Genomic DNA, 114,909 nt, shown 5'->3' with positions numbered 1-114,909 from the left:
GGAGCTGTTCGCCTCGTCCATCAGTGCGCGGAGCCACGCGGGGTTGGGCGCCACCTCCACGGCGCCGCGGAGGGCGAAGGCCAGGGCGGTGGACGGGTGCATCCAGAGCGTGCGGCGGCCGTGGCCGAGCGCCGCGCCGACGGGCAGGTGGAAGCCGAAGCCCTCGCCTCGCCGCAGCTTGGCGAGGATCACCGTCTGCAGGCGCACGAGGGCGCGGTCGTCGAAGAGGAAGGGGACGGGCAGGGATCCGTAGAGCAGCGTGCCCACGAGCAGGAAGAGTCCTCACGGTCGGGAACGGCCGCGATCGGGCGATCGAGCCTGTCTGCAGGCTACGGACGACCACCGACATCGGAGTCCGGACCGCGCACGACGACGGCGGCGCCCCCGGGGTGGGGACGCCGCCGTCGATTACTGGCACGAGGTCGGTCAGGGAGTGGGGGTCTCCCCCGGCTCCTCCGCCGCCGCCGCGGACTCGTCCTGGCGGGTCACGGTCAGCTCCGAGATCCGGCGGCGGTCGAGGGCGGCGACCTGGAGGGTCACGCCGTCGATCTCGATCGAGTCGCCCAGCTGGGCGAGCCGGCCGAGCCGCTCGATCACGAAGCCGGCGACCGTGTCGGACGCGCTCGGCGGCAGGCGCACGCCGGTCGCCTCCTCGAAGTCCTGGAAGTTCAGGCGGCCGTCGATCGTGCCGCCGGCCTCGAGCAGCTCCTGGGAGTCGCTGTCGGTGTCGTACTCGTCGAAGATCTCGCCGACGACCTCCTCCACGAGGTCCTCCAGGGTGACGATGCCGTCGGTTCCGCCGTACTCGTCGACGACGACCGCGATGTGCTGGCCCTGCGCCCGCATCATCGACAGCGTCGGCAGCACCCGAGCGGTGGAGGGCAGGTAGGCGATCGAGCGCACCAGCTCGCGCAGCGGCCGCTGGGCGTCCGACCGCGCCGACTCGAAGAGGTCGCGCACGTGCACGAAGCCGACGATGTCGTCGATCGAGCGGTCGAGGACCGGGTATCGGGAGTACGGGAGGTCGCGGATCTCGGCGATCGCGTCGATCAGGGTGTGCGAGCCGTCGAGCGGGACGACCTCGGGGCGGGGCCGCATGACCTCGCTGAGCTGGCGGTGGCGGAGCGAGAGGACGTCGTCGAGGATCTGCCGCTCGTCCTCGGGCAGCCCCTCGTGGCTGGAGACGATGTCGCGCAGCTCCTCCTCGGAGAGCTCCTCCCCCGCCTTGTTCGGGTCGCCGCCGAGCAGGCGCACGACGAGGTTCGTCGAGAGGGACAGCAGCCAGATCACCGGGCGCATCAGCACGGCGAAGCCGTTGAGGATCGGCGCGATCGCGTAGGCGAAGGCCGCGTTGCGCTGGATGGCGAGGCGCTTGGGCGCGAGCTCGCCGAGCACGAGCGAGAGGTAGGCGATCACGAGGGTCAGGACGACCGTCGCGGTGGTGACCGCTGCCGTCTCCTCGAGCCCCAGCGAGGTGAACAGGGGCGCCACCGCGGGGGCGAGCGACGAGGCGCCGTAGGCCGCGGAGGCGAAGCCGGCGACCGTGACGCCGATCTGCACCGCGGAGAGGAAGGTGTTGGGGTTGCGGGCGAGAGCGGCGACCTTCTCCCCGCGCTTGCCGCGCAGGGCGATCGCGTTGATCTGGCTCTCGCGCAGCGTCACGAGCGCCATCTCCGTCGCCGCGAACACACCGCCGATCAGGACGAACGCGAGGACGAGCCCGATGTTCAGCGCGATGTCGCCGTTCACCTCGGACCACCACCCCGGACTGCGAGAACGCCCGGGGTCACCCGGGCGCTCGGACTATGACCGTCTGATGATGAATCACTGTGGGAAGGCATAGGAAGACGGTAGTGGACCCGGCTGCTAGAACTCCTCGAAGCGGCCCGGAGGGGAGCACCGCGGCCGGGCTCCCCTCCAGGCTCCGCGCGGTGCTCCCCGCAGGGCTCGTCTACTCCTTCCGCCGGTCCTCCGGCCGGGTCGTCCGGATGCCGGTCGTCCCGGTGACGGTGTTGACGCCCTCGGTGTCGATGTCGGTCGGGCGCTCGCCGGGACGGAAGGCCGTGTCGACCGCCGACTGCAGCGACTCGTCCACGACGGTCGCGGCGACGATCGCCCGCTCCATCCGGTTCTGCCGGGAGCGGAGGAACAGCCCCAGCGCGATGATCAGGATGAGCGCGAGGTAGCAGACGGCCGCGAAGGGCCGGGTGACCAGCGCGGTGAGGTCGCCCTGCGAGAGCTGCAGCGCCCGGCGCAGCTGCGCCTCCGCCATCGGGCCGAGGATCAGCCCGATCACCAGCGGCGCGACGGGGTAGCCGAAGCGGCGCAGGAAGTAGCCGACGACGCCGACTACGAGCAGGATCACGACGTCCACCGTGGAGAAGTTCACGGCGTAGGCGCCGAGGACCGCGAAGGTCAGGATCCCCGCGTAGAGGTAGGGCCGCGGGATCTGCAGGAGCTTCACCCACATCCCCACCAGCGGCAGATTCAGCACCAGCAGCATCACGTTGCCGATGTAGAGGCTCGCGATCAGCGCCCAGACGAGGCCGGGCTGGTTCGTGAACAGCTGCGGCCCGGGCTGGATGCCGTAGCTCTGGAAGGCCGAGAGGATGATCGCCGCGGTCGCCGTCGTCGGGAGGCCCAGCGTCAGCAGCGGGACGAGGACGCCGGCCGCCGCCGCGTTGTTCGCGGACTCCGGCCCGGCGACGCCCTCGATGGCGCCGCGGCCGAACTCGTGGCGGTGCTTCGAGAGCTTGCGCTCAGTGGCGTAGGAGAGGAACGTCGCGACGTCCGCTCCGCCGGCCGGGATCGTGCCGATCGGGAAGCCGATCGCGGTCCCGCGCAGCCACGGCTTCCACGAGCGCTTCCAGTCCTCGCGGGTCATCCAGCTGCGCCAGCCCCGGGTCACGGGGATGATCTGGACGTGGCCGTGCCGCATCCGCGACGCGACGTAGAGGGTCTCGCCGACCGCGAAGAGCCCGACCGCGACGAGGACGACGTCGATGCCGTCGGCGAGCGGGAGCAGGCCGAAGGTGTAGCGCTGCTGGCCGGAGAGGATCTCCGTGCCGACGAGCCCGACGAACAGGCCGAGCCCGAGCGAGCTCAGACCCCGCCAGACCGAGGAGCCGAGCAGCGCGCCCACGGTGATGAAGGCGATGACCATCAGGGCGACGTAGTCCGCCGGCGCCAGCGTGACGGCCCAGGCCGCGATGGTCGGCGCGAGCAGGGTGAGCAGCACGGTGGCGACGGAGCCGGCGACGAACGAGCCGATCGCCGCGGTCGCGAGGGCCGCGGCTCCCCGCCCGACCTTGGCCATCTTGTTGCCCTCGAGGGCGGTGACGATGGAGGCGGACTCGCCGGGGGTGTTCAGCAGGATGCTGGTGGTCGATCCGCCGTACATGCCGCCGTAGTAGATGCCCGCGAAGGTGATCAGGGCGGCCGTGGGATCGAGCGTGTAGGTGAGCGGGAGCAGCAGGGCGACGGTCATCGCGGGCCCGATGCCGGGGAGCACGCCGACGGCGGTGCCGACGAGCACCCCGAGGAAGGCGAAGACCAGGTACTGCGGCTGGGCCGCCGTCGCGAAGCCCTCGAGGAGGGCGCCGATGTTGTCCATGTCAGCGTCCGATCAGGTCGAGGAAGGGCTGCAGCCAGCCGAGCAGGGGGCCGAGCGGCAGGGAGAGGCCGAGCAGTCCGCCGAAGAGGATCTGCACGGCGAGCCCGAGCGCGAGGCCGACCAGGAGCGCGACCCACCACTTCTTCGCGCCGAGCGACCAGGCCACCCCACCGAACAGCAGCGCCGCGGCCAGCGCCCAGCCGAGGACGTCGATCAGGGCGATGTGCGCGACGACGAAGGCGACGAGCTTGCCGAGGGTGACCCAGTCGGTGGAGGCGTGGGCGTCGATGTCCTCGCCCTCCTCCTGCGGCCCGAGCCGTCCGCGGAGGACGTCGACGAGGACCATGACCGCGGAGAGCGTCAGGATCGCGCTCACCAGGAACGGGAAGACGCGCGGGCCCACCTGGCTGCCGGAGCCGGGGGTGCGGATGGAGAACGCGCCGACGAACACGAACACGCCGAGGGCGATGGCGAGCACGACGAAGATCAGCTCGCCGATCCGGCGCGAGCGGTCGGCGTCCGCGGGCGAGGCGGTGGTCGCGGTCACCGCCTCGGCCCCCGGCGCGGGAGCTGCGGGCCGGGCCATCAGTCGACCAGGCCGATGTTCTTCAGCGTCGCGCCGACCTCGGTGATGTCGCTCTCGAGGAAGGTGCTGAAGTCGTCGCCGGTGAGGAAGGCGTCGGTCCAGCCGCGGGTGTCCAGCTCGCTGGTCCAGGCCTCGCTGCCGTGCAGCTCGGTGACGAGCTCGGTCAGCGCGGCGGTCTCCTCCTCGGTGATACCCGACGGGGCGAGCACGCCGCGCCAGTTGGTGAGGGTCACGTCGTAGCCCGCGTCGGCCATCGTCTCGACGTCGGGCAGCGACTCGACCGGCTCGGCCGAGGAGACCGCGAGGGCGCGCATGGTGCCCGCGTCGATGTGCTCGAGGAACTCGCCGACGCCGGAGATGCCCGCGCCGACGTTGTTGCCGAGGATCAGCGACACGGCCTCGCCGCCGCCGGAGTTGGGGATGTAGTTGAGCTTCTCCGAGATCTCGCTGCCGGACAGACCGGCCGCCTCGAGCAGGAGGCCGGCGAGGATGTGGTCCGCGCCACCGGCCGAGCCGCCGGTCACGGTGACGTCCTGGCCGTTCTCGACGATCGCCTCCGTGAGGTCCTGGAGCGTCTCGTACTCGGACTCGGCCGGGACGACGACGACGAGCGCCTCCTCGGTCAGGCGGGCGATCGGAGTCGTGTCCTCCATCCGGACGTCGGCGGCGTTGGTCTCCACGGCGCCGACCATGACGAGGCCGGTGACCATCAGCGTGTTCGGGTCCTGCTCGTTGGCGAGGGCGGCGAGGCCGACGGTACCGCCCGCTCCGCCGATGTTGGTGACGGGCGCGGAGCCGACGATCTCCTGATCGGTGAGCAGCTGCGACATCGCCCGGCCGGTCTGGTCCCAGCCTCCGCCGGGGTCGGCGGGGACGATGATCTGCAGCGACTCGACGGCGCCGCCCGAGGCGCCGGCGCCCGTGTCGGTGCCGGAGTCGGTGCCGCCGCCGGAGGAGCAGGCGGTGAGGGCGAGGGTCGACGCCGCGAGGACGACGAGCAGGGGCCTGGTGCGCAGGGACGGGGTTCGCAGGGACTGGGTGCGCAGCGAGTGGGATCGCAGGGTCTGGATTCGCATGATCGTTTCTCTCCTTTGAGAAGGGCCCGGGTGCGGGGGCGGGCCGGTTCGCGGTGACCGCGGGGAGCGCGGTGCGCGGGACAGAACCTACTGAGCGCTCCGTGCCGCACAGGGGTTACGGAACTAAGACGCCGGTTCCGTAACTATTGGTCTGGGCCGGTCGCTCTCGTTTCGATCTCGACACGCACTGCACCGCGCGAGCGGGCGTCATGATGGGCGAGTGGGTCGAGCACCGTCGCTTCGAGTGCAGCTCCTGGTTCTCCAGGCGCTGATCGTCGCTGTCGCCGTCATCGCGACCGGCCTCGTCGCCGGCTCGCTGCAGGAGCGCTCCCTGCGCGACGCCTACCTCGACCGCATCACCGGTGTCGCCCGCTCCGTCGCGAACCTGCCCGCGATCACCGCCGCCTTCGACGACGCGGACCCCTCGGTCGTGATCCAGCCGATCGCCGAGGTGATCCGCGAGGCCTCCGACGTCACCTACGTCGTGGTCACCGACCGCGAGGGCGTGCGCTACTCGCACCCCGACGCGGAGCGGATCGGCGAGCGGGTCTCGACCGATCCGTCGGTGCCGCTGGCGGGCGACACCTTCGTCGGCACGCAGACCGGCACGCTCGGGGAGTCCTGGCGCGTCAAGGTCCCCGTCTTCGATGCGGACGGCGCCGTGATCGGGACCGCATCGGTCGGGATCCTCGAGTCCGCGCTGCGGGAGGACCTGCTGGGGCACCTCGGCTGGCTGCTCTGGGCGATGGCCGGCGCCGCCGTGCTCGGCATCTTCGGCGCTGCGGGGGTGACCGCCATCATCCGGCGCCGCATCTTCCGGCTCGAGCCGAGCGAGATCGCCTCCCTCGTCACCCAGCAGGAGACGATGCTCCACCGGCTCTCCGAGGGCGTCGTCACCGTCGACGACACGGGTCGCATCGTCGTGATCAACGACGCCGCGCGCGCCCTCCTCGACTACTCCCCCGACCCCGCGCAGCCGCCGCCGCGCGCGCAGGACGTGCTCGACGCCCCGCTGCTGGACGTGCTCGAGGCCGGGGAGCGCGAGGGGCGCCTCGTGCTCGCGGGCGAGCGGATCCTGATCGCCCGCGGCACCGGCACCCGTCGCGGCGACCGCACGATCGGCGGGACGCTCCTGCTGCGCGATCACACCGAGCTGCACCAGCTGCTGCAGGACATGGACGGCGCGCAGTCGCTGACGGCCGGCCTGCGCGCCCAGGCCCACGAGTTCGCGAACACCATGCACGTCGTCTCCGGCCTGCTCGAGCTCGACTGCGTCGACGACGCGCGGGCGTTCATCTCCCGGCTCGGCACGAGCGGCCCGCTCGGGATCGGCGGCGCCATCGCTCCGGAGATGGTGATGGAGGATCCGGAGCTCACAGCGCTGCTGATGGTCAAGAGCGCCCTCGCGCGGGAGCTGCGGATCGATCTCGCGGTGTCCTCCACGCCGGAGGCCGAGCTGCTCGCGGGTCGGCTGCCCTCGGTGCTGCGGGACGACGTCGTCACGATCGTCGGCAACCTGGTCGACAACGCGCTGGAGGCCTGCGGACCCGGCCACCGCGCGCAGGTGACGTTCTCCGCCGTCGGCGGGGAGCTGCTGATCGAGGTGGACGACGACGGAGCCGGGATCGCCCCGGAGCGCTGGGAGCAGGTCTTCGAGGAGGGCGTCTCCTCCAAGCGCGGAGCCTCGGGCGCCGAGCCGCGGATCCACGGCCGCGGCATCGGGCTGACGCTCGTGCGCCGCGTCGCCGAGCGCAACCACGGCACGGTCGCCGTCGGCGCCTCGGCGTGGGGAGGGGCGCGCTTCACCGCGCGCCTGCGCCTCCCCTCGGCGGTCCTGGCGGGAGGCGTCTCGTGAGCGCTCCGCTCTCCGTCGTCATCGTGGACGACGACACGTCGATCGCCACGCTGCACGAGCGGTTCGTCGCCGCCCACCCCGGCTTCCGCGTCGAGGAGGTCGCCTTCGACGGGCCCTCCGCCGTCACCGCGATCCTGGCTCGGCGCCCCGACGTGGTGCTCCTCGACTTCCACCTGCCCGGCCACTCCGGGCTCGAGGTGCTGCGGGCGGTCCGCGCCGCCGCCGGTCCGCAGCCGGACTTCATCGCCGTGACCGCGGTCCGCGACGTCGAGAGCGTCCGGGCGGCCCGCGCGGCCGGGGTGCACCACTACCTCGTGAAGCCCTTCACCGCCTCCGCGCTCCGGAACCGGCTCGACGAGGTCGCCCACGACCGCCGGCTGTTCGCGGGCGCCGCCGGGCTCCAGCAGAACGAGATCGACGCCCTCTTCACCCCGGGCCCGCGCGGCTCGAGCACGCCGAAGGGACTCAGCGCCGAGACCCTCGAGTCGATCGTCGGCGCCCTGCGCGTCGACGTGGACGTCTCCGCCACGGAGGTCGGCGCCGCCGTCGGCATCTCGCGGGTGAGCGCACGCCGCTACCTGGAGTACCTCGTCCTCTCCGGCCGCGCGACCCGGACCCTGCGGTACACGACCGGGCGGCCCTCGAGCGTCTACGCGCTCTCCGGCTGATCCGCCCCGGGCACCGCGCTCCGCCGGTGCCGTGCGAGAATCTGCGCATGCATGAAGGTATGCGGGTATCCGACCGATCGTCCCCGAGCACCACGACGGAGCAGGCCCCGCTGCGCGACGGTGGCCGCGTGCTCGCGAAGCCGCCGTCGATCCTCGTCACCGGCGCGCGCCTCCCGGAGGTGCGCTGGGCGGCTCTCGCCCTCGCGCTCTTCCTGATCGCCTGGCCGCTGCAGCTGGCCGGCGCCCCGGCGCCGCTGTGGTGGGCGCTGTACCTCGCCTGCTGCTTCGCGGGCGGGTGGGAGCCCGCAGGGGCCGGTCTCAGCGCCCTGCGGGAGCGGGTGCTCGACGTCGATCTGCTGATGATCGTCGCGGCGATCGCCGCCGTGTCGATCGGCCAGGTCTTCGACGGCGCGCTGCTCGTCGTGATCTTCGCGACCAGCGGGGCCCTCGAGGCGCTCGTGACGCAGCGCACCGCCGACTCTGTGTCGAGCCTGCTGGCGCTCGCGCCGGAGCGGGCGACCCGGCTGATCCCGAGCGACGACGGGGACGACGTCGAGACCGTCCCGACGCGGCAGCTCGTCGTCGGCGACCTGATCCTCGTCCGCCCCGGCGAGCGGATCGGCGGCGACGGCGTCGTGGTCGACGGCGTCAGCGAGGTCGACCAGGCGGCGATGACCGGGGAGTCGGTGCCGGTGCGGCGCGGCCCCGGCGATCGGGTGCTGTCCGGGACGGTGAACGGCACCGGTGCGCTCTCGGTCCGGATCGAGCGCGCCGCGAGCGATTCGGTGATCGCGCGGGTGGTGACCCTGGTCGCGGAGGCGTCCGAGACGAAGTCGACGCGGCAGATGTTCATCGAGAAGGTGGAGCAGCGCTACTCGCTCGGCGTGGTCGTGGCGACCCTGCTCGTCTTCGCGCTGCCCCTGGCGCTCGGCGAGGACTTCCGCGACGCGCTGCTGCGCGCGATCACGTTCATGATCGTCGCCTCCCCGTGCGCGGTGGTGCTGTCGACGATGCCGCCGCTGCTCGCCGCGATCGCGAACGCCGGCCGGCACGGCGTGCTCGTGAAGTCCGCGACCGTGATGGAGCGCCTGGGCCGCACGCGCCTCGTCGCGTTCGACAAGACCGGAACCCTCACCGAGGGCGCGCCGGTCGTCCGCATCGTCTCGGCCGCCGAGGGCGCCTCGGAGGCGCAGGTGCTCCGCTGGGCCTCCGCCGTCGAGCAGCACAGCGAGCACCCCCTCGGGCGCGCGATCGTCCGTGCGGCGGGCGCGGGCGTCCCTCCCGCCGCGGAGGTCCGGGCACTGCCCGGCCGCGGTGTCGAGGGCGTCGTCGACGGCGTCCCCGTGCGGGTCGTGCAGTCGGCCGAGCGCCCGGACACCGTCGGGACCGTCGTCGACGTCCTCGTGGACGGGATGGTGCGGGGGACGATCGTGCTCGAGGACGCCCTGCGCCCCGACGCCGCCGCTGCCGTCGCGCACGCGGCCGCGCTGACGAGCGAGCCGGTCCATCTGCTGACCGGCGACAACGAGCGCACCGCCGCCGACATCGCCGAGCGCACCGGCATCACCGCGGTGCACGCGCGGCTGCTGCCCGCGGACAAGGCGGCGACCGTGCGCGAGCTCGAGGAGCGCGGCGTCCCGGTACTGCTCGTCGGCGACGGCGTCAACGACGCGCCCGCCCTCGCCTCGGCGAGCATCGGCATCGCGATGGGGCGGCACGGCTCCGATCTGGCCCTCGACACGGCCGACGCGGTGATCGTCCGGGACGACCTCACCGTCGTCCCCACGGTCGTCTCGCTCTCGCGCCGCGCGCACCGCTACGTGGTCGCGAACCTGATCATCGCGGGCACCTTCATCGCCGTCCTGGTCACCTGGGACCTGATCGCCACCCTGCCCCTGCCGCTGGCGGTCGCCGGTCACGAGGGATCCACCGTCGTCGTCGCCCTGAACGGCCTGCGCCTGCTCCGCAACTCCGCCTGGCGCTGACCCGCGGCCGCCCTCGTAGGCTCCTCCGCATGGATCCGGATGTGCTGACCTCCTACGCGCGTCGCGCCGCGGAGTACACCGAGCTGCTGGGGTCGATGGCGGCGGTGCACCCCTCCGATGCGCAGCTCGTCACCGCGTGGGCGGAGTCGGTGGACGGTCCGCTGCTCGATGCGGGCTGCGGGCCCGGGCACTGGACCGCCCATCTCGCCGAGGGCGGCCGGGACGTCCGCGGTGTCGATCAGGTCCCCGCCTTCGTCGAGGGCGCGCGCACCGCGCACCCCGGCGTGAGCTTCTCGGTCGCGAGCATCGACGCGCTGCCCGACCCCGACGGGACCTACGGAGGAGTGCTGGCCTGGTACTCGCTCATCCACCACGAGCCGACGGGCGTCCGGTCGGTCCTGGAGGAGTTCCGGCGGGTGCTCCGTGCCGACGGGCGCCTCCTCGTGGGCTTCTTCCTCGGCGACGCCGTCGAGCCGTTCGACCACGCGGTCGTCACGGCCTACCGCTGGCCCGCCGACGCCCTCGCGGACGAGCTGCGGGCCTGCGGATTCGCGGTGATCGAGATCCACACCCGCACCGCGGCGACCGACCGGCCTCGGCCCCACGGAGCGATCCTGGCGAGGGTCGGGACCACCGCGGGCTGAGGCAGCGGCGGGTGGCGGAGTGCGGGTGCGTCCCCTCGCGCACCGGGTCCCAATGCTCCGACACGGCCGGGCCGACCCGCGCGGGCATGACAGGATCGGCGCATGGACGAGGACCGCGCCGTGGACGACCGCGACAGCCTGTACGTCGAGCTCGCCGTCGAGGTCTTCGCGATGCTCGCGGACGCCACCCGGGTGCGCATCGTCCTGGCGCTGCGGGAGGGCGAGCGCTCGGTGACCGAGCTGGCGGCGCTCGTCGACAAGGCGCCCACCGCGGTCTCGCAGCACCTCGCGAAGCTGCGGCTGGCGCGGATGGTCACCACCCGGCAGGACGGCACCCGCGTCTTCTACCGCCTCGTCGACGAGCACGCGCGGCAGCTCGTCACCGACGCGATCCACCAGGCGGAGCACTCCGTCGACTCCTCGCCCCGGCACCACCGCCTCCCGCCGTCCGCCGACGGTGCCGCGCGCGGGCTTCCGCGATGACCGCTGAGCGGTCGTCGACCCCCGGGGCGGCCGTGCCCGTCGTCGTCGCGGTGCTGCTCCTCGTGCTGGCGGGCGCTGTCGGGCTGGCGGCCTCGCTCCTCCTGTGGGATCCGAGTGAGACCTGCCGGACCCGCGGCGGCGCGTACCTCACCTCCGAGACGATCCTCGGCAATCCGCTCTGCTCCGACGGCTCGACGGTCCAGCCGATGTGGATGACGGTGACGACGACCGCCGCGCTGCTCGCGGCCGCGGTCTGCGTCGCGATCGCACTCGTCCGACACGTGCGGCGCGACGATGGGGAGGAAGCGCCGCCCGCGGTCTCGCACTGGTCCTGAGCCGCCCTGATTCAGAGCCGCACCAATCCTGAACCGCACGGCTCCCGAGCCGCACGACCCGTCGTTTCCCGCCACTCCTGAGAAATCTCGAAGTCCGGGTGAACGCTCGCCCTCCTCCGGCAGTACCCCTCTCCGAGTCGCCGATCTGCGGCGGCCGACAGTTTCGAGGAGTACACGATGAGCAGGACCTTCAAGACGGGCATGACCGCGATCGCCGTGGCCGGTGTGATGGCCGTCGCCCCCGCGCTGGCCGGTGCGAGCAGCGCTGCTCCCGCCGCCGCGTCCAGCACGTCCGCCAGCGCGGCCGACAGCACCCTGATCAACGCCGCCCGCGCCGTCGCGGCCAAGCTGCGCGTCGTGGGCCTGGCGGGCGGCGGCACCGAGCTGGTGCAGTTCAACCCGCTGAAGCCCGGCACGGTGAGCAACCGCGTCAAGGTCACCGGCCTGACCGGCGGAGACACCTCGCTGGTCGGCATCGACTACCGCGTGCAGGACGGCAGCCTGTACGGCGTCGGCAACACGGCGGCCAGCGCCGGCGTGTACTCCATCAACACCTCCACGGGCGTGGCCACGCCGGTCACGCGCCTGACCGTCGCGCTGAGCGGCACCAGCTTCGGCGTCGACTTCAACCCGGCCGCCAACGCCCTCCGCGTCGTCAGCGACACCGGCCAGAACCTCCGCCAGCCCTTCGCCACCCCGGGTGCCGCGACGGTCGCCGACGGCGCGCTCAGCTACGCCGCACCGGCCGTGGCCACCGGCGTCAACGGAGCCGCGTACACGAACAACGACCTCGATGCGAACACCGCGACCACGCTCTTCGTCCTGGACACCGCGCTCGACCAGATCGCGATCCAGTCCCCCGCCAACGCCGGCACGCTGGCTCCGACCGGCAAGCTCGGCGTCGACGCCGCCGGTGTCACCGGCTTCGACATCTACTCCGTGCTCCGCAACGGCAGCTCCGTCGGCTCGATCGGCCTCGCGGCCGTGAACGGCTCGCTCTACGAGGTCGGCCTGCTGAACGGCACCGCCACCCGGCTCGGCACCCTCGGCGCCGGCGTCACCGACATCGCGATCCCGCTCGTCCAGCGCTGAGCGGTCCCGCTCCGTCGCTCCCGCCCAGCCGGCCGCCGCTCCCCCGGGAGTGCGGCCGGCTGCGGCGTTCCGGGCCGGGCCCGAGCGCCGTTCCCGACCGATCTCCCTCCGAGCGAGGCCGAGCGAGCCCGAGCGGTACGGTGCAGGAATGCCTCGTCAGAACGCGGGCGGCGAGCCGCTGAGCGGCGGGCTCCCCCGGTGATCCCCTCTCCGACCGTGCGCCTGCGGTTCCGCCCGATGGGGCACGACGACCTCGAGGACATGGCCGCTCTCCTCGGCGATCCGGAGGTGATGGCCTTCTACCCGCGGCCCAAGACGCGGGACGAAGCGCTCCAGTGGATCGAGTGGAACCTCGGCGGCTACCGCGATCACGGCCACGGCCTCTGGATCATCGAGACGCGCGACGGCGAGTTCCTCGGCGACTGCGGCCTGACCCGGCAGCTCGTCGACGGCGTGCAGGAGCTGGAGGTGGGCTACCACGTCCGCACCGCGATGCAGGGCAGGGGGTACGCGACCGAGGCCGCCGCGGCCTGCCGCGACGCCGCCCTCCAGCACGCCCTCGCGGAGGAGCTCGTGGCGATCATCCATCCGGACAACGGCGCGTCCCGGCGGGTGGCGGAGAAGATCGGCATGGACCGGTCCGGCGACGACGGGGAGGGCGACCTCCGGCGCACCGTGATGCGCCTGCGACTCTGACTTTCGAGCTGCGCGGGGCGCAGACTCCGTGCAGGCGGCGACGTCCCGCGGCGTCCTCGCGGCGGGAGCGGCGGCGGCGTGCGGGGTCTGCGTAGCCTGGCGTGATGTGGTTCGACTCCTGGTCCGATGTCCTCCGCACCCTCCTCGTGGGCGCGACCTCCTATCTGACGCTGATCGTCGTGCTGCGCGCGTCCGGCAAGCGCACGCTCAGCCGGCTGAACGCGTTCGACTTCGTCGTGACCGTCGCGCTCGGCTCGATCCTCGCGACGATCCTGCTGAGCAGTGACGTGTCCTGGGCGGAGGGGACCGCGGCGCTGGTGCTGCTCGCCGCGCTGCAGTTCGTGCTCGCCTGGTCGACCTCGCGCTGGCGCTCCCTCCGGTCGGTGGTGACGTCGTCGCCGCGGCTGCTCCTGCGGGAGGGCGTGCTCGACGCCGAGGCGCTGCGGAAGGCGAGGCTGTCCCCGGCCGAGGTGCGCCAGGCGGTGCGCTCGAGCGGCTCCGGCGACGTGGCCGACATCGCCGCCGTCGTCCTCGAGGGCGACGGGTCGCTCAGCGTGATCTCCCGCTCGCAGCTCGGCGACGCCTCCGCTCTCGAGGACGTCCGCCGATGAGCGCGCTGTCGTACTTCGGCGAGGGAGTCAGCGTGGCGGAGTGGCCGACCGGCGAGTGGGTCGTCGACCCGGCGACGCAGGTCGAGTGGCCGGTCCCCGAGGGGGTCGCGCCCGAGAGCGTTCTCGAGCACGCCCGCAAGGCTGACGCGGGCGAGCTGCTCGATCTCCGCTTCTTCGTGTCGTGGGGAACCGACGGGCTGCTCTGGGACATCGAGGGGCCCCGCGAGTCGAACGACCTGGGGCTCTCGCCCGAGCTCGACGCCGCGCTCAGCGCGTGGCGCGACGTGTGCTTCACGCACTGCCCGGTCTTCGAGGGCTGGGACGGCACCGTGGACGTCGACGCGTGGGAGGAGGACGGCGCGCAGCTCGCCCGCCGCGTCCAGCGGGAGCTCTACGGCGTCGCGCGCGTCCTCTCCTCCTACGGGCCCTGACTCCGCCGGAGACTGCGCTCACGCCGCGCCGGACACCGCGCGGCAGACGACAGGGCTCAGTCGGCGAGACCGAGCCGCGCGGCCGCCCGGCTCACGAAAGGCTGGCGCTCCCTCCGGGCCCGGTCCATCGTCCGCTGCACCTGCAGCGGATCGGCCTCCGGGCGGCCGGGCGATCCCGCGTCGAAGGGCGGATGCGGGTCGTACTCCATCGCGAGCTGGACTACTCGCGCGGTCGCCTCGTCGTAGACCTCCGCGGCGACCGTCAGCGCGAAGTCGATGCCGCTGGTGACCCCGCCCCCGGTGATCAGGGTGCCGTCGCGCACGACCCGGGCCTGCTCCGGGATCGCCCCGAGCTGCGCGAGGAGCGGGTGCGAGGCCCAGTGCGTCGTCGCCCGACGCCCGGTGAGCAGGCCTGCCGCGCCGAGGACGAACGCGCCGGTGCAGACGCTCGTGACGTAGCGGGCGCTCGCCGCCTGCCGCCTCACGAAATCGAGCGCCACCGGATCGTCCATCAGCTCGAACGCGCCCTGCCCGCCGGGCACCATCAGGACGTCGGCCGGGGGCGCGTCGTCGAAGGTCGTGGTCGAGAGGATCGAGAAGCCCGAGTCGGTGGGGACGGGCTCGAGACGGTGCCAGGCGAGATGGATGCTCGCGCCCGGCAGGCGGGAGAAGAGCTGCACCGGTCCGGTGAGGTCCAGCTGGGTCACCCCCGGGAACAGCAGCGAGACGAAGGAGATCGAGGAGGTCACCCGGTCATCCTCGCCCGGGAACCCCACCCGACGCGGCAGTGGCGGGCGGACGCCGCGTCACGCGTCACCTCGGAGACGAGCCCGGCTCGGCGGCTACCCTCGACGCCGGTGGAAGGACCGGAAGGGGATTCGGATGCGGAAGCAGATGCGACGGTGGGGCGTTCTCGTCGGCTCGCTGGCGGCGGCGCTGGTCGGGGCGATCCTGGTGAACAACACGGACGCGGGCGACGTCGTCGGGCTGCTGCTGATCGTCGGCGGGGTCGTCACCGCCTTCGTCACGACGCCTGCTGACTCGGAGGCGGGCGGCGGTCGTCGGCGTCCGAGGTAGCGCCGTCGGGCCGGGACGACATCGACGGCCGCCGCCCGCATCTCGCTCGGACGGGCCGGAGAATCCCGCGCGCTCTGATCGCGAGTCCCCCGCAGACGGGGCCCGGCGTCGGAGCGCGGTTCGGTGGTGCGCCGCGATCGCCTGCGTAGAATCGCGGCCGTGCCCTCCCCCGAGCTGACGACCGTCTTCCAGCCGATCGTCGATCTCGCGACACGGACCCCCACGGCCTACGAGGCGCTGACGCGGGTGCGGGGCGATGCCGGCGACGTGTTCCCGCTCGCCCTGCTCGAGGCGGCGCGAGCCGAGGGGGCGATCACCGAGTTCGACGAGGCGTGCTGGCGCAGTGCCGTCCGCGGGGCGAGCGCGGCGGGGCTCGAGGCCCCGCACACGCTGTTCGTGAACGTCGAGGCGGAGTCGCTGCAGGGCGGGCTGCTGGAGAAGGTGTCCTCCGCGCACCCGGTCGTCCTGGAGGTGACCGAGCGCGCCCTGCTCTCCTCGCCGGGTGAGCTGCTCGACGTCATCGAGCGCGCGCGCAAGGCCGGCCACGCCATCGCGATCGACGACCTGGGCGTCGATCCCGCGTCGCTCGCCCTGCTGCCGCTCATCGATCCCGACGTGATCAAGATCGATCTGCGGATCATCCAGGGCCACGTGGACAGCGACGCGGCGCGGATCATGAGCACCCTCAACACCCTCTCGGCGTCGCGGGACATCGTGATCGTCGCCGAGGGCATCGAGACGGAGGAGCACCTGCTCACCGCGCTCGCGATCGGTGCGACGCACGGGCAGGGCTGGCTCTTCGGCCGCCCCTCGCCCGAGATCGAGCTCGCGCCCACGGAGCCGCTGCTCGAGCACGACGTCGAGCGCGGAGCCGTGAGCGCCCGCGCCCGGACGCCCTTCGACGTGGTCGCCGACTCGCTGACCTCGCGCCGCTCCTCCCGCGACCTGCTGCTGCAGGTGAGCCACTTCCTCGAGGCGCGCGCCCGCGCCAGCGGGGACTCGGCGATCCTCCTCGCGACCTTCCAGCAGGGGTCGAACATCACGCCTCGCACGGCCGACCGGTACGAGGTGCTGGCGCGGGAGTGCGCGCTCGTCTTCGCCTTCGCGACCGGGCCGGAGGCGCCCCTGTCGCCCGCGATCCGGGTGCAGCGGATCGACGACGACGAACCGCTCGCGGCGGAGTGGGACGTCGTGGTCCTCACCGCCGACTTCGCGGCGACCCTCGTCGCCCGGGAGGTCGACCCGGCGCACCACGCCATCGGGCTCTACGACTTCGTGCTCACCCACGACCGCGGGCTCGCCGTCGAGGTCGCCCGCCGGCTCCTCCGCCGCACGACGCAGGACGACTGACCCGCCCGATCCCGCGCCGCCCGATCCCGCGCCGCGCTGTCAGCGGTCGTGCGTACGGTGGGCGGACGGATCGCGGCACTCCCGCCCGCGGTTCGCCGATCCTCCAGGAGTCGCGATGCCCACCGGTGCCCGCCTGTCCGTGTTCTTCGACGTCAACGAGACGCTGTCCGATCTGAGCGGGGTCGCCGCGGTCTTCGAGCGGCTCGGCGCGGGCGGGCCGATGATGCGGACCTGGTTCGCGAGCGTCCTCCGCGACGGCTTCGCGCTGACCGCCTCGGGCGGCTCGCCGCGCTTCGCGGAGATCGCGGAGGGCGACGCGCGCGTCCTGCTCGCCGGTCTCGTCGATGCGTCGCAGCTCGACGGCGCGGTGCAGGAGGTGATGACGGCGTTCACCTCGGCGCCGACGCACCCGGACGTGGCGCCGGGGCTGCGGCGCCTGCACGCCGCCGGTCACCGCCTCTTCACGCTCTCGAACGGCGCGGCGAGTTCCGCGGAGCACCTGCTCGAGACCCTGGGCACGGCGGACCTGATCGAGGGGTTCCTCAGCGTCGAGGAGCACTCGCCGTGGAAGCCGGCGCGCGACTCCTACCTCTCGGCGCTCGCCCGGACGGGCACGGAGCCCGCCGACGCGGTGCTCGTCGCCGTCCACCCCTGGGACATCGACGGAGCGGCCCGGGCCGGGCTCTCGACGGTCCTCGTGGACCGCGTCGGGACGCCCTACCCTCAGCACTTCCACCGGGCGAGCCGGACGGTCTCGTCGCTCGCGGACCTCGACCTGGACTGACCTCGGCCGCCCGATGCGGGCGCCGGACAATCGCGATGCCGCGACCCCCGGCCCCCTCGGGGAGACGGGCTCAGAACAGCCGGACCGCGTCCACGGGCTCCGCCAGATCGCGCACCAGCGCCGGGATCCGCTTCTTGAACGCGAAGAAGCCGCGCGAGGCCGAAGGCCAGGCGGTGCCGTCCCAGGCGCGGCGCACGGTGACGAGCGCGATCCCGGCGTCGGCGAGGGCGGGGCGGAGCGCGTCCAGCCGCTCCTGCACGGGGCCGATCGGCGCATACGGGACGACGATCGTGTCCAGGCCCTCGGACTCCGCCCAGGCGACGACGGATTCGGGCCGCGCGTCGGCCAGCACGCGCGCCGGGCGGCCGTCGGCGTCCCGCGTGCGCTCCGCGGCGTCGGCGAGGGCCGCGGCGGTGAACGCGCTCACCGCGTCGGACACGGCGAACGGCGACCGCTCGGACGCGTCGCCGAACACGGCGGCCGCGACGAGCCGGTCCGCGAGGCCGGGCTGCTCCTCGAGGAGGCTCGCCGCGTCGAGGTCCTCCTCGTGCAGCAGCAGGCCGGCGCGGGCGCCGATCGTCCCGGAGACGGCGTCGGGCTCGATCGGCGTGCGCGGCGGGAAGTGCTCCTCCATCAGCGCGGGGGCCGAGGAGGCGAGGTTCTGCGGCGAGAAGCGGCCCTCGGTGTACTTGGCGATGTTGGACGCGGTCGCGAGGTAGGTCTTGCCCGCGGTCTGCAGCCCGGCGACCCAGCGCCAGGACAGGGTGTTCGAGGCGGCGTCGCCGTCGAGCAGGTGCCGGTAGAAGAAGTCGGCGCCGAGCTGCCAGGGCAGGCCGAGCGTGAAGATCCAGATGCTCGCGAACCACATGCGCGTGTGATTGTGCAGGTAGCCGGTCTCGGCGAGCTCCTGCACCCAGGCGTCCATCGCGTCGATGCCGCTCCGCCCGCCGATCGCGTCGCGGTACCCCGACGGCGGATCGCCCGCGGCGAAGTCCCGCACCTCGCGGCGGTAGCGGCGCCACACCTCGGGGTTCTGCTCGAGCCAGCCCTTCCAGTAGGTGCGCCAGAACACCTCCTGGACGAACTTCTCGGCGGCGCTGAGCGTGTGGCGCTCGAGGACGGCGGTGACGACCTCGCGCTCGGTCACGAGCCGGTGGCGGACGTACGGGGAGAGCCCGGAGACGTTGCTCCGGGACGGGCCGAGATCGTGATTGCGGTCGCGGGCGTACGTGCCGCCGGCGCGGGCGACGAAGTCCTCGAGCGCCTCGAGACCGGCGGCTCTGGTCGGGATGAACATCCGCCCATCATCCGGCTCGCCGCGGTGCGAACACTGACAGCCCGCGGTCTCCGGCGGGGCGGCCGGCTCACGCGAGTTCGCGCCTCCCGAGCAGCAGGGTGTTCAGGCCCCAGCCCGCCGCGGTGACGGCGAGCACGGCGCCCGCCATCGCGAGGAGCTGGGCCGGCTGGGTGAGGATCCCGAGGCTGACGATGAGGGTCGTCGCGCCGGCCGGCGGGTGCGGCAGCTTCAGCAGGGTCAGGACGAGCGCGGTCACGGCGACCGAGACCGCGCCTGCGAGCAGGTACTGCGGAGTGATCCCCGCCTCCGGGACCGACGCTCCGCCGCCCGGGCCGAGCAGGTGGAAGCAGGCGAGGCCGGCCAGCAGCCCGACGCCGTGCCCGACCAGCGCGTTCGCGGGGCGCGACGCGGGCTGCTCCGGCGACTCGAAGAAGAGCATCACCGTCGGCCCCAGGCTCGGGAAGAGCCAGGGCTGCCGGAGCGCGAGACCCACCGCGCCGCTGAGGGCGAGGACCACCAGGCAGAGCACCGCCGCGTAGGCCGCGGCACCGGGGCGGGCCCGCCGCAGCCGCACGGCGGGACACGAGACGCTCATGAGGCGACCAGCAGGGCCTGCGGTGCGGCCTGCTTGATCCGGGTCAGCAGCCATGCCTCCTGGTTCGCGGTCTCGGCACGGCAGTCCTCGAGCAGCGCGCGCAGCTCCTCGTCGCGGAGGGCGAGCGCGGCCTGGCGCAGCACCGTCCCGCTGTCGTCCACCAGGCGGGCGAGCACGCGCAGGTCCTGCAGGTCGCGGAGCAGCCCGACCGGCCCGGTCCGCCCCTCGGTGAGCGCAACGGCGTGGAAGCGCGTCGGCTCGTCGTCGGGTCGCTCGCCGTACCGGTCGATCACGGTCCCGAGGCGGCGCGCGTGCTCCTCGCACTGCTCGGCGAGGGTGAGGCAGAGCTCGTGCACGTCGGGCTCATCGCCGTGGGTCGCCGCCACCAGGCGGAACGACTGCCCGAGGACGCGCTCGCCGGAGTGCAGGAGGCCCAGGTAGAGGTCGACGTTCACGGGCGCTCCTCCGCGGTGGCGAGCACGGGCGGGTCGGTCGGGCGGAGCAGCTCCGCCGCCTCGCCGCCGCGGGTGGGCGGGACGCCGGCCGGGTCAGCGGGCCGCGAGGCGGTCGTCGTCGGCGCGGGAGCGGGCCCGCGGGCGTCGGAGACCTTCTCGATCCGCACCGCCGCGACCTTGAAGAGCGGCTGCTTCGAGACCGGATCCCACTCCGTCCGCGTGAGCTCGTTCGCGGCGGTCGGCGCCTCGCCGGGCCCGCTCCTCTCCTCCTGCCAGTAGCCGTAGTGGAAGGGAGCGAACACGCAGCCCTCGCGCACGTCGCCGACCCGCGCCGGCACGACGATCTCGCCGCGGGCGGAGACCACGCGCACCACGTCGCCCTCCGCGATCCCGGCGCGCGCCGCGTCCGCCCGCGACAGCTCGACCCAGGCGGACGGCGCCGCCCGGTTCAGCTGCGGGGCCCGCGCCGTCTTCGTGCGGGTGTGGAACTGGTAGGCCGTCCGCCCGGTGGTGAGGCGCAGCGGGTACTCGTCGCTCGGCAGCTCGTGCGCCGGACGGTAGGGCGCCGCCTTGAGGATCGCCCGCCCGTCCAGCCCTCTCGCGCGGTACGCCTCGGGAGTGATCGACGCGCCCGTCAGCAGGTCGTGGCCGAAGGTCTCGGCCCGGTCGACGGCGGTCGGGAAGACCCCGTCCCCGTAGAGCCGGACGGTGCCGTCCGGGTGCTCGTCGTTGCACGGCCAGGGGATCCCGCTCCCGCCGCGCAGGCGCTCGTAGCTGATGCCGGTGTAGTCGCAGAGCCGCCCGCGCGTGCACTCCTGCCAGGCGCGGAAGCCGTCCTCCGGTCCGCTCCAGCCCAGCAGCGGCGAGCCGTCGTCGCGGCGGAAGTCCATCCGCCGCGAGTAGTCGAGGAGGATGTCGAGATCGCTGCGCGCCTCCCCCGGCGGCTCGACGGCCTTGTCCGAGAGGTGCACGGTGCGGTTGACGTTGGTGAAGCAGCCCTGCTTCTCGCCCCAGCCGGCGGCCGGCAGCACCACGTCGGCCAGCCGGGCGGTCTCGGTGAGGTAGAGGTCCTGGACCACGAGGAAGAGCCCCGGCGTCCGCAGCACCTCGCGGATCCGCCCCGCCTGGGGCATCGACACGACCGGGTTCGTGGCCTGGATCCAGAGGAACGGGATCGAGCCCTGCTCGACGTAGCGGAAGATCTGCATCGCGTGGGTCGGCGGGGACCAGTGCGGGATGCGGTCCGGGTGGACGCCCCAGAGCTCGGCCAGCTCGCGGATGTGCTCCGGGTTCTCCCAGTTGCGGAAGCCGGGCAGATCGCCGTCCGCCCCGGTCTCGCGGGTGTTCTGCGCGGTCGGCTGCCCGTTCATCTGGAGGATCCCGGAGCCCGGTCGGCCGATCCTGCCGGTGAGCAGGTGCAGGTTGTTGACCTGGCAGGCCGCGGCGGTCGCCTGGCTCGACTGGTAGAAGCCCTGCAGCACGGTCGAGAGCACCCGCGGCGAGTCGCGGAAGATCGCCGCGGCCCGGCGCACGTCGTCCGCGTCGACCTCGCAGATGCGGGCGACCTCCTCGGGCGTCCAGGGCTCGACCGCGGCGCGCAGCTCGTCGAAGCCCGCCGTGTGCGCGCCCACGTACTCCTCGTCGACGCCCCCGGTGACGATCAGCTCGCGCACCAGCCCGTTCATCAGCGCCAGATTCGTGCCCGGCTGGACGGCCAGGTGCACCGTCGCGTGCCGGGCGACCTCGGTCTCCCGCGGGTCCACGCAGACCAGGAGCGGCGGGTTCGGGCCGGCGAGCCGGTCGAGCACCCGCATCCAGAGCACGGTCTGCGTCTCCGCCATGTTGTGACCGAAGAGGAGCATCGCGTCGCACTCGTCGATGTCGGCGTAGCTGCCCGGCTGCCCGTCCGAGCCGAAGCTCTCCTTCATCGCCGTCGCCGCCGTCGCCGTGCAGAGGCGGGTGTTGCCGTCCATGTGCGGCGTGCCGATCCCCGCCTTGCCGATGATCCCGAGCGCGTAGTACTCCTCGAGGAAGAGCTGCCCGCTGGTGTAGAAGCCGTGCGAGAGCGGCCCCTTCTCGGCGAGCAGCGCCCGGCTGCGCTCGACGATCCGCCCCATCGCGGTGTCCCAGTCCGTCTCGACCAGGCGGTCCCCCTCCCGGATCAGCGGGCGGGTGAGCCGGTCGCCGCTCGCGACGCCCTGCCAGCTGCCGAAGAGTCCCTTCGGACCGAGCCGCCCGTGGTTGACGATGTCGACGGAGCGGCCGCGCACGCCGACCATGCGCCCGTCCTTGACCGCGATGTCGGTGCCGCAGCCGTTGCTGCAGAGCACACAGGCCGACTGCACCCAGCGGTCGACGTCCTGCTCGGCCACCCCCTCGGCGAGCACCGAGTCGACGCGCACCGGCCACCTCTCCCCCTGCGCGTACGGCGTCCGAGTGCCCCAGATCTCTGCGATGCGATCGATCATGCGGGCACGGTACGCCCGGGCCCGCGGACGAGGGGCCCGGGTTGACAGATCCGGGCTCGACGCGGCGGGTGGAGGCGGCGCACCGCTCCGACTCTCTGCCAAGGTGGGGACGCACCTGATCGTCGGGAGGGCCGACGGGGTGTGAAAGGGGTGGGCGGACGCATGAGCGATACCGGCACCGGATTCTCCGCAGTGCGCGCCGAGGAGCCCCTCGCGCCGTCCGAGGTGCTCGCCGAGCGCGGCACCCCGCGCTCCGTGCAGGCGCTCCGGCTCGGGGTCGGAGCCGCGGGTCTGCTCCTCGCGCTGATCCTGCTCGCCTCCCACGCGGCGGCGCTGCCCGGGCTCTGGCTGGCGTTCCTGGTGCTGCTCGCCGCGATGTGGATCACGGCGTCCTTCCGGCTCGAGCTCGCCTCGGGGATCGGCACGGTCACCTTCGGCGTCGGAGTGGCAGTGCTCGCGTTCCTCGCGCAGGACGTGCCGCGCATCGAGGCACTGCTGCTCTGGGTGCTCGCGATCGCGGTCTTCCAGATCGTCTCGCGGCGCGCGTGGGCGGCGATCGTCTACTGGACCGGGCTCGCCGCACTGTCGGGCGGCGCGTTCCTGCTCGTGCTCTCGCTCTTCCCGCAGACCGGCTGGTGGCCGGTGCTCGCGGCGGTGCCGGCGGTGCTGGCCTACGGTCTGCTCTCCATCGGCGCCGAGTACCTGCAGGCCTGGCTGACGCTCGCCGACGTCAGCGACGTGCCCCGGCCCGCCCTCCGGGCCGACCGCGTGCTGCTGGCTCTCGGGCTCAACACCGTGCTGGTGGCGCTCGCCTACGGGGCGCACCTCTCCGCCGCGGTCGAGCGCATCGACCTCGGCGCGGGTCTGGAGATCCGCTCGGCGAACACCCTCCTGATCGTCGCGCTGGCCGTCGCCGTGGTGAGCCAGTACCTGCGACGCGCGCGGATCGAGCGGAAGCTGAACGCCCTGATCGAGGCGGCGCTCGCGCTGCCGTGGGGGGATCAGGAGGCGATCCTCGAGACGCTGGAGCGGGTGGCGCGCACCGCGATCCCGTCGGCGAGCACGCGGATCGCGACCGTCCCCGGGCGCGCCTTCGAGCTGTCGGCGCCCATCACGACGCCGGGCCAGGGCCTGCGCCACGTCGTGCTGACGCGCCGCCCCGACTCCGGCGGCTTCACCGCGCTGGAGCAGCGCACCCTGCTCGCTCTCGCGCACATCGCGACCCAGGCGCTGTTCGACCGCCGCGCCACCCGGGTCCTCCGCGACCAGGCCACGACCGACACGGTCACCGGTCTCAGCAATCTGCGCGGCCTCTACGAGGAGTTCGCCGCGATCACGGACGCCGAGCAGCGGGCTGTTCTCTTCATGGACCTCGACGACTTCAAGGCGGTGAACGACACGCACGGTCACTCGACCGGCAACGTCGTCCTCCAGGAGGTGGCCGGCCGGATCCGCGAGAGCGTCCGCGCCGACGACGTCGTGGCGCGCATCGGCGGCGACGAGTTCGCGGTCCTGCTCGACTCGGTCACTGCCGGAGCCGTCGCGCTCCGGATCGCGCGCGCCGTCGAACGGCCACTCGTGGTCGGCGACGCCGAGCTCCACCCCCGCATCAGCATCGGCGCTCCGGTCGCCGTCGACGGCGGATCCTTCGACCGGGTGATGCAGGAGGCCGACGAGCGGATGTACGAGACGAAGAAGGACCGCAAGAGCGGAGAGCCCACGGGCGGCGACCTCGTCGCCGAGATCCGCAGCGCGGTGATCGAGGGAGCCGTGCGGGTCGCCTTCCAGCCCGTGATCGACGTCGCCGAGCGGCGCATCGTCGGCTTCGAGGCGCTGGCCCGCTACACGCGGCCCGACGGCACGGCGCTGAGCCCCCTCACCCTCGTCGACGTCGCCCGCTCGCTGGGCGTGCTCGACGAGCTGACGGTGCAGATCGTCGACCAGGCGGTGGCCGCGATGATCGAGTTCCGCGCGATCGATCCGTCGGTCTCGTTCCTCAGCGTCAACATCGAGGCCGAGCAGCTGATGCACGACGGCGTCACCGAGGCGATCTGCGCGCACCGGACGGCTGAGCAGGGCATCCAGCTCTGCCTCGAGCTGACGGAGGGGTCGATCGGACACGTCGACGAGGCGGTGATCGAGCGGGTCCGTGCCCTCACCGCGGACGGCATCGCGATCGCACTGGACGACTACGGGCAGGAGCACGCGGCGGCGGCGGCGCTGCTCACGGTGCCGCTGAGCATCGTCAAGATCGACCGCGTCTTCCTCGCCGACGAGGAGAACCCACGGCACGCCACGATCCTCCGCTCGATCATCAACCTGGTCTCGGACCTGGAGATGCACACGATCGTCGAGGGCGTCGAGACGCCGTCGGCGCACGAGCTGCTGACGACCCTGCACGCCGACCGCGCTCAGGGGTACTACTACGGTCGCCCGCTCTTCCCGGAGCTGGTGAAGGAGCGGCTGCGCGCGACGGGGACGGCGGCGATGCCCGCGGGGTCGGAGGGCGGCGCGGACCTCAGCTGAGCGGGACGGCCGCGGCCGGTCCGCGGCGGGCGGGGCTGCATCGCTGAGCGGGGCCGGCGCTGAGCGGGGCCGGCGCTGAGCGGGGCCGGCGCTGAGCGGCGCGGTCGCTAGTCGGCGGAGGAATCCTCGGCCGCCGTGACGCGCTCGTCGGTGATGATCGCGAAGGAGGACTGCGGCGTGACGAGCAGGCGGGCCTCGTTCGCGCGTCCCTCGCCGTGGGTGACGCTCAGCCACTGCGGGCGCTCCGACGACAGGGCGGCGTCGACCTCGGCGCGGAACTGCTCCGGGCTGCGGTCCGTGACGGAGTAGCGCCTGCTGTCGTAGACGATGTCGAAGCGTGTCATCGGTGCTGCTCTCGTTCTCTGCGGTGCGGTGCGGTGCGGGCGCGGTCGTGCGCGCAGCCCACTGTCCGCCAGCGGCCTCGCGCTCGCAACAGAGTGCGGACGACGCCGAGGAGTGCTAGGAGCGTCGGCCCCGCGCGCTCAGCGGCCGAGCGTGACGCTCGGGTACTCGCCGAAGCGCGCGGCGTAGGCGGCGGAGAAGCGGCCGAGGTGCGCGAAGCCCCAGCTGCGCGCGACGGCGGCCACCGTGGCGCGGGCGGGATCGGCGAGCCGCAGGTCGGTGCGCACCCGGTCGAGCCGCACGTCGCGCAGATAGGCGAGCGGCGTGGTGCCGAGCAGCCGCTGGAAGGCGACCTGCGCGCCGCGGACGCTGAGGTGCGCGGCGCCGGCGATCTCGACCGGTCCGATGGGGAGCGCGGCGTTCTCGTGCACGAACTCGACCGCCGCGCGGACGCTCGCGTGCCGGGGCGCCGCCAGCACCTCGGGCAGCACGGCGCCCTCCGGCGGGTACAGCTCGAGGAAGGCGGCCGCCGCCCGCCGGGTGAGCCGGTCCCAGAGCAGCGGCGTGACCCGGCCCGTCCGCAGCGCGGCCGAGGCGCCGCCGATCACGGCGTGCCACTGCTCGACGGCGTCCGGATCGACGCGGTGCTGGTGGTCGAGGCGCAGGGCACCGGTGCGCCGGTAGCCGCGCTCGCGGGCGATCCGGCCGACGTGGGCGCGGCCGAGGTGCACGAGCTTCTGGTCGTAGTCGGTGAAGGCGAAGCGGAACGGCCGGTGCGCGGGCACCAGCAGCGGCACTCCCGGCTGCATCGCCACGAGATCGCGGTCGACGTCGACGACCGCCTTCCCGCCGACGATCCACTGCACGACGTAGTCGCCGCCGGCCGGGTCCCGGCCCTGCGCCGACCCGCTCATCCGCGAGGTGCGCAGCGTCATGGCGGAGTCGCCGAGCGCGGCGTAGCGGAAGGAGAACGGCTGCTCGGTGGGAGTGACGGACCATCCCGTCCCCGAGTAGAAGCCGCCCAGCAGCTCGGACGCGCGGTCGACGTCGCTGCCGGCGACCTCGATGCGGATCCTCCCGCGGGCGTCGAGGGTCGCCGCTCCCCCGGGATCAGACGGCACGTCGCCGCATCCCGTCCGGTGCTCCGGGCCGCTCGAGCACCGCGGCCAGCCGCTCCAGAGTGACGACGACGGTGTCGATGACGGCGTCGTCGAGCACGTCGATCAGCGCGGACGCCTCCCGGTCGGCTTCGCCGAACGCGTCCTCGACCGCCTCCCGCCCGCGAGGGGTGAGCGCGAGCCAGCGCCGCCGTCCGTCCGACTCGTCCTCGACGCGCTCGAGGTGGCCCGCGTCGACCAGGCGCTTGGACACCATCGACGCGGCGGCGCGCGTCACGTCGAGCCAGGCGGCGAGCTCGGCGAGGGTCACCGAGGAGTCGCGGGTGCGGGCGAGGTACTGCAGCGCCGCCACGTCGGTCGCCCCGAGACCGAGCCGCGCCCGCCCGCGGGCCGTCAGCCGGCGCTGCGCGTCCTGGGCGTGCACCACGGCGTCGACGATGCGAGCCGCGCGCCCGCTGCTCGGCTCGAACCCCTCGTGCTCGGCCATCGCGCCGCCTCCCGCCTCGCCCGTGTCGGACCTCCCCCGCGCCGGAGCGCACGCCTGGCCGGGGACGGCGTCGAGAGCGCTCGTCGACGGGCCGGACGAAGAAGGAGAACCGGTAAAAAAGTTACCTTCTTCGCGAGGATCGGGCAATGCGACGGTCGTCGCCCGCGTCGACGACGTGCCGGCAGCCGAAGCCGTCGAGACCGGAGCGCTCGGTCCGCAGCTCGATCCTCAGGCGACGATCGTCCTGTCGACTGCGGGCGCCGGCGGTGTCGAGGGCTCGCAGCTGCCGGAGGCGCTCGGCCGCGGCCGTCCGGACGTCCAGGCAGGAGCTGGACAGGCGGAGGCGCTCCAGCAGGTCGAGGAGGAGCGCGTGCTCCGTCGCGAGGGAGTGCAGGCGCTCGATCCGCGGCGGTCTGCGAGCGGGGCGCCGCACGCGGTGCACGCGCCCGCCTCCGGTCTCGGCGCGGGTGCCGACGGTGTCCGGGCGCGGCGACATCGGCTCCGCCGCTCTGCGATCAGCGCTCATGCCGCTCCCCGACCTCTCCGTCTCGTGATCGTTCCCGTGCGGCGGGGTGTCGGCCCGCCCCGGCGGGGAGGGGCTGTTCCCCTCCACCCCTCCCCGCGGCGGCTCCGCGGGTGGCCCCGCCGAGCCTGTCAGCCGTCAGGAGGCGTCGGAGATCTCCGCGACGGTCTCGCCGACGTCGGACGCGTCGAGCGCGCGGGCGATGTCGGCCTGCGCGATCATCCCGACCAGGTCGTGACCGTCGATGACCGGGAGCCGGCGGACCTGGTGCCGGCGCATCACGTCGAGCGCCACCTGCACGTCGTCGTCCGCGCCGATCGTCACCGTCTCGCCGCCGGCGAGGCTGCTCGCGGTCTCGGTCGACGGGTCCTTGCCCTCGGCGACCACCCGCACGACGATGTCGCGGTCGGTGATCACGCCCTTCAGCCGCTTGTCGGAGCCGCAGATCGGCAGCGCTCCGACGTCGAGGTCGCGCATCTTCTGCGCGGCGACCTGCAGCGTCTCGTCCTCCCCCACGCACTCGGCCTCGGGGCTCATGATCTCGCGTGCACGCATGGCGCGTCCCTTCTCTCGTGTCTCTCTCGTTCGTCGCGGCACCGGTAGCGCCGCGCTCCCAGTCCAGGAGCCGGGCCGGGATCACAGAAGGGGGTTGCCCACGAAGGGCTCGAGCCTCTGGTGCACGAGCAGCGCGAGGAGGACGACGAGGGCCGCGAGGGCGATCGACCCCATCAGCGAGGCGAGCACCCGGTTGCGGGTCCGCGGGGGCCGGACCATCAGCGAGCAGGCGAGCATGGCGGCGTAGAGGAGCGCGATGACCACGATGCCCGTCGCCGGGATCGCCGTGGTCAGGCGCAGCGCGGCGATGAGCACGCCGAGCGCGATGGCGGCGAGGAGGCCGCCGGGCACCAGCCAGAGGTGCCGCCGGCCGTCCTGCAGGGCGGTCTGCTCCCGGACCCAGCCCGGGTCGGGGGTTCTGCGTGCGTGGTCCATGGCCTCCGCCTCCCGCCTCTCGGGGTCGTCGTCCGGCTCTCGGGGCTCCGTCGAGGTCCGCTCCAGTGCACGTCGCGCTCCTCTCCGCGGTCAGGGGGCTTGACCCCGGCGCCGGAGCGGAAGGCCGCCGCGCGGTGCGGGGCGGACGCCTCCGCTCACCTCCGCGCGGGTGCTCGGCCGCGTGCCGCGTGTATCACCGCACCCGTGCCCTGGCCAGGCCCTCGACCTCTTCGGAGGCCGATCCGTAGCGTCCCCTGCAACGGCCGCCGGTCGCCCCGGCTCATCGGCCGCTCATCGAGAGGACGGCACCATGACGAGCACGACGGACCTGATCAGGACCTACCCGAAGGACCTCGGCGGCATCGACGCGGACGCGCTGGCGGCGTGCATCGACGCGTGCCTGGACTGCGCCCGGACCTGCACGGCCTGCGCCGACGCCTGCCTCTCCGAGGACTCGGTCGCCGAGCTGGTCACGTGCATCCGCACCGACCTCGACTGCGCGGACATCTGCGCGACGACCGCCTCGGTGCTCTCCCGGCACACCGGCTACGACGCGAACATCACCCGCGCGATCCTGAACGCCTGCGCCCAGGCCGCCCACACCTGCGCCGAGGAGTGCGCGAAGCACGCGTCGATGCACGACCACTGCGCGATCTGCGCGGACGCCTGCCGCCGCTGCGAGCAGGCCTGCGAGAGCCTCCTCGCCTCGCTCTGATCCGCCGCCGCACCCGCACCCGCATTCGCACGACGGAAGAAGGAGTCACCATGAAGGCAGTCGTCTGGCACGGAGTCGGGGACATCCGACTCGACGAGGTCCCCGAGCCCACCCTCCGCGACGAGCACGACGCGATCGTCCGGATCACCCGCAGCGCGATCTGCGGCACCGATCTGCACTTCGTCCGCGGCACGATGGCCGGGATGAAGGAGGGCACGATCCTCGGCCACGAGGCCGTCGGGATCGTCACCGAGACCGGCGCCGCCGTCCGGGGCCTGCGACCCGGCGACCGGGTCCTCGTCAACTCGACCGTCTCGTGCGGAGCCTGCCGCTACTGCCGCGAGGGTCACACGGCGCAATGCGACGTCGCGAACCCGAACGGGCCGCAGGCCGGCACCTCGTTCTTCGGCGGTCCCGAGTCGACCGGCCCGGTCGACGGGCTGCAGGCCGAGTACGCGCGCATCCCGTGGGCGCAGAACACGCTGACGAGGCTCCCGGACTCGATCACCGACGACCAGGCGCTCCTGCTCTCGGACATCTACCCGACCGCCTGGTTCGGCGCGCAGCTCGCCGGGGTGAGCCGCGGCGACGTCGTGGTCGTGCTCGGTGCGGGGATCGTCGGCCAGTTCGCGGTCGTCTCGGCCTTCCAGCAGGGCGCCGGCCGCGTGATCGTCGTCGACGGCCACGCCGACCGGCTCGACCGCGCCCGCACGCTCGGCGCCGAGGCCGTCGACTACACCGCCGAGGAACCGGTGCAGACGATCCTCGACCTCACGAACGGCATCGGCGCCGACTGCGTCATCGACGCCGTCGGCGTGGACGCCGAGCGTCCTAAGACGGGGCCGGCCGCGGTCGGCGGCGAGGAGGCCGAGGCCTTCGACGCCGAGGTGCAGCAGACGGCTCCCGACGCGGACCCGCACGGCGATCTCTGGCGTCCCGGAGACGGCCCGTCGCAGGCCGCCCGCTGGGCCGTCGAGGCGGTCGCCAAGTACGGGCGCATCGGCATCATCGGCGTCTACTCCCCCGCCGTCGAGACGTACCCGATCGGCGCGGCGATGAACAAGAACCTCACCGTCCGGATGGGGAACTGCGACCACCACTCGGTCACGCCCCCGCTGATCGACCTGGTCGTCACCGGGGCGTTCGACCCCGCCGCCCTCATCACCGAGCACGAGCCGATGACCGACGTCCTCGCCGCCTACGAGTCCTTCGACCGCCGCGAGCCCGGCTGGCTCAAGGTGGCCCTGTCCCCCACTCGACCCACCTGACCCACCCACCCCACGCCCGATCCCCCTCCGCGAGATGCCACTTGTGCACGCGACACGCCGTGCGTGGCGCTCACAAGTGGCATCTCGCGGCGGGGAGAAGGCGCCCGGGCGGCGCGCGTCACTCCGCCGTCACGAGCCCGGCCCGGATGCCCCAGAGGACGACCTGCAGCCGGTCCCGCGCGCCGGTCTTCTGCAGGAGTCCGGCGAGGTGGTACTTCACCGTCGTCGGCTCGACGAAGAGCTCCTCGGCGATCTCGGCGTTGGAGAGCCCGCGCGCGAGCAGGCGGAGCACCTCGGATTCGCGCTCGGTCAACGGCACCGCCGCAGCCTCGGCACGCGGCGGAGTCGACCGGCGTCGCGTGCCGAACTCGGTCAGGATGCGCCGGGTGAGCCGCTGGTCCAGAGTCCCGCCGCCCGCGGCGACCGAGCGGACGGCTCCGAGGAGCGTGGCCTCGTCGGCGCCCTTCAGCAGGAAGCCCGCAGCCCCGGCCTCGAGGGCGGCGAACACCTCCGCGTCGACGTCGAAGGTGGTGAGGATCAGGACGTCCGCGTCGAGCGACGGATCGCCCGTGATCGCCCGGGTCGCGTCGATCCCGTCCCTGCCCGGCATGCGGATGTCCATGCAGACGACGTCGGGCCGCAGTGCGCGGGCGAGACGGACCGCCTCGTCGCCGTCGGCCGCCGCGCCCACGACCTCGATGTCGTCCTCGGCGCCGAGGATGACGGACAGGCCGGCGCGGACCACGGTCTGGTCGTCCACCACGAGGACGCGGATCACGGGCTGCTCCGACCGTCGAGGGGCACCACGAGGCGGTTCCGCCAGCCGCCGTCCGTCGTCGGGCCCGTGGTGAGGCGGGCGCCGATCAGCTCGGCGCGCTCCGCCATGCCCGCGAGCCCGAACCCGGGCGAGGCCGTCGCCGGCGCCGTCCGCTCGAGCGGCGCCTCGTTCCACACGACGACCTCGGCGGCCTCGGGGCCGAACACGATCCGCACCTCCGCGCGGGCGCCGCGCGCGTGGCGGGCGGCATTGGCGAGCGACTCCTGCACCATCCGGTAGGCGGCGGTCTCCGCGAGCGGACCGAGCGGTCGCGGCTCCCCCGCCGTCGTGCTCTCGATCCGCTGGCCCCGAGTGCGCGCCGCCTCGACGAGCCCGGCGATGCCGGCGACGGTCGGCGCCGGAGCGGGGCTGCCCGACGGGAGCGGCTCGTCGTCCGCGCGGAGCAGGCCCACCGCGCGACGGAGGTCGGTGAGGGTGATCCGCGCGTCGTCCTGCACCGTCCGCAGCAGGTCGCGGGCGCCCTCGGGATCGCGGGTGAGCAGCGCGGTGGCGGCCTGCGTGCCGACGATGATGCCGGAGAGGTGATGGCCGGCGATGTCGTGCAGCTCGCGGGCGAGCGCGGCCCGGTCGGCGCGGATCTCGCGCTCCGCTCGCTCGTGGCGCTCCCCCTCGGCCATCCGCTCCTGCTCCCGGAGGGCGGCGGCGAGCCGCTCCCGCCCGCGCAGCACGTCGGCCACGGCGGCCGGAGCGGCGTAGAGCAGCACGACCCGGGCGGCGATCAGGGCGAGCAGCACGGGGAGGCTCTCGCTCGACCCCGCGAGCAGCGCGGTGCCGCCGACCAGGGTGGTGGCCGCCGCTCCCGCCCCGAGCGCCACGAGCGCCGCCGTCCGGGGCAGGCGCCGGGCCACCGCGAACGAGGCGAGGACGACGGCGATCGCGCCGATCCCCAGCTCGCCCGCCGTGGTCGCGAGGACGACGAGATCGAGCAGCACGACGACCGCCAGGACCGGCAGCGGAGAGCGGCGCCGCAGCACCAGCGCCGCCGCCTGGAGGGCGACGAGGCCGGCGTGCACGAGCGGCGGGACGTCGCCGGGGCGCGGCGCCGGCAGCTCCTCGCTCCAGAGGGCCAGACCGAGGTAGCCGGCCGCGACGGCGAGGACGACGAGCGGAGGGAGCGCCGTCCGGAGCCGTCGCGTGGGCGTCGGGCGGGGCGCGGACATGGGTCGAGTCAACCACGCGGCTCGGCACCCGCACGGGTCGGGCACCGTGCCGCTCAGACGTCGCGGCGCGACAGGGCGACGGACGCGGCGGCGAGCAGCGCGGCGACGAGCGCGACCAGCCCGAGCGCGGCGATCCCGGCGCCGGGACCGGCCGGCTCCGCGCGGACGACGCTCTGCACCAGGGCGACCGGGAGGAACCGCGTCCACCCCGGAGCGCCGCCGTCGCCGACGAGCTGCGCCACACCGGCGACCACCGGCTCCGCGACGAGGACCGCCATCATCACGAGCACCCCGGCCAGCTGCGTCCGGCAGAGGATCCCGACGGCGAGGCCGATCAGAGCGAGACCGGCCACGGCGAGCGCTCCCCGGGCGAGAGCCGCGGCGATGTCGCCCGGAGCGGCGACGACGGGGGTGCCGGTCGCGGCGAGGGTGCCGAGCAGGGTCGCGAGGGCGGTGAGGCTCAGGAGGACGCCGACGGCGAGACCGCCGAGGCCGACGGCCGCCGCCTTCGCCAGCACGAGGCGGGTGCGCCGCGGACTCGCGAGCACCGCGCCGACGACGCCGCCGGAGCGGTCGTCGCTCGTCCCGGCGAGCACGCCGAGCAGCACGACGGCGACCAGGGCGAGACCGATCGATCCGCCGCTCATGGCGCCGCCGAGCGGGTTCAGCTGGTCGAGCTGGGCCGCCGCGGAGGCGAAGTCGAGGACGGGGAGGTCGACTCCCAGCTCGGCGGCGCCCGGTCCGACGGTGCCGGCGGCGAGGGCGGGGAGCAGGGTCGCGAGGGTGAGCTGCGTGAGCAGGAGGCCGAGCACGGCGACCGCCGCGGCCACTCTCGTCGCGGTCGTGGTGACGAGTCCGAGGAGTTCGGCGCGGATCATCAGCGCACCCCCGCCGAGGACGTGACGCCGAGGTAGAACCGCTCGAGGTCCCCCTCCGACTGCGCGAGCGCATCGGCCGTCGTCGTGTCCGCCACGACCCGGCCGTCCGCGACCACGACCACGTCGTCCGCGATCTCCCGCAGGTCGGACAGCAGGTGGGAGGACAGCAGCACCGCACCGCCGGCATCGGCGAAGGCGCGCAGTCGCGAGCGGAGCCAGTGCATGCCGGCCGGGTCGAGCCCGTTCGAGGGCTCGTCCAGCACGAGCAGCCGCGGCTCGCCGAGCAGCGCCGCCGCGATCGCGATCCGCTGCCGCATGCCGAGCGAGTAGCCCGAGGCCCGGCGGTCCGCCTCGGCGCTCATCCCCACCTCGGCGAGGACCGCCTCGACGCGCTCGGCGCCGACCCCGGCCCGGAGCGCCGCGATCCGCAGGTGCTGGCGGCCGGTGCGGGCGGGGTGCAGTCCACCCTGGTCGAGCACGGCGCCCACGGCCCGCGCGGGGTGCTCGAGGTCGCGGTAGCGGTGCCCGAGGACGAGGGCCTCGCCCGCGTCGCTCGCGGCGAGCCCGAGCAGCAGCCGGATCGTGGTGGTCTTGCCGGCTCCGTTGGGACCGAGCAGCCCGACGACCCGGCCGGACCGGACCGAGAAGGAGACGTCGTCGACGCGGAGGCGGCCGCGGAAGCTCGTGCAGAGCCCGCGGACGTCCAGGGGAAGGGGGTGTGGATTCGTCATGCATCCAGACTCCGGCCGCCGGGCCCGCGGCACCCGGGCCCTGCGATCAGCGTCCCCTGTCCGAAAGGACAGTCCTCCCCCTCGTGGCGGACCCGGTCCGGCACGCGCGCGCGTAGCGTCGAGGGATGGACATGTCGGCACTGCTCGGGAGCGCCATGGTCGCTCTGCTCGGAGCGGCGTACATCGCCACCGCGATCCTCGCCCTCGTCTCGATCCTCCGCTCGGGTCAGGACGTGGTGCTCACTGTCGTCTGGTGCGCGGTGGTGCTCATCGCGCCGCTCCTGGGCTCGCTGGCCTGGTTCGCGGTCGGACGGCGTCGCGCGCGCGTCCTCCCCGGCGACCGGCTGGGGTAGCCGGCCGGCCGTCGGCCACGGCGTCCCGCACCCGCCGGCCCTCGTCCCCGATCGAGTCGAGCACGACGTCCCGGAGGTGATCGGCGTCCTCTTGGCGCGCCACGGCACTCCTCTCGTTCGAGCCTCCCGTCGAGCCCGCGCTCGCCCCGGGGGTCACGGGGGTCGGCCCTGCGGCGAGCGCCGCCTCCACCCTCGCCTCACCCCTCCTGCAGCCCTCCCCGTTAGGAGCCCGTGAGGATCCGCGGGGAACCCGTATGGGATGCGTGAGCGCCGCCGATCGGTGCGCGGCGGAGGTGTCTACTCGGTGCTCGTGCCAGCTCTGGCAGGTGCCCGCGGATCCGCGGGTGCGACCGCCCCCGGATGGAGTCCTCCGTGCTCGACCTTGTCTACGTGATCGGCGTCCTCGCCGTCTTCACACTCGTCGGCGTCATCGCCAAGGGGGTCGAGCGGCTGTGATCGCGTTCGACGTCCTCGCCGCGGTCCTCGCGATCGCCGCGATCGGCTATCTCGTCCTCGCCCTCGTGAAGCCGGAGCGCTTCTGATGGACCCTCTCCTCTCGATCCTCCAGGTGGCCTCGGCCGCCCTCGTCCTCGTCCTGCTGTACCGCCCGCTGGGCGACTACATGGCGCACGTCTACTCCGCTCCGCGGGATCTCGGTGTGGAGCGCGGCTTCTACCGCCTCATCGGCGTCGATGCCCGCTCCGAGCAGAGCTGGCAGGCGTACCTGCGCGGTGTCCTCGCGTTCTCCCTCGTCAGCGTCCTGCTCGTCTACGGGATCCAGCGGGCGCAGGCGGTCCTGCCGTTCTCGCTCGGCTTCCCGGCGATCCCGGAGGGCCTGTCCTTCAACACCGCCGTCTCGTTCGTGACGAACACGAACTGGCAGTCGTACTCCCCCGACGTGACGATGGGCTACACGGTGCAGCTGATCGGGCTGGCCGTGCAGAACTTCGTCTCGGCGGCGGTCGGGATCGCGGTCGCCGTGGCTCTGATCCGCGGGTTCGCCCGGCGCGGCTCCGGCACGATCGGCAACTTCTGGGTCGACCTGACCCGCGGCGTCCTGCGCCTGCTGCTGCCGATGGCCGTGGTCAGCGCGGCGCTGCTGCTGGCGGGCGGCGTGATCCAGAACCTGTCCGGGTTCACCGAGGTCACCACCGTCACCGGCGCATCCCAGAGCATCCCGGGCGGTCCCGTCGCCTCGCAGGAGGCGATCAAGATGCTCGGCACCAACGGCGGCGGCTTCTTCAACGCCAACTCCGCGCACCCGTTCGAGAACCCGACGGCGTGGACGAGCCTCGTCCAGGTGATCCTGATGCTCGCGATCCCCTTCTCCCTGCCCCGCACCTTCGGGCGGATGGTCGGCAGCGCGAAGCAGGGCTATGCGATCCTCGCGGCGATGGCGACGATCTTCGTCGTCTCGCTCACCGCGCTCACCCTGCTGGAGCTCGCCGGCAGCGGCAGCGCTCCGCAGGCCGCGGGCGGCGCGATGGAGGGCAAGGAGCTGCGGTTCGGCATCGCCGGCTCGACCCTCTTCGGCACCACCAGCACGCTCACCTCGACCGGTGCCGTCAACTCGATGCACGACTCGTACACCGCGCTCGGCGGGATGCTGCCGATGCTGAACATGATGCTCGGCGAGGTCGCCCCCGGCGGCGTCGGATCGGGCCTCTACGGGATGCTCGTGCTCGCGATCCTCGCCGTCTTCATCGGCGGGCTGCTCGTCGGCCGCACCCCCGAGTACCTGGGCAAGAAGCTCGGCCCGCGCGAGATCAAGCTCGCGAGCATCTACATCCTGATCACCCCGACGCTGGTGCTCGCGGGCACCGCGCTCAGCTTCGCGATCCCCGCGGTGCGGGCGGACGTGGAGAGCACGTCGATCTGGAACCCCGGCCTGCACGGCCTGTCCGAGGTGCTCTACGCCTTCACCTCCGCGTCCAACAACAACGGCTCGGCGTTCGCGGGCCTCACCGCGAACACCCCCTGGCTGAACACGGCTCTCGGAGTGGCGATGCTGCTCGGCCGGTTCCTGCCGATCGTGATGGTGCTCGCGCTCGCCGGCTCGCTGGCGAAGCAGGGCAGCACGCCCTCCACCGCGGGGACGCTCCCGACGCACCGGCCGCAGTTCGTCGGCCTCCTCGTGGGCGTGACCGTCGTCGTCACCGCCCTCACCTACTTCCCCGTGCTCGCGCTCGGACCCCTCGCAGAAGGACTCCGCTAGACCATGACCACCACGCTCGACAGACCCGCCCCCGTCCCCGACCAGGAGCGGAGCCCCAAGCGCGGCGCCTCCGCCTTCAGCGTCGAGCAGATCGTCGCCGCCCTCCCCGGCGCGCTCCGCAAGCTCGACCCGCGCCTGATGGTGCGGAATCCGGTGATGTTCCTCGTCGAGGTCGGCGCCGCGCTGACCACGGTCCTCGCGATCGCCGAGCCCTTCCTCGGCGGCGCGCAGGAGTCCGGCGGCGCCCCCGTCCCCGTCTCCTTCACCTGGGGCATCGCGCTCTGGCTCTGGCTGACCGTCGTCTTCGCGAACCTCGCGGAGTCGGTCGCCGAGGGCCGCGGCAAGGCGCAGGCCGACAGTCTCCGGAAGACCCGCACGAGCACCACCGCCCGCCGGCTGCTGGAGTACCGCGCCGGCGACGGCGGCGCCGCACACGGGCAGGTGAGCGAGGTGTCCTCCGCCGACCTGCAGCTCGGCGACCACGTGGTCGTCGAGGCGGGCGAGCTCATCCCCGGCGACGGCGACATCGTCTGGGGCATCGCCTCGGTCGACGAGTCCGCCATCACCGGCGAGTCGGCCCCCGTGGTCCGCGAGTCCGGCGGCGATCGCAGCGCCGTCACCGGCGGCACCCGCGTCCTCTCCGACCGCATCGTCGTCCGCATCACCTCGAAGCCCGGCGAGACCTTCGTCGACCGGATGATCGGCCTGGTCGAAGGAGCGTCGCGGCAGAAGACGCCGAACGAGATCGCGCTGAACATCCTCCTCGCGAGCCTCTCCATCGTCTTCCTCGTCGTCGTCCTCACGCTGAACCCGATCGCCTCCTACGCCGCGGCGCCCGTCAGCGTCCCGGTGCTGGTGGCCCTGCTGGTCTGCCTCATCCCGACCACCATCGGCGCGCTGCTCTCCGCCATCGGCATCGCCGGCATGGACCGGCTCGTCCAGCGCAACGTGCTCGCGATGTCGGGCCGGGCGGTCGAGGCCGCGGGCGACGTCACCACTCTGCTGCTCGACAAGACCGGCACCATCACCTACGGCAACCGCCGCGCGACCGAGTTCCTCGCGGTCGGCGGCGCGGACCAGGACGAGCTGGTCCGCGCGGCCGCCTCCTCCTCGCTCAGCGACCCGACGCCGGAGGGGACGTCGATCGTCGATCTCGCCGCCGCCCTCGGGGTGCAGCGGGACGCCCTCGCGAGCGACGTCCTCTCCGCCGAGATCGTCCCCTTCACCGCGCAGACCCGGATGAGCGGCCTCGACCTCCCCGACGGATCGATGATCCGCAAGGGCGCCGGCTCGGCCGTCACCGCCTGGCTCGCGGACGGCGGCCCCCTCGCCGCGGCCGCCGAGCTCGAGGCGCAGGTGCACCGCGTCTCCGAGAGCGGCGGCACCCCGCTGGTCGTCGCGATCAAGGACGCGTCCGGCGCGGGCCGGGTCCTCGGCGTCGTCCACCTCAAGGACGTCGTCAAGGAGGGCCTGAAGGAGCGCTTCGCGGACCTGCGCGCGATGGGCATCCGCACCGTGATGATCACCGGCGACAACCCGCTCACCGCGAAGGCGATCGCGGCGGAGGCCGGTGTCGACGACTACCTCGCCGAGGCCACCCCCGAGCAGAAGCTCGACTACATCCGCCGGGAGCAGGAGGGCGGCAACCTCGTCGCGATGACCGGCGACGGCACCAACGACGCGCCCGCCCTCGCGCAGGCCGACGTCGGGGTCGCGATGAACACCGGCACGTCGGCCGCGAAGGAGGCCGGCAACATGGTCGACCTCGACTCCGACCCGACCAAGCTCATCGACATCGTCCGGATCGGCAAGCAGCTGCTGATCACCCGCGGAGCGCTCACGACGTTCTCCATCGCGAACGACGTCGCGAAGTACTTCGCGATCATCCCCGCGATGTTCTCCGGGGTCTTCCCGGGCCTGGCGGTGCTGAACGTGATGCAGCTGCACTCGTCCGCGTCGGCGATCCTCTCGGCGATCGTCTTCAACGCGATCATCATCGTCGTCCTCATCCCCCTCGCCCTGCGCGGCGTCGCCTACCGCGCCCTCAGCGCGTCCAAGGTGCTCAGCCGCAACCTCCTCGTCTACGGACTGGGCGGCGTGATCGCGCCCTTCATCGGCATCAAGCTGATCGACCTCGTCGTCGCCCTCCTCCCCGGCTTCTAGCCGCACCCGCAGCCGCACCACACACCCGCACCGCGCACACCAGCAGGAAGCAGACCACCCCATGACCCCCACCCGCGCAGGGCTCCGGCAGTACGGAGTCGCCCTCCGCGCACTCCTCGTCCTCACCGTCGCCCTCGGCGTCCTCTACCCCCTCGCGATCACCGGCCTCGGCCAGGTCGCCTTCGCCCGCCAGGCGAACGGCTCCCTGCTCACCGAGGACGGCGCGACCGTCGGCTCGAGCCTGATCGGCCAGTCCTTCACCGACGCCGACGGGAACCCGCTGCCGCAGTGGTTCCAGTCCCGGCCCTCCGCCGCCGGCGACGGCTACGACGCGAGCGCCTCCAGCGGCTCCAACCTCGGCCCCGAGAACGAGGACCTCGTCGCCGCGATCCGGGAGCGCCGCGCCGCGATCGCCGCGTCCGACGGCGTCGACCCCGCCGCCGTCCCCGCCGACGCCCTCACCGCCTCCGCCTCGGGCCTCGACCCGCACATCAGCCCCGCCTACGCCGAGCTGCAGATCGCCCGCGTCGCCCAGGCGCGCGGACTCGCCGAGGAGAGCGTCCGCGCCCTCGTCGCCGAGCACGTCCAGGGGCGCGACCTCGGGTTCCTCGGCGAGGAGACCGTGAACGTCCTCGAGCTCAACCTGGCCCTCGCGGCCCTGGCGAGCTGAGCCCGCGATGAGGACGGGGCGGCTCCGAGTGCTCCTGGGCGCCGCCCCCGGCGTCGGCAAGACCTACGAGATGCTCGAGGAGGGGCGGCGGCTGCGCAGCGAGGGCCGAGACGTCGTCGTCGCCTTCGTCGAGACCCACGGCCGCGCCGCGACCGCCGCGATGGTCACCGGCCTCGAGGTCGTCCCGCGGACCGTCCTCGAGCACCGCGGCGTGCAGCTCACCGAGCTGGACCTCGACGCCGTCCTCGCCCGCCGCCCCGGCATCGCCCTCGTCGACGAACTCGCCCACACCAACGCGCCCGGCTCGGCGCACGAGAAGCGCTGGCAGGACGTCCGCACCCTCCTCGACGCCGGCATCGACGTCGTCTCGACCGTCAACATCCAGCACATCGAGTCGCTCAACGACGTCGTGCAGCAGATCACCGGAGTCCCGCAGCGCGAGACCATCCCCGACGCGATCCTGCGCGGCGCCGACCAGATCGAGGTCGTCGACCTCGCCCCGCAGGCCCTGCGCGACCGGCTCGCCGCGGGCCGGGTCTACCCGTCCGAGCGGATCGACGCCGCCCTGTCCAACTACTTCCGGCTCGGCAACCTCACCGCGCTGCGCGAGCTGGCCCTGCTCTGGCTCGCCGACGAGGTCGACTCGGCGCTGAAGGACTACCGCGTCGCGCACGGCATCGACAGCACGTGGGAGGCGCGCGAGCGCGTGGTCGTCACCCTCACCGGCGGCCCCGAGGGCGAGACCCTGCTGCGCCGCGGCGCCCGCATCGCCGCCCGCTCCTCCGGCGGCGAGCTGCTCGCCGTGCACGTCACCAGCCAGGACGGGCTGCGCGCGGCCCGCCCCGAGGTGCTCGCCCAGCAGCGCGCCCTCGTCGACACCCTCGGCGGCAGCTACCACCAGATCGTCGGCGAGGACGTCCCCGCCGCCCTCGTCGAGTTCGCCCGCTCCGTCGACGCGACCCAGCTCGTCCTCGGCGTCAGCCGCCGCAGCCGGCTCGCCGCCGCGCTCACCGGCCCCGGCATCGGCGCCACGGTCATCCGCGAATCGGGGCGGATCGACGTGCACATCGTCAACCACGCCTCGGCCGGCCGCTCCCCCGCGCTCCCCCGGCTCGGCGGAGCGCTGACCCTCAAGCGGCGGGTGCTCGGCCTGCTGCTCGCCCTCGTCGGCGGGCCGCTGCTGACCTGGCTGCTCGCCTCCTTCCGCAGCGACGAGTCGATCACCAGCGACGTCCTCGCCTACCAGGTGCTCGTCGTCCTCGTCGCGCTCGTCGGCGGCATCGGCCCGGCGCTCTTCGCCGCCGTGCTCTCCGGACTCACCCTCGACTTCTTCTTCGTCGACCCGCTCTACACGGTCACGGTCGACGAGCCGCTGCACGCGCTCGCCCTCGCGCTCTACATCGCCAACGCGGTCCTCGTCAGCGCCGTCGTCGACCGCGCCGCCCGCCGCGCCCGCTCCGCCCGCCGCGCCGGCGCCGAGGCCGAGCTGCTCGCCACCATCGCCGGCGGGGTCATCCGCGGGCAGGACGCCCTGCAGGCGATCCTCGAGCGCGCCCGCGAGGCCTTCGGGCTCACCGGCGTCCGGCTGATGCGCGGCTCCGAGCGCCTGGGCTCCGACGGCGAGCCCGGCGGGCAGCACGAGACCATCCCCGTCGGCGGCACCGCCGTCCTCGAGCTGCACGGCCGCTCCGTCGGAGCCGGCGAGCGCCGCCTCCTCTCCGTCGTCGCCGCGCAGCTCGACGCCGCCCTGCAGCACCAGGCCCTCAGCGAGACGGCCAGCGGACTCGCCCCCCTGGCCGAGACCGACCGGGTGCGCAGCGCCCTGCTCTCCGCCGTCAGCCACGACCTGCGCCGCCCGCTCGCCGCCGCCACCGCCGCGATCAGCGGACTGCGCTCCACCGACGTCGCCTGGAGCGCCGCCGACCGCGCGGAGCTGCTCGCCACCGCGGACGAGAGCCTGGCCACCCTCGCCGACCTCGTCACGAACCTCCTCGACGTCACGCGCCTGCAGGCCGGGGTCCTCGCGGTCTCGCTCGCCCCCGTCGACCCCTCCGATGTGATCCTCCCGGCGATCGACGAGCTCGGCCTCGGCCCGGCGGAGCTCGACCTCGATCTCGACCTCGACCTGCCGCCGGCGCTCGCCGACGCGGGGCTGCTCCAGCGCGTGGTGGTGAACCTGCTCGCCAACGCGGCCCGCCACTCCCCGCCCGACCGGCGCGTGCGGATCTCGACCAGCGGCTTCGCCGGGACCCTGCAGATCCGCGTCGCCGACCACGGACCGGGCATCGCCCCCGAGCGCCGCGCCGACGTCTTCGTCCCCTTCCAGCGCCTCGGCGACACCGACAACACCACGGGTCTCGGCCTCGGCCTCGCCCTGTCCAAGGGCTTCACGGAGGGGATGGGCGGCACGCTCGACACCGAGGACACCCCGGGCGGCGGGCTGACGATGGTGATCACCCTGCCGCTCGCCGCGAGCGCGCCGAGCGCGACCGAGGAGGTCGCCCGGTGAAGATCCTCCTCGCCGACGACGACGCGCAGCTGCTGCGCGCCCTCCGGGTCACCCTCGGCGCCCGCGGCTACGAGGTCGTCACCGCCGGCAGCGGCACCGCGGCGCTGAACCTCGCCGTCGAGCACCGTCCCGACCTCGTCGTCCTCGATCTCGGCCTGCCCGAGCTCGACGGCCTCGACGTGATCCACGGGCTGCGCGGCTGGAGCACCGCGCCGATCCTCGTCGTCTCCGGCCGCACGGGCTCCGCCGACACCGTCGACGCCCTCGACGCCGGCGCCGACGACTACGTCACCAAGCCCTTCGCGATGGACGAGCTGCTCGCCCGCATCCGCGCCCTGACCCGGCGCCTGAGCGCCCACGAGAGCGAGTCGCTGATCGGCGTCGGCGACCACGTCGTCGACCTCACCGCCAAGGCCGTCACCCGGCGCACGGGCGACGGCGGCGTCGCCGTCCGCCTCACCCCCACCGAGTGGCGGGTGCTCGAGCTGCTCGTCCGCAACCCCGGCCGGCTCGTCACCCGCCAGACGCTGCTGAACGACATCTGGGGCCCGAGCCACGCCGCCGACACCGGCTACCTCCGCCTCTACATCGCCCAGCTGCGGAAGAAGCTCGAACCCGAGCCGGCCCGCCCGCGGCACCTGCTCACGGAGTCGGGGATGGGCTACCGCTTCGTCCCCGGCGACGCCCCGGGGCCCGGCTGAGCGCAGCGTCGGCCGAGCAGGTGGAGCGTCAGCCGATCGGACGGGGCGCGACGCCGACGCGGACCGCCCCGCCCGAGGCGCGCCGCATCCCCTCGTCCAGATCCGCCAGGGCCACCGTCTCGCCGACGAGACCGGCGAACGGCCATGCCTGCCAGCGATCGACGAGGTACGCCGACGCCGCCGCGAGGTGCTCCGGCGCGTAGTTGTGCACGCCCCGCACGGTCAGCAGCCCGCGCACCACGCGCTCCGGATCCAGCGGCACCGGCTCGGTCGGGAACACGCTGCCGACCAGCACGACCACGCCGCCGACCGCCGCGCGCGCGAGCGCCGATCCGACGGCCGCCCGCGCGCCGGACGCCTCGAGCACCACGTCGAACTCCCCGCCCTCCTCCTCCGGCCGCCTCGCACGGGCACCGAAGCGCTCGGCCAGCGCGCGCCGCGCCGGATCCGGCTCGACGAGCGTCACGACCGCCCCGCGATCCGTCGCCATCGCCGCCGCGGTCAGCCCGATCAGCCCCGCGCCGCTGATCAGCACGTCGGCGCCGGCCAGCGGCCGCACCGCCTCGGCGGCGGCGAGCGCGGCCCACGCGGTGGCGGTGCCGCAGGACGCGGGCGCCAGGACGGCCGCCGGCACGTCCTCGGGCACCCGGATGATCGGCGTGCCGGCGACGACGTGCGCGTGGGTGGCGAAGCCGCCCGACAGCGCCCATGCGTCGCTCATCCGCTCGTGCCCGTACTTGCGCAGCGTCCGGCACTTCTGCGGCAAGCCGCCCGAACAGCGGTCGCAGGAGCCGCAGCTCGCGGCGATCGACCACAGCACTCGGTCGCCGACGGCGAGGAGCGAGCCGTCGAGCGCGCGGGGCCCGCCCGTCCCCAGCTCGACGACGCGGCCCAGCTGCTCGTGCCCGAGGACCAGCGGCGCCGGAGCACTGCGGTCGCCGTGCACGGTGTGCACGTCCGAGCCGCAGATCGTCGCCAGCTCGATCTCGACCAGCACGTCGCCCGGACCGAGCCGGACCGTGACGAACGCGACCGCCTCGTGCGCGCGGTCCGGCGCCAGCCAGACCATCGCGGTGGCCGAGGGCCGCAGCTCGACGCGCCGCGACTCCGGATCGATGCGCGGCGCCGCGATCGCCGTCCTCATCGCAGCGACAGCGTGCGGAGCGCCGTGACGTCCTCGATCACCGCGTGCGCGCCGGCCGCGCTCAGGCGGTCGCGGTCGTGCGCGCCGCTCAGCACGCCGACGACGAGCCCGGCTCCCGCGCGCAGGCCCGAGAGGACGTCGCTGGCCGTGTCGCCGACCACGGCGACGGCGCTCATCGCGCTCACCTCCGCGCGCAGGGCGGCGGTCAGGACGAGATCCGGCGCGGGGCGGCCGCGGCCGGCGTCGGCGGGCGAGAGCGCGATCCCGACGAGATCGCGCCAGCCGAGCGCGTCGAGGATCGCGTCGCGGGTGACCGGGGCGAAGCCCGTGGTCAGCGCCACGGCGACCCCGGCGTCGCGGAGCTCCTGCAGCAGCTCCTCGGCGCCGGCGATCGGCGCGGCGGCGCCCTCCAGGATCAGCTCGGCGTAGGCGTCCTCGAACGCGGCGGTGGCCCGCTCCGCCGCGGCGACGTCACCCCCGGCGAGGTGCGTGAACACGTCGATCTTCGACTGCCCCATCGTCTCGCGCACGTAGCCGAGCGCCTCGGGCCACGGCAGGCGGTCGGCGACGCCCGTGCGCTCGGCGGCGCGCTGGAACGCCTGCTCGACGACGCCGTCGTCCGTGACGGTCGTGCCCGCCATGTCGAGCACGACGAGCTCGACGCCGGCCAGAGCCGGACCGAGACCGGCCGGACCGAATGCAGCGGTGCCGAGGGGAGCGGGAGCGGGAGCGGGGATCGTGCTGGTCATCAGCGGCCTTCCGAGGAGACGAGGAGGGATGCGGTGCGCTCGAAGCGCTCCGCGAGCGTGGTCTCGGCGAGACCCAGCCCGGTGGTCATGCCGATGCCCGTGGTGACGGTGCGCACGAGGACGCCCGGGATCGGCTCGGCGACGAGGAACTCGTCGCGCCCGCTGGCGTAGACGCCCTGCCAGCGCTCCAGCACCCGCGGCGCCGCCCCGAACAGGCGAGCGGTCGCCTCGAGCAGGAGCTCCGCGGTCGCCTCGGACTGGAACGGCTCGGGAGTGATCGAGCGGTGGTGGGAGTCGCCGACGACGACGCTCCCGTCGGGCAGCTGCGTGTACATCTGGTTCAGGTCGATCGCGGCGAGGTCCGGCCGGTCGGCGTGCAGCCGGGCCCGCACCGCCGCCGCCTCCGGCAGACGCGCGAAGCCGCTGTAGCGCACGAGCGACCAGCCCGTCAGCAGCGGCGCGGCCAGCGCGGCGCGCAGCGGCAGCTGCACGCGCAGCATGTCGAGGGAGCAGCGCACCACCTCGTGGGCCTCCGCGAGCTCGGGCAGCAGCTGGTCGAGGTCGTGGTTCACCGCGACGACGATCGTGTCGGCGAGGATCGCGCCCCGGCTGGTCTCCACGACGCCCTCGGCGACGCGGCCGACCGCCGTGCGCATCCGGAACTCGACACCCCGCTCAGCCAGGTGCCGGACGATCGCGGCCGCCGCCGTCCGCGGATCCGCCTGCAGGTCGTAGGGCAGCACCGCTCCCCCGACGACGACCGCCGGATCGACCGGCGTCACCGCCGCGATCTCCCGCGCATCGAGCAGCTCGATCTCGGGGCCGTCGCCGAAGCCGAACGGCTCCTGCGCGGCCGCCGCCTCGAGGAGGGCGAGCTCGTCCGCGTGCCGCGCCACGATGTGCGTGCCGCGGCGGCCGAGCGCGACGCCGGCGTCCCGCGAGAGCCGCAGCCACGCCTCCCGGGCCGCGAGCCCGTAGCGCAGCGCCTCGCCCGACTGCGGCGTGAAGCAGAGGTGGCCGAAGTTGCGCACGGTCGAGCCCATCGGCGCGGCGGTGCGGTCCAGGACCACGACGCGCAGTCCGCGGCGCACGGCGGCGTACGCGGCACCGAGGCCGACGATCCCGGAGCCGACGACGGCGACGTCGTACCGGGCGCTCATCGGAGCACCTTCCGCAGCCACATCGCGAGCCCCTCCACGACGAGCACGGTCACCAGGATCATCAGGACGATCGCGGTCACGGTCGCGTAGTTCGAGCCCTGCGCCGCGTTCAGCAGGTAGTAGCCGATCCCGCCGCCGCCGACGATGCCCAGCAGGGTCGCCGCGCGGATGTTGGTGTCGAGCAGGTAGAAGGTGTGGCCGAGCATCGCGCGCGCCCCCTGGGGAAGAGTGGCTCCGGCGTACACCTGGAGCCGGGTGGCGCCGGTCGCGACGAGGGCGCGCTCCGGTCCGGAGTCGACCTCCTCGAGCGAGTCGGCGATGAGCTTGCCGAGCAGCCCCACCCCGCCGACCGCCAGCGCGATCGTGCCGGCCTGGGTGCCCAGCCCCGACACGACGATGAGCAGGATGGCGAGGATGAGCTCGGGGACGCCGCGCACCGCGACCAGCAGCAGCCGGAAGCCGCCGCGGGCGGTGCGGGTCGGGGCGACGTTGCGCGCCGCGAGCGAGCCGACGACGACGGAGACGACGACGGTGAGCAGCGCCGCGGCGAGCGCGATGGCGACGGTCTCGCGCATCGCCTCGACCATCGTGCCGGTGTCGTAGCTGCCGAACGACGGCGGCCAGAACTGCGCGGCGACGGCGGGGACGCGGCCCCAGAAGGTCAGCGCGTCGCTCCAGGTGATGTCGCTGACGACGACGCCCGCGACGATCACGACCGCCGTGACGGCACCGGCGAGCGCGTTCCGCACCCGGGTCGGCGTCCACGGCCGGCGCAGGGCCGACTCCGGCGTCCACCGCGGTCCGCCACCCGCCGGCCGCCGCACGGTGCCTGCGCGGTCGCCGCGCACCCGGCGGACGAGAGCGGCGACCGGCCCGGAGCCGGAGGCGTCCCGCCCGAGCATCGCCGTGCGCACCGAGCTCGAGACGATCTCCATCGCCACGCAGAGCGCGAAGATCACCAGCGCGATGCCGATGCCCCGCCCGTACTGCAGCGACTTGAACGCGTAGGACATCTCCAGGCCCAGGCCCGCGACACCGACGTAGCCGAGGATCACGGAGCCGCGCAGGTTGATGTCGTTGCGGTGCAGCACCGTCGCGACCCAGGAGGGCAGCACCTGCGGCAGCACGCCCGAGGTGAACTCCTGCAGCCGCGTGCCGCCCGCGGCGCGGATCGCCAGGCGCGGCCCCTCGTCGATCTGCTCGATCGCGTCGGCGAAGAGCTTCGAGATCATGCCGACCGAGTGCAGGCCGATCGCGAGGATGCCGGGCAGCGAGCCGAGCGAGAACATCAGCACGAAGACCATCGCGAGGACGACGTCCGGGATCGCGCGGGCCAGCACGCCGACGAAGCGCGCGACCGCCCGGGCCGCGTGTCCGGGCGTCGTGTTCGCCGCCGCGAGGTACGCCAGCGGCACCGAGAGCACCGCCGCGAGCAGCGTCCCCGTGAGGACGAGCCCGAGGGTCTGCGCGGTCAGCGCGAGCAGCTCGGCCGGCTCGGGGAAGCTGATCGCGCCGACCCGGCCGAGGAAGCGCTCGGCGTTCGAGAGCGACTGCAGCATCCGCGGCACCGAGACGTCGATCTCGATCAGCGCGGCGACCGCGAGCCCCGCGAGGGCGAGCAGGGTCAGGACGGCGGCGATCCGCTCCGGGGAGCGCCGCGGCCTCGGAGCGCGCGCGGCGACCGCCGGGTCCGGGCGGCGCTCGGTGCGCGGCGGCAGGACGGCCGTCATCGGGTGCGCTCCGGGGTGAGCAGCTCGTTCTGCACGGCCTCGAGCTCCGAGGTCGTGGTCGCGACCCGGCCGTAGATCTCCATGACCTCGGCCTTGGAGAGCCCCGCCGCCGGGGTGTCCAGCACGACGGAGCCGTGCCGCAGCCCGACGATCCGGTCGGCCCACGAGATGGCGAGGTCCACCTGGTGCAGGCTGCACAGCACGGTGAGCCCCTCCTCCGCCGCGATCTCGCGGATCAGCGCCATGACCTGGTCGCTCGACTCCGGGTCGAGGGAGGCGACGGGCTCGTCCGCCAGCAGGATCGAGGGGTTCTGCATCAGGGCGCGCGCGATCGCGACGCGCTGCTGCTGCCCGCCCGAGAGCGTGTCGGCGCGCTGGTAGGCGCGCTCGAGCAGGCCGACCCGCTCGAGGTGCTGCAGCGCGCGCAGCTTCTTCGCCTTCGGGTAGCTCCACAGACCCAGGCGCGGGCCGCGCAGCTCCGCGAGCGCCCCGGTCAGCACGTTCTCGAGCACCGTCAGCGACGGCACGAGCTCGAACTGCTGGAAGATGAACCCCACCTTCCCGCGGAGGGTCCGCAGCCGTCCGCCGCGCAGCGCCGGCACGTCCTCGCCGAGCACGCGGACCGAGCCGGCGGTCGGCGCCTCGAGCGCGTCGACGTGGCGCAGCAGCGTGGACTTGCCCGACCCGGAGAGCCCGAGCAGGACGACGATCTCGCCGCGGCGGACGGTCAGCGACACCCCGTCGAGGGCGGTCGTCGAGCCGAACCGCTTGGTGAGGTCGGTGATCTCGACCACGGCGTCGGCCGCGGGAGTGGAGGATGTCGTCATCGGGGTCTCCGGATCGGGTCGGTCGGTTCAGCGCTCGGCCGCGGGGCGCCGGGTCAGGCCTGGCACTGCGTGGCGTCGGTCGCCTCGCAGATGTCGCGGATCTGGTCGTAGTACGCGTCGTCGACCGGCTTGGTCTCGTAGAAGACGCTGCGGAAGCCGTCGCTGTCGGCCGACTCGATGCCGGCGGCGATGATGTCGTCGACGGTGACCTCGGAGAGGATGTCCTTCAGCTGCTGCTTGAGGTCGTCCGGCAGGGTGTCGGACTCGACGATCGGGGCGCCGGGGACCATGGTCCGCTCGATCACGGTGACGGCGTCGGACTTCTCGACCTCGCTGTCCTCCGCGAAGCCGGCTTCGCACTCGACGTTCTCGCCGACCTTCCGCACCGAGACGTCGTGCTTGCCCGCGAAGACCGGGGTGATGTCGGTCTCCGGGTCCGGACCCGCCTCGAGCAGGTTGTAGCTCGGGAAGAGGTAGCCCGAGGTGGAGGACGGGTCGACGAAGCAGACCTTCCTGCCCTTCATGTCCGCGATCGAGGCGATGTCGCTGCCGTTCGGGACGATGGCCTCGGAGTAGTAGCCGGGCTCCTGCCCCTCCGCGGTCACGATCGAGGAGATCGGAGTGAGCTCCGCGCCGTTGTTCGTGGCGGTGACGTAGGTGAAGCCGGAGAAGCTGGCGACGTCGATCTGGCCGGCGATGGCCGCCTCGATCAGCGCCGCGTAGTCGGTCGACTCGTGGTACTCCACGGTCTTGCCGGTCTCCTGCGCGATGTAGTCCATCAGCGGCTGGTAGTTGGTCTCGGTGTCGACGGAGTCGGGGACGACGCCGAAGACGAGGGTGCTCGAGTCGACGGCGAAGCCGGCCTCGGCGCCGCCGGCGTCGGTCGAGCCGGCCGACGCGGTGCCGGAGCAGCCGGCCAGGAGCGCGAGGGCGCCGGCGGCGGCCAGCGCGGTGAGGGCCGAGCGGGAGAAGGAGGTCAGGCGGGCGCGGGTCTGCATGATGGCCTTTCGGGCGAGGAGGGCGTCGAGGGGGACGACCAGAACTCTGCCCCACCCAGTGCCTACGTATGTACCTATCTCGCCACTGTTCACGACGTGTTCACCGATCTCCCTCCCGCACCGACCGCGACAACCGGACCGCCGGCGGCGCCGCATGTCCTCCCGCTCAGAAACACCTCCTCCGCCCAGTAAGGTGCCTACGTGGCTGATGTGATGTACAAGGCGATCGCCGACGACCTGCGTCAGTCGATCGCGAGCGGACACCTGGCCCCGGGCGACGAGGTCCCGACCGAGGGCGAGCTCGCCGCGAAGTGGAAGACCTCGCGCGGCCCGATCCGGAACGCCCTGGCGGCGCTGCGCAGCGAGGGCCTGATCGAGACCACCCGCGGGCGCCCGAGCCGCGTCATCGAGCGCAAGGCCCAGCAGGCCGTCGACGTCTCGATCCCCTTCACCCGCTGGGCGCGGACGATGGGCGCGCGCCCCGGGGCGCTCACCCAGGAGGTGTCGCTCCGGCGCTCGGACGCCGACCAGGCCGCCCTGCTCGGCATCGAGCCGGGCGAGCTCGTCGTCGACGTCCTCCGGCTGCGCTCCCTGGACGATCGGCCGACGATGCTCGAGCGCCTGACCTTCATCGAGCCGGCCGGCCGCAACCTCTTCGACGTCGACCTCGACACGGTGTCCATCACCGAGTTCCTCGACTCCCGCGGCTGGAAGTCGGCCGAGGTCGACCACGAGATCGACGCGGTGGCGGCGGACGAGACCGACGCGCAGCTGCTCGAGCTCGCGCCCGGCTCCCCCGTGCTCCGCCTGCACCGGATCACCCGGGACGCCGACGGCCGCACCTTCGAGGCCTCGGACGACCGCTACCGCAGCGACATCGTCCGTTTCACCGTCTCGGCGACCGGCCGGCGCCGCGACGGCGGCCACTTCATCCGCCCCGTCGGGCTCTGACCCGCCGCACCGACCCGCCGCACCGACCCCGACGCCCGGACGCCCGCGCTCCTCACATCGAGAGCAGCACGATCCCGCCCGCCACCACCAGCGACGCCGCGATCCGGCGCACCGCCGAGCCCTCGCGGAGCACCAGGGCGCCGAACAGCGACACCAGGACCACGCTCATCTCGCGCATCGGCGCGACCAGCGCGACCGGCGCGAGCGTCACCGCCTGCAGCACCAGGATGTAGGAGAGCGGCGAGAGCACCCCGAAGGCCAGCACCCGCGGCCAGTGCTGCCGGAGGACGGGCAGCAGCTCCGCCCGCCGCCTGCGCAGCGGCACCAGGTAGACGACGATCTCGACCATCGTGCAGCCGACCATGAACGCCACCGGCGACAGCCCCCAGGTCCGCAGGGCGTGCGCGTCCCAGATCGTGTAGACCGCGATCGCGACGCCGGTGAGGACCCCGAAGAGGATGCCCGGATCCGCGAGCCGGCGCCCCGAGGGAGCGAGCTCGCGCGGCCGATCGATCAGCCCGGTCGCGATCACCCCGGTCACGACGACGGCCACGCCGAGCACCGCGATCGGCGAGATCCGCTCGCCGAGCAGCAGCACCGCGAGCCCCGCGCTCAGCGCCGGTCCCGTCCCCCGCGCGGTCGCGTAGACCGTCGACAGCCGCCCGCGCGCGTAGCCCTGCTGCAGCACCACCATGTACCCGACGTGCAGCAGCCCCGAGACGCCCGCTCCGATCAGGAGACCGCGCGGCAGGTCCCCGCCCGAGCCGAGCCCGCCGGTGAGGGGCACGATCGGCGCCCAGACGAGCGTGCTCGCCACCGCTCCCCACCAGAGGAAGGGCAGCCCGATGCCGCTGACGCGGTGCGCGATCACGTTCCACGCCGCGTGGCAGAGCGCCGCGGTCAGGACGAGGGCGAGGACGAAGGCAGACATGTTCGGACCCTTCCGCGCGCGCCGACGCGCGCCGCAGCGGTCCTCCAGGCTTCTGTCCCTTGAGATGACGGACTCCGATGGCGGAGGTCCGTGGCGCCGCTCGAACCAGCCGGACGACGTGTCGTCCCGGAACCCTAGGCGCTATCGGGACGACGGTACCGCACGCGCGGCGGCCGTCCGCGACCCCCGCGCAACCGTTCACCCGCCCCTGTCCGAGGCCGGCCCGCCCGTCCGGGCCCGGATGAACAGCCGCTGAACGTGTCTGCATATGTTTCTTCTCGGCTTCCTGATGGGTAGATATCTCGGCAGTCTGGCGGCGCGCGGTCGCCTCGGCGCTCCGCCTCGAACCTCTGCCCGCGCATCTCCGCCCGCCACACCCCTCTGGAGTCGACGATGTCCCTGCCCCTCCGCGCCCTCGGCGCCGCCTGCGTCTCGGCGGTGATCGGCGGCCTCCTGCTCGCAGCGCCGTCCGCCACCGCCGCCGCCACCGCGTACGACGGCCTGCCCTCCGGCACCCGCACCGCGAAGACCCTCGTCGTCGGCATCGACGGCGCGTCCTTCGACCAGCTCGACGCGGCCGACATGCCCGCGCTCGACTCGCTCCGCGCCGAGGGCCTCACCTCGACCGCGAACCTCTATGCCGCACCGATGTCGGGCACCGTCTCCGGCCCCGGCTGGTCGACCATCGCCACCGGCGCCTGGCCCGACAAGCACGGCGTCGTGCACAACGCGTTCACCGCGCCGCGCTTCGGGCAGTACCCGGACTACCTCAGCCGCATCGAAGCCGCCGACCCGTCCCGCTCGAGCCTCGTCGTCGCGACCTGGTCGCCCGTCGCCGAGACGATCTTCGGCCCGGCCGTCGACGTCCGCCGGACGGGCGGCGGCGACGCGCAGACCACCGCCACCGCCGTCGACTACCTGGCGAACGGGAACCCCGACAACACCTTCGTCCACCTCGACGAGGTCGACGGCGCCGGGCACTCGGTCGGCACGAACGGAGCGGCCTACGCCGAGGCCCTGGCCCGCGCCGACTCCCAGCTCGGCGAGATGATCGCCGCCGTCCGCGCCCGCCCGAGCTACGCGAGCGAGCAGTGGACGATCCTCGTCACCGCGGACCACGGCCACACCCCCACCGGCGGCCACGGCGGCAACACCCTCGCCGAGAGGAAGGTCTTCGTCATCGCGTCCGGCCCCGGCATCGCTGCGGGCTCCGTGCGGAACGACGTGAAGATCGTCGACATCGCCCCCAGCGTCCTCGCCGTCAACGGCCTCGCGAACGACCCCGCCTGGACGCTCGACGGGATCGCCCTCGGCGCGCCCTCGACCGACGCCTTCGACACCCTGCGCCCCGCCCTGCAGCCGCGCTTGGACGAGACCCGCCCGGCCGCGGGCCTGCTCGGCTGGACCCGCACCGCACCCGAGGGCTGGCGGATCGACGACTCGGCGATGCCGGCCGGCGGCGTCCGGGAGTGGTCCGGCTGGTCCTTCGCCACCGACTCCTTCTTCACCGCCGTCGAGCCCGGGCAGAAGCGCGAGACCAACGTCCGCGCCCGCGACGTCTTCGCCGTGGCGGACTCCGACGAGTGGGACGACAAGTCCCACGCGGCCGGCCAGTTCGACTCCACCCTGATCAGCCCGGCCTATCCGCTGAACGGCAGCGCCACCGCGACCCTCTCCTACGCCACCGACTACGTCATCGACGGCCCGCAGAGCGCCGTGGTCTCCGTCTCCTTCGACGGAGCCGCCCCCGTCGCCGTGAAGAGCTACACCGCGAACACCAACGCGAACGAGTCGCTCCGGATCGACGTTCCGGCCGGCGCCCGCACCGCCAAGTTCCGCTTCCGCTACACCGGCCAGAACAGCGCCTTCTGGACCCTCGACCAGGTCGCCCTCAGCCAGACCGCCGCCCCCGCGGTCGCCGTCACGGCCACCGCCGCCACCCGCTGCCTCGGCGGCAAGGCCGTCGTCACCGTCCAGGCCCGCAACGCCGACGCGGTCCCCGTCGCATTGACCGCCGGCTCGGCCTTCGGCACGAAGACCTTCGCCCCCCTCGCCCCCGGCCGCACCGCCTCGCACGCCTTCAGCACCCGCGCCGTCTCGATCCCCGCCGGAGCGGTCGAGGTCGTCGCCACCGCCACGATCGACGGCGCCCCCGCGACGACGACCGTCCGCGCCGCCTACCCCGCCACCAGCTGCGGCTGACCCTCCGCACCCGCACCCGTCATCCGACCCGTCCCGACAGAGGAGAACCCGCCATGAGAACACCCGCCTCACCGCCCGCTGCGCGGCCGCCGCCGCAGGAGCCCTCCTGCTGACCGCCGTCGCCTCCGCCGCCGTCGCCGACGACGCGATCGTGCCGGTGGTCGTGGTGCTGATCGTGGTGATCTCTGTCGCTCCGGGGAGGGGAAGGAGCGCTGTGGCGGCGGCGGTCGCGGTGCCGGCGAACAGGGCGAGGGCTGTGGTTCCTCCGCCGAGCCACCACCGGCGGGATCGTGTGGCGGGACGCCCCCTCGGGTGGCACGCGGTGCTTCGGAGGGGCGGACCGTGACGGCATGACGAACACGGCAGTGTGGTCCTCGGTCTCGGGCGACGGCGATCCGCTCGTCGCTCTGCATCCAGGTGGCACCGATTCGCGGGCGATGGAGCCACTGCTCGCTGAGTTTCGCGACTACCGCCGGATCCTGATCGACCGCCCCGGCCACGGAAGGTGCACCGATTCGGCTGGGCCCTGGAGTTTCGAGGAGATGGCCGACGTCGTCGCCGGGGTGCTCGACGAGCTGCGCGTCGACTCCGCTCACGTAGTCGGCTGGAGCGACGGTGCGATCGTCGGGCTGCAGTTGGCGTTGCGGCGGCCGGAGCTGGTGCGGAGCCTGGTGGTCGGCGCCGGGGTGTTCCATCACGAGGGCTGGCGGGACGGGGTCCTCGGCGGCGAGCCGCCGGACTTCATGCGCGACGCCTACACGGAGCTCTCACCCGATGGACGCGATCACTGGCCGGTAGTAGTGGCGAAGTCGGCTGCCCTGCACGAGGTGGCCCCGCAGCTGAGCATCGCGGACCTGTCGCGGCTAGCGATGCCGGCGCTCGTCGTGGCCGGCGATGACGACGAGGTGCGTGTCGAGCACCTCGTCGAGATGTTCGAGGCGCTTCCCGACGGCGAGTTCGCGATCCTCCCGCGCGCGACCCACGGGGCACTGGTCGAGAAGCCGGACCTGCTCGCGCGGCTGATCCGCGATCTGCACCGCCCCGCCGGGAACGGCCTCGCACCGATCCGACGGGCCTGACCCGCACACGATCCGTTGTGCGTGCGAAATCCGGGTCGTGGGGTGTCGGTCCTTGCGCCGGAGTGTTCCGATTGCGGATGGACGACCGGGCACCGAGCCGGGTCATCCCGCTTGGCGACCCGGCTGCAGAGCGGCTCAGCTGTTGCGGGCGATGTAGTCATGGATCGCGGCGAGACGGTCCTGGTTCTTCGCCTTCAGTTCGTCCAGGGCGTCCTGGCTCGCGGCGATCAGTGACGCCTGGTACGACGCCTCGAGGTCGCCCAGCGTCTGTGTCAGGCCCGTCGCGATGTTGCAGCGCGCTTCGGTCGTCGCGATACGGATCTCCTTCGTCTTGTCTGCCGACGTTCCGTCCATTCTCGATGCGAGTTCGTTGGCCTCGGCCGAGCTCCAGTCGCCCGATCCGGTGCGGGGCTCCAGCACTTCCTCTCGCAGGCACTGTCACCACTCCTCGCAGGCTTGCTGCCAGGCCGGGTCAGCGGAGGCCGCGTTGTACGCCAGGGTCTGGATCTGCGGCCGCTTCAAATGGTTGAAGGATCTGTACCTTCGGCAGGCCGTGGCGCGGTGGTACCCGTTGGCTGCTCCTTACTCCAAGCGGTCGCCCTGCTCGCTACGTCGGCAACCGCGCGCAACATGCTGGCAGGGTCTCCGGATCGAGCCGGGTCACCCACCTCGTGGACGACTGCTACTACGTCGGCATCTGTGAGATGAGCAAGCCATCTGCCGACGATTTCTCTTGATGCGGAGCTGCGGGGCGCGGCGAGCACGTCGACGAGGTTTTCTCGCGCGCCTCGAGCTTGGAGTCGCAGGCTTCCGCGCTCGAACGAGCTGAGGCTCCTTGCTGTTTGGAGAGCGGCTTGCGCGTTCTCGTGTCCGACGGAGATGTCGATCGTTCCTGGGAGGGATGTCACGCCTGACATGCCGGTGATCAGGATGGGGAGAGCTTCTCTCCGCACCCAGTCGAACATGTCGTTGAGTTCATGAATCAGCACGCGCCATTGGCCGTTGTGGGGCCGTCGGACGGAGATGTCGGGGTAGATCGCGATCGGGACCTGTATGCCAGCGGCGCTACGGGCGATGACGTCACCCACTCGCGCAGGGGTGCCCGCTGGCGGCGGGGGTGCCAGCTCGACTCCGCGCGAATCTCCTTCTACGTGGACGGGTCCTACGCGTGTGACTGCTGTCGAGGGCGCGCGGTGTTTCGCGCGGTTCGTGTGCTCGGCAAGAAGCTTCATCGGGTGAGTCAATGGGTCAACATGCCAGTACGGCTGTAGACGACGGATGCGGCTCACGAGTTCTTGTCCGTTTTGCAGCGGCCTGATTTTTCTCCGGGCGCCGTTGTCGAGCCAGGCGGCGAAGTCTGCAGCTTGGACGCTAGCGGGCATTTCGATCCGCCTCGCGTCTAGCCCCGCCTCGTCGAGCGTCGTCCCCAGCTCGTACTCGACTTGCGCAAACAGGGTGTGCTCGATCGCAGCTCGGAGCTGCGTGGCGCCGTCCGCGAATAACCGCGGTACTGCCGGCGGGAGCGGATGCACGCCCGCAATGACCGCGTACGAGTACTGGCCGCGGGTGCCGTTGACGAAGTCGAACACACCGCCTTCCTGGAAGTCGAACAGGATCGTGGCGAGCTGTTCGATGATGGAGTCGACGTGCGCGAGCGTGTAGACGACCTGCTCGTGATGCTCGGGCAGCCAGGTGTAGTCCGGGAAGGCGCTCACTGGACCGCCCAAACTGGGAACGGGTCTTCATGTACCTGCAGGCCTCTCACCCTGTGACTGTCGCATAGTCCCTGGCGCAGCACCGGTCGGTTTGTGCTGGGCTGGGCGAGAGGCCCAGGCGTTGCGAGGGTTCGACGACCGTGCTGCGGCCGCCGCCGACACGATTGGCCGCGAGGTCCAGGATCGCTACGGCGTCGACGTCAGTTCCCTTGTGGTCCAAGAGCGAGCGAAAGGCAGCCGAGGAGCGCACCGAGGCGTCACGGTTGGTAGCGCAAGGTGACAGGCTCCCTGACCGCGCCCAGGACGCTCCCGTCTCCGGCGAGACGGCGACCGACGTCGTCGCGCAGATCGAGGCGCAGGCACTCGCGTACGAGGCGGGCGCCAGCCGCGGCGGCGAGGACGGCAAGTCCCCTGACGAGCTGCGCGACCTGGCCACCGACGCGCGCACAGGCGCAGCTCCACCGGGACGCGGCGACCTGAACATCCGCGTCCAGACAGTCGAGCGAAGCGACCGCGGCTCGCGCCGACGCCACCAACAGCTACGACAGCTCAGAGCGGCGCAAAGTCTTCGGGGAGAGCCTGAGTGACAAGGGCATCAGCGCGGAGGACGTCAAGGCGCGCCTACGGGCCGACGTCGACCGGGCCCGGCCCGCCGCCGAAGTGCTCAATCCACCAAGTTGTGATTGTCAGGCCGATAATTCTCCGGTCACTGGGCACTGAGCTGAAGGATGCGTGCTCCGCACGAATGAGCTCGGCCGTTCGAGCTATTTGCCGCCGAGCTTTACCGAGAGCGTTTTCGACCACAGTGTGCAGCGACGGATCTCCAGCTCTAGCACCGGCGGTCATCCGTGCCGACTTGCACTCGATGAGAATAACCGCTGTTGGCGTCGTCCAGATCCAATCGACGCTTTTCTGACCTCGCACGTATTCAATTTCAGGTTGCAGGGCTGAGCCTGCCACGAGTCCAAGTTGCTTTCCTACATATGCCTCGTGCCGATGGCCTAGCTCTGTCGAGAAACCGTGTCCCCACGACCTAATCCCGCGATAGTATAGATTTATCGGGTGGAAAACTTGAGGAACAAGCATGCTCTGGGGGGGGGGGGGCCAGATTCCCCCTTCTCCTAGGTCGACAAATGGGCGTGAATACAAAGGGTTGTAGGAGTAGCGTTGTGCATAGGTAGGCAGTGCTGGGATCTCATCCTATTCCGCGCGAGCGTCATTCATCGTCGTGGTCAGAATCGCCGCCATCTTCGCCAAGTGTTCTCTGGGAAGCAGCCTACGATAGACTTCCTCTAGGTTCACGTGATCTAGCAATCCTAAATCGAGATGACCTTCGTTCTGAACAACCCATGTATGCAGAACCATTGTCGCCCGAACGGCGTGGTGTAGTTCCATACCAAGGAGCGAAGACCAGTCGAAGGGGGTACCGAGGTCCGCGTCGCTGAACAGGGCATGTACGCGAGATAGCTCTTCGTACTGTGACTGCTGGTAGTGAAACTGTTCATACATCACAGGAGTCAGAATTGTCTCGACGCTTCCACCATCACGCCCTGAGTGGCTCAGATTGGAAAGGGTATAGAGTCGATTCAGCGAGGATTCAGTAACGGCTGCAGTCCGATACTCATTACCGTAGATGATCGAATCTCTGGCCATGGCTGAGACTGCCCAAGGTGACCGCTGACGCATATCGCCGTAACCGGTACCTCCCGCGGGGTCGAGCGCGGCAGAATGCCGGGCCAAAAGTGGTAGTAGCTCTGACGGTCGATATGCGCGAACCGCTTGGCGAAATGCGGAATACCTCGGCGAGGGGAAGTGAGACACGGTGCGACTGTATCGCGCACCTTGTATCGTCACGTCATCTCGAGAGATACACAATGGTCGGACGCTGACGACTGGCGAGGACACTGCTCGACAGCTGCTCGCCGGGAGCCGCAACGTTGATCGGCGACGGTGGCGGCAGCCTTGCTCCTCGAAGATGATTGCGAGAAGCGTGCCTTGCTAACGTTTACATCCCTTGAGTCATCACCGCCACGGATCTGACGGTTGGCATCTCGCGAACAGCAGCAAGCCCCTCCTCTGCTGAAGATGTATTCTTCGATAACCGTGATTATGTCAGTTGGCTCGCACCAGGGCTGGAGCGCGGGCGGTTGTCTGTTAGATCCTCGCGTAGATGGCGCGGCGCAGACAGGGTTGATCTCGTCGTCGACCGTCTCGGCCAGCGGGGCAATCCTGTCGGCCGGCTGTGGTGAAGCGGAGGGGCCCGATCAATGCAACGATCTTCTCTCTCGTTGCACCAGGCAAGAACTGTACGGTACAGTACACCCATGCCTTCTTCCCCGTCTTTGCGTCAAGCCCGGGCGCAGGCGGTGCTCGAGGCGACTATGACCGTGCTCATCGGGCAGGGCTACGCCACTCTCACGGTTGAGCGGGTAGCGGCGCAGGCGCACGCGTCGAAGGCGACCATCTACAAGTCGTGGCCGACCAAGACGGACCTGGTGTGCGCAGTCGCTGCCTTCGTGGACCTCGTCCCGATCCAGGATCCGCCCGTCGGCGTCGACTCGGCCGAGGCGCTCGTGGGTATCGCCGCGGCGGTCAGGTCGGTCACGCTCGGCGATAACGGGCGCCTGTTGCTGGCTCTGCACGAGGCGAGTCGAGTCGAGTCGAAGATCGCGGAAGCCGTGGATGAGTATCTCGTGCGCCCGCAGCAGGACGCGATCGCCGCAGCGCTTAGAACTTTGCAGGGCCGAGCGATTATCGCCGCAGACGCAGATGTTGCGCTTGCGAGCCGCGTGATCGCGTCGCTCATCATCGATCGTGCGCTGGTGAGCGGCGAGCCGTTGAGCGATGAGGAGCTGGACCGGATCGTGACGCAGTGGCTGGTACCTGCCCTGACGCCTCGTGTGCCGGGCGGTCGGACACTCGGTCCCACCGCCGGCCCCGGCTGATCCCGTCTCCAGCCTGCCTACTCGGGATCCCCGACACACCTTCCTTGCTCTTCTTCTGCCGCCTCCCGCTTCCGGCGGGACGCGGCCAGCCATCGTGCCCTCTCGGCGGCACAGAACGACCACCTCGGAGACCTCACATGTCCACGCCCTCTTCGACGCGCTCGAAAACGCGTCGCCCCCTGCGCGGGAACCCCGCACTGACCCTCGCCGCCGTGTGCTTCGGCCTCTTCATGGTCGGCCTCGACGGAACTGTGGTGTCGATCGCGAATCCCGCGATCGCCCAGTCCCTCGGCACGAATTTTGCCGAACTCCAGTGGATCACCAACAGCTACCTTCTCGGGCTCGCCGTGTTCCTGATCCTCGGCGGCAAGCTCGGCGACCGCTTCGGCCGCCGCCGGATGTACCTCATCGGCGTCGCCGCCTTCGCCATCACCTCCGTCGCTATCGGACTAGTCGGGACCACCGAGGGCGTGATCGCTTTCCGCGCGCTCCAGGGCCTCAGTGCCGCACTCCTGATGCCGCAGACTCTCGCCCTGCTGCGCGCCACCTTCCCGCCGGAGAAGTTCGGCATCGCGATCGGCATCTGGGGCGGGGTCTCCTCTGTCGCCATCGCCGCCGGCCCCATCCTCGGCGGGCTGCTGGTCGGAACCCTAGGATGGGAGTCCGTCTTCTTCATCAACGCGCCCATCGCCGTGATCGGGCTGGCCATCGGGGCAGTGGTCCTCAAGGAGAGCACCGCCCCGGGAAAGGCGCGTTTCGACATCGTCGGCATCGTGCTCCTCGCACTCGGCCTGCTCGCGGTCGTGTTGGCCGTCGTGCAGTCGGAGGGCTGGGGCTGGGCGAGCCCGTGGACGCTGGGAATCTTCGCCGCCGGGCTCCTGCTCATCGTCGCTTTCGTGCTCGTCGAGAACCGTGTTGCCTCACCGCTGCTGCCGATGTCACTCTTCCGCAACCCGACTATCACGGTCGGAGCTCTTGCGGTCGCGGCGAACTTCTTCGCGCTCTTCGGCGTGACGTTCTTCCTGTCGCTGTTCCTGCTCAATCTGCGGGGGGAGGAGGGGTTCGCAGCAGGCGTGATGCTCCTCCCCCTGAGCGGCGTCTCGATCATCGCCTCGCCGATCGGCGCCGCGCTGGTGAGCAGACTCGGCATCCGCGTGACGATGACCGTGGGGCTCGCGCTAGTCGGTGTATCGCTGTTCGGCCTCACCACCCTCTCGATCGACTCCCCGTACATCGGCATGGCGATCCCCTTCGTCGTCCTCGCCCTCGGCGTGGGCATGGTGATGACCTCCGGCGCTGAAGCGATCGTCGGCAGCGCGCCGATGAAGCTCGCCGGAGTCGCCGGCGGCCTCCAGGCCACAGCACTGCAGCTCGGCGGTGTCCTCGGTACCGCCGTGCTCGCCGCCGTCGTCTCCGCGGGAACCGCCACCCGGCTCGGCGATCTCTCCTTCGAGGGGTCTGAGGCGGTGGCGCAGGGAATCATCCCCGCCGGACTCGACGCGGTTAGCACCACGATCGCGCAGGACGCCTTCATCGGCGGACTGCACTCAGCCCTTGTCGTCGCTGGAGTCGTCGCGCTCGTCATCGCGGTGCTCGCCGCGGTCTTCGTCCGCCCGGTGCGGACGCACATGCCCGCCTCGACGGTGCTCGCGGAGACCGAATCGGGGCTCGCCGGCTCTGCCGTCCCCACCGCTGCCCACTGAGGTTCGCCGCCTCCCGGATCGGCGAGAGGGGCACCCTCCCGCCGATCCGGGCCAGGGCCGGCAGTGAGCGGATTCGACCCGGCGAAGACCGACAGAGAGGACCGACATGCCCGCCGGCACCAGCGCCGCAACGCGAGAGCGCCTCCTGAGCGCAGGTCTCGCAGAATTCTCCTCACACGGCCCCGCTGGTACTCGCGTCGATCGAGTGGCCGCATCAGCCGGCATCAGCAAGGAGCGCATCTACAGCCACTTCGGCAGCAAAGACGGCCTGCTCCTCGCTGTCTTCGAGCGGTTCGTCACGGGGCCACTCAGCGCGCTTCCCTTCGACCCTCTCGACCTCCCCGCATACGTGGGGACGTTGTTCGATCTCCTCGAGGAGCGTCCGGCGATCGCCCGGATGCTCATATGGTCCGGCGGTGGTGTCTCAGTGCCAGGAATGGACCTTCTCGGGACGTCGTCGACCCACCACGTTCGCCTCATCCGAAAGGCTCAGAAGGACGGTGACCTGAGCCACGAGCTCGATCCGCAGGAGATCCTGCTCGCCCTGCACGCGCTGCCCCTCGCGTGGCATGTGCACCCCGGCCTGCTCTCCTCCGGCTCAACCGGAATGAACCGCAGACGACGAAACGCCTCGGTCGAGGCCGCTCGCTGCTTGGCCTTCGAACTTCGCCATTCACGACCAGTAGAGGAAAGAAGACCCGCCTAGTGGGCAGCGCTCGAACTGCTCTTGCCGCACCGCGTCAACCGCAGGAACGAGAGGAGATGCTCCGACCTGCAAAGGAGCGTTCCGCGACTTCTGGGTCACGAGCCTCGGAGCTGTCGACTCGTGTGACGTCGGTAAGACGGTGAGGAGCCAGCGGACTCGTTTGAAGAGATGGATGCTCATAAGAGCTCTGACCTCGCCGCTGTTTCTGCGGAGCCGATGCGGCCCCCTCCGACCCGAACGGAGAGGACCGCAGCGCAGAGCCGGGCCGGACGATCCGATCGTCCGGCCCGGGAGCCTCATGCGGCAGGACTCAGAAGACCTGCCACTCCTTGATGCCGACGCTCCCCTTGCCGGAGACGGTGCCCCGCGGGGTGAGCAGAAGGCGCAGGCGTGTCGTTGTCACGGGCGCGAAGGTCACGGTGTTCCACCCGTTCGCCGCGGTCGAGAACGCGCTCGGCGACGGGACCGGTCTCCAGGCTGCGCCGTCCCAGTACTCGGCGGTCCAGGAGGCCGGGGTCGTGATCCCCGTGCCCGACGCGTCGAGGTTGTCGACGAAGTACGTCGCCAGGCGACGGACGGTCGTGGCCGCCGGCCAGGTGTACTGCACCGACTGGGCCGAGACCTGCGGCCAGGCCCCCCACGTCGTCGCATTGTCGTCGGGGACGACGTCGCGCGAGGTCGTCGGCTCGGATCCGTCGTTCAGGCCCATCACGCGGTTCCAGGCGGCGGTGAACGACGCGGTAGCGGTCGCTGCGGTTGCGAGGTTCTGGTCGCGCAGGATGCGCACGACCGGGGCGGCAGCACTCGTGTTCGGTACCGCGACCCGCACCGGGGAACGGCCGTCGCTGCGGACGGTGCCGACCGCGGCCCCGCCGTCGACCGTGACGGAGTAGCTCCCTGCGGGCAGGTTGACGAGGTCGATCAGCGGTGCGAAGCCCGCGCCGCGGGTGTTGCGCAGGGTGAGGCGGATGTCCGCTCCCGCCTGCTGGATCTCGGCCCGCGTGTAGGTGCCGCGCTCGATGCGGATGTCGAGCTTGCCGAGGGTGAAGAGGGTGATCCTGCGGCGGACGCCGTCCTTGGGCACGAGGACGACGCCGGTCGAGGTCGTCGTCATGTCCGCGCCGTAGGCGTAGGGCCCCACGATCGGGTCGTCGATCACCGTCGCCGTGGCCGAGCGCAGCCCGCCCCAGAAGCCGAGTGCGGCCTCTCCCGACCACGCCCACCAGCCGTCGAGGATCGGCATGAACCCGTACTCGTTGGTGCCCTTCTCGCTCTGGTAGATCCAGGACGCCGCGCCGATGTTGCCAGCGAGCGGACTGATCTGCCCGGAGTTGATGTTCGCCCAGCCGGAGAGGTAGGCGCCGTTGGTCGAGCGGACGGAATCGGCGAAGTCCCGGCCCGCGGGATCACCGTAGGTGAGCAGGTAGTCGTGCTGCTGCCAGGCGCCGAGTTGGCACTCGTAGCCGAGGTTCCACCACGACTCGCCCATGTGGCGGTTGTCGGAGCCGTAGAAGTACCAGAGCGGCTGCATGCCGCGGCAGGTGAGCGAGGCCTTCTGCACCTTGTCGGCGAGAGCCCGGTTCCCGTACTTCTTGGCGAGCGTGTACGACACCTCGAAGCCGGTCGTGTCGATGCTCATCTCGGAGCCGAACGGGTACTTCTCGGCGAAGAAGAAGTCGCGCTTCGGGAGCAGGAACCGCTCGAGGGAGTCGGCGTCGGCCGTCATCCCCTCGGCACGGAGCGCGTTCAGGATGTCGGGGTAGGTGTGCTCCCCCATCATCCCGTGCTTGATCGCGCCGTCTCCGATCGGGCTGGGGAGCGGGATCTTCGTGAACATGGCCTCGAGCGTCTTGAAGGTGAGCCTGAGGTAGTCGGTGGCGGAGCGCTTCGTCAGAGCCGGCGTGATCTGCGCGATGCGGTACATCGCATAGTAGGTGTTCGCGATGTGGACGTAGTTGTAGGTGCGCCAGACGCCCTGGTCGTTCGGGGTGCCGTCGCGGCCGTCGTACCAGCGGTACACCTGATAGGTCGGCTGACCGGACGAGTCCTTCCTCCCCTGCAGGTATCCGAGGATGAAGGTGTCGATGTAGGTGTCCACCGCCGCGATCTCGGCGGCGACGGGGGTGTCGATGTTCTTCTCCGCGAGGAAGACAGCGGGTGCGAGGCCGAGGTCGTCGGCGCCGCCCGCCATCCACTCCTTCCAGCCGCCGCCGGGGTAGTCGTCCCAGGTGACGAGCTTCTGGTTGCTCATGTCCCACTGGAGGAACGCGCCGTTGTAGCTGCGGGTGGTCTTCGCCTGCTGCTTGGTGGCGATGAAGTTCGCGTGCATCCCGATCAGCTTCTCGATCGGCTCGATGGCGTAGTACTGCAGGACGGAGGTCTTCGAGCCGCCGTACGTGACCGTGACGGTGCTCGCGCCGAGCTGCGGCAGGGAGACCTCGTACAGCGAGTAGCCGTTGCGGGTGCCCTTGGCGACGACGGAGACTCCGCGGCCGGACTGGCCGATGACGGAGGTGATCCCGGCCTTCGCCCGCACGGCGAGCGTCGCCTTGGTGTCCGTCGGCACGACCATCCCGGGCAGCGACACGACGTCGACGACCCCGGCGTCGAACAGCACGTCGCGGAGATCGGTCGCGTCCGCGGCCCAGCGGAAGGTGAAGCCGTAGGTCTTCTCCTGCCCGGGCGCGAGGGTCAGCGAGCTCGTCGGCAGGTAGGTGCCGGCCTGGTTCCGACGCTGCGGGACGGACGCCGCCGAGTGGAGGTAGAACTCGACGAGACCCTCCCAGGACGGGTCCTGCTCCGCGAACGGCCCCTCGCCGGGGCGGGCCTTGTTCTTGAACTCCAGCGACGTGCCGTCCTGCGGGACGAGCACGAGGGTCGATCCGTCGCCGTTGGGCCGCTGCCAGGTGATGTACGAGCCGTCGCGGCCGACGAAGGAGTGCCGGGCGACGTTCTTCTCGTAGATGCCCGTCTGGTTGCCGCCGTCCCACCAGGCGTTCATGAGGAAGGGGATGCCGACGTCGAGGAACTCGAGCGACTCGGTCGACGTGTTGCGCAGGGTCATGGTCCAGCTCACGCGGTCGCGCTGGGCGCCGGTCAGCTGGTAGCGCTGGGTGAGGGCGAAGTCGCGGATGCCGTTCGCATCGGCGGCGCGGCCGGAGTAGGCGACGGTGACGGTGTCGGCCGAGGTCGAGACCGTGCGGATGTCGTCCGAGCGGCCGGTGACCATCGCGGTCCCGCCCGTGGCCGCCCCCTTGCGGACCGAGAAGACGGCGTCGCCGGTCCAGCGTGAGTCGTCGACGGAGAAGATCGGCCGGATGTCGGGGTTGGCGACGTAGTTCGTGCCGTAGCCGTCGCGCGGGTCGGAGAGCACGAACACGCCTCCCGTGGCCCGGTCGACGCGGAAGTCGAAGGCAGGCGAGGAGAGGTCGGCGGTCGGACCGAGGGCGAACGCGGCGGACGGGGCGGCGGAGGCGACGAGAGCCGCGCTGCCGGCGACGCCCGCCGCTCCGAGGAGGACGGACCTGCGGCGCAGTCCCGGAGCGGAGGACTCCGGGTCGACCGGCGAGGACGGGGAGGGGACGGTCATGAGCTCTTCTTTCACGTCGATGGGAAAGGGATGCGCGCGGACGCGGCTGATCGAGCAGCCGACGATCCACGAAAGATTTTCTTCGCGAAAGCACGGAGAATCAGCTCGAGCGAAGAAACAGGCGAAAGGCCTTTCGCTAGTAAAGACCGTCGATCGCCGTGTCGTCAAGACGGGGACGCCGACTCCCGGCGACGGCCGAGCTCGACCGCCGTCGACGAGGCCGTCGGCAAGGGCAGCGGCGAGGGCGCATCAGACCCGTCGCCCTTTCGCGTGGACGAGGCCTCAGCGGCGGGCGATGGTGGAGCCGCGGATGACGAGCCGGGTCGGGAGATGCTCCACGCCGGAGGCGGGTGCTCCCCCGATGGCCTCGAAGACGCGGTGTGCCGCGGCGCGCCCGAGCTCCTGCAGATCGGCGTCGATGCTCGTCAGTTGGGGCCGGGCGTTGGTGGCGAGGACGAGCCAGTTGTCGAAGCCGACGACGGCGACGTCCTCCGGCACCTTCCGCCCCAGGTCGCGGGCGCTGTCGAGGGCGCCGCGGGCGATCTGGTCGGAGCCGCAGACGATGCCGTCGAGATCGGCGTGCCGCTCGAGCAGCACGGCGGTGCCGTCGCGTCCCCAGGACTCGGACCACTCCGAGAACATCACGTCACTGACGAGCTCGAGGTCGGCGTCGCGCATCGCGTCCCGCACGCCGCGCGCACGGTCCTGCGCGGCCTGATAGCTCGGATCGCCGGTGAGGTGCGCGATGCGCCGACGGCCCAGCCCGAGGAGGTGCTCGGTCGCGAGGCGTCCGCCCTGGTAGTTGTCGGCGGCGAGAGAGACGTCGGTCGGATCCTCGGACGGCGCGTAGACGTAGACGACGGGGACGGGGAGGTCGTGCCCGAGGGACGGGCGGGGGTTCGTGCTGCTGCCGACGACGAGGATCCCATCGACGCGGCGGTTGAGCAGTGCCGCGAGATGGTGCTGCTCGCGGATCGCGTCGCCGCGGGCATCGCAGAGGAAGACGTTGACCGCTCCGGCGCCGAACGCGTCCTCGGCGCCCATCAGGATCGGGATGACGAACCGGCCCTCGAGGTCGTTGGTGAGGATGCCGACGGTGCCGGTGCGGCCCTCGACGAGGCTGCGGGCAAGCGCGTTCGGCGTGAAGGACAGCTCACGCGCGGCCTCCATCACCTTGACCCGCGTGGCCGGTGCCACGCTCCGGCCGTTGATGGCCTTGGACGCCGTCGCCATCGACACGCCGGCGAGCTTCGCCACATCGCTCAGGGTCGAGGTCCTGGATCCTGAGGATCGTGCTTGCGCCATGTTTTCGCCTCCGTTACGCAACGGTAACAGTGCCCGCTCTTGACGGTGACTCGCGGTTGCGTCTTTACTGAGCGAAACGCATTTCGGTGTTTTCGTTCGATCCGGTACCAGCCCCCGCCGGATCGACTCAAAGAAGAGTCATGGAGAGAAAGATGAACCCCACTCATCGCCCGTTCCGCCGCCTGGCGGCCGCCGCACTCGCCGGCGCGATGGCCCTGTCGCTGGCCGCCTGCTCGGCGTCGTCCAGCGGAGGGAACGCCGACCCGGCCGCCGGCGGCGCCGAGGGCACGGACGACGGCACGACGCTCACGCTGTGGACCCGCGCCCCGCTGGAGAAGCAGGCCAAGGCGCTCGTCGAGGCGTACAACGCGAGCCACGAGAACCAGGTCGACCTGACCGTCGTCCCGAACGACGACTACGTCGCCAAGGTCGGCGCCGCCGCCGGCTCCGACGGCCTCCCGGACCTGTTCGCGGCCGACATCGTCTACATGCCGAACTGGACCTCGCAGGGCCTCTTCCAGGACATCAGCTCGAACATCGACGGTCTGGACTTCAAGGACTCGATCAACGAGGGCCACCTGGCCGCCGGCACCTACGAGGACAAGGAGTACGCGCTCCCCTTCGTGCTCGACCTCTCGATGCTGTTCTGGAACAAGGAGCTCTTCGCCGAGGCGGGACTCGACCCCGAGCAGGGCCCGACCACGCTGGCCGAGTTCGCCGAGGACGCGAAGGCGATCCAGGCGCTGAACAAGCCCGACACCTACGGCACCGCGACCGGCCTCAACTGCGGCGGCTGCCTCGTCTTCACCTGGTTCCCGACCATCTGGGCCGGTGGCGACGAGGTCATGAACGAGGAGGGCACGGAGTCGCTGCTCGCCAGCGACACCGCGAAGGACGTCTACTCCACCTGGAAGGACCTCTGGGACTCCGGAGCCGTTCTCCCCTCCTCGCAGGACGAGGCGGGACCGACCTGGACGGCCGGCTTCACCGAGGGCAAGGTCGGACTGCAGTTCTACCCGGCGACCCTCCTCGCCTCCACCCCCTTCGACGCGGGCGTCTCGGGCATCCCGGGCCCCGACGGCGGCAGCTCCACCTTCGTGGGCGGCGACGGCATCGGCATCTCGAAGGACTCCGAGAAGTCCCCCCAGGCGTGGAACTTCCTGAACTGGATGATGTCGGAGGACGCCCAGGTCGGCGTCCTCGCCAAGAACAACGACGTCGTCTCGCGCTCGGACCTCGCCAGCAACCAGTACTCGGAGCTCGACCCGCGCCTGGTGACGATCAACGAGGTCGCGTCCGAGGGTGACACCCCGTTCTCGACCAACTTCCAGCAGGCCTTCAACGCCCCGAGCAGCCCCTGGCTGACCCTCGTTCGCGACGCCGTTCTCGGCGACGGATCGACCGTCGACGACGACAACGACGCCATCACATCGATCCTCGGCCAGTAGGCCGTCCACCTACCGCGCGGGTCGCAGTGCCTTGCCCAGGCCTGCGGCCCGCGCGCCCATCAGAAAGCGCCAGCACACGATGACAGCAACCGCCAGCGACGTCGGCCGCACGAAGCCGCGCCGCCGCCCGCCCCACCTTCTCGGCTGGGCCTACGCCGCCCCGACGGCTCTGTTCGTCGCGCTGCTCTTCCTCGTCCCCCTCGGACTCGTCCTGCAGATGTCCGTCTCGGACTGGCCTCTGCTCGCCGGGAACCGCGGGGTGAACTTTCCCACCAACTTCGGCGACGCCGTGACCGACCGCTTCTTCTGGGCGTCCGTCCGCTTCACCCTGCTCTACACGGTCATCACGACCGTGATCCTGCTCTCGCTGAGCCTCGCGCTCGCGCTGATCGTGCAGGAGTCGACCCGCTGGAAGACCTTCCTCCGCACGGCGTTCCTCATCCCGACCGCGCTGGGACTGGCCTCCGCCTCGCTCCTCTTCTACGTCCTCTACTCCCCTCTCGCCGGCCCCTTCGCCGGCCTGATGGAGAGCTGGGGCATCACCTTCCTCGGCACCCCAGAGGGAGCGCTCTGGTCGACGGTCTTCCTCATCGTCTGGCGCTTCGCCGGCTTCTACATGCTGCTGATGATGGTCGGCCTCCAGGGGATCCCCGAGGAGGTCTACGAAGCCGCCCGGATCGACGGCGCCTCGCGCCTGCAGACCTTCACCGGGGTGACGCTCCCCCTGCTGAAGCCCACCCTCGCGCTGACCACCGTCCTCTGCGTGACGGGCTCACTGCTCGCGTTCGAGCAGTTCTACATCCTCACCAAGGGCGGCCCGGACAACTCGACCATCACGGTCGTGCAGCTGATCTACAGCGTCGCCTTCCAGGGCCAGAACGACCTCGGCGTCGCCGGCGCCCTCTCGGTGATCGTGCTGCTCGCGCTGGTCGTTCTGAACATCGTGCAGATCCGCTCCTTCGGCAAGAAAGACGACTGATGACCAACTCGCTCGAACTCGACCGCCTCTCGACCCGCGCGATCGTCACCGCGGACTCGAGCACGCCGTCGCCGCGGCGGCCGCGCGGCTCGCGCCTCGCCGGCATCGCCGTGCAGACCCCGTTCTACGTCCTCACCGGCGGTCTCGCCGTGATCTTCCTCTACCCGTTGATCTGGACTGCCGTGTCCTCCGTCGCCCCGCGCGCGGGTACCGGCCAGACCGACGGCTGGGGGCTCGGCAACTACGGGACTCTCGTCGACTACCAGGCGGGGATCTGGGTCTACCTCGGCAATTCGCTGCTCGTCTCGGGTCTCACGGTGATCCTCACGCTCGGCACATCGCTGCTGGGCGGCTACGCCTTCTCGCGGTTCTCCTTCCCGGGGAAGGACCTGCTCTTCCTCTCCACTCTGGCGATCCTGATGGTGCCCTACGCCACCCTCCTGATCCCGCTCTACGTGCTGCTCAACCTGGTCGGTCTCTCGAACTCCCTCGTCGGGGTCGCACTCGTCCTCACGATGTTCCAGCTGCCGCTCGCGACGTTCCTCATGCGGATCGGCTTCGACGCGGTTCCGAAGGAGCTCGACGAGGCGGCGAAGATGGACGGCTGCACCACCTGGTCCGTCCTCTGGAAGGTGCTGCTGCCCGCCGTGAAGCCCGGCCTCATCACCGTGGGACTGTTCGCGTTCCTCGCCGCGTGGAACGACTTCATGGCGCCGCTGATCCTCATCACCGACTCCGATCGGATGACGCTGCCGCTCGCGATCTCCAATCTCCGCGGGCAGGTCCAGGGCGTCGTCGACTACGGCGCCACCGAGGCCGGCGTTGTCGTCCTCGCGCTGCCGTGCATCCTCCTGTTCCTGCTCCTGCAACGCCACTACGTCCGCGGCTTCATGTCCGGCGCCTTCAAGGGATGACCATGACCATCGACACTCACCCCCGCACCCCCTCCTCCCACGACCGCGACGCGCTCTCGCGCACCATGGCTCCCGCCGTCCCCGCCGCCGGCGCCCTCACTCCGCTGGGCCTGGACGAGGTCGAGCTGACCTCGGGCTTCTGGGCCGACCGCCAGCGCACCAACGGATCCGCGACCCTCGACCACATCGAGTACTGGCTCGAGCGCGAGGGCTGGCTGCCCAACTTCGACCACGCCGCCGCGGGCACCCTCGCAGGGCACCGCAGCGGACGCGAGTTCGCGGACTCGGAGATCTACAAGTACCTCGAGGCGCTCGCCTGGGAGATCGGACGGACCGACGACCCCGCACTCGAGCTGCGCCTGCGGCACATCGTCTCGCGGGTAGGAGCGGCCCAGGAGCCGGACGGCTACCTCAACACGCGCTTCGGCCGAGAAGAGCAGGCGAAGCGCTGGTCGGACCTCGAGTGGGGCCACGAGCTCTACTGCCTCGGACACCTCTTCCAGGCCGCGGTGGCGCGCGAGCGCACCCGACCCGGCGCTGACGACGGGCTGCTCGTCATCGCCCGACGCGCCGCCGACCTGATCTGCCTCGTCTTCGGCGAGGGCGGAATCGAATCGGTCTGCGGCCACCCCGAGGTCGAGACCGGGCTCGTCGAGCTCTCCCGGGTGACGGAGGACGACCGCTACCTCGAGCTCGCCCGCCTGTTCGTCGAGCGCCGGGGCCACGGCGTCCTCGCCGACATCGAGTGGGGGCGCTCCTACTACCAGGACGACGAGCCGGTCCGCTCCTCCAGCGTGCTGCGCGGGCACGCGGTGCGGGCGAACTACCTCGCCTCGGGTGCGGCAGACCTCGCCGTCGAGACCGGCGACGAGGAGCTGCTGGACGCCCTGGGCCGTCAGTGGCACGCCACCGCCTCCCGCCGCACCTACATCACCGGCGGCCAGGGCTCGCACCACCAGGACGAGGCGTTCGGCGACGACCACGAGCTGCCGCCGGACCGCGCGTACTCCGAGACCTGCGCCGGGATCGCGTCGGTGCAGTTCAGCTGGCGGCTGCTGCTGGCCCGCGGAGGTTCGGAGTACGCCGACCTCATCGAGCGCACGCTCTTCAACGTCGTCGCGACCTCGCCCTCCCGCGACGGCCGGGCGTTCTACTACGCGAACACGCTGCACCAGCGCCGCCCCGGCGCCCCCGCCGACCCCTACGAGGCCTCCGTGCGCGCTTCCTCGTCGCTGCGCGCACCGTGGTTCGAGGTCTCGTGCTGCCCGACGAACGTCGCGCGCACCTTCGCCAGCCTCGCGGCCTACCTCGCGACGAAGGACGCGCACGGCATCCAGCTGCACCAGTTCGCGTCCTCGCGCATCACCACCGTCCTCGCCAGCGGCCAGGCGATCGAGCTGTCGATCGAGACCGCCTACCCGGACGCGGGGAGGATCGCGATCCGGGTGCTGGAGAGCGGACCGGCGCCGTGGACCCTGAGCGTGCGCGTGCCGAGCTGGGCCGCCGAGCCCGAGGTCGCGCTGCAGCGCGCCGACGGAACGGCGAAGCCGTCGGAGAAGCGGATCAGCGACGGCTACCTGGAGCTCAGCGCGACCTTCGCGCGCGGCGACGAGATCGTGCTGGACTTCGCTCTCCCCGCGCGCTTCGTGCGCGCCGATCCTCGGATCGACGCCGTGCGCGGCTGTCTCGCCGTCGAGCGCGGCCCCCTGGTCTACGCGCTCGAATCGACCGACGTGCCCGAGCAGCTGCACGCCGCGGACGTCTCGACCCTGCGCCTGGACGCGGGCGTCGAGCCGCGCGTCGTCGGCTCGGACGTCCAGGTGCGGCTGATCTCCCTCACGCCGACCGAGGGCGCCTGGCCCTACTCGTCCGGACCGTCCGGGACCGGTCGCGTCGAGGGGCACTGGCCCGTCGCGCTGACGCCGTACTACGACTGGGCCGAGCGCGGCCCCTCGACGATGCGGGTCTGGATCCCCGTCGCCGGCTGACCAGGATCGCGATCGACAGGAACGACGAGCCGTCGTGGAGCTCTGCTCCGCGGCGGCTCTTCGCTGTCTCCCGCCGGAGCGGTGCCATCGCGCAGATCGATAGACTTTCGCTTCTTTCGTTCGCTCATCATCGGATCGTCCACCTGATCCGCAGGGTTTTTCGTCATTTTGCGGTGAGGGGGAGCGAAACCACATTAAAAGGCTTTCGCTTCTCTCAGGAGATTGTTAGCGTGCTCGTGGTCCCTCCCGCCTCCTCGGTTCGGCGAGACCGGTTCCTTCCTTCAGAGTCGAACAGAACGGGAGCGTCCGCGACGATGCGAACACCCACAAGAGCCCGAGCGGTCACGTCCGCACTCGCCACCGCCCTCACGGCGGTCCTCGCCGGATCGGTTCTCGTCGCTGCGCCCGCGTCCGCGGCCACGGCGTGGGATCCGTACGACGAGGGCCTGCAGAACAGCAACCAGAGCCTCGGCTATCCCACCTTCGCCAACGGCGACAAGGCCATCCCGTCGACGACGGCGACCTACGATCCCACCGTCTCCCACCTCGGGAAGATCTACGCAGCGGACATCGCGGCCGGCGCCGGCTCTGCTCCGGGCAAGGACTTCTGGCTCGACCGGATGCTCTCGCGCGACGGCGTGCAGCCCGACGAGGCGGGCGGGCTCGACTTCGTCTCGGACCAGCCCGCGAACATCGACTACGACAACAACGGCGTCTTCTTCTCGCGCGGACGCGCCGTCTACATGCAGAACTCTGACGCGGGGCTGGGCTTCCGCGGCCGCATCGCCTACATCGAGGACCTCGGCCAGAGCGGCTCGACCCTGACCGCGAGCGTGAACGGCGCCGCCGTCTCCCTCCAGGAGAATCAGGCGAAGCGTCACAACACGCCCAGCTACTGGTACTCCGAGTACACCGGCGGCGGCCTGCTGGTGAAGCAGACGAAGTTCATCTCGCGGCAGAACGTCGCGGTCGAGCGGCTGCAGGTCAGTACGACCGACGGCTCCACGAAGACGGTCGCCCTCCGCGCCGAGTCCGGCCTGGCCCGGACCGCGGCCGGCAGCGAGCTGACCGGCTCGGTCACGACCGCGAACAACGTCACCCAGGTCGCGACCCGCTTCTCGGGCGACGGCTTCGGGGTCGACGGGACCGCGCTCACGCGCACCGTCTCGGCATCGACCACCCCGGCCGACGTGAAGCTGCAGCTCGGCTTCACCACCGCCGAGATCCCCGAGAGCACCACCGAGTTCCAGTCGATCGCCGCGGCGACCCCGCAGGCAGCCTTCACGACGCAGACCACGAGCTACAACACGTGGTGGGTCGAGAACATCCCCTACCTCGAGACGCCTTCGGGCGAGATCGACAAGACGCTCTTCTACCGCTGGTGGCTGCTGCGCACGAACTTCCTCGACGCGCAGGTGCCCGGCAACGACTACCAGTTCCCCACCTCGATGGAGGGGGTCTTCGGACAGGCCTACAACAACGCGATCGTCCTCACGGCAGGCATGTTCATCGAGGACATGAAGTACTTCCGCGACCCTTCCAGCGCCTACGGCACCTGGCTCTCGGCCGGTGAGACGGCCCGCCAGAGCCGCTACATCGACAACCCCGGCAACCCGGTCAACTGGAACAGCAGCTACACCAACTACATCTCCGAGGCCGCGTGGAACTCGTACGCGCTGCACGGCGGCGACTCGGCGATCGCCGACAAGCTCGCGACCTACGCCGAGGACGACATCACCGGCCAGCTGGCCGAGTTCGACTCGAACAAGAACAACCTCCTCGAGTACTCGAACCCCGCCCTCACCGGCAACGACGTCGACGCTGTCTCGTTCTCGTGGCGCAACAAGGACGCGTGGAACTCCTACCCGATGGACCGTCCCGAGAGCGCCTACCTCTACTCCGGTGCCGTAGCAGCCGCCGAGGCCTACCGCCTCGCCGGCGACACCGCGGGCGCCGATCGCATGACAGCGCAGGCCGAGGCGATCAAGAAGTCGGTCCTCGACGTCCTCTGGGAGGACAAGCGCAGCACCGCCGACGAGGCCGGCTTCTTCGGCAACATGATCAAGGCCTCCTACTCGGACGGCTCCTCGGGCCTTCCCGCCGGATCGAAGATCCCGTGGAAGGAGGTCAACATGTACTACCCGTACACCGTCGGCCTCATGCCCAAGCCGGGCGACGCGGACTTCGACCAGAAGTACCTCGACGCCTTCCGCCTCTTCGTCGACAGCGAGCAGTACGCGCCCTTCCCCTTCTACACCGCCAATCAGAAGGACGCGAAGTCCCGGGCGCTGCGCGACGCCGGCTCGGGCAAGCACTACTCGAACAACTTCTCGACCATCAACTCGACGGTCATGTTCCGCCTGCTCTCCTCGACACTGCGCGACTACCCGAACTCGTACCTGACCAGCGACTACTACAAGAAGATGCTCTACTGGAACGCCTGGGCCAGCTACGAGAAGGGCGACGTCACCCGCCAGAACGAGAACGAGTTCTGGTCGCACGGCTCGGCCGCCGACGGTGGATCGATCAAGTACCGCTCCTGGATCCACCAGACCCAGCTCGGCACGACGAACTTCACCGTCGTCGAGGACGCGATGGGCCTGCAGGCCCGCACCGACTCGGTCCTCGAGCTCTCGCCCATCGACATCGACTGGGACCACTTCACGGCCAACAACCTGAAGTACCACGACAAGGACCTCACGATCGTGTGGGACGAGCCCGGAGGAACGCGCCACTACGGCGACACCCCCGAGGGCTACTCCGTCTACCTCGACGGGAAGCGCGCCTTCACGATCGACAGCCTGATGCCGGTCGAGTTCGACACCGTCACCGGTGCCGTCACGACCGACGCGACCGTGCTCTACTCGGCCGCGAACGCCGTGAAGCCCGCGCAGGACGTGCGCTTCGCCGCCACCGACCGGGTCGTCGACCTGCTCGGCAAGGCCGGCGTGGACGTCGACCCGACCACCAGCGCAGCGCCCGACCTCGCCCAGGGCAGGACCGCCACGGCCTCCTACTCGGCCGGCGGCAGCACCCCCTCGGGCAAGAGCCTCGTCCCGGCGAACGCCGTCGACGGCTCCACCGTCAACGAGCCCTTCTGGGGCACCGCCGGTTCGCCGAACGCCAGCGACTGGCTGGAGATCGACCTCGGCAGCGCGCAGAAGGTGAACCAGGCCGGGATCTACTTCTACCGCACCTCCTCGGGCACGACCGTGCAGGGCTACTCCGCGCCGAAGTCGTACTCGGTGCAGTACTGGGACGGCGCGGCCTGGAAGTCGGTGACGGCTCAGGCCCGCACGCCGAAGGTCCCGACCGGCAACGAGAACACCGTCCGGTTCGCCGACGTGACGACCCAGAAGATCAGGGTCCTCGTCGCGCACCAGCAGGGCCAGAAGACCGGCATCAAGGAGGTGCAGCTGAAGAACGTGACGGCCGCCTACACGCCGGCCGAGAACGCGGCACCCGTCGTGTCGATCCAGCGCCTCGCCGTCGCCGACCCGAGCATCGCCCGATTCACCGGAACCGCCTCCGACGACGGACTGCCGATCGGCGAGCTCAGCCAGGCGTGGACCGTGGTCGCGAAGCCCGCGGACTCGACGGCGACCTTCACCGACGCGGCCTCCGCGGCGACGACGGTCCGCTTCTCGAAGCCCGGCTCGTACACGCTGCGCTTCACCGCCTCGGACACCGTGAAGGAGACGACGCTCGAGCAGGTCGTCGAGGTCTCGGACGTCCGACCGCTGGGCCCGGAGGTCGGGTCGTACGCGACTCCGTCCGCCTCCTACGTCGCCCCGTGGAACCGCCTCGCCTCGATCAACGACGGAGAGACGGTGGCCGGTGCGCAGACCGAGCAGACGAAGCTCTGGGGCACGTACGCCGACGGCACCCGCCCGGCGAGCCAGACGCTCACTTACACCTGGTCCACCCCGACGCGGGTGGCCGGCGCCGGGGCGTCGTTCTGGAACGACGCGGAACAGGGCAGCGGGGGCGGCGTCGCCCTTCCCGCCTCCTGGTCGCTCGAGTACCTCGACGGCACCACCTGGAAGCCGGTCGTCCTGCGCCCCGGGACCCAGTACCCGGTGAACGCGATCGGCACGCCCAGCGAGGTGGCCTTCACCCCGGTGACGACCACGCAGCTGCGCGCGACCGTCCAGGCCAGCCGGTCCACGAGTGGTGCCTACTCCGCGATCGCCGCATCCGAGTTCGACGTCTACGCCGACTACCCGGGCTCCTTCGAGGCGGTGGCCAAGCGCACCACGGTCAACACCCCGGTGACGCTGCCCGCGACCGTCGTCGCCGTCTACTCGGACGGCTCGCGCGGCGAGCTGCGCGCGACCTGGGACGCGATCCCCGCCTCCCGCTTCGCGACACCCGGCGTGATCACCGCGACCGGCGTGCTGACGGGATCGACGCAGGCGGTCACGGCGACCATCAGCGTCGGCGACAGCGGCAGCGACATCTCCTCCATCGAGCAGCAGACCGCGACCACGGCCCTGGGCAAGGCGCCCGTCCTCCCGCGCACCGCGGTCGCCGTCTTCAGCGGCGGCACCGGAGCGAAGGAGTCGCGCGCCGTCACCTGGGACGCCGTCCCGCCTGCGTCCTACGCCACCGCTGGCACCTTCACGGTGCTCGGCGCGATGGCCGGGACCACGGTCCGGCCCAGCGTGACCGTCACGGTCGAGCCGGGCGCCACCACGGCTCCGAAGGCACCGGCGGCACCCACCGTCGCCGTCGCCGGTGACGCGGCCACCCTCTCGTGGACCGCCCCGGCCGACGGAGGGGCGGCGATCACGGGCTACACCGCCACCGTCACCCCGACCGGGGGCGCGGCGATCACGAAGACCGGCACGACCACGAGCGCCGTGTTCGCAGGCCTGCCTGCAGGGACCTACACCGCGAGCGTCGTCGCGACCAACTCGGTCGGAGCGTCCACCGCGTCGCCCACCGCCTCCTTCACCATCGCCGCGGCCCCCGCGCTGAAGGTGACGGCGTCGGCAAGCTCGCGGTGCATCAACGGCAAGGTCGTGCTCACCGTCACCGCGAAGAACGAGGAGGCGACGCCGATGGGCATCACGCTCCGCACCGCCTACGGCACCAAGGTCTTCCCGGGCGTGAAGCCCGGCTCCTCGGCGACGCAGGCGTTCACCACGCGCCTCGGCTCGATCCCGGCGGGCACCGCCACCGTCGACGCGACGGCGACCGTGAACGGGAAGGCCCTCAGCCGGACCGTCGACGCGCCGTACACCGCTCGCAGCTGCTGAGCACGGGAGGGAGGGGAGCGGGACGACCCGCTCCCCTCCCTCCGCTCCCCCTCCGGCCGCCGGCCGGATCCCTCCCTCGCTCGTCCGCGAGTCAGACTCGAAAGAAGAAGCAATGACGCGTCGCACCCTCCTGGCCCGCTCCGCGGTCGCCGCCGCCGGCTGCCTGCTCCTCACCGCCGTCGCCGGCCAGGCGGTCGCCGCCGAGCTCGGCGACGACTCCGTCTCGGTCGACGTGACCATCACCCCGCTCACCACGCCCGGGGTCCTGTCCATGAGCGTCGCCGGGACCTCCACCGCCCTCACCGAGACGGGATCGACACCGCAGCTGCGCCGCTTCACCGGCACCCTCCCGACCGTCACCGTCACCGACACCCGCGCGGCAGCCGACATCCCCGACGGGGCGGGCTGGTACGTGCTCGGCACCGCGTCCGCGTTCGTCGGCAGCGCGGGCCAGGAGGCGATCCCGACGACGCAGCTCGGCTGGTCGCCCCGACTGATCGACGGTGGCGACAGCGGGATCGTCTCGGCCGGATCCGATGTCGGGACCGTCTTCGACGACGCCCCCGGCAACGTCGGGCTCGTGGACCAGGAGTTCCTGGCGATCACCGACGACTCCGCCGACGTCGCGACCGAGGGCAGCTGGACTTCGACCGCCGAGCTCGTCCTCGAGACGCTCCCGGCGACCGCCGCGGGCGACTACAGCTCGACGCTGACGCTGACGCTGATGGAGTAGCGGCCCTCGTCCCGAATCTCCCCCTGCGGCCCGCGCGAAGCCCTCGCGCGGGCCCGTCTCACCACCGCTCGATGAGGAGCCACCCGTGACCGATCCGCACCCCCTCGCCGGCGCCTCCAGGCGCGCACTGCTCGGCGGCGCACTCGCCGGCGGAGCGGCCCTGCTCGCCGGCCTGCCGGCGCAGGCCGCACCTCTCGCCGCCACTCCCCCGCAGATCCTCCTGCACGACGGATTCCTGCCGATCCCGGGATGGGAGCGGCGCGGCGTGATCCTGGAGAAGGACCTCCCCTGGGAGAGCGACCTCCTCCAGGACCCCTGCTGCGTCTACGACTCCGGGTCGGGACCACTGTTCAAGAGCTGGTACGGCTCGCTGCACGGTATCGGCTACGCAACCAGCGAGGACGGTCTCACCTGGACGAAGCGGCCCGAGGCGCTACTCCTCCCCACCCTCGAGACGGAACGCGGCTACCTCAACCAGCCCAGTGTCGTGCTGAAGGACGGCCTGTGGCACATGACCTACTTCGGCATGGACACCTCGGGCATCGGCCGGATCCACTACGCGGTGGCGACGCAGCCGGACGGGCCCTTCGAGAAGAAGGGCGTGGTGCTCGCGCCGACCGCGGTGTGGGAGGACGGCTTCCTCTACAACTCGTCGCTCCTGCACGATGCCACGGCCGGCCTCTGGAAGATGTGGTACACCGCCGGCAAGATCGCCTCGGCCGGTGGCGAGCCCGAGTTCATCTGCTATGCCACCGCCGTCCGCCCGGAGGGACCCTGGACGAAGCACCCCGCCAACCCCCTCGTCCGGCCGATGGAGGACGGCGGCTGGGCATCGCTCGGAGTCGGCGGTCCCAACGTCCGCAGGCTCGCCGACGGGACCTACGAGAGCCGCGTCATCGGCTGGCAGGCCGACCACCCGTCGCGCGCGGGCCGCATGACCTCCCCCGACGGCCTCGCCTGGACCCTCGACCGCTCGCGCCTCGACCTCGACCTCGGCGTCGTCGGCGGCCCGGAGGACTCGATGATCTACCGCTCCTTCGCCGTCGAGCACCAGGGCCGCACCCACCTTCTCTACAACGTCAAGAACAACCGGCCCGGCTGGAACGAGACGATCCAGCTCGCCGTCTGGAGCGCTTCCGTCGCCGTCATCGACCCCGCGAAGTGGGCGATGACGCACGCCGCGGTCGTGCCCACCGGAGCGTCCTTCGAGATCCGGGACGGAGCGGCCCGCAGCCTCGGCAACGCGCCGAGCACCTCACCGCAGGCCCTCCAGGGCAACGCGCTGCTGCAGGCGCCGGACTACGCCGTCTCGGTCGCCGTCACTCCCACGGGATCGACGCCCGAGGGTCGCGACACGGTCGTGATCGCGCGCAGCACGACCCGGGGCGACCACTACTACGCCGGCATCTCGGCGTGGGGGAACCGCTACGCCCTCGGCCGCCTCGCGAACGGGCAGAACACGAAGCTCGCAGGAGTCGGCGCGGCGAGCGAGATCATCGCGGGAGTGGAGCACCGTCTTCGCTTCGAGGTCGAGGGTGCGCAGCTGCGGCTCTTCGACGACGGCGTGCTCGTGCTGTCGGCGTCCGACTCGACGCACCGCCCCGCGGCGAGCTACGTGGGTCTGCAGAGCAGCTACGGCTTCGGCACCGCCGAGTTCCGCGACCTCACAGTCACGCGTCTCGGCGCCGCTCCCGTGCAGTACGCCGCGACGACGACCGTCAGCACGCGGTGCGCGGGCAGCAGCGTGTACATCACGGCGACCTGCCGGAACCAGGAGTCGGTGCCGCTGCGGGTCCTGTTCGAGACGCCCTTCGGGTCGCGCACCTTCGCGAGCGTCGCGCCGGGGACGAGCGCGACTCACGCGTTCACCACGCGGAGGACGTCGGTGGCGGCCGGGTCCGTGACGGTCTCGCTCGGCGAGGCGGGCGCAGTCGAGCAGCGCGTGCTCGGCTACGCCCCGAGGACCTGCTGATGAAGGGGGTCAGCGAGGCGCCGCGGCAGCCGCCGCGGCGCCCATCCGCGTCACGGCCGTCGTGAGGATCTCGGTCGACGTGGCGAAGTTCAACCGGATGCAGCCGGCGCCGCCGCGGCCGAAGATGTGCCCGCTGTTGACCGCGACGCCCGCGTGCTCGGCGAAAAGCTGCGCGGCTCCGTCGAGATCGGTGGCGACGGCGAACGAGTCGCGCGGCCCGGTCTCGGGAAGGGACAGGGCGCGGCAGTCGATCCAGGCCAGGTAGGTCCCCTCCGGCTCCCGCCATGTCAGCTGCGGCAGATGCTCGGCGAGCAGCTCGCCCGTCAGCGTGCGCTTGCGGTCGAGGGAGGCGAGCAGGGCATCGAGCCAGTCGCCGGCCTCGCGGAACGCGGCCGTGTGCGCGAGGACACCGAGGTGGCTGGGCGCGTAGTCGATCTCGGCGCGCACGCCCGCGAGGTCGCGGGCCGCGGCCGGGCCCGCTGAGGCGAGTGCCGCCTTGAGCCCGGCGAGATTCCACCCCTTCGAGGCGGAGGTGAACGCGATCGCGTCCTCGGCGCCCGCGACGGACAGATAGGGGGTGAACACGGCGCCGGCCAGTGTCAGCGGCCCGTGGATCTCGTCCACCAGCACCCGAACGCCGTAGCGCTGCGCCAGAGCCGCCACACCCTCGAGCTCGGCGCGGGTAGGCACGGTGCCCGTCGGATTGTGCGGATTGCACAGGAGGAGGACCGTGCGGCGCCGCTGATCACGGAGGCGCCGCAGCGTCTCCTCGATCGCGTCGAGGTCGAGTCTGCCCTCGGGCGAGAGCGTGGTCTCGACGACCTCGCGCCCCGAGTGGCCGATGTACGAGAAGAACGGGGCGTAGACGGGCGAGGTGACCACGACCGCGTCGCCGGGCGACGAGCTGACCTCGAGCATCTCGACGATACCCGTCATCACATCGCTGAACACCCGGGTCGCGCCGACAGGGAAGCCGTCCCAGTGCCACCGCTCCGCGGCGAACGAGGCGACGGCCTCGGCGAGGGCCGAGAAGCCGGCCCCGGAGGCGTATCCGGTGTCGCCGGCCGAGAGCGCGGCGTGCAGAGCCTCCTCGATCGGCGGAGCGAGGCGCACGTCCATCTCGGCCACCCAGAGGGGGAGGACGTCTCCCGGATGGCCGCGCCACTTCTGGCTCGTCCTGCGGCGCAGGTCGCCGAGGGCGAGCTCCTCGAGCGGATCGAACGGAACGGTCACGGGGTCTCCTCGGGTGGAACGGGGTGGCGCGCGCACCCTAACGGGGCGCTTCTCGGGCGGCGAACGCTCAAGAGGGGCGCCGACCGCGGTCGACGCCCCTCCCGGTGATCTACATCCCGTCGGCGATCATCGCCTCGGTGACCTCCACGTGGCGCTCGAAGGCCAGCTCGCTGAACTCGTTGTCGAAGTTCAGCCCGTAGGGGTAGATGTGGATGCCGGCGCAACGGAGTTCGGCCTCGGGGCCGTCCCATGACTTGACGAGCGCGGTGGCCTGGGGGCCGGACCAGACGCCGGTCGAGCACTTGTCGTAGAAGGCGCCTGTCACTCCGACTCCCACCGTGTGCGAGATCTCGTGGAGGGCCGTGCCCTCCACCTGGTAGCGGCGGTCGGCGCCGAAGCGGATGGTGCCGTTGCCGTTGCCGTCCGCGTCAGCGGTCGGCACGGACGGCTCGTAGTAGACGTTCAGCACCTTCGTGATGTCGGTCTGCGCATTGAAGCGGGCGACCGCGGCGTCCATCGCGGCCGTGATCCGGGCGTACGCGTCCGCCTGATCCGGCGTCGGGTTCGCCTCCTGGTAGAGCGTGTAGGTCATCTCGCCGTCGGCGGCGACAGCCGGCGCGGCGGTCGTGCCGACAGCGCTGAGGGCGAGGCCCGCGGTCGCGGCGGCTGCGAGCAGGGTGCGGAGGGAGTGGCGGGTGCGGCTCTGCATGGTCGTCTCCTTCGATGTGTTGACGTGGACATCACGTCGACGAGCTCCACGCTAGGACGCCTCTTTCCTCTCGAACGACACTGGTAGCGAAAACACAGAAAGGCATTTCTCTCCTGTGTGGTCGACGATCCAGACCACTACGCCGATCTGATGAGACGTGACTTTCGCTCTTCGTTCATCGGCGCTCGTCTGAGCTTCGGTCTGGTTCCGCTCACTGTTCGCGTCACGTCCGGTCGGTCATCGTGCGGCCTCGAGAATTGCGAGCAGGTCGCGCTTCATGGCTTCGCCGTTCTGCGGCAGCCTGGATGCGAGCGCGCCGAGCGGCAGATCCCCCATGTGGCTGCCGGCTGCTTCGACGGGGACACCCGGGAAGTACGTGCGCATGACGTCGAGGACGGCCTGCCAGAGTGCGTCGTGCTTCATCACGTCCTTGATCGGCGTCTCGAGCGAGAGCACCGCCTCCTCGCCGAAGCCGGCGGGCAGTGGGTAGCGCCAGGAGTGGGCGCCGGGGCCGACCTCGATGCTAAGGCGGTCCGGGTGCAGTGGCGGCACGACCGTCGCGGTCGCGCCCTCGGGGACGACGACGTCGAACAGCATCTCGCCGCCCTCGGCCCGCCAGTGCGACTCAGCGCGGCCGAGGACGGTGTCGTGCGCGGCGCGGGCGGAGGTGAGGTCGCCGCCGGGCTGCGGGGCGATCGTCATGGTGCGCCAGCCTGCGGAGGTGCGGGTGAGCCCGCCGATGACGCGGTGCATCCAGTCGGCGACGGCGCCGAGGGCGTAGTGGTTGAGCGAGGTCATGCCGGTGGCGTTGATCGTGCCATCGGGGAGGACGGAGTCCCAGCGCTCCCAGATGGTCGTCGCGCCCATGGTGACGGGGTACAGGAATGAGGGAGTCTTCGTCTGCAGCAGCAGCTCGTACGCCTCGTCGAGGTGACCGGTGCTGCTGAGCGCATCGGTGATCAGCGGGGTGCCGGCGAATCCGGTCGAGATGGTGAAGCCGGACTGCGCGACGATCTCGGCGAGCTTCGCACCGGCCCTCCGCTTCTGCGCCGCGTCGAGCAGGTCGAACATGATCGGCAGGGCATAGCCGGTGGCCGACTCGCTCACCACCCGGCCGGTCTCAGTGACGAACTCCCGCCGGAACGCCGCGCGAACGCGCTTCGCGAGCGCGATGAAGTGCTCGGCATCGGCGCCCTCGCCGAGGAGCCTGGCGCTCTCGGCCATCTGGCGGGTCGTTCTGCAGAGGTAGGCGCAGGCGACGAGATAGCGGTCGGTCTTTCCTCCTGCGGGGTTGTCGGCCGGAGCGTCCGGGTCGAGCCAGTCGCCGAACTGGAAGCCGCTCCCCCAGAGGTCGTTCTCGTCGAGGGCGGCCTCGACCTCGCGGACGAACGCAGTCATCGAGGGATAGGCGGAGCGGAGGATCGCGAGGTCCCCGTACTCCTGATAGAGCTCCCACGGCAGGCTCACCGCGACATCGCTCCACAGCGCGGTCGCCGACGAACCGGTCGGCAGCACGTCCGGAACCGTCCACGGAACGGTTCCGGTGTCGGCCTGCTCGACCGCGAGGTCCTGCAGCCAGGAGCCGAGCACGCCCCGCACGTCGTAGAGGTAGGTCGCGGTCGGGGCGAAGGCATTGAGGTCGCCGGTCCAGCCGAGACGCTCATCGCGCTGAGGGCAGTCGGTGGGCACGCCGACGAAGTTGTCGCGCATCGACCACACCGTGTTGTCATGGAGCTTCGTCACGAGGGGGTTCGAGGTCTCGAACCAGCCGGTGCGGACCATGTCGGTGTGAACGACCACCGCGCGCAGATCGTCGGGCGCGAGTTCGCCCGGCCAGCCGTCGACCTCGGCGTAGCGGAAGCCGTGGAAGGTGAAGCGAGGCTCCCACGATTCCGGTCCGCCGCCTCGGAGGGTGTACCTGTCGGTGGCGGCAGCGCTGCGCAAGGTCTCGATCTCGAGCTCTCCGTCAGGAGTGAGCAGCTCGGCGTGGCGCAGGGTGATGACTGTGCCCTGTTCCCCGGTCACCCTCAGACGGACCCACCCCGAGATGTTCTGGCCGAAGTCGACGATGCGGCGGCCTGAAGGACTCGTCGTGATCGCGACCGGGAGGAGTTCTTCGATGGGGCGGATCGGCGGAGTGTCGTCCTCGGTCACCGTCGCGACGTCCCACGGCACTTCTGTCACCGCCGACCACGAGGAGTCGTCGAATCCAGTTTCGGCCCAGCCGCGCTGCTCAGCGCGCGCGTCGTAGCTCTCGCCGGCGTAGATACCGGAGGAGCGCACCGCGCCTGTGCCGACGCGCACCTCGCCGTCGGTGCCGACGGTCTCGGTGCGGTCGTCGTAGACGAGCTCGAGTCGGGCGTAGAGCGCGGGCCGGTCGGCATAGTTGTGCCGATTGTTCTCCCACGTCAGCGCGCCGACGGCCCAGCCTTCGCCGACGACCGCGCCGAGGATGTTCTCCCCCGTGACCAGAAGTTCGGTCACATCATGGCGACGGGCCACCACGCGGTGCCGGTACGAGGTCCAGCCGGGAGCGAGCACCTCGGTGCCGAGACGAGTGCCGTTGATGTACGCCTCGACGACTCCCAACGCGGTGACGATGAGCTCGGCTCGGCGGAGCCCGTCACCGACGGTGAAGCCTCGACGGAAGTACACCGCGGGGTCGCCCTCCTCTGACGGGCGGTCGGCTCCTACGAAGGCTGCGGGTTCACTGTGTGTGGTCATTACATGAGTCCTTCCGGCCGGATCCGGCCGATTCTGCGGGTGAAGAGCGAGGGAGGCGTGAGGCGCGACGCGCCTAGTACACGGACTCACCGCCATCGGACGGCAGGATCGCACCGTTGATGTTGACGCTGTCGTCGCTCAGCAGGAACGTGATCGACGCCGCCAGTGCCTCCGGGACCGAGATGGGCACGTCGGCCCGCTGGCTGTCGATCCGCTGCTGGCCGAACGTGCTCGTGTTCACCGGCCGCATTCCGGTGAGCGTGCCGCCGGGAGCGACACTGTTCGTGCGGATCCCATGAGGCTCGTACATGAAGGCGGTGCTCTTCGTGATGCCGACGACAGCGTTCTTGGACGCGGTGTAGACGACCCCGGACGAGGAGCCGCGAAGCGCCGCCTCCGAGGCGATGTTCACGATGGACCCGCGGCCGGCCGCCATCATCAGCGGCAGTACTGCGCGTGTGAGCCTGATGACACCGAACACGTTGACAGCGAAGACCCGCTCGAGCACGGCGTCGCTCACCTCGTGCAGCGGGGCGAAGTCGTCACTCAGCCCGGCGACGTTGGCGAGCGCGTCCACGCGCCCGCCGGCTGCAGCGATGATCGCGGCGACCCCCTCCTCCGACGTGATGTCGCCGGCAACCGGGACGACGTCGTGACCGGCGACCTCCACAGTGAGTCCGGCCAGTCGGTCGGCTGAGATGTCGACGGCGATGACCCGTCCGCCTTCACGGGCCACTCTCGAGGCGACGGCGCGACCGATACCGGAGGCCGCGCCAGTCACGATGACGGTCGCGCCCTCGAAGCGCCCGGGAGTGATCTTCTCCACCCAGGCGAGACCCACCGCCTCCTCGTCGGAGGGCATGTGCCCGCCGTTGACCTTCGCGACGAGCGAGTCGGCGAGTCCGGCCGGCGCGTTCGGCGACGAGGCGATCAGGCGACCGAGGGTCACCTTGCGGAGCACCCTGAGCGCGTGATCGTCCATACCCGCTTGTTCCGCGATGCCGCGGACGATCGCGGCACCCGCGGGGTGATCGAGCCATGCCCCGATGGTGCTGTTGGCGGTCAGGGCGGTCCTGTGGTCGTTCATGCTGTGCTCTTCCACTGTCGAGGTCGGAGGATGTCGGACTCGCGATGGCTCAGGAGCCGAGCGAGATTGCGGTCCGGCCGAGCCAGGCGAGGCTCGGCTTGGGGTGCCGCTCGAAGGTCGTGCGATCGACTGAGATCAGGCCGAAGGTCGGCTCCCAATGCCCCCACTCGAAGTTGTCGAGCAGGCTCCAGTGCAGATAGCCGCGAACGTCGATGCCGTCGTCGACGGCTTCGACGAGGTGCCGGAGAGCCTCCTCCGTGTAGGCGATTCGTCGGGCGTCGTCGGGCGTCGCGATGCCGTTCTCGGTGACGAGGAGCGGGACGCCTCCACTCACCTCCCAGGCGTGCCGAAGGGCGATGCCGAGCGCGTCCGGGCGGTACGGAGTGCCGACCATGGTGTTCTCGGGGCTCGGCGGGTTGGGCACGAGGCCGTTCGCGTCGATGCCCTGGGTCGAGTAGGCCTGCACACCGAGGAAGTCGTCGCCGCGGGCCGCCTCGAGGAACACGTCCTCGCGGATGAGCTGCTCCTCGGCGTGCCTCGACTCACCGCCGGCGATCGGGTGGAGCGCGAGGTTCGCGACGGTCCAGCCGACCTTCGCGTCAGTCAGCTCGCGGACGATCTCCCGGGCGGCGTGATGCGCCTCGATCAGTCGGCCTGTCGTCTCCGGAGACGGAGACGGCAGCGTGAAGCCGCCCTCCGGCTGAATCGTGGGCGTCTCCATCGGTGGCACCGCATCGGAATTGATCATCCGGCTCATCAGGATCATGAACGAGAACATGTTGGGCTCGTTGATCGTGCAGACCCACTCGACGCTGTCGAGGATCCCGCACACCTCGCGCACGTACGCGCTGAAGCGTTCGATCGCGGTCTCACCCAGCCAGCCTCCCTCCTCGACGAACCAGCGCGGGCTCGTGAAGTGGTGCAGGGTGACGACCGGCGTGAGCCCGAGACCCAGAGCGGTGTCGATCATCCGCCGGTAGTGCGCGAGCTCGGCTCGCGAGAACTGCCCGGGCAGCGGCTCGATCCGCGACCACTCCACGCCGAAGCGGTAGGCGGTGAGCCCTGCGTCGGCGAGCAGGCGCATGTCCTCCTCGTAGCGGTGGTACGAGTCGACCCCGTCCCCACTCGCGGCGAAGTGCGGGGAACGCTGCTCGTACACCCACCAGTCGCTGTTCACATTGCCTCCCTCGGTCTGGTGCGGGGCGGTGGAGGCGCCCCAGAGGAAGTCGGGACGGAGTGCTGTCATTTCGCGCTTCCTTCGAGATCGGATTCGAGTGAGTACGGCTCAGCGGACCGAGCGGACGCGAAGGACCACGAGCCCGCCGAGGAGCGTGAACACCGCCGCGAGGATGTAGAGCATCGAGTAGTCGCGAGCGCCGTCCGAACCCGCGCCGATCGCGAGAATCACCGAAGCCAGCAGCGGAGCGAGCGCCTGCGGAATGGTGGTCGCGAACTGCGTGAGGTTGACGAAGCGGCCCGCCTCCGTCGCGCGCTCGGGAAGCACATCGAGGAACAGCGCCTGGTCGACGGCCGAGAAGACACCGATCGCGAGGTTGCCCATGAACGCGCCCACGATGAGGAGCGGCAGATCGTTGGCGAGGAGCATCACCAGGGAACCGGCGGCGAAGAGGATGCCGGAGCCGAGGACGAAGGCCTTGCGCCGGCGCAGCTTGTCGCTGAGGAAGCCGCCCGCGAAGACGCCGATGATGGTGCCGACGATGCCGAGCAGTCCGACGGTGGCGACGGTGCCTCCGATCTCGTCGACGGGGATGTCGAGTCTCGAGGAGAAGAAGAACGCGGTGTAGGAGGTGTTCAGCGTGAGACCGAAGAAGAAGAAGAAGCGGCCGAGCCAGTTCCAGGAGAAGTCCGGGTACTTGCGCGGGTTGAAAACGTACTTCGAGAGCACGATCCCGGCGGTGAGCGTCTGCTCGGTCGGGGCGTTCCGGCTGTCGTCCTCCTTCATGAAAGCGACGAAGACCAGGACGAGGACCAGGGCGATCGCGCCGGGTACCAGGAAGAGCAGGAACGGCTGGCTCGCGAGCGTTCCTCCGATGACGGCGCCGAAGACCGGTGCGACCATCGTCGCGAAGCCGGTGATCGCTCCGACCTTGCCGCGCTGGCTCTCGGGGAGCTTGTCGGCCTGGAGCGTGGTGAAGTTGTTGACCGTCTGGCTCCAGCCGATCTGCGCGATGACCCAGCCGATGCCGAGCACCAGCACGTTCGGCGCTGCTGCCATCAAGGTCAGGCCGACGAGGCCGACGAGCGTGCCGATCAGGATCCACGGCCTCCTGCGTCCAAGGCGAGTTCGCGTTCTATCGCTGAGCTGACCGCCGAGGGGCCCGACGAGCAGTGCGGCGAGCGAGCCGACTCCGAGGAGGATGCCGAGGTATTCCTCGTTCCCGGGAGCGAGTGCCTGCACCTGGATGGCGAGCGAGATCGCGATCGGGGTGACGAACGCGAGGTAAGCGCCGAAGAGACCGAGCGCGAGAAGGGTGATCCACCCCGCACTGACCTTCGGCGGCTCGGGGGTGCTTCCGAGGTCGGCCGCGGCCTTCTGCTGGGCAGCGTCCTCCGGGGCGAGGGCCCCCGGGATCGGGAAGGCTCCTCCGCTCGGGAGGGGGTGCTGGGCGTCCTGGTCGTTCATGATGACTCCTTCGTCGTTGGTTCAGTGATCAGTGGTCGTGGTGTGGTGGTTCAAGCGAGGTCGAGCGGGACGGTCGCTGCGGCGGGATCGCCCGAGAACGCTGCGGCCTCGACGAGCACTCGGGATGCCGCGAGACTCCATCCGGTCGACGTCCACCGGCGCAGCGGCGCGACCGATCCGGTGATGCGGACGCGTTGCGTCTCGCCCGCACCGACGGCGATGGGGTCGAATCCGAGGAGTACGCGCTCGGGGAAGTCGTCGGCGTCGACCACTCCGTAGAGCTGCACCACGTGCCGCCCCGCCCGGTCGCCGATGTTGATGACATCGACCGTCGCTTGAAACGAGCCCGACTCCTGATCGACAGGTCCCACCTCGAGGTCCCGGATGGCGAATCGTGTGTAGGAGAGGCCGAATCCCAAGGGGTACGCGGCTTCGACGCCATCGCGATCGAGGAGTCGCTGACCGTGCCAGCGGTCGTACACGATAGACGTGGCGGCCACGTCGAAGAAGGGCAGATGCGACTCGTTCCGCGGTATCGAGTAGGGAAGCCGACCGGAGGCGTCCACTTCGCCGAGCATCACGTCAGCGAGTGCATCCCCACCTTCGCTGCCCGCGTACCAGCTGATGAGGATCGTGGGGACGAGGTCCTTCCACTCCTCGATGATCACGGCGCCGGCGGTCACGATCACGACCACCGTCCGCGGGTTCGCCGCGGCGGTCGCTCGGATGATCTCCACGTCGATGGGGCGGATCCTGAGCGACGCCCGGTCACCTCCGGCCGCCGAGCCCATGAGGTTCTCGTTGCGGTCGTCGCCGGTCGGCATCGTGACCCCGGGTGGCAGCGGGGGGAAGACCTCGAGGAGGCCTGGAGCAGAGAGCATGGTGTCGCCGAGGTACTCGCCCTCGTCGGCAGCCGTGTAGCCGACTACCACGACGGCGACGTCCGCATCGGCGGCGATGTGCGCGGCGGCGACAGGATCGTCGTCGACGCTGCTGAGGACCATCGTGGTGGGCAAGGCACGGCGAACACCCTCGAGTGGCGTGATCACCCGTGGCGAGTGCACGTTCGAAGAGCCCTTGTCGCCCGTGTTGGCCAGGTCGGCGAGTCGTCCGATCACGGCGATCGACGAGACCGCTGTGCGGTCGATCGGCAGGAGAGGGGCCTCGTCGAGTGCGTCGTTCTGGAGAAGGACCATCGACTCGGCGGCGGCGCGGCGGGACAGTGCGCGGTGCGCTCGCGAGAAGACGACCGAGAGCTCGGGTTCCGGGTCGAGATCGGAGGCGGCGAAGCGCAGCTGCGTCGCGATGATCCGTCGTGCCGCTCGTCGGACGTCGTTCCACGATGCGCGACCCGCCTCGAGGTCCCCGGGGAGTGCTCTGGCCCTTTGCTGCCGGAACGCGCTTCGACGTCGAGGCCGGCCCGGAGGGACATCGCGGGGTCGCGGAGCCCGAAGATGAAGTCGGAGAGGGTGATGCCCTCGAAGCCCCACTGCTCGCGCAGCACGCCCTCGAGGAGTGCCTCGTTCTGGCCGGCCCATTCGCCGTTCACGCTGTTGTAGGAGGTCATGATCCCGGCGACCCCCTCCTCGACGACACGCTTGAAGTGCGGCAGGTAGACCTCGTGCAGCGCGGCGTCATCGGCTGTCACATCGACTGTGAACCGGGCGTTCTCCATGGAGTTGAGGGCGTAGTGCTTGGCGACCGCCATTCCGTGGCGCTGCACCCCGCGTACGAGGGCGGCGCCGAACTCGCCGAGGAGGACGGGGTCCTCGCCGTAGGTCTCCTGCGACCGACCCCATGCAGGATGTCGCGGCAGATTGATGCAGACTCCGCCGAAGAAGTTGCCGCCCTGCGCCCGCATCTCAGCACCGATCGCCCGGCCGACCTCCTCCTCGAGGGCGAGGTTCCACGTCGCGCCGCGAGCCATGGACACCGGGAAAGCGGTCGACTCGCCCATCACGACGCCGCGCGGTCCGTCGCTGAAGCGCAGCCCGGGGATGCCCAGGCGCGCGACCTCACCCATCACGACCGGATGGGCGTTGTACTGCCGACCCATCTCGCTCATGCCCGACCAGAATTCGCTGTCGCCGTCCAGCAGGCCGAGCATCTCCTCGTCGGAGAGCTCGTCGACCAAGGCCTCGGTCGCGTCGTAGAGCGAAGCGCCGGCGACGACGCGCGTCGTCGCGGCCTCGAAGGCGGTCGGCGCAGAGGCGTCGTCCGCCAGTGCCGGTCGGTCACTCACGTGATCCTCCTCGAGGCGATGCGGGTCGGGTGCGTTCTGCGGTCGACGCCGGCCTTGTCGTGAAGCGCGGCGGACGCCCGCGGTCGTGTCGTGGGCACCATCGGTCAGCGGGCGACGATCGTCGTGAGGGCAGGAGCGAGGCCCTCGGCTGAGACGGTGACGGTCATGACACCGGGGCCGGTCGGCCGAATGATCGCGAGAGCGCGGCCGTCGGAGGTCGTGCAGTGATCGGCTGTGAACGGCTCGCTGGTCGAGGTGGCGCCGGTACCGAGTGCTTCGAGGACTGCAGGGCCGTCCACGGCCAGCGTCACGACGCGCGACTCAGCGTTGTGCACCGTCCCGGACTGGTCGACGAGTGCGATCGCGAGGAAGGCGAGGTCGGAGCCATCGGCGCGCACGTCCGCACGATCAGGGACGACGCTCAACTCGACCTGAGTGCCGGCGGAGCGGAGAGCGGAACGGCCGACCTCTGCTCCGCCGGCTGAGGCCACGGCGACAAGCTCGCCGGGTGCGAACGAGGTCTCGAACACCGCGCGGAACGGCAGCTCTGCGCCCACCTCCGCGACTCCCAGCGAGGAGCCGCCGAGCAGCAGCTCGACCTGCTCTGCGTCGCTGTACACCTCGACCCGGATCGGGCGGCCCTCGAACCCGGGCCAGGACCAGCTGCCGAGCGAGTCGGTCCACGCCCACGGCGTGGCGACGGCGAGCTCCTGCCCGTGGCGTTCAGGGCGACTCACGGCGATGTACGGCGTCGAGGTCAGTCCGAAGACGATCTCGCGGAAGTAGGAGACGGGCAGGCGCTCCCCCGTGATGTCGATGTCACCGCAGCCCGCGGTGAGGGCCGGGAAGGCTCCGCTGAAGCCGCTCTGCGCTTCGCCGTCCTCGACGTAGCGGTTCACGCCGATGCCGACCTCGCCGAGGTAGTCCCACCCGGTCCAGGTGAAGTCGCCGATCACGCGGGAGTCGGCCTGCACGAGAGCCCAGTTCGCGACGATCGACGACGGCCAGGTCTCGCTGCCAACGATGATCCGGTCGGGGAACAGCTCGCGGTCGAGCTCGTAGCGCGCGTCGGCGTAGTTCATCCCGGCGACGTCGAGGACGGCGAACGACTCCTCGGTGCGCTGGGTCGCCTGCTCGGAGGCCTGGATCCGGCCCATCATGGCGCCGAAGCCGGCCATCATCGTGTTCACGCCACCGCCGGGCTGCTCGGCTGCCGCGGAGCGCTGCGCCTTCATCTGCGGCACGATCGTGTCGATCATCGAGACGAAGGGGTTCACCCCGTTGGTCACGTAGCGGGTCGGGTCGAGCGAGCGGACTTTCTCCGCGAGACGGCGTCCCCAGATCGATCCGATCGGGGAGCCGGTCTCGGGGATCTCGTTCCCGATGGAGTAGAAGATCACGCTGGGGTGATGGCGGTCCTTCGCGACCATCGCCTCGACGTCGCGCTCCCACCAGGTGGGGAAGTCGAAGGCGTAGTCGTTGTCGGACTTCGCCTGGGTCCACACGTCGAAGGTCTCGTCCATCACGAGCATCCCGAGCCGGTCGCAGGCGTCGAGCAGCGCCGTGCTCATGGGGGCGTGCGAGCTGCGGATCGCGTTGAACCCGGCTTCCTTGAGGATCGCGATCTTCCGCTCCTCCGCGGGCCGCATCGACACCACGCCGAGCGGACCGTTGTCGAGATGGATGCAAGCGCCGCGCAGCTTCACGCTCTCGCCGTTGATGCGCAGGCCGTGCGTCGGGTCGAGCTGCAGCGAGCGGATGCCGAAGGTCACGTGCTCGGTGTCGACGATCTCGTCGCCGTCGTGCAGGGTGACGCGGGCGTGATGCAGCGCCGGGTTCTCGACGCTCCACAGGGCCGGGTCCTCGAGGTGGAGACGGCGGCGGACGGTGCCGGTCGTGCCGGGGAGGAGGGTGATGGGCGAGCCGCTGCTGCCGACGGGAACGCCGGCGTCGTCTCGGAGAGCGACGTCCAGCCGGTAGGTGCGGGTGAGCGGGCCGGCGTTCTCGACGAGGGCCTCGATCTCGACGAGCGCCTCGTGAGCGGTGACCTCGGGGGTCGTGATGCGCAGTCCGTCGGGGACGATGCGACCGGGTCGCTTCACGACGAGGTGGACGTCGCGGTAGATGCCGGCGCCGGCGTACCAACGGCTGTCGAGGGAGGTTCGGCACTCGACGCGGATCTCGTTGTCGGCGCCGAACTGCAGGAACGGGTCGATCCGGACGGTGAAGCGCGAGTAGCCGTAGGCGTGCGTGCCGGCGAGGTTCCCGTTCACGAAGACCGCGGCGTCGCGGTAGACGCCGTCGAACTCGAGGAGGACGAGCGACCCGGCGTCCTGCTCCGGCGCCGCGAACGTGCGGCGGTACTCGAAGGCGCCGCCGGGGAAGTAGCCGTTGGTCTCGCCACGCGGTGCGTCCTGGCGGCGAGTCTGCCCGATCAAGGCGTCGTGCGGGAGGTGCACGTCCGTCCAGTCGGCACCGCTCGAGCCGCCGAGCTCCGCGAACGCCGTGACCTTCGTGCGGAAGGACCATCCCTGGTTGAAGAGCGACCGGTTCGAACGTGCGGTCATCCGCTGCGCGGCCACTCGATCGTCGTCGCGGGTGGCGGGATCGGTCAGGCTCGTCATCGAGGGCTCCACTTCGTTGCGGGGTAAGCGCGCTGGTATCGCGCGTTACGAAGCTAAACACAGCGGGTAACGCGCGTCAACAGGCGTCCTACAATTGGTGAGCAGCATCAGTCGGCGACGTCAGAAGGGGGAGCCGCGTGATCGTGAAGAGCGAGGACGTCGCCCGGCTCGCGGGAGTCTCGCGCGGCGCCGTGAGCCAGATCCTGAACGGGCGGGGCGAGCGCTTCTCCGCCTCGACCATCGAGCGCGTCAAGGAGGCCGCCCTCGAGCTCGACTACCAGCCCTCAGCCGCCGGCCGTGCCCTCGCCATGGGGTCGAGCGATTTCGTCATCGCACTCATTCCGAACACCACGTTCGGCGGCAACTTGCAGGACATCTTCGGTGCCGCGACCGAGCAGCTCGCAGAGCAGGGCCTCACCCTCGTCCTTCGGCTTGCAACGACGACGACCGCTGCGCTGGGGCGGTTGGTGGGCAGCATGGCTCCGCGCGCGATCCTCTCGCTCACGCCGTTCTCCGACGAGGAGCGGGAGCTGCTCGAGCGCCGAGGGGTGCGCGCGTTCGACCCCCACCTCGCGTCCGAGGATCAGTTCGACCGCGAGATCGGCCGCCTCCAGGCACGCCATCTGATCGAGCGGGGCAGCACCCGCCTCGCGGTCGCTCGCCTCCAGGACGCTCGGCAGGACCCGTTCGGGCAGGGCCGCGAGGAGGGCGTCCGCGAGGAGTGCCGCCGAGCCGGCCTCGCCGATCCTGATGTGGTGCACCTCGGGGTCGATCTGGAGCAGGCGGTCGCCGCGCTCGACAGTCTGAATCCTCCCGGGATCGGGATCGCCTGCTACAACGACGACATTGCGACATGCCTGCTCTCGGCCGCCAGCATCCGGTCGCTCGAGGTCCCCGAGCAGGTCTCGATCATCGGCATGGACTGCACCCCGCTCTCTCAGGTCACCGTGCCCCGGCTGACGACGATCTCCTACGACGTCACCGCGCCGACGAAGAACATGATCGCCAACTTCCTCTCGGTCCTCGGCGAGACGCCGGCGCCGGACGGCCCGGTCAACGCCCTCGAACTCGAGCTGGTGGTCGGCGGCACGACCTGACCGGGCGACTCTGAGGGACTGCGTTCAGTGGCCGACGACGAGCTTGAACCCCGCGGTCGCAACTCCCGCCGTCGCCAGTGCCACACCGGTGCCCACCGTGCGCCACGAACTCTGAGTGCCGCGGAGGTGGCCGATCGTGAAGCCGAGAAGCAGGAACCTCGTCACTACGGAGAGTGCGGCGAGCGAGAAAGCCGCAGTACTGCCGAGAAGCCCAGCGACCGCGGCGATCAGGAGCACCACGGGTATCGCGCCCGAGCTGAGCACGGGCAGACCGTCGCGCAGCGAGTGCCGAAGTGCCGCCCGGTCAGGCCGATGATTCGTCCGGATCCGTGTCGCGTACGACTCCGCGACGACATGGGCGATGAACGTCGAAACCACTGTGCCGATAAGCAAGAGCAGGTTCTCGGCGGTGCCTGCTTCGGCGGGACCGATGACCGCCAGGGTGCCCAGGACGACGATATTGCCGTAGATGTAGGCCTGGGCGCGGGCGGCAGCGGTGTCGACATCGATCGAGCCGCCTTGCGCGGCCTGGACCACTTCATCACCGACCGCAGGGTTCTGATCCATCGGTTCTCTCCTTCAGACGGTGATGCACCGGGATCAGCGGACCTCGGCCAGGTTCAGGTCGGTCTCTATTATCCGAGAATTGAGATTATGTCATTTCACCCGTGGAGGATCGCCTCATCAGAGTCCAGTGACGTCAGCAATGGTTTCCACCGCGGGTTCAGTCATGAGGCCGATGCTCTCGCGCGTGCGAGCGCTACCTCGTGTCCCCTGTCCGTGTGAGGGAAGCGCGCGAGCATGCTGGTGAGCTCGGCAGCTGGCACGTTGGCCCCGAACGCCTCCGCATGGGGTTGCAGCGAGATGCTGTCCGCGAGCGATCCTGCGGGGACGGGGTCGAATCCCATGCTGTCTACGAGTGCGTCGACGACGGCGACGGCCCGGAAGTCGTTGCCGGCGACGGCGATCGCCTTCCGGTCCGTGGCGCCGGCGGGACGGGGGCCCTCATCGAGGTCGTGGTACCCCATGTGATTGAACGCCTTCACCACGGCGGATCCCCGCAGTTGCTGCTGGACCCGCTCCGAGGTCGAGACGCGGAGGTCCGAGAGGTCCTCGCGGACTCCGTCGACCTCCCACCAGTAGTTCATGGCGTCGATGACGGTCTTGCCCTCGAGTGCCTGGACGGGGACGGTCGCGAGCCGCCCGAGCGGGAGCGCCAGGACGACGACGTCCGCGTCGCGGACCGCATCGACGGCCCATGCCGGCGTCGCTCCGGGCGCGACGACCGAGAGGATGAGGCGGATGGCGTCGGGCTCCTTCGAGCCCGCGACGAGGACCCGGTGACCGGCGGCGACCGCGAGCCGCGCGAGCACCGTGCCGAGCTTCCCGGAGCCGAGGATCGCGACGGTGCTCGTCACGATCGCACGTCCTGCAGGACTGGTGCGTCTGCGAGGAGCTCGCGGACGCGCGGGATCACGACGCTCCCGTACAGCTCGACGGAGCGGCGCCGCGATCGCAGGGTCTGGGCACCCGAGGTGTAGATCATGTCGAAGCGTCCGACGCCCATGACCTGGATCGTCTTCGCGATGCGGCGCGCGACGGTTTCCGGTGAGCCGATGTACATCGAGCCCGTCGCCACCTCGCGGTCGAACTCGGCCCGCGTGACGGGGGGCCATCCGCGGAGCGCGCCGATCCGGTCGCGGACCACCTTGAAGTGCGGGTACCAGGCCTCGACGGCCTCCTCGTCGGTGTCGGCGACGAACCCGGGCGAGTGCATGCCGACCGGGTGCGCCGTCGTGCCGAACTCGGCGGCTGCTCGCCGGTACAGGTCGAGGTAGGGCAGGAATCTCTGGGGCTGGCCCCCGATCACCGCGAGCATCAGGGGGAAGCCGTACTTCGCCGTGCGGACGACCGACTGCGGCGATCCTCCGACGCCGATCCAGGTGGTCAGTCCCCCTTCGGTCCTGGGGTAGACCTCCGCGTCGACGAGCGGTGCACGGGTCGTCCCCGACCATGTGACGGGCTCCTCGCGCAGCAGCCGGGAGAACAGCTCGACCTTCTCCTCGAACAGCACCTCGTAGTCGGCCATGTCGTAGCCGAAGAGGGGGAACGACTCGGTGAACGAGCCGCGCCCGAGGATCACCTCCGCGCGTCCGCTCGAGAGGGCGTGGACCGTGGCGAAGCGCTGGAACACCCGCACGGGGTCGTCCGAACTGAGCACCGTCACTCCGGATCCGAGGCGGATGCGCGACGTGACCGTGGCGAGCCCCGCGAGCACGGTCTCGGGAGAGGACACCGAGTACTCGGCCCGGTGGTGCTCGCCCACGGTGAAGACGTCGACGCCCAGCTGATCGGCCAGCACCGCCTCATCGACGAGTGCCCGGAGGGAGCGCGCATGGCTGACCTGCGCGCCGCTGTCATCGGAGGGCACGTCCCCGAACGTGTCGAGACCGAAGATGATGTCGGACATGATTCCTCATTTCATTGACGCGTCAACCACTTAATTGACGTGTCAATGATGTGCCGATACCGTCGAGTTGTCAACGAGGAGGAAGCATGAGCGGCACGAACCACGAGGGGCGCCGGCGGACACCGAATGCGAGCGAGCTGGCGGTCTGGCGCGACTACGTCGAGACCTCCGAGCGGGTGAAGCGCACGCTCTCGGCGGCGTTCCTCGAGACCTCGGGGATCTCACCCGGCGACTACGCCGTCATGCTGGCGCTCAGCGAGGCGCCCGACAGCACCCTCCGCTCGTCGGACCTGGCCGCGGTCGTGGGATGGGAGCGCAGCCGGCTCTCGCACCACCTCCGCCGCATGCAGGAACGGCAGCTGGTGATGCGGGGCTCTGTCGGCGGGGACGCCCGAGGGGCGGCGGTCACCCTGACCGGAGCGGGCGCCGACGTCTTCCGGAGCTCGTCGGCCGCCCACCTGCGGCTGATCAGGAAGGTCTTCGTGGACGCCTTCACCCCCGAGCAGCTGGAGGCCGTGCGCGTGGTGACGGCCGCGCTCCACGAGCACGTCGACACCGTCCTCGCGCCGTGACCGGCGCGTCCGCTCCGGCTCAACCGGCGACGGTCGTCGTCATCGGCGCGGGCCAGGCGGGCCTGTCGTCCGCCCACCATCTCCGGCGCCGAGGCTTCGTCTCCGCCGTCGAGGATCCCGGCGCGCCCCGCACCTTCGTCGTCCTTGACGCCGACCGCAGCCCCGGAGGGGCATGGCAGCACCGGTGGGAGTCGCTCCGCATGGCGACGGTGAACGGCATCTTCGACTTGCCCGGCATGCCCCTGCCGCCCGTGGATCCGAACGAGTCCAGTCGCGATGCCGTCCCGCGCTACTTCGCGGCCTACGAAGCAGCGGAGGACCTGCCCATCCTGCGTCCCGCCGCAGTGCGATCGGTCGTCCGGGAGGACGACGACCCCGACGGCGATCTGATCGTCCACAGCGATACAGGGACGTGGAGCGCGCGGGCGATCATCAACGCGACCGGTTCCTGGAACAACCCGCGGATGCCCGACATCCCCGGTCGCGACGTCTTCGAAGGCCTGCAGCTGCACAGCCGGAACTACGTCCGGGCAGACGACTTCGAGGGCCTGCGCGTCGCCGTCGTCGGCGGCGGGATCTCCGCTGTGCAGCTGCTCGAGGAGATCAGCCGGGTCGCGAAGACGACGTGGTACACACGCCGTCCCCCTCAGTTCGTCGACCACGACTTCACGCATACCGGCGACGGCGTGCGGGTGGAGCAGCGCGTCGCGGAGGACGCTGCCGCCGGACGCCCCCTGGGCAGCGTCGTGTCCTACACCGGGCTCGGCTGGACGGACTACGCCGTCGAGGCCCGACGCCGAGGGGTGCTGGAGCGTCGGCCCCTGTTCACCTCCCTGGGCCGGAACCACGTCGTCGAAGCCGACGGGTCCACGACCGCTGTGGACGCTGTCGTGTGGGCGACGGGCTATCGGGCCGAGCTGCGCCACCTGGACGACCTGGATCTCCGCGGGCCACTGGGCGGAATCCCTGTGGACGGGACGCAGGCCCGACGCGACGGACGCGTGCACCTGGTCGGCTACGGGCCCTCGCAGTCGACCGTCGGAGCGAACCGCGCAGGCCGAGCCGCCGTGGCATCGCTCCTCCGGCGCGCAACGAGCTCCCCCGCCTCGCCGCCGGCCGTCGCCGGAGCGGACCAGCTCTAGGCGGAGCGCCGCCGTCCGCGGAGATGCCGGCAAGCGCCGGACGGCGGCGCCGGACCTGCCGACGGGAGAGCCCCCGGAGGCGGAAGCGACCGAGGGCTCTCCCGTGCCGGAGCTACTCGGCCGTGCGGAGGAGCTGCACGGGTCCGGTCAGTCCGTGGGACCGGATCCGGGTGCTGTGGGGTGCTGGCGCCCCTCCGGCCAACGCGCTCACGATGTCGATCAACTGCGCGTAGTAGCCGCGGGCGATGAGGCGGTTGTTCAGCGAGCTGGCGACACGGACGACGATCTCGTTGGTCCCCGGGAGGAGATCCGGCGTGATGTCGACGACGGGGCGAGACGTGTCGAAGCCCCTGGCGGGGCCGGCGTTGACGGCGACCGAGCCGAGCCCGCCCTCGGTCGAGCCGAGGTCCAGGAGGATCCGTGCGCCTCGGAGATCGGACTCCTGCAGGGAGACGACGGTGGAGTAGGAGCCGACGCCCGAGACCTCGGGGCCCACTCCCGCGAGCTCGGTCCACGGCACCAGTGCCGAGCTCTCCGCCGTCAGGGAGGTGACCGCGGTCGTGGGCCGCACTTCCCGCGTCACGTAGCCCAGCCCTCGGTCCTCCGAGACGACCTCGAGCTCTCCGGCGTCCCAGCTCTCGACCGCGATCGACCAGTCCGCCAGCTCCCGGAGGTGCGTCGGTGCACTCGCGTCCGTCTCGACCGCCGACGTCGACCTGTCGAGGGTGAGCAGTGCCGTCTCACCGGGGGCCAGCTGCACGGTGACGATCGTGCGGTCGCCGTCGACGCGGACTCCCCGGTGAGGCCGGATTTCGCCGCTCCACGCGTCGATGCGGTGCACCGTCCCGGTTCCCGGGAGGGCGAACTCGACGGTGGTCGCCTCTCCGGTCTCGTAGAGGAAGTGGTAGGCGTAGAGGTGCAGCAGGTCGCCGTCTTCGCGGAGGCAGCTGAGGACGTCCGTGTTGTCGGCGGTGAACTCGGCGCGGCCGATCACACCGAGCCCGCGGAGGGCCGAGACCGTCTCGGACGGGTCGTCGATCCGAGCGACGTTCGGCAGCGCCGCGAGCTCCTCGAGGACGGTGCGGAGCTCGTCGTCGCGGCCGTCCAGTCCCGGAGTGCGGGCGGCAGCGCGATCGTGCGTCCGGTAGCTGCCCGTCAGGAGCCACTTCACCTCGCTGGCGCCGTTCACGATCAGGATCCGCAGACCCGCTCGCGCCCACTCGAGGAGACGCACTGCGACGTCGGCCTCCAGCGTGTCCTGGTACACCAGGAGCGCCTGGTAGCCGGGCCCGTCGGGCTGGACGACGCCGTCGCCGAAAGCGACGTCGTCGTTGAGGAGGAGGCTGCCGTCGAAGAACTCGTAGCTCCATCCGGCGTCCTGCATTCCCAGGTCCCGCCACCAGTGGTTCTGCCGGTTCCGCATCCAGCGCTGCCCGTAGGCGTCCTCGTCGGGGATGCGCTCGCCGCGCTCGTCGATCAGGGCCATGCCGACGGTGTTGTCGGCGAAGTGGTCGGTGCGGAGGATGCCCACGTCGACGCGGGGTCGACCCTGGCGGAGCAGGTACTGGAAACGGCCCATCGCGTCGTTCCAGAGCGGGTAGAACTCGCTCGCCGGCTGCCGGGTGTCGAACCGCTCGGAGAACATGGACCACATGCCCTCATGGCCCGGCCACTCGGTGACGCCCTCGGCTCCCGCCGGGCTCGCCCAGCCGTGCAGGACCGTCTTGGTCACACCGGCCGCGAACTGCGTGGCGATGATCTGGTCGTAGAAGCGGTGGTCGAGCATGTGGTTGCGCGAGGTGGCGCCGGTCTCGGACGAGTACTGCTTGCCGAACAGATGAGCGGGGCCGGCGAGCAATCGATACCCGTCGATCTGCGACCCGAACTCGAGCGACTCCGTCTCGATGCCGTCGACCTCCGGACCGGGACGGGTCAGCTCGAACGGGAGTCCGTAGCTGATCTCGGAGCGCAGCGTGATGCCGTTCTCGTGCAGGAACGTCGCGAAGGGGCGGAGCATGCACTCGATGTAGAGGTCCGTGAGGGTCTTCACATAGTCGAAGCGCACCTTGTCGACCGTGACGCGGTCCTGCGCCGAGGGTTCGTAGAGATAGGTGGTCCCCACCGCCATCATCTGCACGGTGCGGACGAGGAACGGCAGCCACGGAGCGATGTCGTAGCCGCGTCGTGCGCGGAACTCGTCCGCGACGGAGCGTCCCCAGAACATGCCGCCCGCACCCCAGGTGGTCAGCTCGAGAGAGTCCATGTACATCTGCGTGCGCGGGTTCTGAGCGATCTGCGCCCTGAGCTCGGGAGTGAGGACGTGCTCGGTCCAGTAGTCGGTCACGGCTCTCACGCCGGCCGGGTCGAGGTAGTTGACGGTGTAGTTGACCGTCGCCGAGGGCGAGGCTGTCTGACCCGTGCCGTGCATCCGAAACGTGAACAGCCGCCAGTCCCGGCCTTCAGGAGCACTCCAGTCGAGAGCTTCCTGCTCGACCTGCTCGGTGAGGTCGAGGACCGATCCGGCGTCCAGAGTGCCGTCCTCGAGAACGGGCACGGCGATGACCGCGACCAGATCCTGCCGCTCCGGCGCCACCCGGTGGCCGGGGAGGGAGGCGCCCGGCCGCTCCTCATCGAGCTGGATGAGGGGAAGCGGCCCGCGCCGTCCTGCTCCACCGGCGAGGTCCTCGGCGATGAAATCGAGCTCCTTCGCCGCAGCGTCGTGGTCGGGGTCGATCCCCGGGACGTTGGCGTTCGACCAATTGGTGCCCGAGGTGAAGCTGACCGACATCTTCCGCCTGGTCGTCTCCTCGACGACGATCTGCGAGTCGTGGAGCCACTCCTCCGCGCCCCAGCCGTAGCGCTCGTGGTCGATCGCGCCCTCGTCCATCGCGAGGAACTCCATCCCGCCGAAACCGAGGCGGTGGGCGGCGTCGACCTCGCGGCGCAGCGTCTCGTCGGTGTGGAGGCCCTCGGCCAGCCACCATCGGATCTCGGGTCGGAACTCGATGGGCGGGTTCTGCAGGTTCGGGATGTGACGGTCGAAGCTCGACATGTGTTTCCTCCTTGATGGTCTGAGCGAGGCGTCGTCTGTCCGACGCGTCGCAGTCGGTGCGGATGTCCGTGGCCGGTGAAGAGCCCCGGGACGGTCGGGTCAGTCGGTCATCGCGTCCGCCGGTCTCCGGGGCCCGGCATCGAGGAACGGCTCGTCCTGCGGACTCCGCTCCGCTGGTCGCGCGTCCGGTGCACGGCGAGGGCGATGAGAACGTCCATGGCCCCGGAGCCGCCGATCGTGGCGGAGGCGACCGGCCGGGAGTGGGGACGCCGGGCGGTGGATGCTGGTGGCATTCGATCTTCTTCCTCGAAGAGGCCACGCGGCTCTGCGGGGCTCGAACAGTGGGGCGAGGTCCTGTCTATCACGCCTACCAACATGTCGGTAGAACATCGCTCCGAGCCTGTGAGAAGCTCCTACGGTGACAGCCACCGAAATCGCCGCGGGACCGCAGCGGATCCTCGACGCCGCCCGCGACGTGTTCGCGGAGAGCGGGTACCGAGGCGGCTCGCTGAACGAAGTCGCCAAGCGATCCGGGTACACCCGGGCAGGTCTGCTCCATCACTTCCCCAGCAAGGAGGCGATGCTCCTCGCGCTCCTCGACCTCCGGGACGAGCAGCTGGAGGCCTCCGGGATCTTCGACCCCCAGGAGGGACTCCCTGCCCTGTTCGCCCGGCTCCCCGAGGTCATGACGGCCGTTCTCGGCGACCGGACGCTCGTGCAACTGGCCCACATCCTGACCGCCGAGGCGGCGGACGGGCGCCATCCCGCGCGCTCCTGGGCGTTCCGGCGCCACGGCGTCCTCCGACGCCGGATCGCCGAGGCGACGGCCCGGTCCGTCTCGAGCGGTGAGCTTCCCGCCGACGTCGACGCCGACGCCCTCGCCACGGTGATCCTCGGAGCGGTCGAGGGCATCGAGGCCCAGTGGCTCATCGACCCGGAGCTGCCTGTCGGGCGGAGTGCGGAGACACTCCTCAGGCTCATCGGCGCGCTCGTGGAGTCCACTCGTCCCGAGTCCGGAGCGAGCGTCCGGCTGCCCTGAGCGGCGTGCATGGCCGACCCTCGTGTCGAGCGCGTCCCGATCAGGGCTGCACCGGCACCGGCAGGACGAGCCGAGAGCGCCCCAGATCCACGATCCGTGCGGAGGGGGCGAGATCGGCTGAGGAGGCCGCGTCCTGCCCCGTTCCGAGGTTGCGCTCCCATCGGGGGAAGCTGCCGCCGGCGAGGACGAGGCGGATGCGCTCCCCCGCACGGAATTCGTGCGCCGTGGCGTCCAGCGCGAGGACGAGCGCGCCGGTCGGCGAACCGCGATCGAGCCGGACGAAGCCCTCGGTGATGTTCCGCGAGCGTCCTCGGGGATCGACGACCGAGAGACGGGCGAAGACGTCCGCGTGGGGGTTCGAGAGCTCCTGGACGAGCTCGACCCGCGGTGCGCCGACGATCCGCAGGGGCTCATCGAGCGGCGCGCTGGTGAAGGCGAGGACGTCGTCGCGCGCGGCGAGCGCAGAATCGTCGACCGAACCTCCGGCGGCGCTGTTCAGAGGGCCGCCGATCGACGGGGTCGGATCCTCGGGGTCGTAGAGGAAGCCCGCTCGGGAACCCTCACCCGCCGGGTCGGCGCTGAGCTCGCCCGTCGAGTGCGGATGAAAGACGGCGTCCCGCGACGACGGCGGCCAGGACGGCAGTCCGATCCACTCCTCGGCTCCGGTGACGAAAGCGCGCACGGGCGACGGCCGTCGCTCTGCGGACGAGGTGAAATGCTCGTCGAGCCACTGCAGCGTCTCTTTGACAGTGGATCCGCCCTCGACGGGTGCGCTCTTGTGCGTCCAGGGCCCCGCCGTCATGGCGACGTCGACGCCGCGCTTCTGCAAGCGATCGACCGCCTCGATCCCCTGATCGAGGAAGAGGTCCTGCCATCCGACCTGGAGGAGAACCGGCACCTCGACGCGGTCCAGAGACTCGCTGAGGTCGTAGCCGGCCCAGTAGGGATCCGCGGGATCACGACGGGAGATCCACTCTCGATACCAGGGTGCGCGACCGCCGAACGCCTCGGCGGCTCCTTTCTCGAGGGACAGCGTGCGCTCGAGGCGCTCATCGTCCTGCTTCCGTCGTCGCGCCTCGAGGGCGGAGCGCACGAACCCCGACTCCTGACGGACGACGGCGAGGGTCCAGCCGAACCAGGCGTTCAGAGCGAACGCGCCGTCGCGATGGATGTGGCGCCCGAGATCGAAGGGGGCGCACTGGATGACGCAGGTGACGAGCTCGGGTGGCGGATCCATCAGGACGGCGAACTGGGTGCACCCGCCGTAGGAGCCTCCCGCGGTGGCGAACGTGCCGGTGAACCAGGGCTGGCGTCGCATCCAGCCGACGGTGTCCGCACCGTCCGCCGCTTCGTTCACCAGCGGCTCGAGTCGACCGCCGGAACCGAACGTGCCCCGGCACCGCGCGAGGACGACGACGTAGCCGTAGCGCGCGTAGATGCTGGCGGTGAGCCCGGCGATGAGGGGCGGCCAGCCGTAGGGCGACCGGAACAGCAGGGTGCCCTTCTGCTCACCCGCCGGGATCAGGACGTCGGCGAGGAGCTCGACGCCGTCCCGCAGGGGGATCCGCAGATCCTCGAGGGTCCTGTACCGGTGGGTCGCTCTCGGCAGCGTGAGAACGCGCGCCCCGACGGCGTCCCACAGCGCGCGCGGGACGGATCGACGCCGCCCCGTCGGACGTGCGGACGCTGTCGTCCGCGTCATCGGACGGCGCTCTCGAACCCGGGCCGCAGGAACCGACCGCACGTGCGCCCCGGGCTGCCCGCGGTCGTCCACCCCGGGGAGACAGGAATCGTCATCGAAGCGCCAATCGTCGTCGTCTGAAGAGAGAGATCCGACCTCAGCATTCCGATTAGCAGAATTGGCTTGCATCAGTAGGAACACCTCGACGCTAGCGCACTCGGGCCGAGCAGCCAACGGCTCCGCGCAGAGGGGCATCGAGCACCGGCGGGCCGTACGGACGGACCGATCAGTCCCGACCGCGCAACGGAGCCGTCCACGGCTCGCCGAAGATGAGCTGCGTGCGACAGTGCGCGACCTGCGGTAGGGCCAGGATCCTGTCGATGATCAAGGTCTGGAGCTCGGTGCTGTCGGCCACGGCGACATGGACGAGGTAGTCCTCACTGCCACTCACGTTGTACAGGGCGAGGGTCTCGGGCATCGCGAGGGCTCTCCGCACGAAGTCGTTGGCCGTGTCGCGCGCGTGCGGACGGATCTGGATGCCGAGGAACGCCTGCTCCGCTCTGCCGAGCAGACTCGGCAGCACATGCGCACGGGTCGCGACGATCGTCCCGTTGCGGCGCATCCGCCTGATCCTCTCGAGGCACGTGCTCGGCGCCACCCCCACCCGAGCCGCGACGTCCTTGTTCGGCGTGGTCGCATCGACCTGGAGAACTTCGAGGATCGCCCAGTCCACCGAATCCAGTTCGGATCTCGCAACAGTCTTCTTTCCAGATTCCACCATGCGGGCACAGCAGCGAATCGACTTCCTAGTGTTTCACCCGAGATCCTGATCACCTCCCACCCCGATCGGAACCGACCGCAGAAGCCCCGCTCGGCCCCGGCTCGGCGACTCACGAAGGAGACACCATGGCACCCACCCGCCTCCCCGAGCAGGAGCGCTGCGCGCGCATGCGACGGCGTCCGTCGAGCACTCCCCGCCGGAGCATCGTCCGCCGAGCCGGAGCCGTGTCATGAGCGCCGGCGTCGTCGACTCCCTGCTGGCCACCATCGGCGACACCCCTCTGCTCCGGCTGCGGCATCTCGTGCCGGAGGCAGCGGCGCAGGTCCTCGTGAAGATCGAGGGGGTCAACCCCACCGGGAGCTACAAGGACCGCATGGCCCTGGCCGTCATCGAGGGGGCGGAGCGCCGCGGCACCCTCCGACCCGGACAGCGGGTCGTGGAGTACTCGGGCGGCAGCACCGGCTCCTCCCTCGCGTACGTCTGCGCGGTCATGGGCCACCCCTGCACCATCGTCACGTCGGACACGTTCTCGCAGGAGAAGATCCGGACCATGCGGGCGTTCGGCGCCGACGTCGTGATCGTGCCGAGCGAGGGCGGTCTGATCACCCCGGCCCTCTTCGACCGGATGCGCGAGGCGACGCGGAAGCTGGTGCTCGAGCACGGCGCCTTCTGGACCGATCAGTTCCACAACACCGACGCGCTCCTCGGCTACGACGTGCTCGGCCGCGAACTGGTCGAGCAGACCCGGAGCAGCGGCCTCGAGATCGACGCCTTCTGCGCCGCCGTCGGAACCGCCGGGATGCTCGCCGGAGTGTCCCGCACCCTGAAGGACCGGATCCCGGGGGTCGGGATCACGGCGCTGGAGCCGACGACATCGCCGATGCTCAGCACCGGCCGGGCAGGACCGCACCACGTCGAAGGCATCGCCACGGGCATCGTGCCGCCCCTGCTGCCTCGGGATCTGCGCGACAGCGTCCTGACCGTGGACGAGGCGGCCGCCCGCGATCTGGCGCTGCCCCTCGCCCGTCGCGAAGGGGTCTTCGCCGGGACGTCCACGGCGGTCAACATCCTCGGCGCCCTCCGACTGGCGGAGGAGCTCGGTGCGGGGCGGACCGTGGTCACCGTGGCGTGCGACACCGGTCTCAAGTACCTCGCGGGCGACCTCTACGACGTCCGCTCCGATCGATGATCGAGACCGGGAGGTGCCGTGCACGCGGTGGTCGATCGGGTCAGCGCACCGACCGGACGAATGTGACGAAGACCGAGGAGACGATGACGGCGACGATCATCACGACGAACAGCGTCCGGTAGTCGCCGGTCACCGTGACGAGCAGGCCGCCGAGGACGGGGGCGAGGATCTGGGGGCCGGCGTTCGCGATGTTCATGATCCCGAGATCGCGAGCGGCGTTCTCGTTGCTGGGCAGGACCCGGCTGATCAGGGCCTGGTCGACGGCGAGGTAGGTGCCGTAGCCGACTCCGGTGATGACGCTGGCGATGACCGCTCCCTGATAGGTCGGGACGAACAGGTAGACGAGCGCGACGGGGATGAACATCAGGGTGGAGAGGCCGACGAAGATCCGCAGCCGCTCGAAGCGATCGGAGATCCACCCGCCGAGGAGGGCGAACACGATCGTCGTGAGTGCGCTGATGCCGGACAGGCCCACGAGCGCGGTCGCGGCGGCACCGAGGGAGCCGTCACCGACTCCGATGTAGTTCTGCAGGATGTAGAGCTGGAAGCCGGCCACGAGGGAGGCGCCGAAGATCATGGAGAAGCGGCCGGCGAAGGTCCACCAGTAGTCCGGCGCTGCGCGGAAGCCGGGCGCGATCGCACCGCGTCGCGGCCGGAGCGGACCCGTCCGACGTGCGGGCGGCGTGTAGTCCTCGGTGGTGAAGGCGAAGAGCACGGCCGTGGCGAGCACGACGACCGCGATGCCCGCGTAACCGACGAAGACGTTGCCCGAGAGCCCGGCGATCGCGATGCCGATGAAGCTGCCGCCGAAGGAGGCCGCTCCCAGCAGTCCCGAGACGGAGCCGCGCAGCCGTACCGGGATCCGCTCGGGCAGAACGGCGCCGAGAGCCCCCTGCAGCGCGTTCAACGGCCAGATCGCGAGCGCCCACACGACGGCGAGGACGGGGACGGAGGGGCTCACGGCGGTTCCGAGCAGCGCCCCGGCCGAGACGATCGACGCCCCGAGCACCCAGATGTTCCGACGGCCGAAGCGGGACCGGGTCCGATCGTTCAGCAGCCCCATGACCGGCTGGGAGAGGACGGAGGAGACGGCCGCCACCGCCGAGACGATGCCGAGGGTCGCCGGAGCATTGTCCGGTCCGACCATCGTCGCGACCTGCGTGCCGAGGAGCACTTGGACGACACCGCCCCACACCGCGCTCACACCGATGAAGGCGAGCGGGTAGGCCACCCACAGCCATCGGCTCATGGCCTGAGGGCCGGGATCGTCGATCGGCAGGACGCTCTCGACCGGCGGGGCGGCAGGGGACGGCGGAACGGTCGGAGGTTCGGGGTGCAGCGAGCTCGTCATCGAGACTCCCATCATCATCGATCGGAAGAGTGGACCCCCACTGAGATCACCCCTGAATTCCAGTAGCAGGAATAAGTTTGCGCCAGTGGAAATTACGGTGAACATACCCCATGCGAGTCCGGAGCCGCAGCCCTCGAGCGACCTCGAGGCGGCCCTTCCCCGTTCCGCCACCGGTCAGGAGCCGGGTGCGAACGGAGGCTACGGTGCGTCCACGGGCGCGGTCCCAGCGGGAACCGGGATCACTCGGAAGAACCGACGACCCTTGCAGGTGAGGCGGGGAGTGCGATCGAGTCGTACACCTCGCGCGCCGCGAGGACCGCCGGCATGTTGTCGCGCGCCCACTGCTCGACCGAGAGGAGGACCGGCCGCAGACTCGCGCCGGTGGTGGTGAGCTCGTAGACGACCCGGGGAGGCACCTCGGCGAAGGCGTGACGGGTGACCATCCCGTCCCGCTCCAGCGCCTTCAGGGTCTGCGAGAGCATCTTCGGCGAGATGCCCGCCACCCCGGCGGCGATCTCGCTGTACCGAGCGGGCCCGGCCGAGAGGACTCCGATGATGAGGATCGTCCAGCGGGATCCGATGCGGTCCACCAGCTGCCTGCTCGGGCAGCCGGGTCCGTACGGGTCGAACTCGCGATTCTCGTCCACGGGGCCCTCTCGGCCAGGTCGTCAGTAGGAGACGGTGAAGCGCTGGCGGGGGTGCGCGCCGCGCTCGATCTCATCAGCGTAGGCGATCGCGTAGTCGGCCCCCGAGATGTCCGAGTGCCCGTCCGCGTCGCTGAGCAGGACGTCCCCGCCGAGGCGGAAGTCCTCCGTGCGCTCGCCCGCGTTCCACGATCCGAAGCCCGCGCCGGGGCTCACGTAGAACCAGTCCAGCTCGGCGGGGCTCTCGCGCATCGCGTCGAGGACGGCGCCGTGAGCCACCGCCTCGGCCTTGTACTCCTGCGGGAATCCGGGCGTCTCGTAGAGACGCGGCCCCCCGTCGGCGACGTGGAGCGAGCCGGCGCCGCCCACGAAGCTGAGGCGTGCGCCCGCGTCGATCGCCGTGCGGATCAGATCGGGGACGGTGTCCAGGAGCGCCGCGTCCCCCTCTTGGCGCGGCGAGGCGGGGATCGCGACCACGAGGTGATCGGCACCGGCCGCGGTCGAGCGGAGGAGCTCGACGTCGGCGATCGAGCCCGTCACGACCTCGACCCCGTCGAGGGTGAGGTCGGCCGTGCGCGCGACACCCGTGATGCTGTGGCCGCGGCGGACGAGCTCGCGGGCGATGTTCCCACCGGCGTAGCCGGTGACTCCGAAGATGACGATCTGGGACAAGACGACTCCTGTATACGAGGGATAGTTACTATCCGGAAGGTAGCACACCATCCTTGCGTGTGAATGGACTGGGGAGAACGGATCGCCGCCTCTCCTGTCCGAGCCCGCGAGGCCCTCCCCTGCGCGTCAGGATCGCGACGTGGCCGCTCGGATCTGCACGAGAGCGAGCTCGAGGAGCGGCACCCGAGCTCCGAGGCTTCGCGCCCGCATCGAGAAGTCGCCGAGGAGGTGCTCCGCCTCGGTCGGCAGACCCGCCACGAGGTCGCGGTAGAGCGACGTGGTGAAGGACGAGCCCTCCTCGGTCAGCAGCGCGAGGGACTGCTCGTGCGCCGCCGGCGAGGCCGGGTGGCCCGCGGCGGCCGCCACCTGCTCGGCCTCGCTCACGGCCTCGAGGATCCAGGGCAGGCCGCCGGCGTCGATGATCGCCCCGATGGCGCCGCGGAACAGGCAGGCGACGACGTTCGCCGCGACGATGAACACCCACTTCTCCCACAGGGCGCCGAGGACGTCGGTCGAGATCGTCAGCGTCGATCCGGGGACGTCCAACGCGTCGACGATCTGCTGCGGCACCGACCCGCCGTTCAGGGAGCCGATCGTGAGCACCGCGAGCGCGGTCATCTGCTGGACGACGTCAGCGTCGAGCGTGGCGACGATCCTGGCCGAGCCCCCGAGCACCCGGCCCGGGAACGACTCCTCGAGCAGGTCGATCTGAGCCATCCCGTTGAGGATCGGGATCACGTGGCCGTCCGCGTGCAGGTGCGGAGCAGCATCGACGACCGCCGCTCGGAGTGCCGCCGCCTTCACTGTCACCAGCACGAGATCGAACGACTCTGCCCGCTCCCCTGCCACCAGCGTCCGGACGCGGTGCGTGCGGTCACCCGACGGGGAGACGAACCGGAGCCCGTCCCGCCGCAGCGTCTCCGCGCGGCGGCCGCGCACGAGGTAGGTGACATCTCGGCCCGCTTCCTGCAGCAGGGTTCCGAAGGCGCCGCCCGTCGCACCCGCTCCGACGATGAGGATCCGCATCAGGTGCTCTCCGATCGAGGTCGCCCGGGTCCTGTGCGGACCCGGCGCTTCCGCGGCGTCCGTGCGGCCGCCGATGCGAGCCTGCCAGACGATTCGCAGTCCTTCGTTCCGTTATACGTCATAGTGTTTCGATAACCGAAATCGTCGGCGAAGCGCAGGGTACCCGTGCCGCAGCCGCCGCGACTCCCGTCATCGACGACGACGATCTGGAAGGCAGCCATGCCCGGCACCGCACGCCCGCACCACTGGAACCTGACCCGAGAGCGCACCTGGGAGCTCTCCCGCGCGGGGACTCCTCGACTCCTCCTGGGCGGCCAGGTGCACAACTCGTCGTCGTCGTCTCCCGAGGCGATCGCGGCGTCGTTCGCCCACGCGCGAGCGACGCACGCGAACCTCGTGATCGCCCCGGTGAGCTGGGCGCAGTTCGAACCCGTCGAGGGCACCTTCGACGTGTCGCTCCTGGACGCGATGCTCGGCGAGGCACACGAGCTCGGCCTGACGCTCGTGCTGCTCTGGTTCGGCTCGTGGAAGAACGCGACCTCGACCTACGCCCCGCGATGGGTGCGAGCCGACCGCGCGCGGTTCCCGAGAGCAGTCGTGGATCCTGCGGGTCGGCGCCCCATGAGCTACGACGGCGCGACTCCGGTGCCGGTCCTGACCGCGTTCAGCCCGGAGCTGCTCGCCGTGGAGAAGACGGCGTTCGAGCACCTGGCCCAGCACGTCGCCCGGGCCGACCGGTCCGGCCTGGTCGCGATGATCCAGGTCGAGAACGAAGCGGGGATCCTTGGGGACAGCCGCGATCGGTCCCCTGAGGCCGAAGCGGTGTGGAACGAGGAGGTTCCGCGCGCGCTGCTCGCGCACCTGGAGTCCGCTCCGGCCGACTCGCTCGCGCGCCGCCTGTGGGAGGCTCAGGGCGCTCCTCGCAGCGGGACGTGGGCGGACGTGCTCGGCACCGGCTCCGACGTCGACGAAGTGTTCATGGCCTGGGGCGTCGGAAGCTTCGTCGGGGCTCTCGCGGCGCACGGCCGGGAGTTCCTCGATGTCCCGATGTTCGCGAACGCCTGGCTCGGGCCGCAGCCCGGGATGGAGGAGCCCGGGCAGTATCCGTCGGGCGGACCTGCGTCGCGCGTACTCGACGTCTGGAGGGCGGCCGCGCCGGAGCTGGCTCTGCTCGCTCCTGACATCTACGGCGTGGACGCCGATTCCGTCATGAGGACCTATGCCGCCTACGGCCGTCCCTTCTTCGTCCCCGAGTGCCGGCCGAGCGCCGCGGAGCTCGTCCGGGCGGTCGGGACGTATGACGCGATCGGCTGGTCGGTGTTCGGCGTCGACGACTCGAACCCGTACGGCCAGCTCGCGTCGACGCTCGGCTTCCTCACGGGGCTCGAGGCCGAGATCCTCGAGGCGCGGGCGGCCGGCCTCCTGGCCGCCGTCGTCCTCGATCCGGGGACCGGCGCGGCCGAGGTTGTCGTGGGCGGTGTGCACGTCACCGCCCGTGCCGCCCTGCCGCTCTTCCGGCACATCGCGCTGGATGCCGGTGTCGTGATGCCGGAGGGCGAGCTCCCGGTGCCGGACGAGACCGTTCCCGGGACCCTCATCCCCGTCCAGGGCGAGAGACGGCCGTTCGCTCTGGTCATCGGCCGCAGTGAGGACACCGTCGTCGTGATCGGCCAGGGTCTGATCCTCGACTTCGCTACGGAGGACGGCTGCGAGGTCGACGAGGTGGAGGAGCTCGTCCTGCACGACGGGGTCGTCACGACGGGTCGGGTCGTCAACGGGGACGAGCGCCTGCAGAATCTGCCGGTGACCCACGTGGGCGGCGCAAAGATCACCCTCCTGAGGGGCTGAGGCTCGGAGTCGGAACCGGTCGGCGTCGGCGCACCCGTCGACCTCCTGGCGCCGGTTCCGATCGCCCCTGACACGGCCCCTCACTCCTGAGCGGACGGTCCAGCACGACCCGCGAAGTCGAGCCGGTACTCTGGTCCGAGGATCGGAACCGTGTTCCGAGGAGTGGGACGGCGGACATGGGCGAGGACAGCGATCGGATCGTCGGAGCGGAGCGGGTCCTCGCGGTCCTCTCGGAGCTCGCCGAGCATCCCTCGGGCATCACGCTGGACGAGATGGCGCAGCGGCTGAAGAGCTCCAAATCGACCGTGCATCGCGCGCTGGCCGTGCTCCGGCGGGCCGGCTTCGCCGAGCTGATGTCGCGCGGCGTGTACGTCCTGGGCGACGAGTACCTGCGGCTCGCGTTCCGCAATCACGCCGGACGCCCGGAGGGCCTGCGGATCGAGCCGGTGCTGCAGGAGCTGGCGGGCCGGTACGGCGAGACGGTCCACTACGCGGTGCTCGACGGCAACGAGGTGGTGTACCGGGCGAAGGTGGATCCCCCGGTGGGTTCCGTCCGCCTCACCTCGGAGATCGGCGGACGGAACCCCGCCTACCGCACGGGAGTGGGAAAGATGCTCCTGAGCCTCGACGTCGAGAGCGAGGAGGAGCTCGCCGAGCGGCTGGGGACGGACGAGCTGCCGCGCCGCACAGCACGCACGATCACCTCGGTCCCCGCCCTGTGGGACGAGCTCCAGGCGACGCGGAGACGCGGGTACGCGGTGGACGACCAGGAGAACGAGCTCGGCATCAACTGCATCGCGGTGCCGGTGCGACTGGCCGAGGGACTGCGCCCGGTCGGCGCCGTCAGCATCAGCGCTCTCGCCTTCCGCATGCCGCTCGAGAAGCTCGTCGCCGAGGAGGCCGGGATCCGGGCCGTCGTGGACGAGCGGCTCGGATCCCGGGGTCGAGGGGACGCCTGATCAGTAGGTGGCGCGTCCGCCGCTGATGTCGTAGACGGCGCCGGTCGAGAAGGAGACCTTCTCGGAGGAGAGCCAGGCGACGAGCTCGGCGACCTCCTCCGCTCGACCGGTCCGCTTCATCGGGATCAGGCTGGTGATGTGCGCCAGCGCCTCGGGCGCGGTCTCGGCGTTCATCGGGGTCGCGATGACGGCCGGGGCGATCGCGTTCACGAGCACTCCCGTGGTCGCGAGCTCCTTGCCGGCCGACTTGGTCAGCGCGATGACGGCGGCCTTGGACGCGGAGTAGATCGACAGGTTCGGGTTCCCGTCCTTGCCCGCCATGCTCGCGAAGTTGACCACGCGGCCCCAGCCCCGCTCGACCATCCCCGGCACGAAGGCGCGCATCGTGGCGACCGTGCCGAGAACGTTGACGTCCAGCACCTTCCGCCAGTCGTCGGCCGCGGTCGAGACGAGCGGCACGCCCGGTCCGACGATCCCGGCCGAGTTGATGAGGATGTCGACGGCGCCGATCCGCGCGGCGACGTCCTGCAGCGCTGCCTCGTCCGTGATGTCGACGCGGTGGTCGACGTCGCCGGCGACATCGAGGGTCACCACGGTGACCCCGTCCTCGCGCAGGCGTTCGGCGGTCGCGGCTCCGAGCCCTCGGGCTCCTCCTGTGATGACAGCGGTTCTCATGGGTCAGCTCTCCTGGTTCTGCAGGGCGGCGGCGATGCCGACCTGGATCTTGGGCCCCGGACCCGCGCCGTCGGGGCGCTCGCCCCGGAGGACCGGCGCGAGCTCAGCGAGGTCGACCGTCGCCGCCACGAGGGGGCGGGGATCGACGGCGCCGCTCGCGTAGGCGTCGATGGTCCCGGACAGTCCGGGCGACGCGCTGAGGATCCCGACGGCGGTCACATCCTTGAGGGCGAGGGTCCGGGTGTCGATCAGGCTGGGACTGCCGGCGAGGCCCACGTAGACCACCCGCCTGCCCGGCTCGACGAGATCCAGTGCCTTCCCCGGCAGCTGGGGAGCGTTCGACGAGTCGATGACGGCGTCCCAGGTGAGCTCCGGGAGCTCGTCCTCGGTCCAGACCCCGTCGAAGCCGAGGGTGCGAGCGAAGCCCACGGAGCGCGCGCTGCGCCCCATGAGGTGCACCTCGGCGCCCGCCGCCCGGGCGAACATCGCGACGAGGAGTCCGATGGTGCCGGGTCCGAGGACCAGGGCGCGATCTCCCGGCTGGAGTGCCGCCGCCTGCACGGAGCGCAGAGCATTGCCTCCCGGCTCGACGAGAGCGCCGAGCGCGTCGTCGACGGAGTCGGGGAGCTCGCGCAGAGAGCTCGCCGGCACGCTGACCTGCTCGGCGAGCGCGCCGGGACGGCCGTCGCGCACGCCGAGCTCACCGCGGAACCCGCACACCCACTGCTGGCCGCGACGGCACCGGTGGCACACCCCGCAGCCGAGCATCGTGTCGCCGGTCACCCGGCGGCCGAGCCACCGGGGATCGACCCCGTCGCCCAGAGCGGACACGGTGCCCATCCACTCGTGCCCGATGCGGATCGGGTAGGTGGTCACACCGTCGGCGAGGTACTGCATCTCGCCGGTGAACAGCTCGATGTCGGTCCCGCAGACGCCGGCGCGCTGGACGTCGACGACCACGTCGCCGAACGCGGCGAACGGCGGCTCGACGTCCTGGACCCCGGCCTCCCCCGGGCCCGTGATGACGAAGGCCCTCATCGCGGAGGGAGGACGTTCTGGCGCTGCCGTCCGAGGCCCTCGATGCCGAGCTCCATCACGTCGCCGGGCTGCAGCCAGATCGGGGGCTGGAAGCCCATCCCGACTCCGGGCGGGGTCCCGGTGTTGATCAGATCGCCGGGCTCCAGGACGAGGAATTGGCTGAGGTAGTGGACGATGAAGTAGGGGTCGAAGATCATCGTCGAGGTCGAGCCGGTCTGGCGGCGGACGCCGTTGACGTCGAGCCACATGTCCAGCGACAGCACGTCGTCGATCTCGTCGGGGGTGACGAGCCAGGGACCCGCCGGGTTGAAGGTCTCGGCCGACTTGCCCTTGCTCCACTGGCCACCGCGCTCGAGCTGGAAGGCGCGCTCGCTGACGTCGTTGACGGCGACGAAGCCCGCGATCACTCCTCGGGCGTCCTCGACGGAGTCGAGGTAGCTGGTGCGGGCGCCGATGACGATGCCCAGCTCGACCTCCCAGTCGGGCTTCGTCGAGCCGCGGGGGATGCGGACGTCGTCGTCGGGGCCGATGAGCGTGTTCGGGGACTTGGTGAAGAGGATCGGCTCGGAGGGGACCGCCTGCCCCGTCTCGGCCGCGTGATCGCTGTAGTTCAGGCCGATGCACAGGATCTGGTGCGGCCGGGCGATCGGGGCACCGACGCGCAGGCCGGCGAGCGGGGCGACGGCGCCGGAGGCGAGGCGGTCGGCGACGATCGGCCGCACGCGCTCGAGTCCCCCGGAACCGAAGAACCGCTCGTCGAAGTCGTCGACGACGTCCGAGAGGTCGATGTACGAGTCGTCCGATGCCAGCGCGGCGGGCTTCTCGGATCCGGCGGGGCCGATGCGGAGCAGTTTCATGGTGTCCTCGGGTTTGAATCGTGGGAGGGGGCGGCGGCATCCGGCTGCATGCACCGCTCGACGGCGACCTCGCCGCCTCTCGGGGAGGGTCCACCCCGTGGACCCATGCTAGTCAGAGATTCGGATTGTTGAACAGCTGTTCCGAGAATTGGGATTGCGCCGAGTTGTTGCGCGGCCTGCTCCCGCTCCCCGTGCTCACGGGGCAGGGACCAGCGCGGGTTCCCCCCCCCCCCCCC

General features: G+C 71.3%; 97 protein-coding genes (1 of these 97 only partly in view). 43 read left to right on the top strand and 54 right to left on the bottom strand.

Translation table 11 applies throughout. From position 1 onward, the window contains the following. The 5 genes from HQQ82_RS00475 to HQQ82_RS00455 all read right to left on the bottom strand — a co-directional run. A protein-coding gene (locus HQQ82_RS00475; RefSeq protein WP_173231146.1) for an ATP-dependent DNA ligase crosses the window boundary here: on the bottom strand, window positions 1–267 show its 5' portion. The gene continues 51 nt to the left of window position 1, outside the view; 267 of the gene's 318 nt are visible here — the first part of the coding sequence; it begins with the start codon at window positions 265–267; its stop codon lies off the left edge, out of view. A gap of 159 nt (window positions 268–426) precedes the next feature. Then, window positions 427–1,749, bottom strand: coding sequence for a hemolysin family protein (locus tag HQQ82_RS00470; RefSeq protein WP_173231145.1), 1,323 nt, complete (start codon window positions 1,747–1,749; stop codon window positions 427–429). A gap of 202 nt (window positions 1,750–1,951) precedes the next feature. Continuing rightward, the gene (locus tag HQQ82_RS00465) at window positions 1,952–3,613 is read right to left on the bottom strand and encodes a tripartite tricarboxylate transporter permease (protein ID WP_173231144.1); all 1,662 of its coding nucleotides are present in this window, start codon (window positions 3,611–3,613) and stop codon (window positions 1,952–1,954) included. 1 nt (window position 3,614) lies between these two features. Beyond that, complete coding sequence (locus HQQ82_RS00460; RefSeq protein ID WP_173231143.1) at window positions 3,615–4,199, bottom strand: tripartite tricarboxylate transporter TctB family protein; 585 nt, start codon at window positions 4,197–4,199, stop codon at window positions 3,615–3,617. Beyond that, window positions 4,199–5,275: a tripartite tricarboxylate transporter substrate binding protein gene (locus HQQ82_RS00455; protein ID WP_173231142.1), complete on the bottom strand. Its 1,077-nt coding sequence runs from the start codon at window positions 5,273–5,275 to the stop codon at window positions 4,199–4,201. Before HQQ82_RS00455 ends, HQQ82_RS00460 begins: the two co-directional genes overlap by 1 nt. A gap of 244 nt (window positions 5,276–5,519) precedes the next feature. On the opposite strand from HQQ82_RS00455, the gene HQQ82_RS00450 reads away from it, so the two are divergent. The 10 genes from HQQ82_RS00450 to HQQ82_RS00405 all read left to right on the top strand — a co-directional run bounded on the left by HQQ82_RS00450 (window position 5,520) and on the right by HQQ82_RS00405 (window position 14,075). After that, on the top strand, window positions 5,520–7,130 hold the full coding sequence (locus HQQ82_RS00450; protein WP_367947745.1) for an ATP-binding protein: 1,611 nt from the start codon (window positions 5,520–5,522) through the stop codon (window positions 7,128–7,130). Then, the gene (locus HQQ82_RS00445) at window positions 7,127–7,798 is read left to right on the top strand and encodes a response regulator (protein WP_173231140.1); all 672 of its coding nucleotides are present in this window, start codon (window positions 7,127–7,129) and stop codon (window positions 7,796–7,798) included. Before HQQ82_RS00450 ends, HQQ82_RS00445 begins: the two co-directional genes overlap by 4 nt. Before the next feature lie 47 nt (window positions 7,799–7,845). After that, on the top strand, window positions 7,846–9,783 hold the full coding sequence (locus tag HQQ82_RS00440; RefSeq protein WP_301952378.1) for a heavy metal translocating P-type ATPase: 1,938 nt from the start codon (window positions 7,846–7,848) through the stop codon (window positions 9,781–9,783). Between the two features lie 29 nt (window positions 9,784–9,812). Next, window positions 9,813–10,427, top strand: coding sequence for a class I SAM-dependent methyltransferase (locus HQQ82_RS00435; RefSeq protein WP_173231139.1), 615 nt, complete (start codon window positions 9,813–9,815; stop codon window positions 10,425–10,427). Window positions 10,428–10,529: 102 nt separating this feature from the next. Further along, a complete protein-coding gene (locus tag HQQ82_RS00430; RefSeq protein WP_173231138.1) occupies window positions 10,530–10,910 on the top strand; it encodes a metalloregulator ArsR/SmtB family transcription factor in 381 nt (126 codons plus the stop codon). Then, window positions 10,907–11,245: a hypothetical protein gene (locus HQQ82_RS00425; RefSeq protein ID WP_173231137.1), complete on the top strand. Its 339-nt coding sequence runs from the start codon at window positions 10,907–10,909 to the stop codon at window positions 11,243–11,245. The genes HQQ82_RS00430 and HQQ82_RS00425 overlap by 4 nt, the downstream gene beginning before the upstream one ends. Window positions 11,246–11,422: 177 nt before the next feature. Beyond that, a complete protein-coding gene (locus tag HQQ82_RS00420; protein WP_216848108.1) occupies window positions 11,423–12,337 on the top strand; it encodes a DUF4394 domain-containing protein in 915 nt (304 codons plus the stop codon). 198 nt (window positions 12,338–12,535) lie between these two features. Beyond that, entirely contained in the window at window positions 12,536–13,033 is a 498-nt protein-coding gene (locus HQQ82_RS00415) for a GNAT family N-acetyltransferase (RefSeq protein ID WP_173231136.1), read from the top strand. 104 nt (window positions 13,034–13,137) lie between these two features. Next, a complete protein-coding gene (locus HQQ82_RS00410; RefSeq protein ID WP_173231135.1) occupies window positions 13,138–13,644 on the top strand; it encodes a DUF421 domain-containing protein in 507 nt (168 codons plus the stop codon). Then, window positions 13,641–14,075, top strand: a complete 435-nt coding sequence (locus HQQ82_RS00405; protein ID WP_173231134.1) for a hypothetical protein — start codon at window positions 13,641–13,643, stop codon at window positions 14,073–14,075. Before HQQ82_RS00410 ends, HQQ82_RS00405 begins: the two co-directional genes overlap by 4 nt. Window positions 14,076–14,131: 56 nt before the next feature. Here the strand turns inward: HQQ82_RS00405 and HQQ82_RS00400 are convergent, their stop codons facing one another. After that, on the bottom strand, window positions 14,132–14,824 hold the full coding sequence (locus HQQ82_RS00400; protein ID WP_173231133.1) for a DJ-1/PfpI family protein: 693 nt from the start codon (window positions 14,822–14,824) through the stop codon (window positions 14,132–14,134). 133 nt (window positions 14,825–14,957) lie between these two features. Here HQQ82_RS00400 and HQQ82_RS00395 point away from each other — a divergent pair, with 133 nt between their 5' ends. The 3 genes from HQQ82_RS00395 to HQQ82_RS00385 all read left to right on the top strand — a co-directional run bounded on the left by HQQ82_RS00395 (window position 14,958) and on the right by HQQ82_RS00385 (window position 17,286). Further along, a complete protein-coding gene (locus tag HQQ82_RS00395) occupies window positions 14,958–15,152 on the top strand; it encodes a hypothetical protein (protein WP_173231132.1) in 195 nt (64 codons plus the stop codon). 159 nt (window positions 15,153–15,311) lie between these two features. Beyond that, on the top strand, window positions 15,312–16,502 hold the full coding sequence (locus tag HQQ82_RS00390; protein WP_173231131.1) for an EAL domain-containing protein: 1,191 nt from the start codon (window positions 15,312–15,314) through the stop codon (window positions 16,500–16,502). A 115-nt stretch (window positions 16,503–16,617) separates the two neighbouring features. Next, window positions 16,618–17,286, top strand: a complete 669-nt coding sequence (locus tag HQQ82_RS00385) for a haloacid dehalogenase type II (RefSeq protein WP_173231130.1) — start codon at window positions 16,618–16,620, stop codon at window positions 17,284–17,286. Window positions 17,287–17,356: 70 nt separating this feature from the next. On the opposite strand, the gene HQQ82_RS00380 is transcribed toward HQQ82_RS00385, so the two are convergent. The 4 genes from HQQ82_RS00380 to HQQ82_RS00365 all read right to left on the bottom strand — a co-directional run bounded on the left by HQQ82_RS00380 (window position 17,357) and on the right by HQQ82_RS00365 (window position 22,101). Then, window positions 17,357–18,583: an FAD-binding domain-containing protein gene (locus HQQ82_RS00380; RefSeq protein WP_173231129.1), complete on the bottom strand. Its 1,227-nt coding sequence runs from the start codon at window positions 18,581–18,583 to the stop codon at window positions 17,357–17,359. A gap of 67 nt (window positions 18,584–18,650) precedes the next feature. After that, window positions 18,651–19,178, bottom strand: coding sequence for an HPP family protein (locus tag HQQ82_RS00375; RefSeq protein ID WP_173231128.1), 528 nt, complete (start codon window positions 19,176–19,178; stop codon window positions 18,651–18,653). Next, entirely contained in the window at window positions 19,175–19,633 is a 459-nt protein-coding gene (locus HQQ82_RS00370; RefSeq protein WP_173231127.1) for a hypothetical protein, read from the bottom strand. Before HQQ82_RS00370 ends, HQQ82_RS00375 begins: the two co-directional genes overlap by 4 nt. Beyond that, a complete protein-coding gene (locus HQQ82_RS00365; RefSeq protein ID WP_173231126.1) occupies window positions 19,630–22,101 on the bottom strand; it encodes a molybdopterin oxidoreductase family protein in 2,472 nt (823 codons plus the stop codon). The genes HQQ82_RS00370 and HQQ82_RS00365 overlap by 4 nt, the downstream gene beginning before the upstream one ends. A gap of 162 nt (window positions 22,102–22,263) precedes the next feature. Between HQQ82_RS00365 and HQQ82_RS00360 the strand changes: the two genes are divergently transcribed. Then, window positions 22,264–24,627 carry a bifunctional diguanylate cyclase/phosphodiesterase gene (locus HQQ82_RS00360; protein ID WP_173231125.1) on the top strand — a complete coding sequence of 788 codons (2,364 nt, stop codon included), beginning with the start codon at window positions 22,264–22,266 and terminating at the stop codon, window positions 24,625–24,627. A 107-nt stretch (window positions 24,628–24,734) separates the two neighbouring features. Here HQQ82_RS00360 and HQQ82_RS00355 read toward each other — a convergent pair whose 3' ends face one another. The 6 genes from HQQ82_RS00355 to HQQ82_RS00330 all read right to left on the bottom strand — a co-directional run bounded on the left by HQQ82_RS00355 (window position 24,735) and on the right by HQQ82_RS00330 (window position 28,087). Next, a complete protein-coding gene (locus HQQ82_RS00355; RefSeq protein ID WP_173231124.1) occupies window positions 24,735–24,971 on the bottom strand; it encodes a hypothetical protein in 237 nt (78 codons plus the stop codon). Between the two features lie 138 nt (window positions 24,972–25,109). Continuing rightward, entirely contained in the window at window positions 25,110–26,090 is a 981-nt protein-coding gene (locus tag HQQ82_RS00350) for a helix-turn-helix domain-containing protein (RefSeq protein WP_173231123.1), read from the bottom strand. Beyond that, window positions 26,080–26,574, bottom strand: coding sequence for a MarR family winged helix-turn-helix transcriptional regulator (locus tag HQQ82_RS00345; protein ID WP_173231122.1), 495 nt, complete (start codon window positions 26,572–26,574; stop codon window positions 26,080–26,082). The genes HQQ82_RS00350 and HQQ82_RS00345 overlap by 11 nt, the downstream gene beginning before the upstream one ends. A gap of 121 nt (window positions 26,575–26,695) precedes the next feature. After that, the gene (locus HQQ82_RS00340) at window positions 26,696–27,100 is read right to left on the bottom strand and encodes a hypothetical protein (RefSeq protein WP_173231121.1); all 405 of its coding nucleotides are present in this window, start codon (window positions 27,098–27,100) and stop codon (window positions 26,696–26,698) included. A gap of 135 nt (window positions 27,101–27,235) precedes the next feature. After that, window positions 27,236–27,652 carry a CBS domain-containing protein gene (locus HQQ82_RS00335; protein ID WP_173231120.1) on the bottom strand — a complete coding sequence of 139 codons (417 nt, stop codon included), beginning with the start codon at window positions 27,650–27,652 and terminating at the stop codon, window positions 27,236–27,238. Between the two features lie 81 nt (window positions 27,653–27,733). Continuing rightward, window positions 27,734–28,087 carry a hypothetical protein gene (locus HQQ82_RS00330; RefSeq protein WP_173231119.1) on the bottom strand — a complete coding sequence of 118 codons (354 nt, stop codon included), beginning with the start codon at window positions 28,085–28,087 and terminating at the stop codon, window positions 27,734–27,736. Between the two features lie 310 nt (window positions 28,088–28,397). On the opposite strand from HQQ82_RS00330, the gene HQQ82_RS00325 reads away from it, so the two are divergent. Beyond that, on the top strand, window positions 28,398–28,802 hold the full coding sequence (locus HQQ82_RS00325) for a four-helix bundle copper-binding protein (RefSeq protein ID WP_173231118.1): 405 nt from the start codon (window positions 28,398–28,400) through the stop codon (window positions 28,800–28,802). Window positions 28,803–28,852: 50 nt separating this feature from the next. Next, entirely contained in the window at window positions 28,853–30,070 is a 1,218-nt protein-coding gene (locus tag HQQ82_RS00320) for an alcohol dehydrogenase catalytic domain-containing protein (protein ID WP_173231117.1), read from the top strand. 118 nt (window positions 30,071–30,188) lie between these two features. Here the strand turns inward: HQQ82_RS00320 and HQQ82_RS00315 are convergent, their stop codons facing one another. The 4 genes from HQQ82_RS00315 to HQQ82_RS00300 are packed head-to-tail and all read right to left on the bottom strand — an operon-like array spanning window position 30,189 to window position 33,677. Further along, window positions 30,189–30,848 (bottom strand): response regulator transcription factor, encoded by a 660-nt coding sequence (locus HQQ82_RS00315; protein WP_173231116.1) that lies wholly within the window; start codon window positions 30,846–30,848, stop codon window positions 30,189–30,191. Further along, window positions 30,845–32,068 carry a sensor histidine kinase gene (locus HQQ82_RS00310; RefSeq protein WP_173231115.1) on the bottom strand — a complete coding sequence of 408 codons (1,224 nt, stop codon included), beginning with the start codon at window positions 32,066–32,068 and terminating at the stop codon, window positions 30,845–30,847. The genes HQQ82_RS00315 and HQQ82_RS00310 overlap by 4 nt, the downstream gene beginning before the upstream one ends. Window positions 32,069–32,121: 53 nt before the next feature. Further along, window positions 32,122–32,946, bottom strand: a complete 825-nt coding sequence (locus HQQ82_RS00305; RefSeq protein ID WP_173231114.1) for a hypothetical protein — start codon at window positions 32,944–32,946, stop codon at window positions 32,122–32,124. Next, window positions 32,946–33,677 (bottom strand): ATP-binding cassette domain-containing protein, encoded by a 732-nt coding sequence (locus tag HQQ82_RS00300; RefSeq protein ID WP_173231113.1) that lies wholly within the window; start codon window positions 33,675–33,677, stop codon window positions 32,946–32,948. Before HQQ82_RS00300 ends, HQQ82_RS00305 begins: the two co-directional genes overlap by 1 nt. Before the next feature lie 125 nt (window positions 33,678–33,802). On the opposite strand from HQQ82_RS00300, the gene HQQ82_RS00295 reads away from it, so the two are divergent. From HQQ82_RS00295 to HQQ82_RS00265, 7 genes are all read left to right on the top strand, one after another. Beyond that, window positions 33,803–34,030, top strand: coding sequence for a PLD nuclease N-terminal domain-containing protein (locus HQQ82_RS00295; RefSeq protein ID WP_173231112.1), 228 nt, complete (start codon window positions 33,803–33,805; stop codon window positions 34,028–34,030). A gap of 452 nt (window positions 34,031–34,482) precedes the next feature. Then, complete coding sequence (locus HQQ82_RS20215; protein ID WP_173231111.1) at window positions 34,483–34,572, top strand: potassium-transporting ATPase subunit F; 90 nt, start codon at window positions 34,483–34,485, stop codon at window positions 34,570–34,572. Continuing rightward, a complete protein-coding gene (gene kdpA, locus HQQ82_RS00285; protein WP_173231110.1) occupies window positions 34,572–36,245 on the top strand; it encodes a potassium-transporting ATPase subunit KdpA in 1,674 nt (557 codons plus the stop codon). The genes HQQ82_RS20215 and kdpA overlap by 1 nt, the downstream gene beginning before the upstream one ends. A 3-nt stretch (window positions 36,246–36,248) precedes the next feature. Then, entirely contained in the window at window positions 36,249–38,408 is a 2,160-nt protein-coding gene (gene kdpB, locus HQQ82_RS00280) for a potassium-transporting ATPase subunit KdpB (RefSeq protein ID WP_173231109.1), read from the top strand. 61 nt (window positions 38,409–38,469) lie between these two features. Further along, the gene (gene kdpC / locus HQQ82_RS00275) at window positions 38,470–39,078 is read left to right on the top strand and encodes a potassium-transporting ATPase subunit KdpC (protein WP_173231108.1); all 609 of its coding nucleotides are present in this window, start codon (window positions 38,470–38,472) and stop codon (window positions 39,076–39,078) included. Window positions 39,079–39,085: 7 nt separating this feature from the next. Next, window positions 39,086–41,587 (top strand): ATP-binding protein, encoded by a 2,502-nt coding sequence (locus tag HQQ82_RS00270; protein ID WP_173231107.1) that lies wholly within the window; start codon window positions 39,086–39,088, stop codon window positions 41,585–41,587. Next, on the top strand, window positions 41,584–42,288 hold the full coding sequence (locus HQQ82_RS00265; protein ID WP_173231106.1) for a response regulator transcription factor: 705 nt from the start codon (window positions 41,584–41,586) through the stop codon (window positions 42,286–42,288). The genes HQQ82_RS00270 and HQQ82_RS00265 overlap by 4 nt, the downstream gene beginning before the upstream one ends. Window positions 42,289–42,316: 28 nt before the next feature. Here the strand turns inward: HQQ82_RS00265 and HQQ82_RS00260 are convergent, their stop codons facing one another. Genes HQQ82_RS00260 through HQQ82_RS00235 form a run of 6 tightly spaced genes read right to left on the bottom strand, consistent with a single transcriptional unit; the run spans window position 42,317 to window position 48,896 of the window. Beyond that, entirely contained in the window at window positions 42,317–43,432 is a 1,116-nt protein-coding gene (locus tag HQQ82_RS00260) for a zinc-binding dehydrogenase (protein WP_173231105.1), read from the bottom strand. Further along, entirely contained in the window at window positions 43,429–44,181 is a 753-nt protein-coding gene (locus HQQ82_RS00255; RefSeq protein WP_173231104.1) for an HAD-IA family hydrolase, read from the bottom strand. The genes HQQ82_RS00260 and HQQ82_RS00255 overlap by 4 nt, the downstream gene beginning before the upstream one ends. Continuing rightward, on the bottom strand, window positions 44,181–45,341 hold the full coding sequence (locus HQQ82_RS00250; protein ID WP_173231103.1) for a TIGR03364 family FAD-dependent oxidoreductase: 1,161 nt from the start codon (window positions 45,339–45,341) through the stop codon (window positions 44,181–44,183). The genes HQQ82_RS00255 and HQQ82_RS00250 overlap by 1 nt, the downstream gene beginning before the upstream one ends. Continuing rightward, window positions 45,338–47,071, bottom strand: a complete 1,734-nt coding sequence (locus tag HQQ82_RS00245) for an ABC transporter permease (RefSeq protein ID WP_173231102.1) — start codon at window positions 47,069–47,071, stop codon at window positions 45,338–45,340. Before HQQ82_RS00245 ends, HQQ82_RS00250 begins: the two co-directional genes overlap by 4 nt. Beyond that, entirely contained in the window at window positions 47,068–47,898 is an 831-nt protein-coding gene (gene phnC / locus HQQ82_RS00240; protein ID WP_173231101.1) for a phosphonate ABC transporter ATP-binding protein, read from the bottom strand. Before phnC ends, HQQ82_RS00245 begins: the two co-directional genes overlap by 4 nt. Window positions 47,899–47,951: 53 nt before the next feature. Next, on the bottom strand, window positions 47,952–48,896 hold the full coding sequence (locus HQQ82_RS00235) for a phosphate/phosphite/phosphonate ABC transporter substrate-binding protein (protein ID WP_173231100.1): 945 nt from the start codon (window positions 48,894–48,896) through the stop codon (window positions 47,952–47,954). A 201-nt stretch (window positions 48,897–49,097) separates the two neighbouring features. On the opposite strand from HQQ82_RS00235, the gene HQQ82_RS00230 reads away from it, so the two are divergent. Continuing rightward, entirely contained in the window at window positions 49,098–49,847 is a 750-nt protein-coding gene (locus tag HQQ82_RS00230) for a GntR family transcriptional regulator (RefSeq protein ID WP_367947743.1), read from the top strand. A gap of 52 nt (window positions 49,848–49,899) precedes the next feature. On the opposite strand, the gene HQQ82_RS00225 is transcribed toward HQQ82_RS00230, so the two are convergent. After that, a complete protein-coding gene (locus tag HQQ82_RS00225) occupies window positions 49,900–50,778 on the bottom strand; it encodes an EamA family transporter (RefSeq protein ID WP_173231099.1) in 879 nt (292 codons plus the stop codon). A gap of 393 nt (window positions 50,779–51,171) precedes the next feature. On the opposite strand from HQQ82_RS00225, the gene HQQ82_RS00220 reads away from it, so the two are divergent. Beyond that, window positions 51,172–52,980: an alkaline phosphatase family protein gene (locus HQQ82_RS00220; protein WP_173231098.1), complete on the top strand. Its 1,809-nt coding sequence runs from the start codon at window positions 51,172–51,174 to the stop codon at window positions 52,978–52,980. Between the two features lie 365 nt (window positions 52,981–53,345). After that, a complete protein-coding gene (locus HQQ82_RS00215; protein ID WP_367947742.1) occupies window positions 53,346–54,059 on the top strand; it encodes an alpha/beta fold hydrolase in 714 nt (237 codons plus the stop codon). A gap of 135 nt (window positions 54,060–54,194) precedes the next feature. Here the strand turns inward: HQQ82_RS00215 and HQQ82_RS00210 are convergent, their stop codons facing one another. From HQQ82_RS00210 to HQQ82_RS00200, 3 genes are all read right to left on the bottom strand, one after another. Beyond that, window positions 54,195–54,479 carry a hypothetical protein gene (locus HQQ82_RS00210; RefSeq protein WP_173231097.1) on the bottom strand — a complete coding sequence of 95 codons (285 nt, stop codon included), beginning with the start codon at window positions 54,477–54,479 and terminating at the stop codon, window positions 54,195–54,197. Between the two features lie 98 nt (window positions 54,480–54,577). After that, window positions 54,578–55,774, bottom strand: coding sequence for a hypothetical protein (locus tag HQQ82_RS00205; protein ID WP_173231096.1), 1,197 nt, complete (start codon window positions 55,772–55,774; stop codon window positions 54,578–54,580). Window positions 55,775–56,974: 1,200 nt separating this feature from the next. Next, a complete protein-coding gene (locus HQQ82_RS00200) occupies window positions 56,975–57,595 on the bottom strand; it encodes a hypothetical protein (RefSeq protein WP_173231095.1) in 621 nt (206 codons plus the stop codon). Between the two features lie 503 nt (window positions 57,596–58,098). Between HQQ82_RS00200 and HQQ82_RS00195 the strand changes: the two genes are divergently transcribed. The 3 genes from HQQ82_RS00195 to HQQ82_RS00185 all read left to right on the top strand — a co-directional run bounded on the left by HQQ82_RS00195 (window position 58,099) and on the right by HQQ82_RS00185 (window position 61,128). Then, the gene (locus HQQ82_RS00195) at window positions 58,099–58,719 is read left to right on the top strand and encodes a TetR/AcrR family transcriptional regulator (RefSeq protein WP_173231094.1); all 621 of its coding nucleotides are present in this window, start codon (window positions 58,099–58,101) and stop codon (window positions 58,717–58,719) included. A gap of 137 nt (window positions 58,720–58,856) precedes the next feature. Then, window positions 58,857–60,422, top strand: coding sequence for an MFS transporter (locus tag HQQ82_RS00190; protein WP_173231093.1), 1,566 nt, complete (start codon window positions 58,857–58,859; stop codon window positions 60,420–60,422). A gap of 106 nt (window positions 60,423–60,528) precedes the next feature. After that, complete coding sequence (locus tag HQQ82_RS00185; protein WP_173231092.1) at window positions 60,529–61,128, top strand: TetR/AcrR family transcriptional regulator; 600 nt, start codon at window positions 60,529–60,531, stop codon at window positions 61,126–61,128. Window positions 61,129–61,438: 310 nt separating this feature from the next. Here the strand turns inward: HQQ82_RS00185 and HQQ82_RS00180 are convergent, their stop codons facing one another. Continuing rightward, window positions 61,439–64,717, bottom strand: coding sequence for a DUF5695 domain-containing protein (locus HQQ82_RS00180; protein ID WP_173231091.1), 3,279 nt, complete (start codon window positions 64,715–64,717; stop codon window positions 61,439–61,441). Window positions 64,718–64,999: 282 nt separating this feature from the next. Beyond that, window positions 65,000–65,974 (bottom strand): LacI family DNA-binding transcriptional regulator, encoded by a 975-nt coding sequence (locus tag HQQ82_RS00175; RefSeq protein ID WP_367947741.1) that lies wholly within the window; start codon window positions 65,972–65,974, stop codon window positions 65,000–65,002. Window positions 65,975–66,174: 200 nt separating this feature from the next. On the opposite strand from HQQ82_RS00175, the gene HQQ82_RS00170 reads away from it, so the two are divergent. The 7 genes from HQQ82_RS00170 to HQQ82_RS00140 all read left to right on the top strand — a co-directional run bounded on the left by HQQ82_RS00170 (window position 66,175) and on the right by HQQ82_RS00140 (window position 79,317). Continuing rightward, window positions 66,175–67,470 carry a sugar ABC transporter substrate-binding protein gene (locus HQQ82_RS00170; protein ID WP_173231089.1) on the top strand — a complete coding sequence of 432 codons (1,296 nt, stop codon included), beginning with the start codon at window positions 66,175–66,177 and terminating at the stop codon, window positions 67,468–67,470. A gap of 79 nt (window positions 67,471–67,549) precedes the next feature. Continuing rightward, window positions 67,550–68,449, top strand: a complete 900-nt coding sequence (locus HQQ82_RS00165; protein WP_173231088.1) for a carbohydrate ABC transporter permease — start codon at window positions 67,550–67,552, stop codon at window positions 68,447–68,449. Further along, window positions 68,449–69,363, top strand: coding sequence for a carbohydrate ABC transporter permease (locus HQQ82_RS00160; RefSeq protein ID WP_173231087.1), 915 nt, complete (start codon window positions 68,449–68,451; stop codon window positions 69,361–69,363). The genes HQQ82_RS00165 and HQQ82_RS00160 overlap by 1 nt, the downstream gene beginning before the upstream one ends. Window positions 69,364–69,365: 2 nt before the next feature. Then, complete coding sequence (locus HQQ82_RS00155; protein WP_173231086.1) at window positions 69,366–71,351, top strand: glycoside hydrolase family 127 protein; 1,986 nt, start codon at window positions 69,366–69,368, stop codon at window positions 71,349–71,351. A 314-nt stretch (window positions 71,352–71,665) separates the two neighbouring features. After that, window positions 71,666–76,612 carry an Ig-like domain-containing protein gene (locus tag HQQ82_RS00150; RefSeq protein ID WP_173231085.1) on the top strand — a complete coding sequence of 1,649 codons (4,947 nt, stop codon included), beginning with the start codon at window positions 71,666–71,668 and terminating at the stop codon, window positions 76,610–76,612. 112 nt (window positions 76,613–76,724) lie between these two features. After that, window positions 76,725–77,345 carry a hypothetical protein gene (locus HQQ82_RS00145; RefSeq protein ID WP_173231084.1) on the top strand — a complete coding sequence of 207 codons (621 nt, stop codon included), beginning with the start codon at window positions 76,725–76,727 and terminating at the stop codon, window positions 77,343–77,345. 85 nt (window positions 77,346–77,430) lie between these two features. Continuing rightward, window positions 77,431–79,317: a hypothetical protein gene (locus HQQ82_RS00140; protein WP_173231083.1), complete on the top strand. Its 1,887-nt coding sequence runs from the start codon at window positions 77,431–77,433 to the stop codon at window positions 79,315–79,317. Window positions 79,318–79,326: 9 nt separating this feature from the next. Here HQQ82_RS00140 and HQQ82_RS00135 read toward each other — a convergent pair whose 3' ends face one another. The 9 genes from HQQ82_RS00135 to HQQ82_RS00100 all read right to left on the bottom strand — a co-directional run bounded on the left by HQQ82_RS00135 (window position 79,327) and on the right by HQQ82_RS00100 (window position 92,580). Continuing rightward, a complete protein-coding gene (locus HQQ82_RS00135) occupies window positions 79,327–80,550 on the bottom strand; it encodes an aminotransferase class I/II-fold pyridoxal phosphate-dependent enzyme (protein ID WP_173231082.1) in 1,224 nt (407 codons plus the stop codon). Between the two features lie 109 nt (window positions 80,551–80,659). Further along, window positions 80,660–81,259 (bottom strand): hypothetical protein, encoded by a 600-nt coding sequence (locus HQQ82_RS00130; protein ID WP_173231081.1) that lies wholly within the window; start codon window positions 81,257–81,259, stop codon window positions 80,660–80,662. 237 nt (window positions 81,260–81,496) lie between these two features. Next, window positions 81,497–83,914 carry a family 78 glycoside hydrolase catalytic domain gene (locus tag HQQ82_RS00125; RefSeq protein WP_367947740.1) on the bottom strand — a complete coding sequence of 806 codons (2,418 nt, stop codon included), beginning with the start codon at window positions 83,912–83,914 and terminating at the stop codon, window positions 81,497–81,499. 142 nt (window positions 83,915–84,056) lie between these two features. Then, on the bottom strand, window positions 84,057–85,070 hold the full coding sequence (locus HQQ82_RS00120) for an SDR family NAD(P)-dependent oxidoreductase (protein ID WP_173231079.1): 1,014 nt from the start codon (window positions 85,068–85,070) through the stop codon (window positions 84,057–84,059). Between the two features lie 49 nt (window positions 85,071–85,119). After that, window positions 85,120–86,316, bottom strand: a complete 1,197-nt coding sequence (locus HQQ82_RS00115) for a glycoside hydrolase family 1 protein (protein ID WP_173231078.1) — start codon at window positions 86,314–86,316, stop codon at window positions 85,120–85,122. A 39-nt stretch (window positions 86,317–86,355) separates the two neighbouring features. Continuing rightward, window positions 86,356–87,714 (bottom strand): MFS transporter, encoded by a 1,359-nt coding sequence (locus HQQ82_RS00110; protein ID WP_173231077.1) that lies wholly within the window; start codon window positions 87,712–87,714, stop codon window positions 86,356–86,358. Between the two features lie 50 nt (window positions 87,715–87,764). Continuing rightward, complete coding sequence (locus HQQ82_RS19650; protein ID WP_254071153.1) at window positions 87,765–88,910, bottom strand: glycoside hydrolase family 3 C-terminal domain-containing protein; 1,146 nt, start codon at window positions 88,908–88,910, stop codon at window positions 87,765–87,767. Beyond that, a complete protein-coding gene (locus tag HQQ82_RS19645; RefSeq protein ID WP_367947738.1) occupies window positions 88,829–89,956 on the bottom strand; it encodes a glycoside hydrolase family 3 protein in 1,128 nt (375 codons plus the stop codon). Before HQQ82_RS19645 ends, HQQ82_RS19650 begins: the two co-directional genes overlap by 82 nt. A 104-nt stretch (window positions 89,957–90,060) precedes the next feature. After that, window positions 90,061–92,580, bottom strand: coding sequence for a glycoside hydrolase family 2 TIM barrel-domain containing protein (locus tag HQQ82_RS00100; protein WP_216848106.1), 2,520 nt, complete (start codon window positions 92,578–92,580; stop codon window positions 90,061–90,063). Between the two features lie 137 nt (window positions 92,581–92,717). Here HQQ82_RS00100 and HQQ82_RS20440 point away from each other — a divergent pair, with 137 nt between their 5' ends. Further along, window positions 92,718–93,677 (top strand): LacI family DNA-binding transcriptional regulator, encoded by a 960-nt coding sequence (locus HQQ82_RS20440; RefSeq protein ID WP_173231076.1) that lies wholly within the window; start codon window positions 92,718–92,720, stop codon window positions 93,675–93,677. Window positions 93,678–93,701: 24 nt separating this feature from the next. On the opposite strand, the gene HQQ82_RS00090 is transcribed toward HQQ82_RS20440, so the two are convergent. The 3 genes from HQQ82_RS00090 to HQQ82_RS00080 form a co-directional block, all read right to left on the bottom strand. Next, complete coding sequence (locus HQQ82_RS00090; protein WP_173231075.1) at window positions 93,702–94,244, bottom strand: hypothetical protein; 543 nt, start codon at window positions 94,242–94,244, stop codon at window positions 93,702–93,704. A 161-nt stretch (window positions 94,245–94,405) separates the two neighbouring features. Next, window positions 94,406–95,095: an NAD(P)-binding domain-containing protein gene (locus tag HQQ82_RS00085; RefSeq protein ID WP_173231074.1), complete on the bottom strand. Its 690-nt coding sequence runs from the start codon at window positions 95,093–95,095 to the stop codon at window positions 94,406–94,408. Then, window positions 95,092–96,147, bottom strand: a complete 1,056-nt coding sequence (locus HQQ82_RS00080) for an LLM class flavin-dependent oxidoreductase (protein ID WP_173231073.1) — start codon at window positions 96,145–96,147, stop codon at window positions 95,092–95,094. Before HQQ82_RS00080 ends, HQQ82_RS00085 begins: the two co-directional genes overlap by 4 nt. An 86-nt stretch (window positions 96,148–96,233) precedes the next feature. Between HQQ82_RS00080 and HQQ82_RS19640 the strand changes: the two genes are divergently transcribed. Together HQQ82_RS19640 and HQQ82_RS00075 are read left to right on the top strand one after the other, a co-directional pair. Next, the gene (locus tag HQQ82_RS19640) at window positions 96,234–96,719 is read left to right on the top strand and encodes a MarR family winged helix-turn-helix transcriptional regulator (RefSeq protein ID WP_254071152.1); all 486 of its coding nucleotides are present in this window, start codon (window positions 96,234–96,236) and stop codon (window positions 96,717–96,719) included. Beyond that, entirely contained in the window at window positions 96,716–97,861 is a 1,146-nt protein-coding gene (locus HQQ82_RS00075) for an NAD(P)-binding domain-containing protein (protein ID WP_367947737.1), read from the top strand. The genes HQQ82_RS19640 and HQQ82_RS00075 overlap by 4 nt, the downstream gene beginning before the upstream one ends. Before the next feature lie 112 nt (window positions 97,862–97,973). On the opposite strand, the gene HQQ82_RS00070 is transcribed toward HQQ82_RS00075, so the two are convergent. Next, the gene (locus HQQ82_RS00070; protein ID WP_173231071.1) at window positions 97,974–100,913 is read right to left on the bottom strand and encodes a glycosyl hydrolase; all 2,940 of its coding nucleotides are present in this window, start codon (window positions 100,911–100,913) and stop codon (window positions 97,974–97,976) included. Between the two features lie 418 nt (window positions 100,914–101,331). On the opposite strand from HQQ82_RS00070, the gene HQQ82_RS00065 reads away from it, so the two are divergent. Beyond that, window positions 101,332–101,952 carry a TetR/AcrR family transcriptional regulator gene (locus HQQ82_RS00065; protein WP_173231070.1) on the top strand — a complete coding sequence of 207 codons (621 nt, stop codon included), beginning with the start codon at window positions 101,332–101,334 and terminating at the stop codon, window positions 101,950–101,952. Window positions 101,953–101,992: 40 nt separating this feature from the next. On the opposite strand, the gene HQQ82_RS00060 is transcribed toward HQQ82_RS00065, so the two are convergent. Continuing rightward, window positions 101,993–103,654, bottom strand: a complete 1,662-nt coding sequence (locus HQQ82_RS00060; protein WP_173231069.1) for a CocE/NonD family hydrolase — start codon at window positions 103,652–103,654, stop codon at window positions 101,993–101,995. A 265-nt stretch (window positions 103,655–103,919) separates the two neighbouring features. Next, a complete protein-coding gene (locus tag HQQ82_RS00055) occupies window positions 103,920–104,414 on the bottom strand; it encodes an Lrp/AsnC family transcriptional regulator (RefSeq protein ID WP_173231068.1) in 495 nt (164 codons plus the stop codon). A gap of 229 nt (window positions 104,415–104,643) precedes the next feature. Here HQQ82_RS00055 and HQQ82_RS00050 point away from each other — a divergent pair, with 229 nt between their 5' ends. Further along, window positions 104,644–105,603 carry a PLP-dependent cysteine synthase family protein gene (locus HQQ82_RS00050; protein WP_173231067.1) on the top strand — a complete coding sequence of 320 codons (960 nt, stop codon included), beginning with the start codon at window positions 104,644–104,646 and terminating at the stop codon, window positions 105,601–105,603. 40 nt (window positions 105,604–105,643) lie between these two features. Here HQQ82_RS00050 and HQQ82_RS00045 read toward each other — a convergent pair whose 3' ends face one another. The 4 genes from HQQ82_RS00045 to HQQ82_RS00030 all read right to left on the bottom strand — a co-directional run bounded on the left by HQQ82_RS00045 (window position 105,644) and on the right by HQQ82_RS00030 (window position 109,296). Then, window positions 105,644–106,852 carry an MFS transporter gene (locus HQQ82_RS00045; RefSeq protein ID WP_173231066.1) on the bottom strand — a complete coding sequence of 403 codons (1,209 nt, stop codon included), beginning with the start codon at window positions 106,850–106,852 and terminating at the stop codon, window positions 105,644–105,646. A 341-nt stretch (window positions 106,853–107,193) separates the two neighbouring features. After that, entirely contained in the window at window positions 107,194–107,601 is a 408-nt protein-coding gene (locus tag HQQ82_RS00040; protein WP_173231065.1) for a helix-turn-helix domain-containing protein, read from the bottom strand. Between the two features lie 21 nt (window positions 107,602–107,622). Next, entirely contained in the window at window positions 107,623–108,270 is a 648-nt protein-coding gene (locus tag HQQ82_RS00035) for an NAD(P)-dependent oxidoreductase (RefSeq protein ID WP_173231064.1), read from the bottom strand. Window positions 108,271–108,396: 126 nt separating this feature from the next. Beyond that, entirely contained in the window at window positions 108,397–109,296 is a 900-nt protein-coding gene (locus HQQ82_RS00030) for a ketopantoate reductase family protein (RefSeq protein WP_173231063.1), read from the bottom strand. Window positions 109,297–109,515: 219 nt separating this feature from the next. On the opposite strand from HQQ82_RS00030, the gene HQQ82_RS00025 reads away from it, so the two are divergent. Together HQQ82_RS00025 and HQQ82_RS00020 are read left to right on the top strand one after the other, a co-directional pair. Then, on the top strand, window positions 109,516–111,144 hold the full coding sequence (locus HQQ82_RS00025) for a DUF5597 domain-containing protein (RefSeq protein ID WP_173231062.1): 1,629 nt from the start codon (window positions 109,516–109,518) through the stop codon (window positions 111,142–111,144). 176 nt (window positions 111,145–111,320) lie between these two features. Beyond that, window positions 111,321–112,103 carry an IclR family transcriptional regulator gene (locus HQQ82_RS00020; protein ID WP_173231061.1) on the top strand — a complete coding sequence of 261 codons (783 nt, stop codon included), beginning with the start codon at window positions 111,321–111,323 and terminating at the stop codon, window positions 112,101–112,103. Here HQQ82_RS00020 and HQQ82_RS00015 read toward each other — a convergent pair whose 3' ends face one another. Genes HQQ82_RS00015 through HQQ82_RS00005 form a run of 3 tightly spaced genes read right to left on the bottom strand, consistent with a single transcriptional unit; the run spans window position 112,104 to window position 114,673 of the window. Beyond that, window positions 112,104–112,778, bottom strand: coding sequence for an SDR family NAD(P)-dependent oxidoreductase (locus HQQ82_RS00015; RefSeq protein WP_173231060.1), 675 nt, complete (start codon window positions 112,776–112,778; stop codon window positions 112,104–112,106). It abuts the gene before it with no gap. Between the two features lie 3 nt (window positions 112,779–112,781). Further along, the gene (locus HQQ82_RS00010; protein ID WP_173231059.1) at window positions 112,782–113,816 is read right to left on the bottom strand and encodes a zinc-binding dehydrogenase; all 1,035 of its coding nucleotides are present in this window, start codon (window positions 113,814–113,816) and stop codon (window positions 112,782–112,784) included. Further along, window positions 113,813–114,673: a fumarylacetoacetate hydrolase family protein gene (locus tag HQQ82_RS00005; protein WP_173231058.1), complete on the bottom strand. Its 861-nt coding sequence runs from the start codon at window positions 114,671–114,673 to the stop codon at window positions 113,813–113,815. Before HQQ82_RS00005 ends, HQQ82_RS00010 begins: the two co-directional genes overlap by 4 nt. Window positions 114,674–114,909: the final 236 nt, after the last annotated feature.

Origin of the sequence: Rathayibacter sp. VKM Ac-2856, assembly GCF_013205055.1 — a bacterium.
Classification (GTDB): Bacteria; Actinomycetota; Actinomycetes; order Actinomycetales; family Microbacteriaceae; genus Rathayibacter.
The sequence above is the reverse complement of the archived record's forward strand: the minus strand, read 5'-3'. Positions and strand labels throughout refer to the sequence as shown.

Excerpts from the sequence above, each read along its gene's own strand:
- HQQ82_RS00465 (WP_173231144.1), bottom strand. The coding sequence starts at position 3,613 with ATGGACAACATCGGCGCCCTCCTCGAGGGCTTCGCGACGGCGGCCCAG.
- HQQ82_RS00460 (WP_173231143.1), bottom strand. The coding sequence starts at position 4,199 with ATGGCCCGGCCCGCAGCTCCCGCGCCGGGGGCCGAGGCGGTGACCGCG.
- HQQ82_RS00455 (WP_173231142.1), bottom strand. The coding sequence starts at position 5,275 with ATGCGAATCCAGACCCTGCGATCCCACTCGCTGCGCACCCAGTCCCTG.
- HQQ82_RS00440 (WP_301952378.1), top strand. The coding sequence starts at position 7,846 with ATGCATGAAGGTATGCGGGTATCCGACCGATCGTCCCCGAGCACCACG.
- HQQ82_RS00435 (WP_173231139.1), top strand. The coding sequence starts at position 9,813 with ATGGATCCGGATGTGCTGACCTCCTACGCGCGTCGCGCCGCGGAGTAC.
- HQQ82_RS00430 (WP_173231138.1), top strand. The coding sequence starts at position 10,530 with ATGGACGAGGACCGCGCCGTGGACGACCGCGACAGCCTGTACGTCGAG.
- HQQ82_RS00425 (WP_173231137.1), top strand. The coding sequence starts at position 10,907 with ATGACCGCTGAGCGGTCGTCGACCCCCGGGGCGGCCGTGCCCGTCGTC.
- HQQ82_RS00420 (WP_216848108.1), top strand. The coding sequence starts at position 11,423 with ATGAGCAGGACCTTCAAGACGGGCATGACCGCGATCGCCGTGGCCGGT.
- HQQ82_RS00410 (WP_173231135.1), top strand. The coding sequence starts at position 13,138 with ATGTGGTTCGACTCCTGGTCCGATGTCCTCCGCACCCTCCTCGTGGGC.
- HQQ82_RS00405 (WP_173231134.1), top strand. The coding sequence starts at position 13,641 with ATGAGCGCGCTGTCGTACTTCGGCGAGGGAGTCAGCGTGGCGGAGTGG.
- HQQ82_RS00395 (WP_173231132.1), top strand. The coding sequence starts at position 14,958 with ATGCGGAAGCAGATGCGACGGTGGGGCGTTCTCGTCGGCTCGCTGGCG.
- HQQ82_RS00385 (WP_173231130.1), top strand. The coding sequence starts at position 16,618 with ATGCCCACCGGTGCCCGCCTGTCCGTGTTCTTCGACGTCAACGAGACG.
- HQQ82_RS00380 (WP_173231129.1), bottom strand. The coding sequence starts at position 18,583 with ATGTTCATCCCGACCAGAGCCGCCGGTCTCGAGGCGCTCGAGGACTTC.
- HQQ82_RS00375 (WP_173231128.1), bottom strand. The coding sequence starts at position 19,178 with ATGAGCGTCTCGTGTCCCGCCGTGCGGCTGCGGCGGGCCCGCCCCGGT.
- HQQ82_RS00365 (WP_173231126.1), bottom strand. The coding sequence starts at position 22,101 with ATGATCGATCGCATCGCAGAGATCTGGGGCACTCGGACGCCGTACGCG.
- HQQ82_RS00360 (WP_173231125.1), top strand. The coding sequence starts at position 22,264 with ATGAGCGATACCGGCACCGGATTCTCCGCAGTGCGCGCCGAGGAGCCC.
- HQQ82_RS00355 (WP_173231124.1), bottom strand. The coding sequence starts at position 24,971 with ATGACACGCTTCGACATCGTCTACGACAGCAGGCGCTACTCCGTCACG.
- HQQ82_RS00345 (WP_173231122.1), bottom strand. The coding sequence starts at position 26,574 with ATGGCCGAGCACGAGGGGTTCGAGCCGAGCAGCGGGCGCGCGGCTCGC.
- HQQ82_RS00340 (WP_173231121.1), bottom strand. The coding sequence starts at position 27,100 with ATGAGCGCTGATCGCAGAGCGGCGGAGCCGATGTCGCCGCGCCCGGAC.
- HQQ82_RS00335 (WP_173231120.1), bottom strand. The coding sequence starts at position 27,652 with ATGCGTGCACGCGAGATCATGAGCCCCGAGGCCGAGTGCGTGGGGGAG.
- HQQ82_RS00330 (WP_173231119.1), bottom strand. The coding sequence starts at position 28,087 with ATGGACCACGCACGCAGAACCCCCGACCCGGGCTGGGTCCGGGAGCAG.
- HQQ82_RS00325 (WP_173231118.1), top strand. The coding sequence starts at position 28,398 with ATGACGAGCACGACGGACCTGATCAGGACCTACCCGAAGGACCTCGGC.
- HQQ82_RS00320 (WP_173231117.1), top strand. The coding sequence starts at position 28,853 with ATGAAGGCAGTCGTCTGGCACGGAGTCGGGGACATCCGACTCGACGAG.
- HQQ82_RS00310 (WP_173231115.1), bottom strand. The coding sequence starts at position 32,068 with ATGTCCGCGCCCCGCCCGACGCCCACGCGACGGCTCCGGACGGCGCTC.
- HQQ82_RS00305 (WP_173231114.1), bottom strand. The coding sequence starts at position 32,946 with ATGATCCGCGCCGAACTCCTCGGACTCGTCACCACGACCGCGACGAGA.
- HQQ82_RS00300 (WP_173231113.1), bottom strand. The coding sequence starts at position 33,677 with ATGACGAATCCACACCCCCTTCCCCTGGACGTCCGCGGGCTCTGCACG.
- HQQ82_RS00295 (WP_173231112.1), top strand. The coding sequence starts at position 33,803 with ATGGACATGTCGGCACTGCTCGGGAGCGCCATGGTCGCTCTGCTCGGA.
- kdpA (WP_173231110.1), top strand. The coding sequence starts at position 34,572 with ATGGACCCTCTCCTCTCGATCCTCCAGGTGGCCTCGGCCGCCCTCGTC.
- kdpB (WP_173231109.1), top strand. The coding sequence starts at position 36,249 with ATGACCACCACGCTCGACAGACCCGCCCCCGTCCCCGACCAGGAGCGG.
- kdpC (WP_173231108.1), top strand. The coding sequence starts at position 38,470 with ATGACCCCCACCCGCGCAGGGCTCCGGCAGTACGGAGTCGCCCTCCGC.
- HQQ82_RS00270 (WP_173231107.1), top strand. The coding sequence starts at position 39,086 with ATGAGGACGGGGCGGCTCCGAGTGCTCCTGGGCGCCGCCCCCGGCGTC.
- HQQ82_RS00260 (WP_173231105.1), bottom strand. The coding sequence starts at position 43,432 with ATGAGGACGGCGATCGCGGCGCCGCGCATCGATCCGGAGTCGCGGCGC.
- HQQ82_RS00255 (WP_173231104.1), bottom strand. The coding sequence starts at position 44,181 with ATGACCAGCACGATCCCCGCTCCCGCTCCCGCTCCCCTCGGCACCGCT.
- HQQ82_RS00250 (WP_173231103.1), bottom strand. The coding sequence starts at position 45,341 with ATGAGCGCCCGGTACGACGTCGCCGTCGTCGGCTCCGGGATCGTCGGC.
- HQQ82_RS00245 (WP_173231102.1), bottom strand. The coding sequence starts at position 47,071 with ATGACGGCCGTCCTGCCGCCGCGCACCGAGCGCCGCCCGGACCCGGCG.
- phnC (WP_173231101.1), bottom strand. The coding sequence starts at position 47,898 with ATGACGACATCCTCCACTCCCGCGGCCGACGCCGTGGTCGAGATCACC.
- HQQ82_RS00235 (WP_173231100.1), bottom strand. The coding sequence starts at position 48,896 with ATGCAGACCCGCGCCCGCCTGACCTCCTTCTCCCGCTCGGCCCTCACC.
- HQQ82_RS00225 (WP_173231099.1), bottom strand. The coding sequence starts at position 50,778 with ATGTCTGCCTTCGTCCTCGCCCTCGTCCTGACCGCGGCGCTCTGCCAC.
- HQQ82_RS00220 (WP_173231098.1), top strand. The coding sequence starts at position 51,172 with ATGTCCCTGCCCCTCCGCGCCCTCGGCGCCGCCTGCGTCTCGGCGGTG.
- HQQ82_RS00195 (WP_173231094.1), top strand. The coding sequence starts at position 58,099 with ATGCCTTCTTCCCCGTCTTTGCGTCAAGCCCGGGCGCAGGCGGTGCTC.
- HQQ82_RS00190 (WP_173231093.1), top strand. The coding sequence starts at position 58,857 with ATGTCCACGCCCTCTTCGACGCGCTCGAAAACGCGTCGCCCCCTGCGC.
- HQQ82_RS00185 (WP_173231092.1), top strand. The coding sequence starts at position 60,529 with ATGCCCGCCGGCACCAGCGCCGCAACGCGAGAGCGCCTCCTGAGCGCA.
- HQQ82_RS00180 (WP_173231091.1), bottom strand. The coding sequence starts at position 64,717 with ATGACCGTCCCCTCCCCGTCCTCGCCGGTCGACCCGGAGTCCTCCGCT.
- HQQ82_RS00170 (WP_173231089.1), top strand. The coding sequence starts at position 66,175 with ATGAACCCCACTCATCGCCCGTTCCGCCGCCTGGCGGCCGCCGCACTC.
- HQQ82_RS00165 (WP_173231088.1), top strand. The coding sequence starts at position 67,550 with ATGACAGCAACCGCCAGCGACGTCGGCCGCACGAAGCCGCGCCGCCGC.
- HQQ82_RS00160 (WP_173231087.1), top strand. The coding sequence starts at position 68,449 with ATGACCAACTCGCTCGAACTCGACCGCCTCTCGACCCGCGCGATCGTC.
- HQQ82_RS00155 (WP_173231086.1), top strand. The coding sequence starts at position 69,366 with ATGACCATCGACACTCACCCCCGCACCCCCTCCTCCCACGACCGCGAC.
- HQQ82_RS00150 (WP_173231085.1), top strand. The coding sequence starts at position 71,666 with ATGCGAACACCCACAAGAGCCCGAGCGGTCACGTCCGCACTCGCCACC.
- HQQ82_RS00145 (WP_173231084.1), top strand. The coding sequence starts at position 76,725 with ATGACGCGTCGCACCCTCCTGGCCCGCTCCGCGGTCGCCGCCGCCGGC.
- HQQ82_RS00130 (WP_173231081.1), bottom strand. The coding sequence starts at position 81,259 with ATGCAGAGCCGCACCCGCCACTCCCTCCGCACCCTGCTCGCAGCCGCC.
- HQQ82_RS00120 (WP_173231079.1), bottom strand. The coding sequence starts at position 85,070 with ATGAACGACCACAGGACCGCCCTGACCGCCAACAGCACCATCGGGGCA.
- HQQ82_RS00115 (WP_173231078.1), bottom strand. The coding sequence starts at position 86,316 with ATGACAGCACTCCGTCCCGACTTCCTCTGGGGCGCCTCCACCGCCCCG.
- HQQ82_RS00110 (WP_173231077.1), bottom strand. The coding sequence starts at position 87,714 with ATGAACGACCAGGACGCCCAGCACCCCCTCCCGAGCGGAGGAGCCTTC.
- HQQ82_RS19650 (WP_254071153.1), bottom strand. The coding sequence starts at position 88,910 with ATGGTCCTTCTCCAGAACGACGCACTCGACGAGGCCCCTCTCCTGCCG.
- HQQ82_RS00100 (WP_216848106.1), bottom strand. The coding sequence starts at position 92,580 with ATGACGAGCCTGACCGATCCCGCCACCCGCGACGACGATCGAGTGGCC.
- HQQ82_RS00090 (WP_173231075.1), bottom strand. The coding sequence starts at position 94,244 with ATGGATCAGAACCCTGCGGTCGGTGATGAAGTGGTCCAGGCCGCGCAA.
- HQQ82_RS00080 (WP_173231073.1), bottom strand. The coding sequence starts at position 96,147 with ATGTCCGACATCATCTTCGGTCTCGACACGTTCGGGGACGTGCCCTCC.
- HQQ82_RS19640 (WP_254071152.1), top strand. The coding sequence starts at position 96,234 with ATGAGCGGCACGAACCACGAGGGGCGCCGGCGGACACCGAATGCGAGC.
- HQQ82_RS00070 (WP_173231071.1), bottom strand. The coding sequence starts at position 100,913 with ATGTCGAGCTTCGACCGTCACATCCCGAACCTGCAGAACCCGCCCATC.
- HQQ82_RS00060 (WP_173231069.1), bottom strand. The coding sequence starts at position 103,654 with ATGACGCGGACGACAGCGTCCGCACGTCCGACGGGGCGGCGTCGATCC.
- HQQ82_RS00055 (WP_173231068.1), bottom strand. The coding sequence starts at position 104,414 with ATGGTGGAATCTGGAAAGAAGACTGTTGCGAGATCCGAACTGGATTCG.
- HQQ82_RS00050 (WP_173231067.1), top strand. The coding sequence starts at position 104,644 with ATGAGCGCCGGCGTCGTCGACTCCCTGCTGGCCACCATCGGCGACACC.
- HQQ82_RS00045 (WP_173231066.1), bottom strand. The coding sequence starts at position 106,852 with ATGAGCCGATGGCTGTGGGTGGCCTACCCGCTCGCCTTCATCGGTGTG.
- HQQ82_RS00030 (WP_173231063.1), bottom strand. The coding sequence starts at position 109,296 with ATGCGGATCCTCATCGTCGGAGCGGGTGCGACGGGCGGCGCCTTCGGA.
- HQQ82_RS00025 (WP_173231062.1), top strand. The coding sequence starts at position 109,516 with ATGCCCGGCACCGCACGCCCGCACCACTGGAACCTGACCCGAGAGCGC.
- HQQ82_RS00020 (WP_173231061.1), top strand. The coding sequence starts at position 111,321 with ATGGGCGAGGACAGCGATCGGATCGTCGGAGCGGAGCGGGTCCTCGCG.
- HQQ82_RS00015 (WP_173231060.1), bottom strand. The coding sequence starts at position 112,778 with ATGAGAACCGCTGTCATCACAGGAGGAGCCCGAGGGCTCGGAGCCGCG.
- HQQ82_RS00010 (WP_173231059.1), bottom strand. The coding sequence starts at position 113,816 with ATGAGGGCCTTCGTCATCACGGGCCCGGGGGAGGCCGGGGTCCAGGAC.
- HQQ82_RS00005 (WP_173231058.1), bottom strand. The coding sequence starts at position 114,673 with ATGAAACTGCTCCGCATCGGCCCCGCCGGATCCGAGAAGCCCGCCGCG.